This window comes from Coprococcus sp. AF99-45, assembly GCF_027663865.1.
GTDB lineage: Bacteria > Bacillota > Clostridia > Lachnospirales > Lachnospiraceae > Allocoprococcus > Allocoprococcus comes.
On sequence record NZ_JAQDGZ010000005.1, the window covers coordinates 138926 to 227814 of the forward strand.

Genomic DNA, 88889 nt, shown 5'->3' on the forward strand with positions numbered 1-88889 from the left:
ATTTTCAGTATCTGCCGCTTCGCAGTCAGAGCAATTATAGTGCAGATGAATTGAATTCTATCATCAATGCAAAGACTGATTCGGACTCTAAAATGTGGGATAGCGGTGCACAGTTTGTGAAAAATCAGGATACATACGGTGTAAATGCCCTGATGATGGCAGGAACAGCAGCCCTTGAGAGCGGATGGGGAAAGAGTAGTATTGCAAAGGAAAAGAATAATCTTTTCGGTTTAAATGCTGTAGATACCTCTCCTGGAGAGAGTGCCAATAGTTACAAGGATGTCTCTACCTGTCTCAAGGATTTTGCGGAAACTTATATGTCGAAGCAATATTTAAGACCGGGATGTGGAACCTATAAAGGAGCCTATCTGGGTAATAAAGGAAGTGGAATTAACGTCCACTATGCATCCGATCCGTTTTGGGGTGAGAAGATCGCCAATTTGATGTGGAGCCTCGACAGGACAAATGGATCAAAGGATTATGGAAAATATTCCATTGGAATAAAGGATTTGATAAACAGTGAACATACCACGCTGAATGTCAGAAAAGAAAGCAATACTTCTTCTGATGTGCTGTATAAGACAGCTGCTCAGTCACAGTATGCATTTTTACTTTTGGATAATGGTGAAGCAGCGAATGGATTTTACCGGGTTCAGAGCGATGGTGTCCTTACAGAGGGAAGAAACGGAGTAGACAGCAGTACCGGTAACTATAATTTTCAGGATATGTATGGATATGCCAGTACAGATTACATTTCACTTATTCAGAAAGGAAATGGATCTTCTTCAAATGTGAAGCCGCCTGAAAATAACAAGCCGGATACAGGGGAAGAGGTAGAGCCGGTAGCAGTACCGGATGAAGTGAAGGATGCCTTATCTGTTTCGGCACACGTAACAAATCTTGGATGGTTAGATGAAACCGGAAATGGTGAAAAGGCAGGTACTGTAGGCCTTGGATACGCAATGCAGGCCATGAAAATGCAGATATCAGGAATTGATGGTCTGGGTATCGAATATCGTGCCCATGTGGCGGATGATGGCTGGCAGGATTATGTTGCAGACGGTGAACAGGCAGGAACAACCGGGCAGAGCAAAGCAATACAGGCAGTTCAGATTCGTTTGACAGGCGAAAAGAAAGACGAATATCAGATTCTATATCGTGCCCATGTGGCAAATGATGGATGGCAGAATTATGTCACAACAGATGAGATTGCAGGAACAACCGGAGAATCGAAGGATTTACAGGCAATCCAGATCGTATTGCTGAAAAAAGAAAAGGATGTAGATGTTGAGAATAAAGACCTCCTTTCTTACAGTACTTTTGTGCAGGATCTTGGCTGGACCGGTCAGGTGAAAAATGGAGAACAAAGTGGTACAGTAGGTTTGTCGAAAGCAATCCAAAGTATAAAGATTAATGCAAATCTTGCAGACCTAAATGTGGAATATTCAACTTATGTGCCAAATGCAGGATGGCAGGAATATGCTGCAGATGGAAAGGAATCGACAGCAAATGACGATCCAAAAAGAACCGAAGCTATAAAAATCAGATTAAAAGGAACGCAGGCAGAGAATTACGATATTTACTATCGTGTTTATACAAGCAATTATGGCTGGCTTGGCTGGGCAAAGAATGATGAGGAGTCAGGAACTAAAGGTTATGACTGCCAGGCAGAAGCCATTCAGATCGTTGCAGGCAAAAAAGGAATGGATGCTCCCGGAAGTACGGAAAACGCATTTGTGGAGAAGGATCCGACCGTTTCTTATGCTGCGTATGTCAATGGTGAAGGATGGATGAGTCCGGTTGAAAATGGAGAAACCAGTGGTACAACAGGAAAGTCCTTGGCTTTAGGTGGAATCAAAGTTAATTTGCCTGATAAAGGTTACGCAGGAACCATTCAATATATGTCACATATACAGGATATTGGTTGGGACAGCTGGAAAGAGGAAGGTGAAGTAAGCGGCACTGCAAATGGCCAGAAGAGGCTAGAAGCTGTAAAAATCAGACTGACAGAAGAAATGGAAGAAAGATATGATATCTATTACCGTGTCCATGCGCAGAATTTCGGCTGGATGGGATGGGCCAAGAATGGAGAGGCTGCCGGAACCGAAGGCTATGGTTACCGTGTAGAAGCCATTCAGATTAAAATTGTAAAAAAAGGTGCACAGGCTCCGGGAACAACGGAACAGTGCTTCAGTAAAAAATGGACCTCCATCGTCTATTCTGCTCATGTACAGGATATTGGCTGGCAGAATAATGTAAAAGACGGGGCTCTTGCCGGAACTACCGGGGAAAGTAAACGAGTAGAAGCAATCAAAATATCCCTGTCAGGTCAAAAAGCAGAGGGAAGTGTGGAATATAGTGCCCATGTACAGGATATCGGCTGGCAAAAGTCTGTAAAAGACGGAGCCCTTGCCGGAACCACCGGAAAAGGAAAACGAGTAGAAGCGATCAAGATTAATCTTACCGGAACGCTTTCTGAATCATGTGATGTGTATTACCGTGTCCACGCACAGGATTATGGCTGGCTCGGATGGACAAAAAATGGTAATCCTGCAGGTACAGAAGGACTTTCAAAAAGAATAGAAGCAATCGAGATCAAAGTTGTTACAAAGGGAGATACTGCTCCGGAAATGGGCAAAGAAGCATTTGTCAAAAAATAAAAATACAGGCATCAATGGAAAGGTAGGAATATGAAAAAGTTTTTGAGAGATAAGAGCAGTCATATTATATTCATATGTGTTCTGCTTATACAGATCATTTTTATGATTTTTTATTGTGATATGAAAAAAGGATATTTTGTGGATGAGTTATGGTCCTATGGACTTTCTAACAGTTATTACCACGCACAGATCTGGGAAGATGGAGCATTAGATAATCCGGAAATCAGTCCGGATATGTTTAAGGAATATATGACAGTCAATGAGGGAGAAGCCTTCAAATTTGGATCTGTTATCTATAATCAGACCCATGATTCCCATCCACCTCTTTTTTATATGGTTTTGCATGCAATCAGTTCATGCTTTCCGGGACAATTCAGTAAATGGTTTGGTCTCATTCCTAACTTGTTGTATTATGCAGTAACAATTATATTTTTGTATAAAATAGGAAAATTAATCAAAAAAGATAAATATTTTGCTTTCTTTCCGGTTTTGTTTTTTGGATTTAGTATTGCAGCGGTAAATATGGTGACATATATTCGAATGTATATGTTATTAACCATGTGGTGTACCATTTTCGCATATGAACATTTGGAAATGATGGCATCAAGAAAAATCAAAATGAAAAATTTGATCAGTATTTTGCTTGCTACTTTTGGCGGTGTATTTACACATTACTATTTTGTGATTTTTGCATTTCCTATGGTGATCTTTCAGATGATCTGGATGATCATGCGAAAAGACTTTAAAATGACCGGAAAATATGTAGTGAGCGGAGGCGTTGGCGGAGTTTGTGCTGTTGCGTTATACCCTGCAATTCTTAAGAATCTGACAGGTACAGGAGTGAGCCATAGCCAGAAAACACTTCAGAATATGCATAATTTTTCAGATTGGACGTCACGAATCAGAAAATTCTGGGTTATAGTCAGTGAAGAGATGTTCGGCGGTGTCTTCATGCTGCTCCTGATTGTCTGCTGCCTTGGAATTCTTGCATATCTTATCACACAGGTTTTGTGGGAAATGAAGCTGCAATATCATGCAGATCACTATGAAATTGCAGTGAATAATAAAGAACACACAAAAACTGTTTATGTAAAAGTAAAAAGAGAAACATATTTGATCTGTGATATAATACTTACTTGTGCTTTTGTATTTGTTATTTCAGCAAAAATCTCGCCATGGCAGGTGAACAGGTATATCATGAATTTGTTTCCTTTTCTGTCTCTGCTGTTTTGCTACCTGCTTTATTTTATCTATAAGTTATGGATAAAAAATAAAGCAAAGATTCAGATTGCAATGGTTATTTCAATGATGCTGATAGGAGGCTTGACGTATTATGTAAATGATCCTTGTTATTTATATCCGGAAGGAGAAAATAATATTGCAATCAGTAAAGAATATGCAGATACAACATGCTTGTATGTTTATACAACGTCTTATATAATGATTAACGAAGGGTTAGAATTACAGAATTACCAACGTTTATATCAAATGTATTACAAAGATCTGGATATAAAAGTACCGGACGTTTCAATAGAAAATTCCAAATTAGTTGTATATTTGGATCGAATACTTGATAAAAAATATGATGATCTCGGTGAAAAGGTAACCATGGATCCTGAAAAATGCTTAGAAAAGATACAGAAATTAACCGGACTTAAAAATTCAAAGGAATTGTATCAGGATGAAAAGGCATATGTATATGAGTTATATAACTAAGCGGAGATTGGTTAGAGAACGGTAATATTTTGTGACAGTATTATGTTGTACAAATGGAGGTCGCTTATGAAAAAAACATGGGGATTGCAAAATTCCAGAAGTCGGATGATCGCACTGTTTATTGTAGATATCTTAAGTGTGATCCTGGATTCTTATCTGGCAATTATTTTGCGTTTTAAATTGGATAATATCTGGGTACCGGCAGAGTATATGTACAGTGTCGAGAGCTATATGGTCATCAATGTTATCACAACAGTAGTCATTTTTTTAGTACTTAATCTGTATAACAGGGTATGGTCTTATGCCAGCATAAATGAGATGCTTGCCATTCTTGGTGCAACAATGCTGTCAACGGTCTTTCAGGCTTTCGGTTTCAGTTTGTTGTATCTGCAGGTTCCGAGAAGTTATTATTTCTTCTATTTTATTTTGTTAAGTATCACAACGATCATCACTCGATTTTCTTATCGCATTTTGCATACCATGGAAAATGGATTGAAGAAATCAACCAGGCATAGCCGTAACACCATTGTGATCGGTGCCGGCGAAGCCGGAAATATGATCATCAAAGAATTAAAAAGCAGTAAATACCTGAATCAGAAGGTTGTCTGCGTGATTGATGATAATCCTTCCAAAAAAGGAAAATACATTCATGGAATCCGCATTGTCGGAGGAAGAGATAAGATTCAGGAAGCAGCAAAGAAGTATGATGCAGAAGAAATTATCCTTGCAATTCCTTCGGCAGGAACAAAAAATACCAGAGATATCTTAAGAATCTGTAATCTTACAGATTGTAAACTTAAGATATTACCGGGAATGTATCAGCTGATCAATGACGATGTAGGAGTGTCAAACCTGCGGGAAGTATCCATCGAAGATCTTCTCGGAAGAGATACTATTGAAATTGATATGGAAAGCGTTGGGCAGTATGTGAGAAATAAAAGAGTATTGGTTACGGGAGGCGGCGGCTCCATCGGAAGTGAATTATGCCGTCAGATCGCTTCCCACAATCCAAAGCTTCTTATCATTTTTGATATCTATGAGAACAATGCCTATGACATTCAGCAGGAGCTGGTTCGTAAGTATCCAAATCTGAAGTTGGAAGTACTGATAGGTTCTGTTCGAAATACAAGTCGAATTGAAAGCGTCATGGAGCATTATCGACCGGATGTTGTTTTTCATGCGGCAGCCCATAAACACGTGCCACTTATGGAAGACAGCCCGAATGAAGCCATTAAAAACAATGTGTTTGGTACTTATAAGACAGCAAGAGCTGCGGACAAGTACGGGGTAAAGAAATTTGTACTGATCTCTACGGATAAAGCAGTAAACCCTACCAATATCATGGGTGCATCGAAACGTATGTGTGAAATGATCGTACAGACCTTCAGCAAATATTCCAGAACAGAATACGTGATCGTACGATTCGGGAATGTGTTAGGAAGTAATGGAAGCGTTATTCCGCTGTTTAAAAAACAGATGGAGGCAGGAGGTCCTGTGACAGTTACGCATCCGGATATTATCCGTTATTTTATGACGATACCGGAAGCAGTTTCACTGGTACTTCAGGCGGGAGCTTATGCCCATGGCGGAGAAATCTTTGTGCTGGATATGGGAGAGCCTGTGAAGATTGCTGATCTGGCAAAGAATCTGATCCGACTTTCCGGATATACACTTGGTGTGAATATGGAGATCAAGTATACCGGTCTTAGACCGGGGGAAAAGCTGTATGAGGAATTGCTGACAAAAGAAGAGGGACTACAGAAAACAGCGAACAACCTGATTTTTATCGGCAAACCTCTTGAGTTCGATGAAGTACATTTCCTCAGCCAGCTGCGAGAGCTGGAAAAGGCAGCAATGGAAGAAAGTCCGGATATTAAAGAAAAAGTTGCAGATATGATTTCTACTTATCATATCAGACCGGAAGATAAAAAAAGAGACAGTGAGGCTTTTCAGAAACTGGTCAGTTTAGGGAGGATCAGTCATGAAGGACCCATTGTAGATGAAAAACACAGTGGTATATAAAGTGGGCAGATTTGACAAAGATGCGAGTATTTGATATAATCTTTCCATCTAAAGAAAAGTGTAGTATAATATTCTAGTAATCAGAATAAAAGTTGGTGATTCAGATAGAACTAAATATCTGTAAAACCAACTTTTTTTGAGAAAAATAGTATTAAATCAGGTTAGGAGAACAATGGACGAGAAAATATTAACAGTAACTGTCCCAAGTTACAATGTGCAGGCATATCTGGAAGACTGTCTGGAATCCTTTGTGAATTCTGAAGTCATGGATGATATTGAAGTTTTGATCGTGAATGATGGTTCCAGCGATGATACTGCAACAATTGCGGAAAGATATGTTTCAAAGTATGAAAATACGTTCCGGTTGATCAATAAAGAAAACGGCGGACATGGTTCCACCATCAACACGGGAGCTCGTGAGGCAAGAGGAAAATATTTTAAAGTTGTTGATGGAGATGACTGGGTAGACACCAGAAGCTTCATCCGACTGGTGAAACTTTTAAAAGAAATTGATGCTGATATCGTTGCATCGAATTATACCTGGATCAACCATACGACACGGCTGCCGGAAAAGAGGCAGGAATATCCGTTTGAAAAAATCGAGTATAACAAGCTCTACCAGTTTGAGGAGATTGTTGGTAAGACCATCATAGATATGCATGCCACGACTGTGAAGACGGAGCTTTTCAGGAAAGCAAATGAACAGATTGATGAACACACTTTTTATGTAGATGTAGAGTTTATTGCATTTCCGATTCCTTACGTGAAGACAGTATATTTTATGGAAGACCCTGTTTACCAATATCGTCTGGGACTTCCGGGACAAAGTATGTCCATTGAAAAGATGCAGAAGAATCTGAAGAATCATCTGCGGGTTCTTATGCGGCTCAATCAGTACTGCAAAAAAGTCGAGAAGACGGCTCCAAAGGCAAATCTGGAGTATATCAGGGAATTGACAGCAACAATCCTTACCAGTCAGATGAAAATTTATATCAGCTTTCCTCTGAAGAATGGTATGCGAAAAGAAGCAATGAAATTAGATGCATATTTTTATCATAAGAACAGAGAAGTGTATGACAGAGTAAAGAATCCGGCAGTGTTGTTTTTACGGAAAACAAGATATGCTGCATTCCCGTTAGCTGTACTTGCATTTAAAGGCCGAAGAGATTCATATTAAATTGGAGAAGAATAATGAGCGTAACAAGAGATAGGATAAATACATTTTTTAGATATAAAGATTTATTAAGAGAACTGGTAGTCAGAGACGTGAAATTAAAATACAGAAGAAGTTTTCTGGGATATGTGTGGAGTATTTTGAATCCGCTGCTGATCATGCTTGTAATGACACTGGTATTTTCCCAAATGTTCCAGCGCGGAATCGAAAACTTTCCGGTTTACCTGCTGACAGGTCAGGCATTATTTGATTTTATGAATAATGCAACCCATATGTCTATGTATTCTGTGTTGGATAATGGAGCTTTGATCAAGAAAATATATGTACCTAAATATATTTTTACCTTATCAAAAGTAACAAGTTCCCTGATCGACCTTATTTTTTCAATGGGAGCATTGATTCTGGTCATGCTGATCACCAGAGCACCGTTTTCACCATATATCCTGCTTTTTCCATTGGTAGTGATTCCGCTGTATATCTTTGTATGCGGATTGGGCTTTTTCCTTTCTGCTGCGAATGTTTTCTTTCGAGATATTCAGTATATCTACAATGCCATCACAGTAGCATGGATGTATGTAACTCCAATGTTTTACCCGATCGAGCTGCTTCCGGACTGGCTCAGAAAGCTGGTAGAATACTGTAATCCAATGTTTTATTATATCCAGTTCTTCAGAGATCTTGTTTTATACAGACATTTTACAACTCCAAGAATCTTTATTGGTTGCTGGGTAATGGCTTTTATCATGCTGTCAATTGGACTTGGTGTATTTAAGAAAACACAGGATAACTTCATTTTATATATCTAGGAGAAGGGCGAATGAACGAAGAATATATTGTTGATGTTGATAACCTGACGATTCGGTTCAACATGGCATCTGAAAAGGTAGATAACCTGAAAGAATATGTGATCAAACTGATCAAACACGAATTGATGTTCCAGGAATTTCTTGCGTTAAAAGATGTCAATTTAAAAGTAAAAAGAGGAGAGGCGTGGGGACTGATCGGAACAAACGGATCCGGAAAGTCAACGCTTTTAAAAGCCTGCTGTGGAATTTTAAAACCATACAAAGGTTCAGTTACTACAAAAGGGACCATTGCACCGTTGATTGAATTGGGTGCCGGGTTTGATATGAATATGACGGCTAGAGAAAATGTGTTTTTGAATGGAACTGTACTTGGACATTCAAGAAAATTTATGGAAGAGCATTTTGATGAAATTATTGAATTCGCAGAATTGCAGGATTTCTTGGATGTTCCGATTAAGAATTTTTCCTCTGGTATGCAGGCAAGACTTGGATTTGCAATAGCTACCATGGTGAGACCGGATATTCTCGTGGTTGATGAAATATTATCCGTTGGTGATTACCAGTTCCAGCAGAAATGTTATGAGAGAATGGGGCAGATGTTGAGTGGAGGAACAACTCTGTTATATGTTTCTCATGATATAAATTCTGTCAGACAGTTATGTGATCATGCTATTTGGATTGACAAAGGAAATGTTCGAATGAGTGGTCTGGTAGAAGAAGTAACAACTGAATATATGCATATGAATCAGTAAGTGGTGAAAAGCATGATATTACAAAAAATTGTATGGAATCAACAGTCTGTTGAGGAACCAGAATTATACTATAAATTAAAAAACGGAATTAAGTCAGAGAGTGGAATATTGCTTAATGCAGGTGGTGAAGCAGATTTCTTGACATATATGAATATTTTTTCTGCTGAAAAATGGAGAAAGTATACAGGTATTCAATCGGTTTGTGTGTCTGTTAATTTTAAAGGAAAAATAAAGGTTGTCATATATGCCTTATCCTGCAAGAATAAAAAAGTATGTTCGAAGATAATTATGCAATTTCCAATGGAAAGCAAAGGCGAAGATTCCGTGAATACTCCAATATTTGCTTTACCGGAGAGTGGAGTAGTAGGTGTATCCATAATCGCTGAGGAGGATACAGCCCTCTATGCAGCAAGTTATATGACTGATGAAGAGAGGGAAAAGAAGGAAGTTAAGATAGGAATAGGCATTTGTACTTTCAAACGTGAGAAGTATGTTGAGCGAAATATGAAAGTATTAAAAGAAAATCTGCTTAACAATGAGAATGCCTTATCTTATGGACATTTGTCGGTATGCATATCCGATAATGGCGGTACATTAGTAAGAGAAAAAATCGAGGATGAACATATTCGCATTGTTAAGAATAAAAACCTTGGTGGAGTGGGTGGATTTACCAGAACGATGTTCGAACATATGCGAGATGATAGTATTACACATGTTTTATTGATGGATGACGATGCTGTGATTTCTCCTGAAGCGATAGAACGAACTTATACATTATTGACCCTGCTTAAAGAGAAATACAGAATGGCAGTAATCGGAGGCTCATTATTAAGAGAAGATTTGCCAACTCTGCAGTATGAATGTGGTGCCTGCTGGAATGATGGTGATATTGTTGCGAATAACCATAATTTTGACATGACACAATTAAAAAATGTCGTGATAAATGAACAGATTCAAAAAGCAGAGTATACAGGCTGGTGGTATTCGTGTATTCCGGTTCCGTTTATTAAGGAAATGCATTATCCTTTGCCGTTTTTTATCCATAGAGATGATATAGAATATGGATTGAGGGCAAATGGGCAGTTTATTTTCTTAAATGGAATAACGATCTGGCATGAAGCTTTTGAAAATAAATTACCTGGTTTCCTGGAGTATTATGATGTCAGAAATCTGGCAATTACGAATGCAATCCATAATCCGCAGTTTGCTGCAAAGGATTTCAAAAAGATGCTTTTTGTGCAGGTCAGCAGTAATATCGGAAAATACAGATATAAATATGTGGATCTGAATTTGAAAGGTGCGGTTGATTTTTTAAGAGGTTTTAAGTGGTTTTATAATGCGGATACCTTAGGTGTGCATGATGGATTAAAAAAATATAATTATCAGTCTATGCCGGCAGAAGAATTTATAGGACATAATGGAATCAAGCCGGAAGATCTGGATCCATGTGGTAGACCGGAGGCTGAACCACCGTGTAAATTAAAGCGAATATTGATCATGTTGTCAATGAATGGTCATTTTCTGCCTGCATATAAAAACAGAGCGACAAAAGTAGCCAGACCAAATCCGAATATTTATGACTTGTTCCGCTGCAATGAGGTTGTGTATGCTGATGCAGCAGGAAATGCAATTTGTGTGAAGCGGAGCAGGATAGAACTACTAAAAGCATATATAAAAATGTTGAAAGTATTTCGATTAATAGATTTGCATTATGACAAGGTTTGTGAAGAATATAGAAAAAATCATTCGAAACTTGAAAGCAAGGATTTTTGGAGCAGTTATTTAGAGTTAAAAGAAGTACAAAATAAGGAGATGTAAACAATGGAGTTAAAATTGCAAAGTATTCTATTTCCAGATAAAGAAGAATATACAGATAATGCCGATCTTTTTTATAAGGGTGGATTAGGAATCCGTGATGCTGAAGAAAAATGTTTTGTATTTTCAAAATATAGTACATGTGATTTTGGGGCATATTTAAATGCCTTTTCTATGAAAAAATGGAAAAAACACACAAAAATCGGCAAAACGATGTTGAAGCTTGAAATTAAAGGTGACTTTGAGCTGGTTCTGTCCGGATATCATAGAATTGAGAATTCAGCAAAAAGAAATGTTTTGTTAAAGAAAGAATACCATTGCGATCAAAAAGCAGAAATTATTGTTGAGATTCCATCAAATAAGGACACATTGATTGCATTTGAACTCCGCATGTATTCAGAGTGCTGTGTATATGGTGGTGGTTATTATGCTGAGGTAAATGAAAGTGATTTCAATGAAGTGAGACTTTCAATCGCAACGACAACATTTAAAAAAGAAGACTTTATTCGTAAAAATGTTAAAATGATCAAGGATGAAATTTTAACTCAGGATGATATCATTGGAAAAAATGTTTATCTTCACATCGTTGATAATGATGAGGGTCGAGTATTGTCGGCGGAAGAATTTGAAGGTCCGCATATTTATTATCACAGAAATAAAAATGTAGGCGGTTCAGGTGGATTTACACGAGGAATGATCGAATCTATTCGCCAGAAACCAAAGGCGACTCATGTATTATTGATGGATGATGATGTTGTTGTTTTATCAGAAAGTATAAAAAGAACATATTTATTATTGTTACTGGCAAAAGAAAAATATAAAGATTATATTATCAGTGGTGCCATGCTTTGTTATGAAGAGATGGATGTTTTCCATGAAGATGTGGGATTTTTAGGAGCAGATGGAGGACAGAATTCTTCAAAAGGTCATGGAAAAATTGTAGAGATGGCTGAAATGCTTCAAAAAGAGGAAGCAAAAACGAAAAAGGCTGATTCCTATGCTGGCTGGTGGTATTGTTGTGTACCGGTAACAATGATCGAGAAAAACGGATTTGCATTACCATTGTTTATCCGTGTTGATGATACGGAATTCAGTTTCCGTAATAATGCTAAATTTATTACCATGAACGGTATTTGCGTATGGCATATGGGCTTTACTTTAAAGTTCAATTATTTCATGGAATATTATCAAGTATTCCGTAACTTTTTGATTGAAGAGGCATGTAATCCGTCCAGAAACAGAAGAGAACGTATCTGGAAACGTTTTAATGGTATGTTTTTAACGGAAATACTGCGCTTTAATTATGATGCTGCAGAAATCATTGTTGATGCAATCAGAGATTATTTAAAAGGACCTGCTTTTATTGAAACGGAAAAATGTCAGGAACGATTAAAAACAATGTCCGCAAAAAATGCAAATATGGCAGATCTTGCAGAATTTGATGAATATGGGGTGGATATTGATTCTATTTATCAAACAGATCACAGAAGTCTGAAGGATACCATTCTTTATCGTCTGACTTTTAATGGACAGCTTTTCTGGCCAAAAAAATGGTTACGGAAAGGGCCGGCGGCGGTTGCTCATGACTGGTTCTATAATCCACAGAGACAATGCCTTGTAGATAGTGTCATTGCAATTAATCCAAATGCATATACTGCAGAAATCAGATATCTGGATAAGAAGAAATTCAGACAGGTCATGAAATACTATCTTGAAACAGTGAAGCGTTATAAAAAAATTCACAAAGAAGTAGATAAAGCTTATTATAACAGAAGAAAATATTTGACATCTTATAAGTTCTGGAAAGAGTATTTAGAATTAGAAAAGTATCAATAAAGATCTAAAATTTATGAAGAAAGAAGTTTTTTTATGAAAAACATGCATATCGCTTTCTCTCCTCCGGATATCACGGAAGAGGAAATAGCAGAGGTTGTAGATACGTTAAGAAGTGGCTGGATCACAACAGGACCAAAGACGAAGCTTTTTGAAAAGAAACTGTCAGAATATATGGAAACAAACAGGGTGGTCTGTCTGAATTCAGCAACAGCCTGCCTGGAGATGACACTGCGTCTTCTGGGAATTGGACCGGGAGATGAAGTAATTACAACTGCCTATACTTATACTGCATCAGCCAGTGTAGTAGAGCATGTAGGTGCAAAACTGATTCTGGTGGATGTGGCAAAAGATTCTTACGAGATGGATTATGAGAAGCTGGCAGATGCAATCACAGAGAAGACGAAAGCGGTTATCCCGGTAGATCTTGCCGGAATTATGTGTGACTATGATAAGATATTTGAAATTGTAGAAGCAAAGAAATCACTTTTCCATCCGGCAAATGAACTTCAGGAGAAGTTTGGCAGAGTGATTGTGGTGGCAGATGCTGCACATGCATTTGGCGCAGAGCGAAAAGGAAAGAAATGTGGACAGGCTGCAGATTTCACAAGTTTTTCCTTCCATGCAGTAAAGAATCTTACCACAGCGGAAGGAGGAGCAGTCACATGGCGTCCGATCGAAGGTGTGGATGATGATGAGATTTATAAAAAATATATGCTTTTTTCACTGCATGGTCAATCCAAAGATGCGCTAGCAAAGACGCAGCTTGGCGCATGGGAGTATGATGTTGTGGCACCTTATTTCAAATGCAATATGACCGATATCATGGCTTCTATTGGATTGGTACAGTTAAAGCGCTATGATGCATTATTAGCACGGCGTCGGGAAATCATAGGAATGTATGATAAAGCACTGGAAAGTCTTCCTGTGAATGTACTGAATCATTTTGATACAGATCATAAGTCCAGCGGACATTTGTATCTGATCCGTGTTCAGGAAAAAACACGGGAAGAATGTAATGAGATCATTACGAAGATGGCAGAGCATGGCGTAGCAACGAATGTGCATTACAAACCGTTACCGTTGTTATCTGCATACAAAAATATGGGATTTGATATCAAAAATTATCCAAATGCTTATGCTTTATTTGAAAATGCAATTACATTACCGCTTCATACGAAACTTACCGATGAAGAGGTAAAATACGTGACGGATGTATTGAAGGAATGCATCGGATAGGAATGCTGTATGAGAAAATGGGACGAACTTCCGAAGTTTATGAGAACAGACGAAGTAAAACAATACTATGATATTCTGATCAGACACGAAAAAGAATTAAGATTAAAGAGATATTTTGACATTCTGCTTTCGATGATTTTACTTGTCATTTTATCACCGATCATGTTAGTCATCAGTATTGCAATCAAGCTGGATTCACCGGGACCGGTGATTTACAAGCAGGTGCGTGTGACACAGTATGGAAAGAAATTTCACATTCTAAAGTTCCGTACTATGGTGCAGAATGCGGACAAGATGGGAACACAGGTTACGATCAGTCAGGATTCCAGACTGACACGGGTTGGAAAAGTGATCCGTGGCTGCAGGATTGATGAATTTCCGCAGCTTATCAATGTTCTTCGTGGAGAGATGAGTTTTGTTGGAACCAGACCGGAAGTTGTGAAGTATGTAAAAGGCTATACTAAAGAAATGTATGCGACTCTTTTGTTACCGGCAGGAATCACTTCCAGAGCCAGCGTATGCTACAAAGATGAGGGTGAAATGCTGGAGCATGTAGAAGATGTGGATTATGCTTATATTCATGAAGTGCTTCCGGAGAAGATGAGTTATAATCTGGAAGATCTGCGCAAATACAGTCTGTGGAGAGATTTTATGACCATGTTTATGACAGTATTTGCAGTATTACGATAAGAACTACAGTATAGGAGAAATGTATGTTAGTATCAGTTTGCACGATTGCGCGCAATGAAGAAGAGTATCTTCCGCACTTGCTGGAGGATATCACAAAACAGGATTACCCGGCAGAGCAGATCGAAGTTGTGATGGTGGACAGCAGTTCAACAGATGGAACCAGACGGATTATGGAACGTTTTGCCGAAGAAAATCCGCAGTATCATAACTGCTTTGTTACGGAAAATCCGGGGAACAATCAGGCATCCGGATGGAATCAGGCAATCCGTAGTTCAACCGGAGATATTATTATCCGTCTGGACGCACATGGACGCATTCCAGAGGATTTTGTTTCCAAGAATGTGGAATGCATGGAAAGCGGAGAATATGTCACCGGGGGGCCAAGACCGAATCTTCCGGAGAAGGACACACCTTGGCAGAGACTTCTACTGAGCGCGGAAAGTTCGATGTTTGGAAGTGGAATCGCAGGTTTCCGGAGAGAGAATGAAAAGAAATATGTAAAGTCCATGTTCCATGCAGCGTATCGGAGAGAAGTATTTGAAAAGGTTGGACTTTTCAATGAAAATCTGGGAAGAACGGAAGATAATGAGATGCATTACCGGATCCGGCAGGCAGGATACCGCTTATGCTACGATCCGCAGATTCATTCCTGGCAATATGTGAGAAGTTCGATTCCGGGAATGATGAAGCAGAAATACGGCAATGGAGACTGGGTAGCAAGAACTCTTGGCGTATGTCCTGGATGTCTCAGCATTTATCATTTTGTGCCGTTTGCTTTTGTGATTGCGATTCTTGTGACATCCATTTTGGTAGCACTAAAGAAGCCATTTCTGGCGATTGCCATGTGGATCACTTATTGGTGTGGTGCAATCGGAATGGCAATTCTGTCTGTAAAAAATGAGGCGAAGCATATATGTCAGCTTTTGCTTCCGGGAATCTTCTTTTTACTTCATTTAAGTTATGGAGTGGGAAGTGTCGTCGGAATGGGAAAGATGATAAAAGATAAAATTACAAAGAAATAAAAGAGAGGATTTAGTATTATGAAGTATGATTATTTAGTAGTAGGATCAGGATTATATGGGGCAGTATTTGCTCACGAAGCAAAGAAAAAAGGAAAAACCTGTCTGGTAATTGACAAGCGTCCGCATATCGGTGGAAATATTTATTGTGAAAATATTGAAGGAATCAATGTTCACAAATATGGTGCACATATTTTCCACACATCCAACAAACAGGTTTGGGATTACATCAATCAGTTCGCAGAGTTCAATAATTACATTAACTCACCGGTAGCAATTTACAAGGATGAGCTTTACAATCTGCCATTCAACATGAATACATTCAGCAAAATGTGGAATATCAAGACACCACAGGAAGCAAAAGATATGATCGCAAAACAGGTTGCAGAGACTGGAATCACAGAGCCGAAGAACCTGGAAGAACAGGGATTATCTCTTGTAGGAAAAGATGTATTTGAGAAATTGGTAAAAGGTTATACCGAAAAACAGTGGGGACGTGCCTGCAAAGACCTTCCGGCATTCATCATCAAACGTTTACCGGTAAGATTTACATTTGACAATAACTACTTCAATGACAGATATCAGGGAATCCCGATCGGCGGATATACAAAGATCATTGAAAAGATGCTGGACGGAATCGAAGTAAAGACAGATACCGACTACTTTGAGTTCATCAAAGAAAATCCGGATATCGCAGAGAAGACACTGTTTACCGGAATGATCGACGAATACTTCGGATACAAGCTCGGAGCACTGGAATATCGTTCGGTAAGATTTGAAACAGAAGTGCTTGAAACAGACAACTATCAGGGAAATGCAGTCGTAAACTATACCGAAAGAGAAGTTCCTTATACACGTATCATCGAACACAAGCATTTTGAATTTGGAAAGCAGGAAAAAACTGTTATCTCCAAAGAGTATTCTTCCGAATGGAAAGTAGGAATGGAACCATATTATCCGGTAAATAACGAACAGAACAATAAGCTGTTTGAAGAATACAGAAAGCTTGCAGAGCAGGAAAAGAATGTGATCTTTGGTGGACGTCTTGGAAATTATAAGTATTATGATATGGATAAGGTAATTGAGGCGGCACTGGAGATGGTGGCTGAGGAATTATAAAAGGTTTGGATAAATCAGGATATGTTGCAAAGCATATCCTGATTTAAACTGTCTGTAAAGAGAGGAAATAAAATGAATTGGATAAAGTAAATTAACAATAAGGTAGAGGGAAAATGGATAAATTCATCTTATGAATTCAAATGTAATTTATCAGAAATATTTTTTCTTGGAATTTTTGCCGTATGGCTGGTTTTGACTTACAGCTGGACAACGATGGCACATATTCCGTGGCCACCTTTTTTTATTTCTGTGTTCAGATAGGGATTGGACTGGTAGTATTGTTCCGGTATATGGTGATGAGACCAGTGGATATGAAGAAAATATTATTTGTATTTCTGATTATTGGATCATTTGTAATTGCAAGGAGATATTCTGGAGCTGATGCATTGCTTGAAACGAGATTATTGATTGCTGGTGCAAATGATATTGATTATAGAAAAATTTTAAAGGTATATTTGATTGTAGAAATTCCGATGATAATCTGTACGATGATTGTAGGATATACAGGAGTTATCACGAATTTGGTTTACCATAGGGGAGATCAGGTGCGGATGTCATTTGGGTTTATTTATCCTACAGATTTTGCGGCGGGTATTGTTTTTATGATAACAGTATGGATTGTACTCCGACAGGCAAGATGCACATGGATAGAAATTGGAATGATGATAATCAGTGTGGTTCTGTTTGAAAAATATTGTGATGTACGGAATAGTGAAATTGTAATGATGATTTTGATTATATGTGTTGTTTATTTGAAAATTAGAAACAAATTAGGTGCAAAGAAAGGAAAGGGATATATACCATCACTATTACTAAAAATTTTATGTCTGGTGGCACCATATGGTTTAGCTGGATTTATGATCTTAGTATCAAGATTTTATCGACCAGATATAGAATGGATGGCAAAATTAAATACTCTTTTTTCAACGAGACTTTCTTTAGGAAAAGAAGTTTTTGACAGGTATGATGTTCAGATATGGGGACAGGACATTCCAATGCGTGGAAATGGAGGATCAACAGAAGTGGTAGCAGACTATTTCTTTATTGATAGTTCTTATGTGAATATTTTGATGAGGTTAGGACTGGTGGTATTTATACTGGTTATGCTGATTATTTCAATTATAATGATCAAAAACTTAAATCTTCCATATATGTTAATGGCTATGGCAATTGTCTGCATTCATTCAGTAATGGAGCATCATATGTTTGAAGCGTATTATGATGTGTTTTTGATGCTTCCGTTTGCGAATTTTGATGTGAAGGATATCGGAAAAAGACAGAGAAAATGTGGAAATTGAGTGGGGATAAATGTTATGAAAACAAAAAGTACCAGACTGCAATATATAGATATAGCTAAAGGGATAGCAATGATCTGTATTATATTAGGCCATTTAGGAAATGCCAGTATTAATCGAATTGTGTTTACATTTCATGTTCCTATTTTTTTCTTTATTACAGGATATTTTACGAATAAGAAGCGCGATTTGAATGGTTTTATAAAAAATAAGGCAAGAACATTGCTTGTTCCATATATAATAAGCAGCATAGTCATAATCATTATTGGAACGTTAAAGGGCGTATGGTGGAATAATGCTTTTGATGAATTTCAAAACTGGTGTTATGCAGCTTTATATGGAGCAGGTGATACATATACAGAGCCATTCTGGATACCGGGAATTGGTGCAATATGGTTTTTGTGGGCAACTTTCTGGGGAAGTATTTTCTTGAGAATATCGTTCAAGTTTGATAAATATATTAGATTGTTATTTATAGTGGGTTTGTTTGCAGTAGGATATTTTTCAAGAAGAATATTTTGGTTTCCTTTTAGCATACAGGCAGGAGCATGTGCTACAATGTTCATTTATATGGGATATCTCTGGAGGGGCGCAAAGACTAAAATTAGTGAGTTGCCAAAGGAAGTGAAAATCTTTTCAGTTCTTTTTGCACTACTTACTTGGATTTCATTTATAAAAAATTTCCAATCGTTCTGGTTAGTGCATTGTGATATTGGACGAGGGATAATAGATATTTTTGGCTGTATATGTGCATGTGTGATTGTTATTTTAATCTCCAAAATTATTGAGTGTAGGACGAAATATATTGGTGGAAGTTTGGCATATCTTGGAAGATATAGTTTGTTGATATTGTGTGTGCATATTGTAGAACTTGATCTTCTTCCGTGGTGGCAGATAACAGAAAAATATGTTGTGAATGGAATGTCAGCAAATATTCAGTTGATTTTGATTATTGCTGGTAAAGTGCTTTTAGATTTAGGGGGTGCATTTGTTTTATCAAAGATTACTTTGGTTAGAAAAATTTTTGGCTTTAAAAACTAAGTGTAAGTTATTAAGCAATGACAGAATGAAACATTTTTTAGAATTTGTATTGCTTGTGAATATTGCAATTTTTTTATATTTATGCTTTACTACATTATGTATGTTTGTAAATACTAAGTAAAGGAAATGAAAGGAAAATGAAAAAACCAAAGATAATTAAAAAAATCGGCTATGGATTTTATTGTATTCTAATGATCATAATATCTGTTCTTGGATTTATTCTCTATAATCTGGGAAACTGGGTATTAGACACGTGGGGGCTGTTGTCTATCGATGAAATTATTTTTCATCTGAAAGTACCGCTTGATGGGACAAACTCAGATGTAGTACTGGATGGGATCAATGCATGCGTACCGTTGGCAGTATTAGTATTATTTTTATCTATTTTCCTGATTATAGGATTAAGGAATAAGCATAGAAAATGTATGATTGCGTTATTTCTTGTAGCTGTGATTGCATGTGGAAGTGCAGGAAGGGCGGCTTATGAAGTATATGATGAATTGGATGTAAAAGAATATCTGGTAAGTCAGAAGAAAGAATCGCATTTTATTGAACAGAATTATGTGGATCCACGTACAACGAAGATTACATTTCCGGAACAAAAAAGAAATCTGATTTATATTTATCTGGAGTCAATGGAATCCACTTATGCGTCAAAAGAAGATGGCGGTGGAATGGATTTCAACTGTATTCCGGAATTGACGACTCTTGCAGAAGAAAATACTAATTTTTCTCAAAGCGATAAGTTGGGAGGAGGATATCCTGCGTATGGATGCACATGGACGATGGGAGGAATTTTCGCTCAGACATCTGGAATTCCAATAAAAAATACAGAAGATATTAGAAATGTGAATGAGGATATTAATGATACATTAGCGGAGCAGACATCCTTTTCTTCAAGAGCAAAAAATTTAGAAGATATTTTATCAGAAGAAGGATATAATCAATATTTTATGATTGGATCAGATGCTACTTTTGGAGGAAGGAGAACATACTTTGAGAGTCATGGTAAAACAGAAATATTTGATTATACTACGGCTGTAGAAGAAGGAAAAATCCCAGAAGGTTATTGGGTATGGTGGGGGTATGAAGATCAAAAGTTATTTGAAAATGCAAAAGAAAAGTTAAGCGAAATAGGAACAAAGGACGAGCCATTTAATTTTACAATGTTGACAGTAGATACTCATTTTGAAGATGGATATGTATGTGAGCAGTGTCAAAATGAATTTGGAGATAATCAATATGCAAATGTAATGGCATGTTCAAGTAGACAGGTTGATGCATTTGTTAAGTGGATTCAGGAGCAGCCATTTTATGAGAATACAACAATTATAATAAGCGGGGATCATTTAACAATGGATTCTGATTTTTGTAATGATGTGAGTGACGATTATGAGAGAAGTGTATATAATGCATTTATAAATTTACCAGAGAATCTTGATACTTCTTTTGAAAAAACACATAATCGAGAATTTTCTACAATGGATATGTTTCCAACGACACTTGCAGCATTGGGAGCAGAGATTACAGGAGAGAAACTTGGTCTTGGTGTGAATTTATTTTCAGGTGTGGAGACTCTTACAGAACAATGCGGAAGAGAAAAATTAGATAAGGAACTGAAAAAGAAATCTACATTCTACGATATGCTGATTAACGATGTAGATATTAACATTTTGAAAAAGAAAAGAGCTGAAGAGGCTGAAAACCAGCAGGAGGAAAATACCGATAATCAGGACCAGCCAATGAATCAGCCAGATGCAGGTGTAGATACAAGTGGTATTGAAACGCCGGATGCATGGCAGGGGTATACGCAGGATAATTATCAGTATAATTATAATGACGGATCGAATGATTACTGGTATGACGGAGGAAATTCCTGGGACAATTCATGGAATGGAGGGTACGATGATAATACTTATGTAGAACCAACTCCAACGCCGGAACCGACTCCAGCTCCAACGCCGGAACCGACTCCAGTTCCAACGCCGGAACCGGATCCAGCGCCAGATCCGACACCAACACCAGATCCGGCACCGGATTCAACACCAACCCCGGATCCCGGTGGAGGCGCAGAAAGCAATGCAGGCGGAACAACAGAAAATGTAAATTAGAGAAGAACTCCGGTTTATGCCGGGGTTTTTCTTCGGATAAATAAAGCAGAACGGAGTTGTCAGTAAATTGATACAATGAGAATTTCTACAAACAAGTAGACATTTCCCCATAAAAAGTGTAAGATAGAGTCTAAGAGTATTTATACTTACAATTAATATGGTTAGAAAGAGGAAAGTACATGAAGATGAAGTTTACGAAAAAAATAGCGACAATTCTTTTGTCTGTATGTCTGATCGTACCATGTTTTTCTGTGATGGCGCTAGCTGCAAATGGTGTGATATTCTTTTCTGATCTTGAGACAAGTGTCGGGGATGAATTTACGATCACAGGTACAGCAGTTGTCAGTGGAGATGTAATCGGAGACGCGACGATTCATATGACTTACGATCCTTCTTATATGCGATTTGAAGAGGGAGACGGAGTGAATGCAGACACGGATGGTAATCTGACATTTAAAGGTTCAGGTGACGGAAGTAGTGACCGGATTGAGTTTACAATGAAATTCCAGGCTCTCCAGGAAGGAAGTACAAGACTTGAACAGGGAGATGCGACGGTTACAGACAGCGCTGGATCAAGTGTGGCATGTGAAGAAGGATATGCGGATGTTACGATCGGAGCAGGAGATCCGAGCAAGATCAAGGATGTTGCGAGTGGAACAAGTGTTACGATTGATGGTCAGGAGTATACCTTATCCGGTGATTTCTCAGACAGCATGATTCCAGCTGGATTTACAGCAGGAGAGATTACTTATAATGATTCGACGTATAAAGGTGCTGTGCAGGAAAAGACAGGACTTCAGATGGCTTACCTGGTAGACGGTGATGGAAAAGGCGATTTCTGGATGTATGATTTATCTGACAGCAGCTTCTCACCGGCAGAACAGGTTGTGATTTCAGATACTTATTCTATCGTAATTTTTGATGCAGGCAGTAAAGTGTCTATGCCATCAAAGTATTCAAAAGGAAATCTGGAGATCAACGGCAAGACTTTTGAAATCTGGGATGAACCGGACCGCGATGGTTTCTATGTATTATATGCAGTAAATAATGACGGTGAAGAATCCCTCTATTTATATGACTCTGTAGAGCATACTTATCAGAGAATGGAGACTCCGAAGTCTGCGACTACACCGGATAAGAAGAGTGCAAGCAAGTTTGACGCAATTTTAGAAAAGATTTCCGATCATCTGATCTGGTTTGTAGCAGCGGCAGCAGTTATCGTTATTCTTCTGGTAATCTTCCTTCTTGTTTCCGTTGTGAAGTTACATAACCGCAACAGAGAGTTGGATGATCTGTATGATGAATATGAACTGGACGATGAGCCGCAACGTAATCCGGTAAAACCGATCCAGCCTGTTAAGGCAGAAAAGAAATCACAGTTCAAAAAGAGACAGGATGATGATTTCGAAGATGATTATGACGACTTCGATGATGATTTCGACGATGATGATTATTATGATGATGACTTCGACGATGATTATGATGACGAAGGAATAAGTGATGATACTCGCAACGTTGATGAGTTTGATGACTATTTTGATGATGACGACTTTGATTCGTTCGATGATTATAATATCAAGAAAGAAAAGCGTAAAAAAGGTGATACTTTCGAAATGGATTTTATTGATCTGGATTAAAGAGAAAGGCGGGGATGACGATTGTTATTCCCGCTTATTCTTTACAAAAAGTCCCATGTTTGCTACAATGTAACGAAAAGAGTAAAATTTATTTTCGTAAAAAAGACTGGAGGATATAGATAAATGTGTGGAATCGTAGGATATGTTGGATCGCAGCAGGCGGCTCCGATCTTACTGGATGGACTGTCAAAGCTGGAGTATCGTGGATATGATTCAGCAGGACTTGCTGTTCGTAATGGAACAGAAGAGACAGAAGTTATCAAGGCGAAAGGCCGTTTGAAAGTACTGTTTGAGAAGACCAATGGTGGTGCAGCCGTTCCGGGAACCTGTGGAATCGGTCACACCAGATGGGCAACACACGGGGAACCGTCAGAGAACAATGCGCATCCGCATATGAGTGACGATGGCAATGTAGTTGCTGTACACAACGGTATTATTGAAAACTATCAGGAGTTAAAGAACAAGCTGCTCCGCAAAGGATATACATTCTACTCTGAGACGGATACAGAGGTTGCTGTTAAGCTGATCGATTATTATTATAAAAAGTATGAAGGAACACCGGTAGATGCGATCAACCATTCCCTGGTCCGCATTCGTGGATCTTATGCGCTTGCTGTGATGTTCAAGGATTATCCGGAAGAAATTTATGTGGCAAGAAAAGACAGTCCGATGATTCTTGGCGTAGGAGATGGAGAGAGTTTTATTGCATCAGATGTGCCGGCTATTTTGAAATATACAAGAAATGTATACTATATTGGCAACCTGGAGATGGCAAAGGTCAGCAAAGAGGAAATTACCTTCTACAATCTGGACGGAGAAGAGATCCAGAAAAAAATGAAAACTGTTGACTGGGATGCGGAAGCAGCTGAAAAAGCCGGTTATGAGCATTTTATGATGAAAGAGATCCATGAGCAGCCAAGAGCGGTTAAGGATACTCTGAATTCTGTATTAAAAGACGGAAAGATTGATCTGACTGATATCGGATTAGCGGAAGAGGATATCCGGAGAACAAGCCAGATTTACATTGTAGCATGTGGTTCTGCTTACCATGTAGGTATGGTGGCACAGTATGTGATCGAGGATCTGGTGAAGATTCCTGTTCGTGTGGAGCTGGCTTCTGAATTCCGTTACCGTAAGCCAATTCTGGATCCAAATGGTCTGGTGATCATTATCAGCCAGTCAGGAGAGACTGCAGACAGTCTTGCAGCGCTCCGTGAGACAAAAGCGCAGGGAATCCGTACACTTGGAATTGTCAATGTAGTCGGATCTTCTATTGCAAGAGAAGCTGATAAGGTATTCTATACTCTTGCAGGACCGGAGATCTCTGTGGCAACAACGAAAGCGTACAGTACACAGCTGATGGCTTCTTACATCCTTGCAATTCAGTTTGCCAAAGTAAAAAATACAATCACTGAAGAGCAGTATGAAAATTATATTGCCGAATTACAGGCAATCCCGGAGAAGATCGAAAAGATTATTGAAGATAAAGAAAGAATCCAGTGGTTTGCAGCAAAGCAGGCAAACGCAAAGGACGCATTCTTTGTCGGACGTGGAATTGATTATGCAATCTGTATGGAAGGCAGCCTGAAGATGAAAGAGATCAGTTATGTTCATTCAGAGGCATATGCAGCGGGAGAACTCAAGCACGGAACCATTTCTCTGATAGAGGATGGAACGCTTGTGATCGGTGTGCTGACACAGCCGGAATTATATGAAAAGACGATCAGCAACATGGTAGAGTGCAAGAGCCGTGGTGCATATCTGATGGGACTTACAACTTATGGCAATTACAGCATTGAGGATACTGCTGATTTTGTGGTTTACATTCCGAAGACAGATGAGCATTTTGAGGCATCGCTTGCAGTGATTCCGCTGCAGCTGATGGGATATTATGTATCCGTTGCAAAGGGACTGGATGTAGATAAGCCGCGTAATCTGGCGAAATCTGTAACGGTTGAATAAAGTGATGCAGGAAGTTCCAGCGGATTTTTCTGTTGAATAAACGAGATGAACGACATAAAAATGTGCCGTTCATCTTTTTTTTCATATTTTATCACACTTTCATCACAATTATGGACTAAACTCTTAACTATAGAAAAGGAAAAGAAAGGAGTCTTGAATGATGGACAATCAGTACAATTATTACAGACCAGATTCAGATGAAAATAGAGGAGCAGACAATCAGCAGGGATTCGGAGCAGGACCGCAGCAGAATCCGAAAGCTCCAAAACCGAAAAAAGGTTACATGAAAAAAGTAGCACTTGTTGTAGGAGCCGCCGTATTATTTGGGGCAGTCGGCGGTGTGACGATGCAGGGAACCAGTTATCTGACTGGTAAGCTGCTTGGAAAGAATACAAAGAGTACCGTAGGCACAACAAAGACTGTATCGAACGCAAAGCTTACGACATCTACCAGTACAGTAACTTCTGATGTATCAGATATTGTTGAGAATACACTTCCGTCAATCGTTTCTATTACCAATATGAGCGTACAGGAAGTACAGAATTTCTTCGGAGGAATCAGCCAGCAGGAGAGTGAAAGCGCCGGATCGGGTATCATCATCAGCCAGAATGATTCAGAACTCCTGGTTGTTACCAATAACCATGTTGTAGAAGGAAGCGATACACTTACTGTTACATTTAATGATGGTAACAGCGTGGAAGCGCAGATTAAAGGAACAGACTCCGCAAGGGATCTTGCAGTCGTAGCCGTTCCGCTTGATAAGATTTCAGATGATACAATGAATGCGATCAAGGTTGCAACACTTGGAGATTCAGATTCACTGAAAGTCGGAGAACCTGCAATTGCAATTGGTAATGCACTTGGCTATGGACAGTCTGTTACAACTGGTATCGTCAGTGCAACCGGACGAACAATTGATGGATTTGACGGAGAATACATCCAGACAGATGCAGCAATCAACCCTGGTAACAGTGGTGGAGCTCTTCTGAATGCAAATGGTGAGGTAATCGGTATCAACTCTGCAAAGATCAACAGCTCGGCAGTAGAGGGTATGGGATTTGCGATTCCGATCTCAGATGCAAGTGATGTTATCCAGAATCTGATGAATAAAGAGACAAGAAGCAAGGTTTCAGATGAAGAAAGAGGATATCTTGGAATCAAGGGATACGATGTATCTGAAGAAGGTGCACAGATGTACAATATGCCGACCGGTGTTTATGTCAAAGAAGTTATGAGTGGTGGCGGAGCTGAGAAAGCCGGTCTTACAAAAGGATCGATCATTACTGGTTTTGAGGGAAGTTCCATCAGTGGTATGAGCTCTCTTCAGGAACAGCTTCAGTATTATAAAGCCGGAGAAGAGGTAACGCTTACCGTACAGATCCCGGATAAGAATGGTGAATATACAGAGAAAGATATCAAGGTTACACTTGGTAAAAATTCATAAAATGATGTGAACACGCCGTTTTATGGGAGTATGAGGTGTTCGAGGATTGCGGGAATTGCATAGCAATGGAGCAATCCGGTTACATTATAAAATACTAAAGAAAGATGCCGTCAGATCAGAAATGGTCTGGCGGCATTATTGATGTTACGACCTGTTTGAAACGGAAATGGGCATCAGATTATACCGGATGCAAAAGTCAGAACCCTTTTTAAAAAATTACCATACAATAATATTGCAGATATAAGAAAGGGGAGCCAAAACAATGCAAAATTGCAGAAATAATAATCCATATATGAGACGTGCAAATTGTGGATGTGGCAATAATAACAATAGCTGTAATAGTAATTCATGTATGGCGAACAATGATGGAAGAAATCTATCGATGTCAGCACCTGTTTACCGAGAACGATCTGGATGTAGCGATCGGGACGATGCGTTGGATGGAATGCCGATTGCAATGGCTTATGTGCCATGGCAGAGTTGGAGACACATTTACGAAGCCGGAAAAGGATTCCACAGAGGAACCATATTCGAAGAGCTTGATCTTCCGTTTAAGGGGAAAGGAGGATGTAACGCATGAATGAAATGCCAAATTCCAAACCTTGTAGAAAAGATCTCCTGATGCAGATTGGTCATGCGAGCTTTGCGGTAGATGATGTGAAGCTTTATCTGGACACTCATCCTCGTGATCAGGAAGCGCTGGACTTTTTTTATGAATATAATAAAAAAAGGAACCAGTTGTTGAAAGAATATGCAAAATATTATGGACCGCTCACAGTAGATACCGCTGTTCCTTCCTGCTCAGACAGATGGAACTGGATCAATGAGCCATGGCCGTGGCAGGAAGGAGGATGCTAGTATGTGGAATTATGAAAAAAGACTGCAGTATCCGGTGAAAATCACACAGACCAATCCGAAAATTGCACAGATTATTATTACGCAGTTCGGTGGACCGGATGGAGAATTAGCTGCGTCCATGCGTTATTTATCACAGAGGTACACCATGCCGTACAAAGAAGTGACAGGAATTTTAACCGATATTGGCACAGAGGAACTTGCCCACATGGAAATGATATGTGCCATTGTTTACCAGCTTACCAAGGATTTATCTCCGGAGGAAATTAAGGCTTCTGGTTTTGATAAATATTATGTGGACCACACACTTGCACTTTGGCCGCAGGCAGCCAGTGGAACACCGTGGACAGCAACTTATTTTCAGTCCAAGGGTGACCCAATTACAGATTTACATGAAGATATGGCTGCGGAACAGAAAGCCAGGACGACGTATGATAACATTTTAAGGCTTGTAAAAGACCCGGAAGTATGTGATCCGATTCGTTTTTTGAGAAAGCGGGAAATTGTACATTACCAAAGATTTGGAGAAAGTTTAAGGATCGTTCAGGATAATCTGAACAGTAAGAACTTTTATGCAATCAATCCGGAGTTTGATACGGATTCAAATAGTAGTTGTGGCAATTAAAACAGCGCGTATGAAAAAACGTCCCCAATTATGAAAATCCGGTTTGATAAAAAAGGTGCGACCTCATAGGCTGCACCTTTTTTAAATGTCAGCCTACTAACGTTATTCTGTATATACCATGCTGATATGCGATAATGCATAAGTTCTACCAGTATCTAATAATTAACGAGAGGAATGATCCTGGATATAATCAGCCAGCATCGAAATAAATTCGGATGCGGTCGGTTTGTCAAATACAGGATAACCAAGCAGCGGGCTTAAAATTTTATTGGAATTCTGATTCCAATAACTGTTGATCATTGTACGGATGGCGGCTTCAACACACATGTTGGAAACGCCATACTGCTCACCGACAACGCGGTAAAGATTAGAGGTTACATTCTTCAGGTAAAATTCCTGATCTTTGAGAACGAGGGCGACTGCTGAAGCAAGATAGTTATAACCAGAGTACGTGGAACGAAGACCAGCTTTTCTTAATACATGCCTGACATCATACATAAGAACCTCCTTCCAATATTCATACCGACTATCTAACTATAGAATAAAGGAATTCTATAGATATGTAAATAATTTTGTCCATAACGATATATTTCGTGAGATTTCGATATATTGTGTGAAGTGGATAATGGAAAAATCTGCTTTTTTTTGCTATAATCCTTAATTGGATAGAACAGACAGAATCAATTTCAGGAGTGAAATTTATGAAGATACAATATCAGAAAATAGAAAACGGACTTGAAATTCTCAGGATCTGGCAGGATTCAGGAATCATAAAAGTACCGGAGCAGATAGAGGGAATCCCTGTCATCCGCATTGCTCCATATACATTTTCGCTGCATAAAGATGAAGAAGAGAAAAATGCATCTGTTTATCAGACAGAGACAGATGAAGAGAATGATCGTTTTTCGCAACCGGAAGAACTCTGCTGTGGTGGAATGGTAAGGGAAATCCATCTTCCGTCTACCGTACAGTCAATTGGAAATTATGCGTTTTATGGATGTATGAATCTGAAACTTTTCCATGGGACAGATGCAATCGTGCGGATGGGGAGCGGGGTATTTACCGGATGCCGTCTGGAGAAGGTGGAGATTGATTTTATGGATGGAAATAAGTCCTGTCTTAAGGAAATTCTGACGGAGATCCGGTATCAGATCATTGCAACACTGCGTTATCAGGGAACGGAGACGAAGATCCTGTTTCCGGAATATTACGCAGATGCGGTGGAAAATACGACCGGTTGTTTGCACTTTCTGAAGCAAGAGATTCGGAAGAGGCAATTTTCAGTGTGGCTCTGACGCGTCTGCGATATCCGTGGAAGCTGGAAGATGCGGCAAAGCTGCGCTATGAAAGTTATGTAAAGGCGCATATGGAAGGAATTGGAGAAAGCTGTATCCATGCGGTGAAAGAAAGACGCGAAATCGCCGCCGGAGATCCGCAGGAGGTTCTGCTTTTTTGCTGCAGAGAGCATTATTTTGATGAACAAGCGTTGGGAAAAACGATTACTTATGCGGCAGATGCAGGACAGACCGAGATTTCAGCTATTTTGATGGACGAGCGTTACCGTAGTTTTCCAAAAAAGAAGAAAAAGTTTGTATTGTAAAAGAAGGTGGAAAGATTGGAAGAAATGTCATTAGAACAGGGTCTGGAAGAAATCGGACATAAAATACTGGTTCTGACGAGGAACGAACTGTATATGAAGATGAGATTTATGGATGTGGCGCTTTCGGCGTTTTATTATGTACAGGATTTTTCGGTAGACCTTCTTGCTACAGACGGAGAGACAATGTATTTTAACGGGCAGATGCTGGGAGGTGAGTACAGGCAGAACCGGATCGAGGTAAACCGAGCCTATCTACATCTGGTTCTGCACTGCATTTTCCGACATGTATTTCGCAGAAATGGACGGGAAGAGCTTGTATGGAACCTGGCGGCGGATATTGCGGTAGAATCTGTGATTGACGACTGGAACCTCCAGAATATACGAAAAAGCCAGTCCTGGATCAGACAGAGAACCTACCGGGATCTGAAAGAGGAAATCAAGGTATTTACAGCGGAAAAAATTTATGGAGTACTGGTAAGATGGAAGCTTTCGGACAGAGAGATGGAGCGCATGGTCCGGGAATTTACCGTGGATGATCACAAGTACTGGGCAAAAGATGAAGATGATGAAAAACAAAGCGAAATGAACCAGAGGTGGCAGGATATCAGCGAGAAAATGCAGACCGATATGGAAACTTTTTCGAAAGAAGCAGCATCAAATACCGGGCATTTTCTGGATCAGGTCCGGGTTGAGAACCGACAGCGATATGACTACCGCAGCTTTTTGCATAAATTTGCTGTGCTGAAGGAAGAGGTTACCGTGGATGATGACAGCTTTGATTATGTATTTTACAGTTATGGACTGCGCCTTTATGGAAATATGCCTCTGATCGAGCCACAGGAATGGAAAGAAGTGAAAAAAGTGGAGGATTTTGCAATCGTGATCGATACTTCCATGTCCTGTTCAGGAGATCTGGTAAAAAAATTTCTGGAGGAGACCTATGGCATTTTAAGTGAAGCAGGGAGCTTTTTTCAGAGAGTCAATATCCACATTATACAATGTGATGACCAGGTGCAGTCGGACAGGAAGATTACCTGTAAAGAAGAATTACAGGAATATATGGAAAAGCTGGATCTTGCCGGGGAAGGTGGAACGGATTTCAGACCGGCGTTTGCCTATATTGATGATCTGATCGCGACGCACCGGTTCACTGAACTGAAGGGTGTGATCTATTTTACCGATGGACAGGGGATTTATCCGCAGAAAATGCCTCTGTACCAGACCGCGTTTGTATTTATGGACGACGGGGCAGAAGAACAGGAAGTTCCGCCGTGGGCGATGAAACTGGTTCTGGATGAAGAAGATTTGAGAGGAGTGAGAAATAGATGAATATTAAACGTGCAAAACAGGAAATCAAGGATGCGGTGCAGGCATACCTGATGAAGGATGAATATGGAGAATATCAGATTCCGGCAATCCATCAGAGACCGATCCTTCTGATGGGACCTCCGGGAATTGGAAAAACACAGATCATGGAGCAGATTTCAAGGGAATGTGAGATCGGACTGGTTGCGTATACGATCACGCACCATACCAGACAGAGTGCGATCGGGCTTCCGTTTATTCAGACAAAGATCTACGGTGGAAAAGAGTATTCGGTAACCGAGTATACGATGAGTGAGATCATTGCTGCTGTATATGAAAAGATAGAGCAGAGCGGCATGAAAGAGGGAATCCTGTTTATTGATGAGATCAACTGTGTTTCAGAGACGTTGGCGCCGACTATGCTGCAGTTTTTACAGTGCAAGATGTTTGGTAATCAGAGTGTGCCGGAGGGATGGATCATTGTGGCGGCAGGGAATCCGCCGGAATATAATAAGTCGGTGCGGGAATTTGATGTGGTGACACTGGACCGGATCAAGCGGATCGATGTGGAAGCTGATTTTGATGTCTGGAAGGAATATGCGTATCAGGTTGGAATCCATTCTGCAGTGCTTTCTTATCTGGAACTTCGAAAAGAGAATTTCTATCGTATGGAAAATACAGTAGATGGAAAAATGTTTGTCACAGCCAGAGGATGGGAAGACCTGTCAAGGTTGCTCCAGGTTTATGAAAAGCTTGGTAAAGAGGTGGATCGTGAGGTTGTGCATCAGTACCTCCAGCACTGGAAGACAGCGAAGGATTTTGCAAATTATCTGGAGCTTTACCGAAAGTATCAGAAGGAGTATGGACTGGAGCGGATCCTTGCAGGATATTATGAAAAAGATACCTTAGAACGTTTGAAATTTGCGTCGTTTGATGAGCGGCTGAGTGTGGTAAATCTCCTGGTCGGAAAGATGGCAGATCTTTTTAAAGAAGAATATGAGATGGAAAAATTTGTGGAGGGACTGTTTGCTCAGCTGTGTGCTTATAAAGAGGAATTGCAAAAGGAAGGTGCAGTTCCGGGAGAGGTCCTTGCTGCGAAAATTCAGTCTCTTAGGCGGGAAGTTGAACAGAAGAAGGCCGCCGGACAGCTTACAAAGGCGGAAATGCACCGTATGGAGCGTATTTTATGCAAATTGGAAGAATACCAGAAAGCTCCGGAATTTGAGTCTGTAAAGGCCACATTTGACAGCGAAGAAGAGCAGAGAGAGCAAATGGCAGATAAGACACTGGAAACGCTGAATCACTGCTTTGAATTCCTGGAATCTGCTTTCGGCGAGAGCCAGGAAATGGCAGTATTTGTCACGGAACTCAACAGTAATGTGTACAGCATTGCGTTCCTGCGGGAAAATGACTGTGCGATGTATTACAAATACAACAAAGGTTTACTTTTGGATGAACGCCGTGAAGAAATCCTGGAACAGATGGATGCCGTGGAAAATGTAGTGGAAAGAGGACTGGTTGAAGATTAAAGAGCAAGAACTGACAGAATAAGAACGACTGTGCCTGTGGTATCATATAATGATAGAAAGCAGAAGAAATGGGAATGAAATTCATGCCAGATCTGCAATTTTGTAAGGAACTTCCCGAAATAAAACCAGGGGAGTATCGCCTGAAATATGATCTCACTTTGCGCGCGTCTCCCGGTCTTGGAACTGCGTTGTGCCGGGGAAACTATCACTGGGAGAGCTGCCTGAAAGCGGAAAGTAAGGTGTATATCTGCCAAATCAGATATTTGAGCAGATCTGTATGGGGATTGATAGAGAATACAGGGTGGATATGCCTTTATATGAATCATAAATGGCTGATAACTACTATAGCATAATTATAAAAATGACATTTTATGCCTGACGAGCCTGTTGGAGTGAAACTTACATTTCATGTAGACCCTCGCCAAAAGCGGAACCTTTTAAGCGTTGGCTTGTTCAGAAAAAGGACGCTGATAATTTCATATCAACGTCCTTTAAATCTGTCAGTATTGGGATATACAATTATTTGTTGTTTACCTCAAGATTCTTCATCGCACGAACCTTCAGCGGAAGTCCGAACAGAGTGATGAATCCGCTTGCATCATGATGATCGTACATATCACCGGTTGTGAAGCTTGCCAGAGATTCATTGTAAAGTGAGTATGGAGAAGTAGTTCCGGCTTTAATGATATTTCCTTTGTAAAGTCTGAATTTAACTTCACCTGTAACATATTTCTGGGTAGATTTTACGAAAGCACGAAGAGCTTCACAAAGTGGTGTGAACCATTTTCCTTCGTATACAACCTGAGCGAGTTTGTTGCCAAGATCTTTCTTAACTTCCATGGTAGCACGGTCGATAACCAGTTCTTCAAGTTGTTTGTGAGCTTCCATCAGGATTGTTCCGCCAGGAGTTTCATAAACACCACGGGATTTCATACCAACAACACGGTTTTCAACGATATCAACGATACCGATACCATGTTTGCCGCCAAGTTCGTTGAGTTTGCGGATGATATCAGAAACCTTCATGGCTTCGCCGTTGATTGTCTTCGGAACACCTTCTTCAAATGTCATAGTTACATATTCATCTTCATCCGGTGCATTTTCCGGTGTATTTCCAAGAACAAGAAGATCAGCATAATTTGGTTCGCAGGATGGATCTTCAAGTTCCAGTCCTTCGTGGCTGATGTGCCATAAGTTACGGTCACGGCTGTAGCTGTGGCTTGCGTCAAACGGAAGATCGATTCCGTGAGCTTTACAGTAAGCGATCTCATCGTCACGTGACTGAAGTGTCCACAGATCTGTCATTCTCCAAGGAGCGATGATCTTAAGATCCGGGGCAAGAGCCATGATAGAAAGCTCGAAACGGATCTGGTCATTTCCTTTTCCGGTAGCACCGTGGCAGATAGCAGTAGCACCTTCTTTTCTTGCTACTTCAACAAGTCTCTTGGAGATTGCTGGACGAGCCATAGAAGTTCCGAGAAGGTATGCATTTTCGTAAACAGCATTTGCCTGTACACATGGCATAATATAGTTGTCACAGAAATCATCAGTGATATCTTCGATGTATAATTTAGAAGCACCTGCGAGTTTTGCTCTTTCATCAAGACCATCCAGCTCTTCGCCCTGTCCGCAGTCGATACAGCAGCAGATTACTTCATAATCAAATGTCTCCTTTAACCAAGGGATCAGTGTGGTAGTATCAAGACCACCAGAATATGCAAGAACTACTTTTTCTTTCATTGTATATAAACCTCCTAAAAATTTTCTTTTGTATTCAATTCACAACCCACTATACACCATTTTTTATATTTATGCAATAATAAAATGAAAAAACTTTTAAAAATGTTATTTTATGCAAATAAAAGTAAAAATATACATAAAATATGCATAATTATGTATAAAAAAGGAAAGAGAGTAATAAGAAAAAAGAAGGATAGAAGAAGATTAAACAGAAAATATAAAGATAAATCAGAAAAATACTTGACATTTGCACAAAAATCCGTAAAATATAACAAAAAGTAACAAGGTAACACGCTAAAGGAAGAAAGGAACCGGCGAGATGAGTGATATGCATAAAATGAATAAGAATAACATAATTGATTTCGTTCTGACATTGCCGGCAGAAGGCAGTGTATTTTTCATTCCTACATTCCCGCATCGACCGTGTCCTTCAAGGGCACAGAACAGAAAATTCAATATTGCAGATCAGGGAATGCGTGTATCCAATATATACAGCTCAAAATGTTCATTTCGGATGGAATGAAAAAGTGATAGGTTTTGTTCAGTCATTGAAGTATTATGATTCGATAGTGAAAAAAGAAGCAGAAAAAGGTATCGCCGCATACTCTTTTTCTGCTTCTTTTATTTATACCTACTAAGAATATGAATTGAAAAGAGGAAAAACGAAATGGAATTAAGAGCCACTCTAAAGGAAAAGAAATAATCGTAGTATCTTCCGGTGTAGTCGGTATCGGGAAAAATGTCCTTGGAATCAGCGAGAAGCCGGCTGGTTCTGTCAAACAGGCATATATAATAGAAGAAAACCAAAAGGATATTATGCTTGCAAGAAAAAATAAGATGACAGAGCCACTGATCGACCGGCTTCTTCTAAATGAAAACAGAATCCGGAAAATTGCAGAGGAGGCGTTTCCGGTGATTTGTGACCGGCTTTCGGCAAAAGGGGTAGAGATCCGGGGAGACGAAGCAGCAAGGCAGATTGATGAGCGGATCGCTTGGGCATAGGAAAGCGACTGGGGGCAGGAAGCCCTTACCGCGAAAAAGTATGTGATCTTTGGAAATGGACAAATTCGCGGATAAGAAGATTGACAGGAAAAAATCTCCATTTTATAATTTGAATGGTACAAAAGTTAAGGAATTTTGTTTTTATTTTTAAGATGTTGGGGTCCAAAGATATTTTGACCCCTTTGATACCAGATTGCTACGTGCTTTGCACTCTCGCAATCCTCAAAAACATGGGTATCAGGACGGATGAAAAAGGGGAAGAATGAAAAATGCTGTATGTAAGCTACTATGATTCGCCGATCGGGAAAATTACGCTTGGAGCACGGGAGAATGTACTTGTCGGTGCATGGTTTGAAGGACAGAAATACTATATGGACAAGATTATAGAAGATTTTGAGGAGAAGAAAGACTTGCCGGTACTGGATCAGGCAGAGTACTGGCTGGATCGGTATTTTGCAGGGCAGGATCCGGATCCGGAAGAACTTCCTCTTGCACCTGCAGGAAGTGATTTCCGAAAAGAAGTATGGAAGATTGTCGCAAAAATCCCATATGGATGTACCATTACTTATGGAAAGATCGCAAAGATCCTTGCAGTAAAACGGGGCGCGAAAAGTATCTCGCCGCAGGCAGTCGGAGGTGCGGTCGGACATAATCCGATCTCTGTGATTATTCCCTGTCACCGGGTCATCGGAAGCGACGGAAGCCTGACCGGATATGCCGGTGGACTTGAAAAGAAAGAATGGCTGCTTGCACATGAAGAAGCGCATATCAGATAAGTGATCATTAAAAATGGTGGCTCGTAGTGAGTCACCATTTTTGATGATTTGGAGAAATCCGTAAGAGTCCGATCCTGTATTCTATTTTCCGGATTTTTCATATAACCATCGGTAAGCAATGATGCAGATGATCACAGACAATAAGGAGCCGGTAGCGGTTGCGAGTCCCATCGGAAACAGTGTATGCGGGAAAATTTTTGAAGTCAGATAAACACCCGGAATACGCACGCACAAAATAGCGATCAGGTTATGTAAAAATGAAATTCCAGATTTTCCGCATGCACAGAAGTATCCGCTGAAACTGAAATGAACGCCGGCAAAAATACAATCCCAGATATATCCGCGAATGTACTGTGCGCCGAGAAGAATAACGGCTGCGTCTGCAGTGAAAAGTCCGACAACCGGAGCTGCGATAAACTGGATCAATATAGAGACGACCAGGCCAAATCCAATGGCGATCATCATGGCATAGCGAAGTGTCTGCTTTGCACGGTCATACTTTCCGGCACCGATATTCTGAGCTGCGAGTGCAGAAACAGTCGAAAGCATGGAAGACGGAATCAGGAACAGAAAGCTGATGATTTTTTCCACAATGCCGACAGCAGCGGCTGTGTTCAGTCCGCGCCGGTTGGCAATGATCGTAATAATAATGAAAGCAATCTGAATAAATCCGTCCTGAAGCGCTACCGGAATCCCAATATTCAGAATTTTGCCAAGCGTTTTTTTCTGTGGGCGGAAACAGTCTCCGGAAAGAGAAAGTCCGGTTTGCTTACGTTTAATGGCAATCAGTGCAAACAGAACACTGCACGCTTGGGAAAGTGTTGTGCCAAGCGCAGCACCGGAAGCTCCCAGATGGAAAAATCCGATAAACAGATAATCCAGTATAATATTCACCGCACATGCAACTGCGATGAAATACATTGGACTTTTAGAATCCCCCAGTCCGCGGAAAATCGAACTGATCACATTATACGCCGTAATAAAAGGAATCCCGAGAAAACAGATCGTCAGATAAGCTGCCGTTCCTGACACAGCCTCCGCAGGTGTAGACATCACGGCAACAGTCGGCTTCACAAAAAACAGAAGCAAAACCGCCAGCACCAGAGAAATCCCCATAAACAAAATCACCGTATTTCCCACAAATACAGAAGCCCTTTTCTTATCGCCCGCTCCAATAGACTGCCCGATTGAAACCGTAGCCCCCATCGCAAGCCCCACGATCATCACCGTCAACATATGCATCACCTGGCTCCCAATCGAAACAGCTGTTGTACTGGCAACCCCATCAAACTGCCCAACAATAAAAAGATCCGCCATCCCATAAAGCGTCTGCAAAAAATAAGATAAAAAATAAGGTAGCGAAAAATAAATCACATTCCGAAAAACACTCCCCGAAGTAAGATCCCGTTCCATAAAATAACAACTCCTTTACAATCACTTCCTTAATAGTAATTGAATTTTCCCACAATAGTCAATAAAAAGAATACAGACCTAATGCATCTTATAATAATAAAAATGCATAATAATGCATAAAAATAAATATAAATGCATAAAAATAAGAAATTATACATAAAAATGTACAGAAACATGCATAAAAATCAAAAAACCACTTGCTTTTCCAAATAAAACCATGTATACTAAACCAATCGGAAAATGTTCCCATTCGTCAGTGCACAGTTCCTGCGCGAAATATCTTTGCTAAGCAACCCCTCGAAAACGCCGGCACTTGGCAAGGCGAGCGTAAGCAAAGCCGAGCCTAGTACCGCTGCGTTTGAGACGCGCCGAAGAAATATCCACTGGATATTTCTTTAGGCAGGCATGGCAAGCGCAAGCGCGGTTGCGTGCAAACATATTTCGCGCAGGAGCGTCCCCGCATCAATCAAAAAAACATTCCTCCAATTCCCGCGAACCCCTTTACAATAGGGATTAATGGGTTTATAGTATTTATGATTATGCCTATCTATACACAAATACGGCATTTACGAAAGGATGGTTTACATGATTAAAGCAGGAATCATCGGTTCTACCGGTTACGCCGGAGGAGAACTGGTTCGCATTTTAACAGGACATAAAGACGTAGAAATTAAATGGTTTGGCTCAAGAAGCTATATCGATAAGAAATATGCAGATGTATACCGCAATATGTTTCAGATCGTAGATGCGGTATGTTTAGATGATAATATGGAACAACTTGCAGATCAGGTAGATGTGATTTTCACAGCAACTCCACAGGGACTGTGCGCATCATTAGTTAATGAAGAAATTTTATCAAAGGTTAAGATCATCGACCTGAGCGCAGATTTCCGTATCAAAGATGTCAAAACTTACGAAAAATGGTACGGTATTGAGCACAAGAGCCCGCAGTTTATCGAAGAAGCAGTTTACGGACTGTGTGAAGTGAACAGAGAAGATATCAAAGGCGCAAGACTGATCGCCAATCCTGGATGCTATACAACATGCTCCATCCTGACTGCTTATCCGCTGGCAAAAGAAGGACTGATCGATATGGATACGCTGATCATTGATGCCAAGTCCGGAACATCCGGAGCAGGAAGAGGGGCAAAGGTTCCGAACCTGTACTGTGAAGTCAATGAGAATATGAAAGCATACGGTGTGGCAACACACAGACACACACCGGAGATCGAGGAACAGCTTGGATATGCGAGCGGCAAAGAGGTTGTGATCAACTTTACACCGCATCTGGTTCCGATGAACAGAGGAATCCTGGCAACAGAGTACGCGAAGCTTACAAAGGATGTTACCTGGGAAGAAGTAAAAGCAGTTTACGATAAATATTATGCAAATGAAAAATTTGTCCGCGTTCTGGAGAAAGATGTTTACCCGGAAACAAAATGGGTAGAAGGAAGCAATTATGTCGATATCGGATTTAAGATCGATCCGAGAACAAACCGTATCATTATGATGGGTGCGATCGACAACCTGGTAAAAGGTGCAGCAGGACAGGCTGTACAGAACATGAACCTGATCTTTGGACTTCCGGAAAGTGAAGGTCTTGATCTGGTTCCGATGTTCCCGTAGAACACGGCAGAAAAAGAAAAGGAATGGAAAATATATGACAACAATTATTCGTGCGATGACAGTAGAAGATTATGACCAGCTTCATGCACTTTGGATGCGGATCAAAGGATTTGGAATCCGGAGCATAGATGATTCAAAAGAAGGCGTGGAACGATTCCTGAAAAGGAATCCGACAACCAGTGTGATCGCCGAAATAGACGGAAAAGTAGTAGGAGGAATCCTCTGCGGACACGACGGAAGAACCGGATGTTTTTATCATGTATGTGTAGATCCGGCGTACCGCTGTCATGGGATCGGAAAGAGCATGGTTGCCTATGCAATGTCAGCTCTGAAAGAGGAACATATCAACAAGATCACACTGATCGCATTTACCAAGAATGATATCGGCAATACGTTCTGGAATACGATCGGATGGACCAAGAGACCGGATGTCAACTACTATGAGTTTGTTTTAAATGAGGAAAATATTACAGCATTTATCGAAGAGGGCTAAAGGAGGCTATATACGATGAAGATTATCGAAGGCGGTGTGACCGCAGCAAAAGGATTTGAGGCAGCATCAACAGCAGCAAAGATCAAATATCAGGACAGAACCGACATGGCAATGATCTACAGCCAGGTTCCATGTGAATGTGCAGGAACATTTACTACAAACGTTGTAAAGGCAGCGTGCGTAAAATGGGATCAGCAGGTTGTAAAGAGTGGTGCGAAAGCACAGGCTGTGATCGTCAATTCCGGAATTGCCAATGCATGTACCGGTGCGGAAGGATTTGGCTACTGCAAGGACACAGCAGATGTGGCAGCAGAAGCTCTTGGAATTAATGCAGACGGTGTATTGATTGGATCGACCGGTGTCATCGGAAAGCAGCTTCCAATTGATCGCATCGTGGCAGGGGTAAAGGCTCTTGCTGAAAAGAAAAATGATACACTGGCAAACGGAACTGAGGCAGCAAAAGCAATCATGACGACTGATACCTGTGAAAAACAGATCGCAGTAGAGATCGAGGTTGCCGGAAAGACCGTTACCATCGGTGGTATGGCAAAAGGATCTGGTATGATCCATCCGAATATGTGCACCATGCTCAGCTTTATCACAACAGATGCAGCAATCACAAAAGAGGCACTTCAGAAAGCCCTCAGTGATGATGTCAATGATACATACAATATGATTTCCGTAGACGGAGATACTTCTACAAATGATTCTGTAGTTCTTCTTGCAAACGGAATGGCTGAAAATGAAGTGATCACGGTAGACAGTGAAAGCTATAAGACCTTTGCGGAAGCATTGCATGAGATCAACGAATACCTTGCAAAGAAGATCGCAGGGGACGGAGAAGGAGCAACTGCTTTATTTGAAGTAACTGTAGTTGGCGCAGATACAAAAGAGACTGCAAAGACACTTGCAAAATCAATCGTATGCTCAAATCTTACCAAGACAGCAATTGCAGGACATGATGCAAACTGGGGAAGAATCCTCTGTGCAATGGGATATTCCGGAGCACAGTTTGACCCGGAAAAGGTGGATCTGTTCTTCGAGAGCAAGGCAGGAAAGATCCAGATCATCGAAAATGGTACAGCGGTAGATTACAGTGAAGAAAAAGCAACGGAGATCCTCTCACAGGAAGAAGTAAAAGCAGTTGCTGATGTGAAGATGGGAAGCGAAAGTGCAACCGCATGGGGATGTGACCTGACTCACGGATATATTGACATCAATGCAGATTACAGAAGCTAGGAGGTAAGCAAAATGGATCAGGATATGCAGCAGTATCTGGACAAAGCAGAAGTTCTGATTGAGGCGCTTACTTATATTCAGCGTTTCAACCGTAAGATCATCGTTGTAAAATACGGTGGAAGTGCAATGCTGGACGAAGAACTCCAGAAAAATGTCATCAAGGATGTTACATTCTTGAAATTGGTTGGATTCAAACCGATCATCGTTCACGGCGGTGGAAAAGAGATCAGTAAATGGGTAAGTAAAGCTGGAATGGAGCCGAAATTCATCGACGGACTTCGTGTGACGGACGCAGAGACCATGGAAATTGCAGAGATGGTACTGAACAAGGTTAATAAAAATCTGGTTCGTATGGTCGAAGAACTTGGTGTCCGTGCTATCGGTGTCAGTGGAAAAGACGGCGGACTTTTAAGAGTTGATAAAAAGCTTTCCATGACAGGACAGGACGTTGGATTTGTAGGAGATATCAAGAAGGTCAATGCAGAGGTTCTTCTGGATCTTCTGGATAAAGATTTTCTCCCGATCGTATGCCCGGTTGGAATCGATGATGATTACAACACTTATAATATCAATGCGGATGATGCAGCTTATTCGATCGCAAAAGCGGTTCATGCTGAGAAGCTTGCGTTCCTCTCTGATATTGAAGGGGTATACAGAGACTACGAGGATAAATCTTCTCTGATCACAGCTCTTACTGTAGATCAGGCGAATGAACTGATCGAAAGCGGAGCAATTTCCGGAGGAATGATCCCGAAACTGCAGAACTGTGTAGGAGCGATTGAAAACGGAGTGTCCAGAGTCCATATTCTGGATGGAAGAATTCCGCACTGCCTGCTTCTTGAGATTTTCACGAAGAAAGGTATCGGAACTGCAATTTTAAGAAACGGTGAAGAAGATTAAGGGGAAGGCAAAGAAAGAAGGTAATTCTTATGACAAATCAGTATATGCAGGAAGAGGACGACGCGATTTTAAAAACTTATAACCGTTATCCGGTTGTATTGGACCATGGAGACGGCGCATATCTCTATGATCCGGAAGGAAAGAAATATCTGGATTTCTCAGCAGGATATGCGGTATCTTCTCTGGGATATAACAACAAGGAATTTAATGATGCATTAAAGGCTCAGATTGACAAGATGATCCATACATCAAACCTGTATTATAATACAACCTGCGGTAAAGCAGGAGAAGATCTGAAAAAGATCACCGGTATGTACAAGGTATTCTTCACAAACAGTGGTGGAGAAGCAATCGAAGGTGCGATCAAAACTGCAAGAAAATATGCGTACACAAAAAAAACCGGACGTTATGAATTTATTGCAATGGAGAATTCATTCCACGGCAGAAGTATGGGTGCAGTAGCACTTACCGGACACAAAGAATACAGAGAGCCATTTGAACCGGTTATGCCTGGTGTACATTTTGCAATCTACAATGATCTTGACAGTGTAAAAGCACTGGTAAATGATAAGACCTGCGCAATCATTCTGGAAACAATCCAGGGCGAAGGCGGAATCAACGCAGCGACAAAAGAATTTATGCAGGGAATTCGTAAGATCTGTGATGAGAACGGAATCCTGATGATCTGCGATGAAGTACAGTGTGGTATGGGACGAAGTGGTGCATGGTTTGCATGGCAGCAGATGGGAATCACACCGGATATCATGACAATGGCGAAAGCAATCGGAAGCGGTGTTCCGGTCGGCGCATTTGCGATGACAAAAGAAGTTGCAGATAATTCGCTGGTACCGGGGGATCACGGAACTACATATGGTGGAAACCCACTTTGCTGTGCAGCGGTCAGCAAGACTATTGAGATCTTTGAAAAAGAGCATATGCTCGATCATGTCAATGAAATCGCACCATATCTGACACAGAAACTGCAGGAAATCGTGGATACCTGCGATGCAGCCGTTAAAGTAAAGGGAAGAGGATTGATCCAGGGACTTCAGGTCACCAAGCCGCTGGGTGAAGTGACAGCCAAAGCGTTGGAAGAAGGACTTCTGATCATCGGAGCTGGAACAGATGTGATCCGAATGATCCCACCGCTTGTTATCGGTAAAGAACAGGTAGATGAGATGGCAGAGATCCTGAAAAAAGCACTTGCATAAAGTCGGTGCCTGATAAAAATAAGAGAATAAAAGAGCCGGTCATCGGATATACTTTCAGAAGAAAAGGAGGTATGAAAGATGACCGGATTTTTTATTGCCCTGCTGTCGGGAGCGCTGATGAGTGTGCAGGGGGTATTTAACACACAGGTAACAAAGACGACAGGAATGTGGGTGAGCAATGCCTGGGTGCAGCTTAGTGCATTTGCCATCTGCCTGGTAATGTGGCTGATCATGGGAAGGGACAGTATTGCCACGATAGGAGAGGTGCAGCCTAAATATATGCTGCTTGGCGGTGTGATCGGAGCAGGGATCACCTGGACCGTGATCAAAAGTATGGCGCAGCTCGGGCCTGCAAAGGCGGCACTTCTGATCGTTATGTCTCAGCTTAGTGTGGCGTATCTGATTGAACTGGTGGGATTATTTGGTGTGGAAAAAGAGCCATTTTCCTGGAGAAAAGTGATCGGTATGGGGATCGCTCTGATCGGCACGACAATTTTTCAGTGGAAATAGGTTGTCTTTTGGAAAAAAATTCGTTACAATAATCATGTCTTGGAAGTACGAGGGGACATGCTCTGCGGAAAAGGAGTATGTATGCGGAAAAGAAGACGGATTTTATATCAAATATGTGGAATTTTCCTTGGAATCAGCTGTATGCTGTCAGCATGCCATGAAAAAGAAGAGACCTTTACCAGTGTGGCTGTTGCAGAAGCGGATGCCGGGGATAAGAAAAACGAGGCAGAATCAAAGGCTGCCGAAGAAAAGCCGGATAAGGCAAAAGCAGATCCGGGTGGTGAAGAAAAAGAAGGTTCGATCTGGGTGTATGTATGTGGCGAGGTGGCATCACCCGGTGTATATGAACTGCAGGAAGGAGACCGCATCACGCATGCCATAGAAGCAGCGGGAGGTCTGACGGAGGCAGCAGGACAGGTTTATCTGAATCAGGCAGCACATCTGACAGATGGACAAAGGATTTATGTGCCATCCAGAGAAGAAGAACAGACTTTGAAAGAAGAAGGTTCACCATCGGATATGGCAGATGCCGGGATGGGAAAAGACACAGGAATAATAAACCTGAACACCGCGACAAAGGCTGAACTTTTAAGCTTAAGCGGGATTGGCGAGTCCCGCGCGGAAGCAATTATTGCTTATAGAGAGACAAACGGTGGATTCAGGAAGATAGAGGATCTGAAGAAAGTGGACGGGATCAAGGAAGGAATCTTTCAGAAGATCCGGGAGCAGATAACGGTAGAGTAGAGGAGTGCGCAAGATGGGCAGAAAAGTATTGGTAGTAGATGATGAAAAGCTGATCGTGAAAGGACTGAGATTCAGTCTGGAACAGGATGATATGGAAGTTGACTGCGCATACGACGGTGAGGAAGCACTTGAGATGGTAAAAAGAAAAGAGTATGATATGATTCTTCTGGATGTCATGCTTCCAAAATACGATGGATTTGAAGTATGCAGACAGATCCGTGATTTTTCAGATGTACCGGTCATCATGCTCACTGCGAAGGGCGAGGATATGGACAAGATCCTCGGGTTGGAATATGGCGCAGATGATTACATCACAAAGCCGTTCAACATTCTTGAGGTTAAGGCCAGAATGAAGGCAATCATGCGCAGGGTCGCTAAAAAAGACGGGATGAGCGCGAGCGGTAAAGTTGTGGTAAAGGGAGATCTGAAGATCGACTGTGAAAGCCGGAGAGTTTTTTCCGGGGACAGGGAACTGAATCTTACCGCAAAAGAATTTGATCTTCTGGAGCTTCTTGCAATGAATCCGAACAAGGTTTACAGCAGGGAAAGTCTTTTGAATATTGTCTGGGGATATGAGTATCCGGGAGATGCAAGAACGGTAGATGTACATATCAGACGACTGCGCGAGAAGATTGAAGTAAATCCAAGTGATCCGAAATACGTTTACACAAAGTGGGGAGTTGGCTATTATTTCAGGGGTTAAATTTTTTGTACCAAAATTCATAAAAAGTCTGCAAGTGCGGGTAACGGTGATCCTGAGCGTATTTGTCATATTATCCAGTGTGATCCTGATGAATGCGATTCTGCAAAGCTATGATCAGAGAACCGTATCCGTGCGCACAGCAGAGATTCAAAACCAGTGTACGATTCTGAGTAATCAGCTGGTCAATTCTGATTATCTGAAAACGGGAGTTTCTGATGTGATCGATACAGAACTATCACAGTTATCCAATATTTACAATGGAAGAGTGCTTGTTATTGATGATGAATTCCGGATTGTGGAAGATACCTATGATCTGGAGGAGGGAAAGACGATCATTTCCGAGGATGTAGTCAAATGCTTCCGCGGCGAGAAGCCGGCAAGTTATGACAGAAAGAGCCGGTACATTGAAGTGGCAGTCCCGGTCAAAAAAGGGGAAGAGCCGGTAAAAGGAATGATTCTGGTTAGTGTTTCTACAGACAGTCTGCGTGACAATGTAGAGGCATTGCAGACAAAGGCAAGAATTGCAACGGTTGCAATCAGTATTATCGGGATCTTTTTATCAGCAGTCATCGGTATGCTGCTTGTAAGGCCGCTGAAAAGGATGTCTCAATCGATCGAGGAGATGGCAGGAGGCTATGGAGATAATTATCTCCATGAAAATGCTTACGATGAAACGGAACGGATTTCCAATGCATTTAATAAGCTGTGGGACCGCTATAAAGTACTGGATGCATCGAGAGAAGAGTTCGTGGCAAATGTATCCCATGAGTTGAAGACACCGTTGACCTCTATGAAGGTGCTGGCGGATTCACTGCTGATGCAGCCGGATGCACCGACGGAGCTTTACCGGGAATTTATGGGTGATTTGTCCGAAGAAATCGAGCGGGAGAATAAGATCATCAATGACCTTCTGGATCTTGTAAAACTGGATAAGAAGGGTGCAAACTTAAATATTAAGAGTCAGGATGTTAATGAACTGGTAGAACGGATTCTCAAAAGATTACAGCCACTTGCGGCAAAAAGTAATATTGAACTGGTATTTGAGAGTTTTCGTCCGGTGACAGCGGAGATTGATGAGGTAAAGATTGCACTTGTGATCACGAATCTGGTGGAAAATGCGATCAAGTACAATAAAGAGAACGGATGGGTACACGTGTCGTTAAATGCGGATCATAAGTATTTTTATCTGAAGGTTGCGGATTCTGGAATCGGGATTCCGAAAGAAGATACGGATCATATATTCGAGCGATTTTTCCGTGTGGACAAATCCCATTCTCGTGAGATCGGCGGAACCGGTCTTGGGCTTTCGATTGCAAGAAATGCGGTTGTCATGCACCGCGGTGCGATCAAGGTCTACAGTGAACCGGGAGAGGGAACGACATTTACAGTCCGGATCCCGCTTACTTATATCAAGAGGGAAGGATGAGAAGAATGAAAAAAATTTACCAGATCATAAGCATTCTTCTTGCGGTGTGTCTTCTTACAGGCATTGTGGGATGCAGTAAAAAGGAACAGAAAGCAGATGCAAAATACACGATTTACCAGATTAACCAGAGCGGAACGGCGTTGGTTCCGAAGGACTACGATGGAACAGGAAAGTCGGTGGACGAAGAAGTAAAAGGAATGCTGTCTGCGCTGCAGAAGTGTGATGACGAGGTGAAGGCACAGGCGGCATTGCCGAAAAAGGTAAAACTGGAGAGATACACTCTGGAGGATGAAAAGCTGATCCTGTACTATAATGCGGCTTACGGAAAGATGGATACGGTAAGAGAGGTTCTGTGCAGGGCAGCGCTTGTCCGTTCACTGACGCAGATCGATGGAGTGGATCTGGTGATGATCTGTGTAGATGGAACGCCACTTACGGATAAAAAAGGGAATACTTATGGATACCAGCAGGCAGAAGATTTTGTACAGAACACAGGCTCTTCTATTAACTCTTTCCAGGAGATGAAGCTTACGCTGTATTATGCAGGTTCATCTGGAGAAAAGCTGCAAAAGGAAGAGGATACGGTGCGGTATAACAGCAATGAGTCGAAGGAACGGGTTGTAGTGGAACAGCTGATGCGAGGACCATCCAATAACAGACTGCTTGCTACCATACCAAAAGGAACAAAGCTGCTGGGTGTGTCGATCAAAGATCATATCTGCTATCTGAATTTTGATGAAGGACTTCGGAACATTGCTCCGGGAGTCAGTCCGGAGACGGTGATCTATTCCATCGTAAATTCAGTGATCGATGGTGGAAATGTCTCTGAAGTACAGATTTCAATCAACGGAGACAGCAGTATTGTATATCAGGAGAGTATAAAGCTGGATGAACCTCTGAGCAGAAACCAGGAAATGATAAAGGAGGATTGATCGGTTGATCAAGCGAAGACTTGGTTTTGCCGGAATACTTCTGGCAGGACTGATTCTGGTACTGTATCTGACAGGGGGAGGAAAGATTTTTGGAAGACTCGGTGTGTCAAGGTGTGAGAAGCTCTGGAAAGAGTCGGAAGAAGTGATGGTGGAAGGAGAGGTTTATCAGAAAACCAGAAAAGAAGAAAAACTGATCCTGTATCTGAAAAAAATACAGATCAGAGAAATGGGGAATGGAAAAGCAGTCGCTGACGAGAGGCTGCTTGTCTATCTGGATGAAAAGGGAAATGGTCCGGAAATCGGACAGCGGATCCTGGTTAAAGGCAATGTGGGATTTTTTGATCCGGCGGCCAATCCGGGCAATTTTGACCAGAAAAATTATTATAAGCAGCAGAATATCCAGGCAGTCTTATGGAAAGGGAAGGTTCTGGAAAAACAGGTGAAAAAGACTTTCTTCCGGGAAAAGCTGTGGCAGTTTAGGAACCGGACCGCAGATGAGATCTGCAGAGAGATGGGAAAGCATCGAGGGGGTATTTTGTGTGCGGTTCTTCTGGGAGATTCTTTTTATACAGAAGAGAAAGTGAAAGAACTTTACCGGGTGGCAGGGATCGGGCATCTGCTTGCCATATCCGGTCTGCATATTTCTTTTTTTGGCAACGGACTTTACCGGGGGCTTAGGAAAACCGGATTTTCTATTTTACAGGCCGGTGTAGTGGGAAGTCTGCTTCTTGGGAGCTATGTGGTGATGACCGGAATGAGTGTTTCGGCACTGCGGGCGTTTACCATGTTTCTGATCCGGATGGGAGCAGAGCTGACAGGAAGGGAATACGATGGATTGACGGCACTTGGGATTGCGGAAATTGGTCTGCTTCTGACAAATCCGTTGCGGCTTTTTACGGCAGGGTTCCAGCTTTCTTTTGCTGCGGTTCTCGGTATCTATCTGATTGGTTCGGAAAATAAAAAAGGCAGATTTTCAGACAGTGTCCGGATGGCGGTGAGGCTCTGGTTTTTTCTGCTGCCAGTTACATTGTGGCACTATTATGAAACCTGCCTGTATGCGCCAGCCTGGAATCTTCTGGTAATTCCGATGGCATCCGTGCTTCTGCTTTGCGGGAGTGCAGGGATGGCAGTCATGCTGATTCCGTGTGGGGCAGGAGATATAATGCAGAGTGCACTTTGGAAAATAACAGAGTGGATTTTGCTTTTTTATGAAAAAGGGAGCGGTCTGCTCCTGGAACTTCCGGGGGCAAGGTGGATTCCGGGAAGACCACGGCTCTGGCAGATTGCCTGTTATTATGGGGTTCTTCTATTTTATTTGTGGAGAAAAAGGAAGGAAAAGAAAGAGGGCAGACAAACCGGGAAACAGGTGGTAAGACAGCTCGCGACAGCTGGGATCCTGCTCATCCTGCTCGGGATCCCAAAGTGGAAACGAGGGCAGATGGAGCTGACTATGCTGGATGTGGGACAGGGCGACTGTTTTTTCTTTCGGGACGGAAACGGAAAAAATTACCTGATCGACGGCGGAAGCAGTTCGGTAGATGCAGCAGGAAGATACCGGTTGGAACCATTTTTAAAATTCCGGGGCGTGAAGAGGCTGGATTATGTGTGGGTGACGCATGGGGATGTGGATCACTTAAATGCAGTGGAAGAACTTCTGGAACGGAGAAAGTATGGAGTAGAAATCCAGTATCTGATTTTTCCGGAACAGAAATATTGGGATGAAAGGCTTATTAAATTATGTAATCTGGCAGAAGAGGCAGGAACGAAGGTACGGGTAATGGAGATGGATACTATTTTTCTGTCTGGAAAATTGAAGATGCGTTGTCTCTGGCCTGGAGAAGGTGAGCCATCTGAAAATGGAAATGAAAATTCTCTGGTACTTCACCTGCAATATGGAAAAATTACCATGCTTTTTACCGGAGATCTGGAAAATACCGGAGAAGAGCTGTTGGCAGAGAGAATAAAGAATCTCCGGAAAAAAGGAGAACTTCCGGCGTGTTATGATCTGCTGAAAGTCGGACACCACGGATCAAGAAATGCGACCGGCGAAGAGCTTCTGGAAGTGATCCGACCACGGGCAGCATTCTGTTCATCCGGAAAAGAAAACCGTTATGGACATCCGCATGCGGAAACACTGGAAAGACTTGCAAAATGGGGCGTAAGCCTATATAATACGAAAGACAGAGGTGCTGTCAGTATGTATACAGATGGAAGGGAATATGGTATCCAAAGTCCATGAAAAGTTTGAATGAAGATTTAAAGACAGGACAGTTTAAGCAGATTTATCTTCTGTACGGCGAAGAAGCTTATCTGAAAAAATTATATAAAAACCGTTTCGTCAAAGCGATGGTTCCGGAAGGTGACACGATGAATTATCGTTATTTTGAGGGAAAGAACACGAACCCGAAGGAGATTATCGACCTTGCCGAGACCTTACCTTTTTTTGCAGAGCGCAGGCTGATCGTTCTGGAAAATACCGGTTTTCTGAAAAATGCGACACCGGAGCTGGCAGAATATCTGAAGAACATGCCGGAGACCACTTATATGATCTTTGTGGAATCAGAGCTGGATAAGAGAGGAAAGCTCTACAAAGTGATCAAGGAGAAAGGTCATATTGTAGAACTGAAGCGGCAGGATGAAAAGACACTGATCCGCTGGATCCTTGGGATGGCGAAAAAGGAGAAGCTTCAGATGTCGGAGGCAGCAGTGCGCTATCTGCTTGCAAAGACTGGTAATGACATGGAGAATCTCGGGCAGGAGCTGGAAAAATTATTCTGTTACTGCATGAACCACACGGAGATTACGGCAGCAGATATTGATGAAATCTGTACTACGCAGATCGGAAACCATATTTTTGATATGGTAGATGCGGTTGCAGCAAAAGAGCAGAAAAAAGCGCTGGATTACTATTATGATCTTCTGACACTGAAGGAACCGCCGATGCGGATCCTCTACCTGCTGACCAGACAGTTCCGTATCCTGATGGAGGTAAAAGAGATGGATCGTACTGGGGTTCCGCCAAAAGAGATTGCCGCCAAGGTGGGAATCATGCCATTCCTGGTAGGAAAGTACCGGGCACAGGCGAAGGCATTTACCAGGAAAGAGCTGCGTGGGATCGTAGAAGCCGGTGTACAGACGGAAGAAGATGTAAAAACCGGAAAGATGGGAGATATCCTCTCGGTGGAACTCTTTCTGGTGCAGTACAGTAGTAAACGGGAAAAGTAATCAGATATAGATAAGAAGAAAAAGGAGAGACTGAAAATATGCATATGGATCAGAAAAAGATTCGGAATTTTTGTATTATTGCACATATTGACCATGGAAAATCCACACTGGCGGACCGTATTATCGAACAGACAGGTCTTCTGACCAGCAGAGAGATGCAGGCCCAGGTGCTGGATAACATGGATCTGGAAAGAGAACGTGGTATCACAATCAAATCACAGGCAGTCCGCACGGTTTATAAGGCAAAGGATGGGGAGGAATATATCTTTAATCTGATCGATACTCCGGGACACGTAGACTTTAACTATGAAGTGTCACGGAGTCTTGCAGCCTGTGATGGAGCGATCCTGGTCGTTGATGCGGCACAGGGCGTAGAAGCGCAGACACTGGCAAATGTATATCTGGCACTGGACCATGATCTGGATGTCATGCCGGTTATCAACAAGATCGATCTTCCAAGCGCAGAGCCGCAGCGTGTGATCGAAGAGATTGAAGATGTGATCGGAATTGAAGCGCAGGATGCACCACTGATCTCGGCAAAGACAGGGCTTAATGTAGATCAGGTTCTGGAACAGATCGTGACAAAGATCCCTTCTCCGACAGGAGATCCGGATGCACCGCTTCAGGCACTGATTTTCGATTCCCTCTATGATCCGTATAAAGGCGTTATCGTATTCTGCCGTATCAAAGAAGGATGTATCACGAAAGGAATGCCGATTCATATGATGGCGACAGGTGCAACTGCTGATGTTGTGGAGGTTGGATATTTTGGTGCCGGACAGTTTATCCCTTGTGATGAGCTTTCAGCAGGAATGGTTGGATATTTTACAGCCAGCCTGAAAAATGTAAAGGACACCCGTGTGGGTGATACCGTAACAGGTGCGGAAAATCCATGTTCTGAGCCTCTTCCGGGATATAAAAAGGTCAACCCGATGGTGTACTGCGGAATGTATCCGGCAGACAGCTCCAAATACCCGGATCTGAGAGATGCACTGGAAAAACTGCAACTCAACGATGCGGCACTTCAGTTTGAACCGGAGACCTCTCTTGCGCTGGGATTTGGTTTCCGCTGTGGTTTCCTTGGACTTTTGCATCTGGAGATCATTCAGGAGAGACTGGAAAGAGAATACAATCTGGATCTGGTGACAACTGCGCCGGGTGTTATCTACAAGGTGCACAAGACCAACGGAGAAGTGATCGACCTGACCAATCCGTCTAATCTTCCGGATCCGTCAGAAATTGATTTTATGGAAGAGCCGATGGTAAAAGCAGAGATTATGGTGACATCCGAATTTATCGGTGCGATCATGGATCTGTGTCAGGAAAGACGTGGCGAATATCAGGGAATGGAATACATCGAAGAGACCAGAGCGGTATTGAAATACCACTTGCCTCTGAATGAGATCATCTATGATTTCTTTGATGCGCTCAAATCCAGATCCCGCGGTTATGCGTCTTTTGATTATGAAATGCTCGGCTATGTCAAATCTGATCTGGTCAAGCTGGACATCCTGATCAACAAAGAAGAAGTGGATGCTCTTTCCTTTATTGTATTTGCGGGAAGTGCTTATGAGAGAGGAAGAAAGATGTGTGAGAAGCTCAAAGAAGAGATTCCGAGACAGCTTTTTGAAATTCCGATCCAGGCAGCTGTCGGAAGCAAGATCATTGCCCGTGAGACAGTAAGAGCCATGCGTAAGGACGTACTTGCCAAGTGCTACGGCGGTGATATCAGCCGTAAGAAGAAGCTTCTGGAAAAGCAGAAGGAAGGAAAGAAGCGTATGCGCCAGGTTGGAAATGTAGAAATTCCACAGAAGGCATTTATGAGTGTATTAAAACTGGACGACAAATAGACAGACAAAAGATAATCGGGCAGGCTGACTCCTACTCGATTCGTATACTTTGTACACTATCTCGCTTAACAGCTCGATGATGTACATTCGCCAAGTACAGATTCTTGTGCAAGCACAAATCTGTACTTGGCTCATCGTATACACAAAAAGGCAGGAGCGATTTCCGAGGAAAGGTTCCTGCCTTTTGCACAGAAAAGGAGAAAAGCAGATGCAGCCTTTAGAACTATATATTCATATTCCGTTTTGTGTGAAAAAGTGTGCATATTGTGATTTCCTTTCCGGTCCGGCCGGAGAAAAGGAAAAAGAGGAATATGTGAAAATGCTGGTCGACGAGATCAGAAACTGTCCGGATACAGTGCAGAATTACAGGGTGATTTCCGTTTTTTTCGGAGGCGGAACCCCATCTCTTCTTACCGGTGAGCAGATTGGGCGGCTGATGGATACGGTCAGGGAAATATTTACGTTGGATGAGGACGCAGAGATCACTATGGAAATGAATCCGGGAACGGTAACGGAAGAAAAACTGCGAAAGTACAGACAGGCAGGGGTGAACCGTCTGAGTATCGGTCTGCAGTCGGTCAATGATGAGGAACTTCGTCTGCTTGGAAGAATCCATACTTATGAAGAATTTCGGGAAGCATATCATCTGGCGAGAGCCAATGGCTTTTCAAATATCAATGTAGACCTGATCTCGGCAATTCCGGGGCAGACGGTGGAAAGCTGGAGGCGTACACTGGAGCGGGTAATGGCACTTTCCCCGGAGCATATTTCTGCATATAGTCTGATCTTGGAAGAGGGAACAACTTTCTATAAAAAATATGTAGAAGACGAGGCAAAAGAAGGACCAAAGCTTCCGGATGAGGATGCGGAGCGTCAGATGTACTGGGATACGGAAACGCTGATGGAGAAGAACGGATATCACCGTTACGAGATTTCCAATTATGCTAAGGAGGGATATGCCTGCCGGCACAACCTGGGATATTGGGAGAGAATTCCGTATCTGGGATTTGGAATTGGTGCGGCATCTCTGGTTCCCGGGGATCTGATTGGAAAATGCAGGAAGCTGGAAGGAAAAATGAGTCGCTACACGAACCCGGATCAGCTAAGGGAGTATGCACATTCCTACAGGAACAAATTTCAGGCAGAGCTTCTGACAGAAACTGAGGAGATGGAGGAATTTATGTTTCTTGGACTGCGGAAAATGAACGGAATCTCAAAAAAAGAATTTTCAGAGTATTTTGGGAAGAGTCTGGAGGATATTTACGGTGAACCGATCTGCAAACTGGAAAGCTTAAAGCTTCTTGAGCAAGATGATGACAGAGTATGGCTTACAAAACGGGGGATCGATGTCAGCAACAGTGTGTTTGTAGAGTTTCTGCTGGAAGAGTAAAATTTGGAAAATCAGAAAAATATAAAGTATACTTGACAAATAGGTTTTATAGGCATATAATGACATCATCGAGTTAAACCTATCAAAACAGTAGGAAAGAAAGGAGAACTTACGATGTCAAAAATTTATAATGGTGCTTTAGAGCTTGTTGGAAATACTCCTCTTGTAGAGGTGAAAAATATTGAAGAAGAATTAGGATTAGAGGCAAGAATCCTTGTGAAACTGGAATATTTTAACCCGGCCGGAAGTGTAAAAGACAGAATTGCCAAAGCAATGATCGAGGATGCTGAGGAAAAAGGATTATTAAAAGAAGGTTCTGTTATCATTGAGCCTACTTCGGGAAATACGGGAATCGGCCTTGCATCGATTGCAGCAGTCAAAGGATACCGTATCATTCTTACTATGCCGGAGACAATGAGTGTAGAAAGAAGAAACATCCTGAAAGCATACGGAGCAGAGATTGTTCTGACAGAAGGCGCAAAGGGAATGAAGGGTGCGATTGAAAAAGCAGAGGAACTTGCAAAAGAGATCCCGGGCAGCTATATTCCTGGACAGTTTGTTAATCCGGCTAATCCGGAAGTACACAGAAAGACAACCGGACCAGAGATCTGGAAGGATACAGACGGAGAAGTAGATCTGTTTATCGCAGGTGTTGGTACAGGTGGAACACTGACCGGTGTCGGCGAATATCTGAAATCCCAGAATCCGGATGTGAAGATCGTTGCATTGGAGCCTGCAAGCTCACCGGTACTTTCTACAGGAAAAGGTGGTCCTCACAAGATTCAGGGAATCGGAGCAGGATTTGTACCGGACGTACTCAACACAACTGTATATGATGAAATATTTACTGTAGAAAATGATGACGCTTTTGCAACAGGAAAGCTGCTTGCAAAGAAAGAAGGAATCCTGGTAGGAATTTCTTCGGGAGCCGCACTTTATGGAGCGATCGAACTTGCAAAACGTCCGGAAAACAAAGGAAAGACGATTGTGGCACTGCTTCCGGATACCGGAGACAGATATTACTCCACACCGCTCTTCACGGAGTAGAATATGAATTTTTCAAAGAAAAGCAGATACGGACTTCGGGCACTGATCGACCTGTCCGTATACTCGAAAGAATCCCATGTTGCACTTGCAGCAATTGCAGAGCGTAACAGTATTTCACCGCAGTATCTGGAACAGGTATTTGCGGCACTCAGAAAAGCCGGAATCATTAAAAGCGTGAAAGGACCGCAGGGGGGATACCTGTTGGCGAAGCCTGCCACAAAGATTTCGGTTGCGGAAATATTACGTGCGCTGGAAGGTGATTATCTCATCGAAGAAGAGGATGTAGAAGGCGCCGAGAACGGAAGAGCTGCGGCTCAGGCTGTACAGAGTGAAGTTATCGAACGTCTGAACAGAGGACTACAGGATATCCTTGAGAATCTGTTTCTCTCTGACCTCGAACAAAAATATCAGGAATACAGTGAATACAGTCAGGATATGTACTATATATAATAGAAGAAATGCACACCATCAGACCGGGAGGCTGAGGTGTGTATTTTTTGGTTTGACGGTCGGGTGGGGAGTTTGGGAGGAAGGGAACAGGCGGTTCAGGCAGAAAAGAAGGGATTCCGATTCAATCGGCAAACCATTCCGATGAGCCTCCGAAAACAATCATTGTGTCAGCCATGGCTTCCACAATGATTTGAGTCTCATCTACATTGCCTCAAATGAATTGGAATCCCTTCTTTTCTGCCTGGTCGCCCCGCTCCCTTCCTCCAAAACTCCCCACCCTCTTCCTGGAAGACAGAAAACATACAGACGGGACGCCCCAGTCTGATGATGTGCGGAAAAAACCGGTTGCTCCAGCCAGTTGTTGTTTAAGTGGAAGTGTGGAGCTCCCAGAAAGTAGAAAATGCATCATCTCAAAACAGCCTAATCCCAGGAAGTAGAAAATACATCATCTTCAAACAGTCCGATCCCAATATTTGCGGACGAAAATGGCGCAGCCATTAAGTCCCGCCCCACGCAATACAGTATTGTTAAAAAAGCAAGTAAATCCTTTATAGTATGTCCTGTAAGCGCCCAAATCAAGTCGATTATTATAGGCTTGAGTGAGGTTCCACCCGGATATGCTGTCGGGTTCCAATTCAATCGGCAAACCCTTCCGATGAGCCTCTGAAAGCGGACATTATGTCAGCAAAAGTTTCCATAATGTTCTGAGCCTCATCTCCATTCCCTCAAATGAATTGGAATCCGACAGCATATCCGGGTGGAACCGGACTAAAAATAAAAAAATCATAAACCCTGTTGACAAAGTGAATAGTAAGTGGTACATTTATAAGCGTAGAAAATGTTAGCACTCAGACATAACGAGTGCTAATAACAAAAAGGAGGTAGCATATGGAAGCCATACAGGAACTTAATGAGCGGAAGACGAAGATCTTACATGCAATCATTAAGAACTATCTTGAGACCGGAGAGCCTGTGGGATCCAGAACGATTTCCAAGTATACGGATCTGAATTTAAGTTCGGCAACGATCCGGAATGAGATGGCAGATCTCGAAGAGCTTGGTTATATCATGCAGCCTCACACATCAGCAGGAAGGATTCCGTCGGATAAAGGTTACAGATGGTATGTGGATATGCTGATGAGCCAGAAAGAACAGGAGATTACCGAAATCAAAGGTCAGATGCTTGAGAAGGCTGACAAGATGGAAGAACTTCTGAAGCAGGTTGCAAAGGTTCTTGCGAACAACACGAATTATGCGACGATGATTTCGACTCCGACTTACAACGGGAACAAATTAAAATTTATCCAGCTTTCACAGGTTGATGACCATCAGCTGATCGTTGTGATCGTGATGGAAGGCAACATTGTAAAGAACCAGATCGTGACACTGGATGAGCCGCTCAGCAATGAAGCACTATTGAAGCTGAATATGCTTCTGAATACTTCGCTGAACGGAACTTCACTAGAGCAGATCAATCTGGGAGTGATCGCAAGACTGAAAGAACAGGCAGGGATCCACAGTGGTGTGATGAGCAGTGTCCTGGATGCAGTAGCGAATGTGATCCAGCTGGATGACGACATGGAGATTTACACCAGTGGCGCGACGAATATTTTCAAGTATCCGGAGCTTAGTGATAAGCAGAGCGCACAGGAGATCATCAGTGCTTTTGAAGAAAAGCAGCAGCTTGCCGCTCTGGTAACAAAGTCAATGGCAAACGGCGGTGAAGACAGAGACATCCAGGTATACATCGGAGATGAATCGAATGTGGAGAACATGAAAGACTGCAGCGTAGTCACAGCAACATATGAGTTGGGCGAGGGCATGCAGGGAACCATCGGAATCATCGGACCGAAGCGAATGGATTATGAACATGTCATGAAGACGCTTAAGACACTGATGGCAGAGCTGGATGACATATTCCACAGGGATGAGCCGAAAAAGCTCGAATAAGAAGTAAGAAAGGTGGAAGAACCATTGGATAAAAAGATGAGTAATGAAGAAATGGTAAAAGAAGCGGTGGAAGAAGCAAAGAAAGCTGCGGAGGCAGAAGCCAAAGAGCAGAAGGCAAAAGGGCAGGAACCGGAAGAAACCGAAGCAACAGAGGAAGAAGCTGTTGGTAAAGAGACGAATTCCGAAGATGCTGAAGAACCAAAGAAAAAGAAGCTGTTTGAAAAGAAGAATAAAAAAGATAAAAAGGATGAGCAGATCGCAGATCTGACAGACAAACTTACGAGACACATGGCTGAGTTCGATAATTACAGAAAGCGTACTGAAAAAGAAAAGTCAGCGATGTATGAGATCGGAGCCAAAGATGTTGTAGAAAAAATTCTTCCGATTGTAGACAACTTTGAACGCGGACTTCAGTCCGTACCGGAAGAAAAGAAAGATGATCCGTTCGTAGATGGAATGGATAAGATCTATAAACAAATGATGAGCACACTGGAAGGAATCGGAGTAAAACCGATCGAAGCAGTTGGTCAGGAATTCGATCCGAATTTCCACAATGCAGTGATGCATGTGGAGGATGAAGAACTTGGTGAAAATGTAGTAGCCGAGGAATTCCAGAAAGGATATATGTACCGTGACTCAGTCGTAAGACACAGCATGGTAAAGGTAGCAAACTAAGATATACCGTGTACCGCATTTACGATACACTTTATATAAATAACAAAGCAAAATACAATTTTTATTATATTAACAGGAGGTCTTCATAATGGGCAAAATCATTGGTATTGACTTAGGTACAACAAACAGTTGTGTAGCGGTTATGGAAGGTGGACAGCCGGTCGTAATCGCAAATACAGAAGGAGCAAGAACTACACCATCTGTAGTAGCATTTACAAAGACAGGAGAACGTCTTGTAGGTGAACCTGCAAAACGTCAGGCAGTAACAAATGCAGAAAAGACAATCTCATCTATCAAGCGTGAGATGGGTACAGATCATAAAGTAGACATCGATGGAAAGAAATATTCTCCACAGGAAATTTCAGCTATGATCCTTCAGAAATTGAAAGCAGATGCAGAAGGATATCTTGGAGAAAAAGTTACGGAAGCAGTTATCACTGTTCCGGCTTACTTCAACGATGCTCAGCGTCAGGCTACAAAAGATGCAGGTAAGATTGCAGGTCTTGATGTAAAACGTATCATCAACGAGCCTACAGCAGCAGCTCTTGCATATGGACTTGACAATGAAAAAGAACAGAAGATCATGGTATACGACCTTGGCGGTGGTACATTTGATGTATCTGTTATCGAGATCGGTGACGGCGTTATCGAAGTTCTTTCTACAGCTGGTAACAACAGACTTGGTGGAGATGACTTCGACCAGAAGATCACAGATTATATGCTTGCAGATTTCAAGGCAAAAGAAGGCGTAGACCTGTCAACAGACAGAATGGCACTTCAGAGACTGAAAGAAGCAGCTGAAAAAGCAAAGAAAGAACTTTCTTCTGCAACAACAACAAACATCAACCTTCCGTTCATCACAGCAACAGCTGAAGGACCGAAGCATTTTGATATGACTCTTACAAGAGCTAAATTCGATGAACTGACACGTGACCTTGTAGAAAAGACACAGGAACCGGTAAGACGTGCACTTTCTGATGCAGGACTTACAGCAGCAGACTTAGGTCAGGTACTTCTTGTTGGTGGATCTACACGTATCCCGGCAGTTCAGGAAGAAGTAAAACGTCTGACAGGAAAAGAACCAAGTAAATCTCTTAACCCGGATGAATGTGTAGCACTTGGTGCTTCTATCCAGGGTGGTAAGCTTGCAGGAGATGCAGGTGCAGGCGACATCCTTCTTCTTGATGTAACTCCACTTTCACTTTCTATCGAAACAATGGGTGGTGTAGCTACAAGACTGATCGAGAGAAACACAACAATCCCGACAAAGAAGAGCCAGATCTTCTCTACAGCAGCTGATAACCAGACAGCCGTTGATATCAATGTTGTACAGGGTGAAAGACAGTTTGCAAGAGATAACAAGTCCCTCGGACAGTTCAGACTGGATGGAATTCCGCCGGCTCCACGTGGAATCCCACAGATCGAAGTTACATTCGATATTGATGCAAACGGTATCGTAAATGTATCTGCAAAAGATCTGGGAACAGGAAAAGAACAGCACATCACAATTACAGCAGGATCTAATATGTCTGATGCAGATATCGACAAAGCTGTAAAAGAAGCTGCAGAATTTGAAGCTCAGGATAAGAAACGTAAAGAAGCAATCGATGCTAAGAACGATGCCGACGCTATGGTATTCCAGACAGAAAAAGCACTTGGCGAAGTTGGAGATAAGATCGATGCAGCAGACAAAGCAGCAGTAGAAGCTGACGTACAGGCTCTGAAAGATCTGCTTGCAAAAGCGAATACAGAAGAACTTACAGATGCTCAGGTTGCAGAAATCAAAGCAGGAAAAGAAAAACTGATGGAAAGCGCTCAGAAACTGTTCACAAAGGTTTACGAACAGGCAGGCGCACAGGCTGGTCAGGCAGGACCACAGGCTGGTCAGGCAGGACCACAGGCTGGACCTGCACCAGAAGCAGGACCGGCTCCGGAAGGATTTAACGGAGATGACGTAGTTGACGGAGATTACAAAGAAGTTTAATCCGTAAGATAAGATGAGAAACTGCAAGGCGGCATTATACCGTCTTGCAGATTTCATGTATCATAAATAAAAATAGTTTTTTATGACATAAAAAGCCTCCGGTTAGGTGAACTGCATGTGCAAAGAAGATGTTGCAGAGAGCCGGCGCGGGCATGAGAATGTGCCAGGGTACATTCTGTATTAAAATACTTTGAGAAATATCTAAGTGAGGTAGGATTATGGCAGAGGCAAAAAGGGATTATTATGAGATCCTGGGCGTATCACGAGATGCGGATGATGCGACTCTGAAAAAAGCATACAGAGCTTTGGCGAAAAAATATCACCCGGATATGAATCCAGGAGATGCAGAAGCCGAAAAGAAGTTCAAGGAGGCTTCTGAAGCCTATGCTGTTCTGAGTGATGCAGACAAACGGCGTCAGTACGATCAGTTTGGTCATGCAGCGTTTGAAGGCGGTGCAGGCGGAGCCGGTGGATATGGCGGTTTTGATTTTAACGGGGCAGACTTTGGTGATATTTTTGGTGATATCTTCGGTGATCTGTTTGGCGGTGGCAGAAGAGGCGGACGTGCGAACAATGGTCCGATGAAAGGCGCCAATATCCGTAAAGGTGTCCGGATTACATTTGAGGAAGCAATTTTTGGATGCGAGAAGGAACTGGATATCGTTCTGAAAGATCCATGTACAAAGTGTAACGGAACAGGAGCAAAACCGGGAACAAGTCCGGAGACTTGTTCAAAATGTGGTGGAAAAGGTCAGGTTGTTTATACATCACAGTCGTTCTTCGGAACGGTGCAGAATGTGCAGACCTGTCCGGACTGTCATGGAACAGGTAAGATCATTCGTGAGAAATGTCCGGACTGTGGTGGAACAGGCTATACTTCAAGCCGCAAGAAGATCAAAGTCACAATCCCGGCAGGTATTGACAATGGTCAGAGCGTAAGAATCCGTGAGAAAGGTGAACCAGGTGTGAATGGCGGACCGAGGGGAGACCTTCTGGTAGAAGTTACGGTTTCCAGACATCCAATCTTCCAGAGACAGGATGTTCATATTTTCTCAACTGCACCAATTTCGTTTGCGCAGGCAGCACTTGGTGGTGATGTGCGAATCAAGACGGTTGATGGTGATGTGATCTATACCGTAAAACCGGGAACTAAGACTGATACAAAAGTACGCCTGAAAGGAAAAGGGGTACCTTCTTTGAGAAATCCTCAGGTCAGAGGTGATCATTATGTGACGCTGGTTATTCAGACCCCGGAAAAATTAAGTCCGGAAGCCAAAGAAGTGCTTAGACATTTTGATCAGTTGACAGGAAATACACTGAACCAGGAAGAGCCGGCTTCTGAATCGAAGGGTAAAGCTAAGAAAAAAGGGTTCATGGATAAGTTAAAAGAAACATTTGAAGAATAATAAAAAGGTGGCTGCGAAAAACCCGATTGAGTTTTTCGCAGCCACTTTTTTACTATTCTTCTTCGTCTTCCAGTTCTCCTCCGATGACACCTCCGAGAACGGCAGTGAAAGAAGCAACAACGACAGCGGCGATGATTGCTACACCGATCAGTGCTACTAATAAAATACCCATAACACGTACCTCCTTTTCTCGTCCTTTTTATAGTATAACACGGAGGCATGTAAAATTAAATGAAAAAATGTGACTTTTTTCATTTAGTATGCTATAATGTCAAAGAGCAAATGATAACACAGCGTATTGTCAGTTTTGCGGATTTAAAATAGTAAGGCTTAGCGGTTAAGGAGGGCAAACCAATATGGCACTGAAAAAACAGATAAAAGAAACAAAGGCAGCAGAGGTAAAGGCAACGGCAGAAACTAAAGAAGAAGTAAAAACAGCAGTTAAAGCAGCAGAAGATAAAGTCAGCGAAAAAGTAGAAGAAGTAAAAGAAACTGCTAAAAAAGAAGCACAGCCGAAAGAAGTAAAGGCTACTGTTGAAAAGAAAGCGCAGGAAGTAAAAAAAGCTGCAGGAGAAGTGAAAAAAACAGTAGAAGAAACAGCTGAAAAAGCTGCAAAAGAAGTGAAGAAAACTGCAGAGAAAGTTACAAAAGAAGTAAAGAAAGCAGCACCAAAAACAACAGCAAAAAAATCTGCGGCAAAGAAAGAAATCAAAACAGAAGTTGTTCTTCAGTATGGTGAAAAAGAAGTAAACACAAAAGATATGATTGCTTCAGTAAAAAAAGACTGGACAAAACAGAAACATAAAATTTCCGAGATCAAGAGTATTGAGCTTTATGTAAAACCGGAAGATTATGCAGTATACTATGTAATCAATGGCGAACATACCGGAAAAGTATGGTTATAAGATAAGACTGAAAGATTTAGTCCGAACCGCAATCTTTATTGAACGGTTCGGATTTTTTTAAGGAGAGAGGTAAAATGCAAAAATTTATACAGTATACCCCGACAGAAATCCTGTTTGGAGAAAACACACAGGCAGAAGTTGGGAAAGAAGTTAAGAAATGGGGCGGAAGCCGTGTATTTATCGTATATGGCGGTGGAAGTGTAAAAAAAAGCGGACTTCTTGCGCAGATAGAAGAAGCACTGGAAAAAGAAGGACTTGCTTATGCGGAATTTGGCGGAGTAAAGCCAAATCCCCGGATGGCATATGCACAGGAAGGCGTTGAGAAAGCAATTGAGTTCGGTGCGGATTTTCTTCTTGCAGTAGGCGGTGGAAGTTCTATTGATACAGCAAAGGCGATCGCCCATGGTGTGGCAAACCCGGACTGGTCTCTGGAGGAAATCTGGGGAGGTGAAATCATACTTACCAGATCGACACCGGTAGGATGCGTACTTACGATTGCGGCAGCAGGAAGTGAAACAAGCGATTCCGCAGTTCTGACAAACGAAGAAACAGGGAAAAAGGGAGGAATCAGCACCGGCCTGAACCGCCCGAAGTTTGCGATCATGAATCCGGTTCTTACCTATACGCTTCCAAAATATCAGATTGCATGTGGAGTCGTAGATATCATGATGCATACGCTGGAACGTTATTTTATTCCGAATACGAGAAATCAGATGACAGATGAGATTGCAGAGGGAGTTCTGCGGGTTGTGATTGAAAATGGAAAGAAAGGTCTGGAGAATCCGACAGACTACGATGCCATGAGTGAAATCATGTGGGCAGGAAGTCTTTCACATAATGGTCTGACAGGTCTCGGAAGAGCAAAAGATTTTTCTGTACATAAGCTCGGACATGCACTTGGTGCAAAATATGATAAGGCGCATGGTGCAACCCTTTCAGCTGTCTGGGAATCCTGGGCAGAATATGTCTATAAAAACGATGAAGAAAGATTTGCGCATTACGCAAAAAAAGTATGGGGCGTAGAGGAAGAAGATGTGGCGAAAGCCGCAAAAGAGGGAATTCGCCGGACGGTAGAATATTTCCGTGAGATTCATATGCCGACAAATTTAAAGGAACTGGAGATCGGAGAAGTATCAGAGGAAGATCTGCGGGAACTTGCTATGGCTGCGACATTAAATGATACTGTAAAACTTTCAAAAATCAAAGAACTTACTGCCGAAGATGTATACCAGATTTTTCGGAAAGCAGCAGGAAAATAAGATGGAAATAAATAAGAGAAAATTTTACAGACAAGTGTTCGCACTTGTAATCCCAATGGCACTTCAGAATCTGATCAATGTGGGTGTGACGGCGGCAGACGTGCTGATGCTTGGAAGAGTCAGCGAAAAAGTTCTTTCAGGTGCATCCCTTGCAGGGCAGATACAGTTTGTCATGACACTGATCCTTTTCGGTACAACATCAGGTGCAACGGTTTTGACCGCACAGTACTGGGGAAAGAAAGATACACAGACGATTGAAAAAATCCTTGGAATGGGAATGACCATCGGTGTCAGCTGTGCAGCTCTTTTTACCATTGTTGCGGAAATCATTCCGGAAGTGCTGCTTCATATCTATACCAGTGACCCGGCCGTGATCGCAGAAGGTGTGAAATATTTGCGGATCGTGGCGCTTTCCTATGTCCTGATGGCGGCAACGCAGGTCTATCTTTACATTATGCGGAGTATCGAGCAGGTTGTGATTGCAACGGTTGTCTACAGCGCGTCACTAATTTGTAATGTCCTGGTAAATGCGCTTCTTATTTTTGGCTTATTTGGTTTACCGAAGATGGGAATTATGGGTGCGGCAATCGGAACTCTGACAGCAAGGATCGTAGAACTTATCATTGTAATCTGGTATGCAAAAGTAAAAAACCATGACGTTAGATTTCACCCGGTCTATATGCGTAAGATCGACAAGGTGCTTCTAAAAGACTTTCTGATTTATGCGAGTCCGGTGATCTTGAATGAAATGATGTGGGGACTTGGTTCTACTGCGAATACAGCAGTGATCGGTCATCTGGGAAGTGCAGCGGTGGCAGCAAATTCTGTTGCTCAGGTCGCAAGACAGCTGGCAACGGTGGTTGCCTTTGGTGTATCCAATGCGACTGCCATTTATCTTGGTAAGACCATCGGTGCAAAAGAGTTTCATCTGGCAAAAGAGTATGGAAAAAGATTTTTGTGGCTGAGTATTATTACCGGTGCGGTAGGAGGCGGCATCATTCTGATAGCTGCTCCGATTGCAAATCATGTGATGACACTCTCACAGGAAGCGCAGGGGTATCTTTATTTTATGTTTTTTGTTATGTCTTACTTTACACTCTGCCAGGCGATCAATACGACCCTTGTGGTGGGTGTATTCCGGGCAGGAGGAGATACCAGGTTTGGTCTGATCCTGGATGTGTCTACCATGTGGGGATGCTCTATTCTGCTGGGTATGATCGCTGCCTTTGTCTTTCATGCGCCGGTGCAGGTTGTTTATATCCTTCTGATGAGTGATGAGGTGATCAAAGTACCGATCACAGTCATGCGCTACCGAAGCTATAAATGGATTCAGAATGTGACGAGAGAAAAAGCAGAGCTGGCATAACATTGTATGCGAAAATAAATTTGGAATTTTGAGGTAGATGTGATATGCTAGAGAAAGAATATATTTGAAAAGGAGATTTGCAACATGAGATTAGTATCAACAGAAAAAGCACCAAAAGCACTTGGACCATATTCCCAGGGATATGTACATGGGGGAATTCTTTATTCGGCAGGACAGATTGCGATCAATCCGGCTACAGATACTGTAGAAGCTGATACTATCGAAGGACAGGCTGACCAGGTATGCAAGAACATCGGAGCAATCCTTGAAGAAGCAGGAACTTCTTTTGACAAAGTATTAAAGACAACCTGTTTCCTTGCTGATATGGGAGATTTTTCCGCATTTAACGAAGTTTATGCAAAATATTTCACATCAAAACCAGCCAGAAGCTGTGTTGCTGTTAAGACACTTCCGAAGAACCTTCTTTGCGAAATTGAAGTGATCGCAGCAGTGGAAGAATAGGATAGAGAGATATCCTGAAAAAGTAGGAGGTTTGGCATTATGGCAGAAGAAAAAAGCAGCGGATGTTCGCCGGAATCATGTTCTTCCTGTGCACATGCGGGTTCATGCAGCAGTGCGAAGAAAGATCTGAAAGCACCGGCAAATCCGTATTCACAGGTAAAAAAAGTAATTGGAGTAGTCAGCGGTAAAGGTGGAGTCGGCAAATCAATGGTGACAGCATCTCTTGCACGTATGATGGTACAGCAGGGATATTCAGTTGGTATTCTGGATGCGGATATCACAGGACCATCTATCCCGAAGATGTATGGAGTGCATGGAAGTGCAGTCGGAAGCGAGGCGGGAATGTTCCCGTGCGTTGCAAAAGATGGCACGAAGATCATGTCGGTTAATCTGCTTCTGGAACACGAATCAGATCCTGTCATCTGGAGAGGACCGGTGATCGCAGGAGTAGTAACCCAGTTCTGGACTGATGTAATGTGGGGAGATCTGGATTTCTTATTTGTTGATATGCCACCGGGAACAGGGGATGTTCCTCTTACGGTATTCCAGTCACTTCCGGTAGACGGCGTTGTGATCGTGACTTCGCCACAGGATCTGGTACAGATGATCGTAGAGAAAGCTTACAATATGGCAAAGAAGATGAACATACCGGTTCTCGGACTGGTGGAAAACTACAGTTATCTGGAATGTCCGGACTGTGGAAAGAAAATATCTGTATTTGGGGAAAGCCACATTGACGAGATTGCAGAAAAACTTGGGGTAGAAGTACTCGGAAAGATGCCGATCGATCCGAAACTTGCCGAGATTGTAGAACAGGAGAAGTTCTATGAGGCAGACAACCAGTATCTTAAAAACATCATTGACAAGTTCAATTAAGAAGAAAGCTCCGGCGAGGTGATGATCGCCGGGGCTTTTTAGCTATAGAGGCACGGAAAATGTGAAAAGCCATATCATGACAGGACGGATACAATTGGCAAGGAACATGTGTTTATGGTATGATAACAAGTAGCAAAAAGCGGAGGCAGAAAGAACATGGACGAGAATCTCCCGGTGATCCGGATTTCGGTGCGAAACCTTGTGGAGTTTATTTTAAGAGAAGGGGATATTGACAATCGAACAGGAGGCGGACAAGATCCGGAGAATATGCAGATGGGAAGTCGGATTCACCGGAAGATCCAGAGACAGATGGGATCGGATTATCAGGCGGAGGTACCTCTTAAGACAGAGATCGTCTGTGATGGGTTTATTTTGAAAATAGAAGGACGTGCCGACGGACTGATTCATACAAAAGAGCAGGTCATGGTAGATGAGATCAAGGGTGTTCTGCGGGAACTTGACCGGGTGCAGGAACCGTCAGGCATTCATCTGGCACAGGCAAAATGTTATGCCAGCATGGTAGCAGAACAGGAAGGGGTGGATGAGATCGGGGTACAGATGACCTATTGCCAGATGGAGACGGAAGAGGTGAAAAGGTTTCAGTATTCTTATCAGAGTAACGAACTGAAAGTCTGGTTCGATGAAGTGATTCGACAGTATAAAAAATGGGCAAAGTTCCAGATTGAATGGAGAAAGGCAAGAAATGCATCTATTAAAGGGATTGAATTTCCGTTTCCATATCGTAAAGGGCAGAGAGAGCTTGCGGTATCTGTTTACCGGACGATTCTTCGGAAGAAAAAGTTGTTCATCCAGGCACCAACCGGAGTGGGGAAGACGATTTCAACGGTATTTCCGGCAGTGAAAGCGGTTGGAGAAGAACTGGGTGAGAAGATTTTTTATCTGACGGCAAAGACAATCACCCGGACGGTGGCGGAGCAGGCATTCAAAACCTTACGGGAACAGAATCTGAAGTTCAAGGTGATCACTTTAACGGCAAAAGAAAAAATCTGTTTCTGTGAGGAGACAAGCTGCAATCCGGATGACTGCCCATATGCCAAAGGGCATTTTGACCGGGTAAATGACGCGGTCTATGAGCTTTTGATGCAGGAAGATGTGATGAGCCGGGAAGTGTTGGAAGCGCAGGCAAGAAAGCATAAGGTCTGTCCATTTGAAATGGCACTGGATGTGTCGACCTGGGTGGATGGTGTGATCTGCGATTATAATTATGTGTTTGACCCGGATGCCCGGCTCAGGCGTTTCTTTGCAGAAGGTGGCGCTGGAGGATATTTGTTTCTGATCGATGAGGCACACAATCTGGTAGAACGTGGACGGCAGATGTACAGTGCAGAGTTATGCAAGGAGGACTTTCTTGCGGTGAAGAAACTGGTAAAGGGAGAAGCACCGCGGTTTGCAAAAAGACTGGAGGCATGTAATAAGATTCTTCTGGCAATGAAAAAAGAGTGTGAAAACTATAAGGTGCTGGACAATATTTCGCATTTTGGAATCCAGCTTATGAATGTACTATCTGAGACAGACCGGTATCTCGAGGAATGTGTGGATAAAGAAGTCCGGGAAACCGTATTGGATTTTTATTTTCAAGTGAGGTCTTTCCTGAATATATATGATGGGTTGGATGAGAACTATGTCATCTATACGGAGTATCAGGAGAATGGAAGATTTGTTCTGAAGTTGTTTTGTGTTAACCCGGCGGCAAATCTGCAGAAATGTCTGGATAAGGGGAACAGTGCTGTATTCTTTTCGGCAACACTTCTGCCAATCCAGTATTACAAAAGACTTCTGAGTACGGAAAAAGACAACTATGCGGTCTACATTGATTCTTCGTTTGATACAAAGAAGAGACTGCTTATGAATGGTGTGGATGTGAGTACCCGTTACACCATGCGTTCCAGGGAAATGTATCAACGATATGCGACATACATTTTCCGGGTAGTGAAAGCAAAAATGGGGAATTATCTGATCTTTTTCCCGTCTTACCAGTTTATGGAAGATGTGTATCAGGAATTTACACAGCTTCTTGCATCAGATGAAGAAGAGATGGAACTGGTTATTCAGCAGAAGCACATGGATGAAGAAGAACGGGAAAATTTCCTGCGTGCATTTGAAATGGGAAGAGAGAAAAGTCTGATCGGTTTTGGAGTTCTTGGCGGGATTTTCTCAGAAGGAATCGATCTGACAAATGAGAAGCTGATCGGGACACTGATCATCGGAACAGGGCTGCCGCAGGTGTGCAATGAGCGGGAAATCCTGAAAAGCTATTTTGACCAGAAGGGACTTTACGGGTTTGACTATGCTTACCGGTATCCGGGGATGAACAAGGTTTTGCAGGCGGCAGGAAGGGTGATCCGAACAGAGGATGACCGCGGAGTGATACTTCTTCTGGATGAGCGTTTTCAGAGGGAGAAGGGGAAAGAGATTTTCCCGAAAGAATGGGCGGACTGTGAAAGATGCCGGTTAGACATTGTGGAAGAAAAAATCCGTCTGTTCTGGGAAAAACAGACGGATAATTAAGAAACTTTTTATGCATTAAAGTAATCCAGAAATGCCTGTGTCGCGCGTGAAACCGGAACATGTCCGTTCCATGCGGCAACCAGCTGACGCTTTGGAAGTTGTTCTTCGGTCTGGACGACAAAGAGCTGGTCGGAATTCTTTGGTACACAGTAGTCCGGAATAAAAGCGATGCCAAGTCCGATCCGTGCGAGATCGATCAGAAGATCGTTGCTGCTCAGCTCGATTTCAGGAACCAGATCCAACTGATGCTGCTGGAAGAGAGAATGCAGAAATTCACTGGTTGTACTTTTTCTGTCCAGCATGATGATCGGATAACGTTGCAGTTCTTTGAGGGAAAGCTTTTTCCCCTGCAGTTCCGCAAAGGACTGGTTTGCGATAAAGACATCGTGAAAATCACGGATCTTTCGGAAGGAGGCAAGACTGCCAAGGTAAACGTTCGGATAGTTAGCGACAATGAGATCTACCTGACCGTTCTCCAGAAGTTCCGTACACTTGATCGAAGTGGCATTGGTCACTTTTATATGTGCGTTAGGGAAAGCTTTGTGGAAACGTTCCAGATAAGGGACCAGAAAATACCGGCAGATGGTGTCGCTGGCACCGATGCGGATCTGACCGCCAGTAGAGGCTGTTTCCATGATCTGGGATTCCCCGCGCTTGATCAGATTGATCGCCGGTTCGATATGACGCAGAAGGATCTCACCTTCCGGGGTGAGCTGAACTTTTTTTGTGCTTCGGATGAAAAGAACCTGATCCAGTTTCTTTTCCAGTGCTTTAATGGACTGGCTGACAGCGGACTGTGAAATAAAGAGCTGCTTGGAAGCCTCAGAAAAGCTGAGTGTGTCTGCAACATAATAAAATACTTTATATAATTCATAGTTGATATCCATTATTAGTCCTCCTTATAAAACCTATTAGTATTATAAGTGATAAAAAATAAAATTTCAAGAGAAAACCATTTTTGACAAATGAAGACAGGGTTGCTAAACTATAGACAAAAAAGAGAAGGAGAAAAAGGATGGCAAAAAAGAAATGGCTGCATAAAATCCTGGCGATTTTGCCGAGTATTTCACTGATCGTGATCCTGCTGATCAGCAGTTTTGAGATCGGTGCATACGGAGACTGGAATTTTTATGAAAAAGAATATGAAAAATATAAGGTAGCGGATGAACTTTATATGGAGATGCCGGATATCATGAAGGTGACAAAATTCATGATGTCTTATTTGCGGGGCAACGAGAAGAAACTGAGTATTGAGACGGAAGTGGAAGGAAATATACAGGATTTTTTCAATGAGAAGGACCGGCTTCATATGGCAGATGTGCAGGGGCTTTTTCTTGGCGGACTTGCAATCCGGAGGGGAGCGATCATCGTACTGCTTTTTTCAATGGCGGCACTTGTGCTTATGAAAGCAGACTGGAAGAGGCTGATCCCGCAGATGTATCAGCGGGTGCTGGCGGTATTTCTGGCACTTACCGCGGTGGCAGGATTTCTGTTTTCAAGAGACTTTAACAAATATTTTGTGATCTTTCATCATATTTTCTTCAGTAATAACCTATGGATCCTTGATCCGGCAGAAGACTATATGATCCGGATGCTTCCGGAGGGCTTTTTCTATGATATGGTGATGAGGATCGGAAGTATTTTTGCTGTGTTTTTAATCATATCTCTTGTCTGCAGTATTGTTCAGAAAAAGATAAATAAGAGATGCGGTTCACGGTAATTGTAATAAATAAGATATACTTATAAAAAGATTTAGTTATATTTATTGTACTTATAAAAGGTGATGTGGTAAAATAAAAATCGAGGAAACTGCCGTTATGCCGGATCAAGGCATGCGGTTTCAATATTACTACCAAAGCTAATGGAGGAAATTATGGGCGTAAAACGTGTATATGTGGAGAAAAAACCAGAATTTGCAGTACAGGCTAAAGAACTTCGCCATGAGGTGAAGAGTTATCTTGGAATTAAGACGGTGAAGAATGTACGTGTACTGATCCGCTATGATGTGGAAAATCTTTCTGATGCAACATTTGAAAGAGCATGCAACGGTGTGTTTGCAGAACCACCGGTAGATGTGCTTTACAGAGAGGACTTCCCGCGCGAAGAAAGTGACCACATTTTTTCTGTAGAATTTCTTCCTGGACAGTTTGACCAGAGAGCAGATTCTGCTGTTCAGTGCGTACAGTTTATCAAAGAGGATGAGCTGCCGGTTATCAAGACAGCGACCACTTATGTGATCGAAGGTGAGATCAGCGAAGAAGAGATGGAAGCTATCAAGGCGCACTGCATCAATCCGGTGGATTCCAGAGAGACAGGACTTGAAAAACCGGAGACACTGGTTACGAAATTCGAGGAACCTGCAGATGTAAAGATTTTTGACGGATTCAAAGATATGCCGGAAGCGGAACTGAAAGAGTTATACAGTTCTCTTGGACTTGCTATGACATTCAAGGATTTCCAGCACATCCAGAATTATTTCAAAGGGGAGGAACACAGAGATCCATCTATGACAGAGATCCGTGTTCTGGATACTTACTGGTCTGACCACTGCCGTCATACTACATTTTCAACAGAACTTACAGAAGTATCCTTCGGTGATGGCGATTACAGAAAGCCGATGGAAGATACTTATAAAGAATACCTTCAGACACACAGTGAGATCTTTAAAGGACGCGAAGACAAATTTGTATGCCTGATGGATCTTGCACTGATGGCAATGCGGAAGCTGAAAAAAGAAGGCAAACTTCAGGATCAGGAAGAATCCGATGAGATCAATGCCTGCAGTATCGTTGTCCCGGTTGAAGTAGATGGTGTGGAAGAAGAGTGGCTTGTCAACTTCAAGAACGAGACGCACAACCATCCGACCGAGATCGAACCATTTGGTGGTGCAGCTACCTGCCTTGGTGGAGCAATCCGTGACCCGCTGTCAGGACGTACTTATGTATACCAGGCAATGCGTGTAACCGGTGCAGCAGATCCGACCGTATCTGTAAAAGAGACGATGAAAGGAAAACTGCCGCAGAAGAAACTGGTGCGTAGTGCAGCACATGGATACAGCTCATATGGTAATCAGATCGGACTTGCAACCGGACTGGTAAAAGAGATCTATCATCCGGATTATGTGGCAAAGAGAATGGAGATCGGTGCGGTTATGGGTGCTGCTCCGAGACGTGCAGTTATCCGTGAAAATTCGGATCCGGGAGATATCATCATTCTTCTTGGCGGACGTACCGGACGTGATGGCTGTGGTGGAGCAACCGGTTCTTCCAAAGTTCATACCGAAGAATCCATCGAGACATGTGGAGCTGAGGTTCAGAAGGGTAATGCGCCGACTGAACGTAAAATCCAGAGAATGTTCCGCAGAGAAGAAGTCAGCAAGCTGATCAAGAAGTGTAATGACTTCGGAGCAGGCGGAGTATCTGTTGCAATCGGAGAACTTGCAGATGGTCTTCAGATCAATCTGGACAAAGTACCGAAAAAATATGCAGGTCTTGACGGAACAGAGATTGCAATTTCTGAATCCCAGGAGCGTATGGCTGTTGTGGTAGATCCGAAGGATGTAGATGAATTCCTTGGCTATGCAAAAGAAGAGAATCTTGAGGCGGTAAAGGTTGCAGTTGTTACCGAAGATCCGAGACTTGTTCTTTCATGGAGAGGAAAAGAGATTGTAAATATTTCCCGTGCCTTCCTGAACACTAACGGTGCACACCAGGAGACAACGGTTAAAGTTGATATTCCTTCAAGAGAAGATACCATCCTTAAGAAACAGGTTGAGGTTGGCGATGTAAAAGAAAAATGGCTGGATACTCTGAAAGATCTGAATGTATGCTCGCAGAAAGGTCTGGTTGAGATGTTCGACGGATCCATAGGAGCAGGCTCGGTTTTCATGCCTCACGGTGGAAAATACCAGATGACAGAGACACAGAGTATGGTTGCAAAGCTTCCGGTTATGCATGGTAAATGCGATACCGTTACGATGATGAGTTATGGATTTGATCCGTATCTGTCAAGCTGGAGTCCGTATCACGGAGCTGTCTATGCTGTCACAGAGTCTATGGCTAAGATCGTGGCTTGTGGTGGAGATTACAGCAAGATCCGTTTTACATTCCAGGAATATTTCCGCAGAATGACAGAGGATCCGGAAAGATGGAGTCAGCCATTTGCAGCACTGCTTGGTGCATATAAGGCACAGATTGCTTACGGACTTCCGTCAATCGGAGGAAAGGACAGCATGTCCGGAACATTTGAACATATCGATGTACCGCCGACACTGGTATCCTTTGCAGTTGACATTGCCAAAGAAGGAGATATCATTACTCCGGAACTGAAAAAAGCAGGTAATAAGCTTGTATGGATGAAGATTGAAAAAGATGAATACGAGCTGCCGGTATATGAACAGGTAATGGATCAATACGGTAAGTTCGCTGATGATATCCATAACGGAAAGATCGTATCTGCTTACGCACTTGACCGTCATGGAGTGATCGCAGCTGTCAGCAAGATGGCATTCGGTAACGGAATGGGTGTGAAGATCGAACACAGCATGGATGCAAGAGAACTTTTTGCACCTGCATTCGGTGATATCGTAGCAGAAGTTCCGGCAGACAAGGTAGGAGAACTCTCCATCTCTTACACTGTGATCGGTGAAGTGACAGATGATGCGAAATTCGCATTTGGAGATACAGAAATCACACTGAAAGAAGCAGAAGATGCATGGACAGGAACTCTGGAACAGGTATTCCGTACGGTATCTGACGAAGCTTCTGACGAAAAGGTAGAATCTCCGCTGTATGATACAAAAGACATTGTGATCTGCGGACACAAGATTGCACAGCCGACTGTATTTATTCCGGTATTCCCGGGAACAAACTGTGAGTATGACAGTGCAAAAGCATTTGAAAGAGCAGGTGCAAAGGTCATCACAAAAGTATTCCGTAACATGGATGCAGCAGATATCGTAGATTCTGTGAATACATTTGAAAAAGAAATTGCAAAATCCCAGATCATCATGTTCCCGGGCGGATTCTCAGCCGGTGACGAACCGGATGGTTCAGCAAAATTCTTTGCAACTGCATTCCAGAATGCAAAACTCAAAGAAGCAGTAGAAAAACTTCTGAACGAAAGAGATGGTCTTGTACTTGGTATTTGTAACGGATTCCAGACATTGGTTAAACTTGGTCTGGTTCCTTACGGAGAAGTTGTGGGACAGACACCGGATTCTCCGACACTGACCTACAATACCATCGGACGCCATATTTCCAAGATGGTTTACACGAAAGTTGTTACCAACAAGTCACCATGGCTGCAGGGGGCAGAGCTTGGCGGAGTTTATACCAATCCGGCATCCCACGGAGAGGGACGTTTTGTTGCAAGTGAAGAATGGCTTGACAAGCTCTTTGCAAACGGACAGGTTGCAACACAGTACTGTGACCTTGATGGAAATGTATCTATGGACGAAGAATGGAACGTCAATGGCTCTTATCGCGCAATTGAAGGTATCACAAGTCCGGATGGCCGTGTGCTTGGTAAGATGGCACATTCAGAACGTCGTGCAGATTCCGTGGCAATCAATATTTATGGTGAGCAGGATATGAAGATCTTTGAATCCGGTGTGAAATATTTCAAATAAGACGGGAAATCTGGCATAAAATGCTTCGAATGAGACGAAAATGCAAGATTGTCGACACGAACTTGCAAAAAAGAGAAGAAGTATCAAGAAAAAAAATGAAAATCAGCTGTATTTGAAACAAAAATGTAGTGGAAATTCATAAAAATTGAAAAATATGAAAAAAAATCTTGACACAGGCGCCTGAATGCTTTACTCTGTTAAAGAACAAAGGTGTTCCGGAGGGACAGACATTTGTTTGTCCCTCTTTTTTTAGCAAAGAAGTGTGCAAAGTCACATTTTTGTAAAAGAACATTCAGGAGGTATTGAGTAGTATGTCTTATGTTGATGAAGTAATTGAACTTGTAGTAAAGAAAAACCCAGATGAACCAGAATTTCATCAGGCAGTAAAAGAGGTTCTGGAATCTCTTCGTGCAGTTGTAGAAGCTCATGAAGAAGAATACAGAAGAGACGCTCTTCTTGAAAGACTCGTTGAGCCGGAAAGACAGATCAAATTCCGCGTACCGTGGGTAGATGATAAAGGTCAGGTTCAGGTTAATACAGGATACCGTGTACAGTTTAACAGTGCAATTGGACCATATAAAGGAGGATTGCGTCTTCATCCTTCAGTAAATATCGGAATTATCAAATTCCTTGGATTCGAACAGATCTTCAAAAACTCTCTGACAGGTCTTCCGATCGGTGGAGGTAAAGGTGGATCAGATTTCGATCCGAAAGGAAAATCAGATCGTGAAGTTATGGCATTCTGCCAGAGCTTTATGACAGAGCTTTGCAAATATATCGGAGCAGACACAGATGTACCGGCCGGAGATATCGGAACAGGTGCAAGAGAGATCGGATATATGTACGGACAGTACAAGAGAATCCGTGGATTATCAGAAGGTGTTCTTACAGGTAAAGGACTCAGCTATGGTGGATCCCTTGCACGTACAGAAGCTACAGGATACGGACTTCTGTATTTTACACGCGAAATGCTCAAACTTGCAGGAAAAGACATCGCTGGCAAGACAGTTGCTGTTTCCGGAGCCGGTAACGTTGCTATTTACGCAATTGAAAAAGCACAGCAGCTGGGTGCAAAAGTTGTAACATGCAGCGACTCTACAGGATGGGTTTATGATCCGGAAGGAATCGATGTTGCAGCACTGAAAGAAATCAAAGAAGTGAAGAGAGCAAGACTTACAGAATACAAGAATTACCGTCCAAATTCAGAATATCATGAAGGACGCGGTGTATGGTCAGTAAAAGTTGATATCGCTCTTCCTTGCGCAACACAGAACGAACTTCATCTTGAAGATGCAAAACAGCTTGTTGCAAACGGATGCATTGCAGTAGCAGAAGGAGCTAACATGCCTACCACACTGGAAGCTACACAGTATCTGCAGGAGAACGGTGTAATATTCGCACCTGGTAAAGCTTCTAATGCAGGTGGTGTTGCTACATCAGCACTTGAGATGTCACAGAACAGCGAACGTCTCAGCTGGACATTCGAAGAAGTTGATGCAAAACTTCAGAACATCATGGTAAATATCTGCCATAACGCAGCAGACGCAGCAAAACGTTATGGAGCAGAAGGAAACTATGTAGTAGGTGCTAACATTGCCGGATTTGAAAAAGTTGTAGACGCAATGCAGGCTCAGGGAATTGTATAAGACATATCCTCTATGTAAAATATAATCAGAAAGATCTTCGGAGCAATCCGGAGATTTTTCTGATTTATGCGAAAATGTTGAATGATATAGGTTGTGTGGGCGGTCGCTGGAAAAAGAATCCAAACGATTCTTTTTCCGGCGCTTGTCTGTTCAATGGTATCGAATGAAAAATGGTAAAAATAAAACAAAAAAATGAAAAAAATAGTTGACATTTAGAAGTAGATAATTGTATAATAACGAAGTCGGTTGTAAAACGGACGAACACATGGGATCATAGCTCAGCTGGGAGAGCATCTGCCTTACAAGCAGAGGGTCATAGGTTCGAGCCCTATTGGTCCCATTTCGCGAGAAAGTTTTTTAAAGTCGAAAACATTGAACGCGAAATGTGACGAGCACTTCGTGCGATGCACACGGCTCTGAAGAGCTGGCACAAAAACATATTATATGGCGGGATAGCTCAGTTGGCTAGAGCACGGGGTTCATACCCGCGGTGTCGCTGGTTCAAATCCAGTTCCCGCTACTACAAGAAGGAGTCCTTGTGTGGGGCTTCTTTTTGCGTTATATCTATATTATCATTCATGAAAACGCTGAATATCATTTGCCATATTCCAACTTTTATACTCAAACTATAAAATTCACAAATATTAAACTACAAGCGATCCATTGCCTTAAAATTTCCCAACAAAGTACCCCTCCAATACAAAAGCCATTGATAAATCCCCAATTGCATAGGTGCTTAAACTCAACATTTCCCAGGCAGTCGCTCCCAAGCGCTGCCGTTTTCTCCTCCTGCGTCCCCTCTGAACCCGCTCCATTTCGTCTGTATCCCAACAAAACCTATGCAATCCCCCCAAGATGTGATAAAATATCCCTAGATTACGACAAAACGGAGGAATTTTCATATGACATCTAAGACAAAGCAGATCATCATGGCTGCAATCGGCGCATATCTGGTATATACCGGCATTTCACTTGTGCAGGACACAATTGTCGGAGAACCGAAAAACCAGATCCTTTTTATTCTGGTCGGAGTATTTTTTGCACTGTTTGGACTGGCTACGATTATCTGGAATATAAGAACAATCGTAAAAGAGACAAAGGCAGAAATTCAGGGTACAACTGCAGGGGCAGAAGAAAACGAAGATGACGAAGAAGCGGCAAAAAAGGTTTCTTCAGGGAAAGGAGTTGCAGACGTTCATGTAGGAGCTGATACAAAAGAAGAGAAGTCTGCGGATAAAGAGGAAAGGAAAGAAACAGCTGCTGAAGAAAAAGCGGAAGACGTTGAAAAAGAGAAAAAGAAAGCAGAAGATGATACAGAAGCGGTAAAAGACGAAGAAAAGAAAACTGTGGAGGAAAAAGAAGATAAGAAAGCAGAAGATGTGCCGGAAGAAAAGAGCGACAAAAAAGCAGATGCCAGACAGGAAGGAGAAGTGTAGAAGATGCGTGTTGGAATGGGATATGATGTTCATAAACTGACAGAAGGAAGAAAGCTGATCCTTGGTGGGGTGGAGATCCCATACGAAAAGGGGCTTCTTGGACATTCGGATGCAGACGTACTTCTGCATGCAATCATGGATGCCCTGCTTGGGGCGGCATCACTTGGAGATATCGGAAAGCATTTTCCGGATACAGATCCTGCATACAAAGGAATTTCCAGTATTAAGCTTCTGGAGCATGTAGGAAAGCTGCTGGATGATCATATGTATGTAATTGAGAATATTGATGCGACGATCATTGCGCAGAGACCGAAGATGCGCCCACATATCGAGCAGATGGAAAAGAATATTGCAGAAGCACTGCATATTGAAACGAATCAGGTAAATGTCAAGGCAACGACGGAAGAAGGTCTTGGATTTACCGGAAGTGGGGAAGGAATTTCTTCCCAGGCAATCTGTGCAATCGAAAAACTGACTAATTTCAGCAGTGTAGACGTAGCAGCACCTGCAGGTGGCTGCGCAGGCTGTGGAGGTTGTGCAGCAAGACAGATGTAGATCAAGTCTGAATAGAAAGGCACGGCGAAAAAGTAAAATGAAGATACTGAAAAAACTGAAGCCGGAAGAACGTGGGCTTACAAGAACACTGTGGGAACAGGTATTTACAGAAGATACGAAAGAATTTCTGGACTATTATTACACAGAAAAGACGAAGAATAACGAAATCTATGTGATTGAGACAGATCACGATATCCGGGCGATGATGCAGCTGAATCCTTATGTAATACAGATGGGGAAAAAGGCAGTAGAGAGCAGATACATTGTTGCAGTTGCAACAGAGCCTCTTTATCGGCACAGAGGTTATATGGCAGAATTATTAAGCAAGACAGCAAGAGATCTGTATCAGCAAAAAATGCCATTCTTTTTCCTGATGCCCGCAAGTGAGAAAATTTACTATCCACATAATTACCGGTTTATTTATGCAGCCGATGTGTGGAGTGCAAAAGGAACAGACGGGGAAGAACTGACAATACAGAAGATCGTGGAATTGCAGAACGATTCCGGCGTGAGACTCAGAAAGGCAGAGGAAAAAGACTGTAAAAAGCTGGGGGATTTTGCGGAAGAAGTTCTGGAAAAACAGAAAATACAGGTATATACCAAGCGGGATGCAGCTTATTATATGCGCCTTTTGAAGGAAGAGGAAAGTGAAAAAGGCGGAATCCTGATCGCAGAGCAGGATGGAGAGATGCGAGGAATCCTTGTTTTTGATGAAGAAGATGGGCTTGCAGTAAGAGAACCATTGATCCGAAAGGGATATGAAGATGTTTTTGATAAGGCAGGAGTCATCCTCAAAAAAGAAGAAAAGAAAAAACCGTTGATCATGGCACGGCTTTTGAATGTAGAAAGTCTTCTGTCTTCAATGGTGTGCAAAGAAGAGATGGATCTGGAGTTTGTTCTGTATGATCCGATTATCCGGGAGAATAACCGTCTGTTTATGCTAAAAGGCAATGAAGAACATCTTGTAGTCCGGACAAGGACAGCACACACCGGCAAAGATGATGCTGTGCAGAAGATCAGTATTGATGCGCTTACATCGATTGTATTTGGCTATAAAGAGCTGGAAAAGATTGAAGAGGAAGAAAAGGAGATCTTTTCAGCAGAATTCAAAGAAGAAATCAGTAAATTGATGCCGTTTTCTCCTGTTTTTATCAACGAGATTGTCTGATAAGCGGGTTGACAAAAAAGAAAAAATCGCATACTATATGTACTAGATATGAATAAAACTGAAAAGACGGAGAACGAAAAGAGTAGTTATCCTCAGAGTTCCATCAGAGAGGATCTGTCATCGGCTGAAAGCAGATCCGGGAGCAGGGATGATGAAGTGCATTCGGGAGTTGACCGGGCGAACGTGAAAGTGAAGATTTTACAAGTAGCCGGGTACGTGTGGCAGACGTTACAGGCCGTGAGAGAAAAGCAGGATAACTGCTTTTAATTTAGAGTGGAACCGCGGAAACTTCGTCTCTTTTTGAGACGGAGTTTTTTAATTTCACAGGAAATTCCAAATCAGAGGTGAATGAAATGGGAGTTATTTCCTATATCAAAGAAGAAATCAAAGTAGTAAAAGAACGAGATCCGGCAATCAAATCGGATATAGAAGTACTTCTGTATCCAAGTTTTAAGGTAATGCTTCATTACAGGATTGCACATAAGCTGTATCTGAAAAAGCATTATTTTCTGGCGCGCTGGGTATCGCAGCGTGGTGTAAGAAAAACAGGAATCGAGATCCATCCGGGAGCAACCATTGGAAAAGGACTTTTCATCGACCATGGAAGCGGCGTTATCATCGGCGAGACTGCAATCCTGGGCGATAATATTACACTGTATCAGGGGGTAACCCTGGGTGGTACAGGAAAAGAGCAGGGCAAGCGCCATCCAACGCTGGAAGACAACGTCATGGTCAGTGCCGGTGCGAAGGTCATCGGTTCCTTTACGATCGGAAAGAATTCCAAGATCGGAGCAGGATCTGTTGTTATCGAGGAAGTACCTCCGAACTGTACCGTTGTCGGTGTCCCGGGAAGAATTGTACGCATGGGTGACCAGAAAGTTCCGAGTGCTGACCTGGATCAGATCCATCTGCCAGATCCGGTATTGAATGATATCCGTCAGCTTCAGACTGACAATATCCGTCTGAAGAAAGAGCTGAAAGCATTGAAAGAAAAACTCGCGAAAGAAAAAATAATCGAGGAAGCATAGAAAAAAGAAGGAGTAGCTTTATGAAAGTATTTAACACACTTACGAAAAAGAAAGAAGAATTCGTTCCTCTGGAAGAAGGAAAGGTAAGAATGTATGTCTGCGGACCGACCGTATACAATTACATCCATATCGGTAATGCAAGACCGATGATCGTATTTGATACCGTCCGCCGTTATTTTGAATACAAAGGATACGATGTCAATTATGTATCGAACTTCACAGATGTGGATGACAAGATCATCAAAAAGGCAATTGAAGAACAGGTATCCGCGCAGGAAATTTCACAGCGCTATATTGCAGAGTGCAAAAAAGATATGGCAGGAATGAATGTAAAACCTGCAACCAAGCATCCGCTTGCTACAGAGGAGATCTGCGGTATGGTAGAGATGATCTCTGAACTGATCGACAAGGGTTATGCTTATGAAAAGAACGGGACCGTTTATTTCAGCACAAGAAAATTCAAAGACTATGGAAAATTATCCCACAAGAATCTGGATGATCTCCGTTCCGGTGGACGTTCTCTTCTGGTAAGCGGTGAGGATGAAAAAGAAGATCCGCTGGATTTCGTACTCTGGAAGCCGAAAAAAGAAGGAGAACCTTTCTGGAAGTCACCTTGGTCAGATGGACGTCCGGGATGGCATATTGAGTGTTCTGTGATGTCGAGGAAATATCTTGGTGAACAGATTGATATCCATGCAGGTGGAGAAGATCTGATATTCCCACATCATGAAAATGAAATCGCACAGAGTGAAGCCGCTAACGGTAAAGAATTTGCAAGATACTGGATGCACAATGCATTCCTGAACATTGACAACCGCAAGATGTCAAAATCACTCGGAAACTTCCGTACGGTAAGAGAGATCAGCGAGCAGTATGATCTCCAGGTGCTTCGTTTCTTCATGCTGAGCGCACATTACAGAAGCCCGCTGAACTTCAGTGCAGAGCTGATGGAAGCATCCAAGAACGGTCTGGAGAGAATTCTCAATGCAACCGATAATCTGAAACATCTTATCGCTTCAGTGGCAGCAGAAGAGATGAGTGCCGAAGAAAAAGAAGCATTTTCAAAAACTGATGCATATGTAGAAGAATTTGAAAAAGCAATGGATGATGATTTCAATACAGCAGACGCAATCGCAGCAATCTTTGAACTTGTAAAATATGCAAATACCACTGCGACAGCAGAAAGCTCAAAGGAATATCTCCGGGGATTACTGGACAGAATCGTAAAACTCGGTGATGTTCTTGGACTGATCCTGGATAAGAAGGAAGAACTTCTGGATGCAGATATTGAGAAATTGATCGAAGAGCGTCAGGCAGCAAGAAAAGCAAAAGATTTTGCAAGAGCCGATGCGATCCGTGACGAGCTTCTGGAAAAGGGAATTATCCTGAAGGATACCAGAGAAGGAGTACAATGGAAAAAAGCGTAGAATTTGAAATTGCTGACTATATAAAAGAAGTGCTTGAGATGAAAGAGGTGGAGCCGGAAGGCTATTCACCTCTTACCCTGGCTTATATAGGGGACAGCATTTATGATCTGATCATCAAGACAAAGGTGATCAGCGAAGGAAATAAACAGGTAAAAAAATTACATCAGGAGACAAGCAGTATGGTGCAGGCGTCTGCCCAGTCAGAGATGATGCGTGTCCTTCAGCCATTGCTTACTGAAGAAGAGCATGCTGTTTACAGAAGAGGCCGAAATGCTAAATCAGTATCGCCGGCAAAGAACCAGTCACTGACCGATTACCGACGTGCAACCGGATTTGAAGCGTTGATGGGATGGCTTTACCTGAAAAGAGAATGGAAAAGAATGGCAGATCTGATCAAGATCGGTCTGGATCACTTAAGCGAATGCGAAGAAGAAAAGAAGCAGGAGAAATAGAATGGAAGAAAAAAAGATGAACAGTCAGCAGATCGAGGGAAGAAATGCAGTAATGGAAGCATTTCGCTCCGGGAAACCGATTGACAAAGTATATATTCTTGACGGATGTCAGGACGGACCGATCAGAAGTATCGTAAGAGAAGCAAAAAAGCATGATACGATCCTGAATTTTGTAACCAAAGAACGTCTGAACCAGATTTCAGAGACCGGAAGACATCAGGGGGTCATTGCACAGGCAGCGGCTTACGAGTATGCGCAGGTGGAAGATATGCTGGAGCTTGCAAAACAGAAAGGGGAAGATCCTTTTCTGATCCTTCTGGACAATATTGAGGATCCACATAATCTCGGCGCGATCATCCGTACTGCCAATCTTGCAGGTGCGCATGGTGTGATCATTCCGAAGCACCGCGCAGCAGGTCTTACTGCAACCGTTGCAAAGACATCAGCAGGTGCGCTGAATTACACACCGGTAGCAAAAGTTACCAATCTGGTGAAAACCATGGAAGAACTGAAAGAAAAGGGACTCTGGTTCGTCTGTGCAGATATGAATGGGGATGTGATGTATCGCGTGAATCTGAAAGGACCGATTGGTCTGGTGATCGGAAACGAAGGCGAAGGTGTTGGACGTCTGGTAAAAGAAACCTGTGATATGACGGCAGCCATTCCGATGAAGGGAGATATTGACTCCCTGAATGCGTCTGTGGCAGCAGGTGTCCTTGCCTATGAGATCGTGCGTCAGCGCATGAGTTAGGAAAATCGGAGAATGAAAATGGATCTGGGGAAAATGACGGATGAGCAGCTGATTGAACTGCTTCGGGAAGGTAAGACCGAGATCACGGATTATCTGATGGAAAAATACAAAGACATGGTACGCAAACAAGCGCGTGCCATGTATCTGTGGGGCGGAGAAAATGACGATCTGATCCAGGAGGGGATGATCGGTCTTTTTAAAGCGGTGCAGGATTATGATCCGAAAGAAGGTGCAAGCTTTTCAAGTTTTGCCGGACTTTGTGTGTCACGCCAGATGTATACGGCGATTAAGGCTTCACAGCGGAAAAAACATCTGCCGCTCAATTCCTATGTGTCGATTTACGCATCTGCCAGTGACAATCCGGAGGAGAACGGGCTTTCTATAGTAGATACGATCGAAGCAGGGAAAGAGAGTAATCCGGAGCTGATGATTCTTGGAGAAGAGTATACGAATGCATTTGAAGAGGAACTGAAAGAAAAATTAAGTAAGCTGGAGCGAAAGGTGCTGTATCTTCATTTGCAGGGAATGGAATATATGAATATTGCAGAATTTATGGACAAAAGTCCGAAGACGATCGACAATGCCCTGCAGCGGATCAAAGCGAAAGCACGCCAGCTTCTGGAAGAAATGCGCCGGTCTGAAAAAAAGTAAAAATATAGTTTTAAAATTGTTGACAAGCAAAGCAGTGATATGCTATATTAAATGAGTCGCGAAAATGCGCAGGCTGCCTTGGCTCAGTCGGTAGAGCGTCGCCTTGGTAAGGCGGAGGTCGGCGGTTCGATTCCGCTAGGCAGCTTATATATTTAAGAAGCAGAGTTGTATTTCCGGTTGGAAGGTACAATGTCTGCTTTTTTTTCACTTGTCCGTGTGTGGAAAGTGTGATAAACTAAAGGACATGAATCAAAACTGTCCACAGGACAATGATTGAGATGCATGACAAGAAAAAGACTGCCATATAATGGCAGATTATGAAGTAATAGAGAGATGCGAGGAGGAACTTCAATGGCAGAAGAAGCTGTATCAAAGAATTTTATAGAACAGGAAATTGAAAAAGATCTTGCAGAAGGCGTATACGATCATGTATGTACCCGTTTTCCACCGGAACCGAATGGATACCTTCACATCGGACATGCAAAGTCTATCCTTTTAAACTACGGACTTGCACAGAAATATAACGGAACATTCCATATGCGTTTTGACGATACCAACCCGACAAAGGAAAAGACAGAGTTCGTAGAATCCATCAAAGCCGACATCAAATGGCTGGGTGCTGACTGGGGAGATCACCTTTACTTTGCATCTGATTATTTTGATCAGATGTATGAGTATGCAATCAAACTGATCAAGAAAGGAAAAGCTTATGTCTGTGACCTGACAGCGGATCAGATCCGTGAGTACAGAGGAACTCTGACAGAGCCGGGAAAGGACAGCCCGTACCGTGACAGAAGTGTGGAAGAGAACCTGGAGCTTTTTGAAAATATGCGTGCAGGCAAGTATGCAGACGGAGAGAAGGTTCTCCGTGCGAAGATAGATATGGCATCACCGAATATCAATATGAGAGATCCGATCCTCTACCGTGTAGCCCGTATGACACATCATAATACCGGTGATAAGTGGTGCATCTACCCGATGTATGACTTTGCACATCCGATCGAGGATGCAATCGAAGGAATCACTCATTCTATCTGTACACTGGAATTTGAAGATCACAGACCGCTTTATGACTGGGTAGTAAGAGAATGTGAATTTGCAAATCCACCGCGTCAGATCGAATTTGCAAAATTATACCTGACGAACGTAGTTACAGGAAAGCGTTACATCAAGAAACTTGTAGAAGATAAGATCGTAGACGGATGGGATGATCCGAGACTGGTTTCTATCGCAGCACTTCGGCGCCGTGGATTCACACCGGAATCTATCAAGATGTTCGTTGACCTGTGTGGAGTTTCCAAAGCACAGAGCTCTGTAGATTATGCAATGCTCGAGTACTGCATCCGTGAGGATCTGAAGCTTAAGAGAGCACGTATGATGGCAGTTCTTGATCCGATCAAGCTTGTGATCGATAACTATCCGGAAGGACAGATTGAATATCTGGATGCACCGAATAATCTTGAGAATGAAGAACTTGGAAGCCGTCAGCTTCCATTTGGAAGAGAGCTTTATATTGAGAGAGAAGACTTTATGGAAGAGCCTCCGAAGAAATATTTCCGTCTGTTCCCAGGCAACGAAGTACGTCTGATGAATGCTTACTTTGTAACTTGTACAGGATTTGAAAAGGATGAAGATGGTAATGTAACTGTTGTACATTGTACTTATGATCCGGAGACAAAGAGCGGTTCCGGATTCACAGGAAGAAAAGTAAAAGGAACGATCCACTGGGTAGAGGCAAGTACAGCACTTCCGGCAACCGTAAGACTGTATGAGAATCTGATCGACGAAGAAAAGGGTGTCTACAATAAAGAAGACGGTTCCCTGAACCTGAATCCGAATTCTCTTACAGAGAAAGAAATCTTTGTAGAATCAAACTTTGCAGATGCAAAAGCATATGAAAGCTTCCAGTTTGTACGTCAGGGATATTTCTGCGTGGATTTTCATGATTCGTCTAAAGAACATCTGGTATTTAACAGAATCGTTTCGCTGAAGAGTTCGTTTAGACTTCCAAAATAACGGAATGGTAATAAAAGACCCGGTAAGAAAAATAAATTTTCTTCCGGGTTTTGTTTTATGCAGAAAATGATAATCTGCAAGAAAAGTGCTTTTTTAAATTTCTTCAGAAGCAGGGGCGGATTCTTCGGAATCATCTTCCTGCGTCTGGGAAGCTGCTTTTTCTGATTCGGTTTCTGCATCTTTATTTTTTTCTACAGGCTCTTCAGAAGCTTCTTCTTTTGCAGATGTTGGCGTAAGAGTTGTGTAACCACGCTCAGGCACTTCGCCAAGATCATCATCCAGTTCAAAATCATCCTCTTCAAAAGAGTCATCGAACTCGTCTTCCGGTTCTTCATTATGTCGGTTCTTTAACCAGTAATATGCACCGGCACCAGCTGCGCCTGCGGCAGTCAGTCCGAGCAGGATTTTACCAAAATTTTTAGCCATGTTGCTGCTCCTTTCTTGATCTCGTCCTGTCAGATATGGCAGATGAGATAGTTCGTCATGAAATATAGTATACATGAATAATTTTATTGTAATACTTTTATTTGAAAAGGGAAAGTAAAATATTTATAAAAGAACCAGAAAAACAACAAAAATAAGGAAGTGTTGTACGATTATAAGCAGCGGGAATGTTGTGAAAGAATAAAAATTGTGTTACGATATACAATAGTATCTAAAGAGAGGAAGACCGCGCATGAGAGAAATTACAAAATACCATGATACCAGTAAGACAGTCAAAGAACGTGCCAAGAACAAATTATTTGGTGCAGTGTACAGCCATACTGCAATTATTCTTTTACTAATCCTTCTTCAGATTGGTATTATGGTCCTCACTTTTACATATCTGGGAAATTACAGTACCTATATGAACGGAGTGATGTCCCTTCTCTCCTTTATTACAGCGATTTATATTTTTAATGAAAAAGGGAATCCGGCGTTTAAGATGACGTGGATCCTGTTTGTGTTCCTTGTCCCGGTGGTTGGAGTTGGATTTTATCTGTTTACAAAAGCAGGGATCGGAACCAAATATCTGGGTGCCAGACTGGAGAAGCTTCGAGTGGAGACTGAACCTTATATGCAGCAGAATGAATATGTTGTCCATGCGATGAAAGGTGGAAGGGTTGCGAATGCCAATCTGTCACATTTTCTTTATAACCAGGTGGGATTTCCGACTTATGGGAACTCACAGGCACAGTATTTTCCACTGGGAGATGACAAATTTCCGATTCTGATCGAGGAATTGAATAAGGCAGAAAAATTTATTTTCATGGAATATTTTATTATCGGAGAAGGATATGTGTGGGACACTGTCCTGGAGGTCCTGCGTAAAAAGGTGAAAGAGGGCGTGGAAGTACGCCTGATGTATGACGGAACCTGCAGTATCAGCCTTTTGCCGTATGAGTATCCGAAGCAGCTCAGGGAATATGGAATCCAGTGCAAGGAATTTGGACCGATCGTACCCATCCTTTCTACCAGCCAGAATAACCGGGATCACCGGAAAATCTGTGTGGTTGACGGAAAGGTTGCATTTACCGGAGGTGTCAATCTGGCAGATGAATATATCAACAAGAAAGTCCGGTTCGGACACTGGAAAGATACAGCGATCAAAATCGAAGGCGATGCCGTGCAGAGTTTTACCATGATGTTCCTGCAGATGTGGAATATTACGGAGAGACAGCCGGAGGATTATGCAAAGTATCTGACAGAAAAGCAGCCGGGGTTCAGCCGCAAAGACGGTTACATCATCCCATATGGAGACAGTCCGTTTGACCATGAGAATGTAGGAGAAGAAGTGTATTTTCACATCCTGAATCATGCCAAGAAGTATGTGCATATTATGACACCGTATCTGATCCTGGACAATGAGATGATTGATGCGCTGACAAGAGCTGCAAAAGGTGGAATAGAAGTGCAGATTATTATGCCACATATTCCGGATAAGCCGTATGCATTTTATCTTGCGAAGACTTATTATGAGGAACTGATCGCAGGCGGGGTAGAGATCTATGAATATACGCCTGGATTTGTCCATGCGAAAGTATTTACTTCAGACGATGATACGGCGACAGTAGGCAGTATCAATCTGGATTACCGTAGTCTTTATCTGCATTTTGAATGCGGTGTTTTCATTTACCGCAATCCGGTGGTGCGTGATATTGAAAAAGATTTCCAGGAGACCCTTGCAAAATGCCAGAAGGTGACGATGACGGAGGTCAGAAACCGGAGCACTTTTGTGAAAATATATGGTCAGGTTTTAAGAATTGTGGCACCGCTGATGTAGGAAAACACTCAGAGAGCAGTAAAATCAAGAAAAATGCGGAATTTTCGGGAAGTAGCTGAAAATAAGAGTGTACTTTTTATTTGAAATGTAGTATAATTCAATCGGTGTCTTTATAAGGGACATTGATTATATTTATAAGTAGGAGTTATCCCGATGAAAAGAGGGATGACACTGTGGAGATATTTCACAGATAGCCAAGAACACGCAGGAGGATTTATTATGGTTAAAGCAGTAGTAGGTGCGAACTGGGGAGACGAAGGAAAAGGTAAGATCACAGATATGCTTGCCGAAAAAGCAGATATTATCATTCGTTTCCAGGGTGGAGCAAATGCCGGACATACAATTATCAATGATTACGGCAAATTCGCTCTTCATACATTACCGTCAGGAGTTTTCTACGGACATACAACCAGTATCATCGGCAATGGTGTCGCTGTAGATATCCCGGTTCTTTTCAAGGAAATCCAGTCAATCATTGACAGAGATGTTCCGATGCCGAAGATTCTGGTGTCAGACCGTGCACAGATGGTGATGTCTTATCACAAGAATTTTGATGCATATGAGGAAGAGAGACTGGGCGGAAAGTCGTTCGGATCTACAAAGTCTGGTATTGCACCGTTCTATTCAGACAAGTATGCAAAGATCGGTTTCCAGATCAGCGAGCTTTTTGAAGACGAAGCTGAACTTAGAGAAAAGGTAAATCGTGTAGCAGAGCAGAAGAATGTTATGCTGGAACACCTTTATCACAAACCGTTAATCAATCCTGATGATTTATATAACGAACTGATGGAATACAAAGAAATGGTAGCACCGTATGTATGTAACGTTTCTCTGTATCTTGACGAAGCCCTCAAGGAAGGAAAAGAAATCCTTCTTGAAGGACAGCTTGGAACATTAAAGGATCCGGATCATGGAATTTACCCAATGGTAACTTCTTCTTCTACACTGGCAGCTTATGGTGCGATCGGTGCTGGAATCCCGCCGTATGAGATCAAACAGATCGTTACAGTATGTAAAGCATACTCAAGTGCAGTAGGAGCAGGTGCCTTTGTAAGTGAGATTTTTGGCGAAGAAGCAGATGAACTTAGAAGACGCGGTGGAGACGGCGGGGAATTCGGCGCAACAACCGGTCGCCCGAGACGTATGGGATGGTTTGACTGTGTAGCATCCAAATATGGATGCCGTATGCAGGGAGCTACAGATGTAGCATTTACTGTTGTTGATGTACTTGGATACCTGGATGAAATTCCGGTATGTGTAGGATACGAGATTGACGGAGAAGTTACAACAGAATTCCCGACAACACATCTTCTTGAGAAAGCAAAACCAGTATTCAAGACACTTCCGGGATGGAAATGCGACATCAGAGGAATCAAGAAATACGAAGATCTTCCGGAGAACTGCAGAAACTACATTGAGTTTATCGAAAAAGAAATCGGATATCCGATCACAATGGTTTCTAATGGACCGGGAAGACATGATATCATCTTCAGAAATAAATAGGAATATAAAAAAGGGCGTGTGAAAAA

Annotated in this window: 72 protein-coding genes, 3 tRNA genes and 1 other annotated feature (1 of these 76 cut by a window edge); of the genes, 70 read left to right on the plus strand and 5 right to left on the minus strand. The window is 42.3% G+C overall.

The genetic code is table 11. The annotated features are described in order from the left end of the window. The 21 genes from PGR14_RS06075 to PGR14_RS06175 form a co-directional block, all read left to right on the plus strand. On the plus strand, positions 1-2660 hold the 3' portion of the coding sequence (locus PGR14_RS06075) for a glucosaminidase domain-containing protein (RefSeq protein ID WP_055246621.1). It extends 676 nt beyond the left edge of the window; the window shows 2660 of its 3336 coding nt (coding positions 677-3336); the start codon falls outside the window, past its left edge; the stop codon is at positions 2658-2660. A gap of 138 nt (positions 2661-2798) precedes the next feature. Further along, positions 2799-4376, plus strand: a complete 1578-nt coding sequence (locus tag PGR14_RS06080; RefSeq protein WP_156339407.1) for a hypothetical protein — start codon at positions 2799-2801, stop codon at positions 4374-4376. Between the two features lie 66 nt (positions 4377-4442). Next, positions 4443-6398 carry a polysaccharide biosynthesis protein gene (locus tag PGR14_RS06085; protein WP_022220081.1) on the plus strand — a complete coding sequence of 652 codons (1956 nt, stop codon included), beginning with the start codon at positions 4443-4445 and terminating at the stop codon, positions 6396-6398. 172 nt (positions 6399-6570) lie between these two features. After that, a complete protein-coding gene (locus tag PGR14_RS06090; protein ID WP_022220080.1) occupies positions 6571-7575 on the plus strand; it encodes a glycosyltransferase family 2 protein in 1005 nt (334 codons plus the stop codon). A 14-nt stretch (positions 7576-7589) separates the two neighbouring features. After that, positions 7590-8378, plus strand: coding sequence for an ABC transporter permease (locus PGR14_RS06095; RefSeq protein ID WP_022220079.1), 789 nt, complete (start codon positions 7590-7592; stop codon positions 8376-8378). An 11-nt stretch (positions 8379-8389) separates the two neighbouring features. Then, positions 8390-9130 (plus strand): ABC transporter ATP-binding protein, encoded by a 741-nt coding sequence (locus PGR14_RS06100; protein WP_022220078.1) that lies wholly within the window; start codon positions 8390-8392, stop codon positions 9128-9130. A gap of 12 nt (positions 9131-9142) precedes the next feature. After that, a complete protein-coding gene (locus PGR14_RS06105) occupies positions 9143-10948 on the plus strand; it encodes a glycosyltransferase (RefSeq protein ID WP_022220077.1) in 1806 nt (601 codons plus the stop codon). Positions 10949-10951: 3 nt separating this feature from the next. Next, positions 10952-12781, plus strand: a complete 1830-nt coding sequence (locus tag PGR14_RS06110) for a glycosyltransferase family 2 protein (protein ID WP_022220076.1) — start codon at positions 10952-10954, stop codon at positions 12779-12781. 42 nt (positions 12782-12823) lie between these two features. Further along, a complete protein-coding gene (locus tag PGR14_RS06115) occupies positions 12824-14017 on the plus strand; it encodes a DegT/DnrJ/EryC1/StrS family aminotransferase (protein ID WP_270223162.1) in 1194 nt (397 codons plus the stop codon). Between the two features lie 9 nt (positions 14018-14026). After that, positions 14027-14707, plus strand: a complete 681-nt coding sequence (locus PGR14_RS06120; protein ID WP_008374631.1) for a sugar transferase — start codon at positions 14027-14029, stop codon at positions 14705-14707. A 23-nt stretch (positions 14708-14730) separates the two neighbouring features. Next, positions 14731-15729, plus strand: a complete 999-nt coding sequence (locus PGR14_RS06125) for a glycosyltransferase family 2 protein (RefSeq protein ID WP_022220074.1) — start codon at positions 14731-14733, stop codon at positions 15727-15729. 18 nt (positions 15730-15747) lie between these two features. Continuing rightward, positions 15748-16845, plus strand: a complete 1098-nt coding sequence (glf, locus tag PGR14_RS06130) for a UDP-galactopyranose mutase (RefSeq protein ID WP_022220073.1) — start codon at positions 15748-15750, stop codon at positions 16843-16845. Between the two features lie 311 nt (positions 16846-17156). After that, complete coding sequence (locus PGR14_RS06135; RefSeq protein ID WP_156330630.1) at positions 17157-18143, plus strand: hypothetical protein; 987 nt, start codon at positions 17157-17159, stop codon at positions 18141-18143. 15 nt (positions 18144-18158) lie between these two features. Next, positions 18159-19181: an acyltransferase family protein gene (locus tag PGR14_RS06140; RefSeq protein WP_022220071.1), complete on the plus strand. Its 1023-nt coding sequence runs from the start codon at positions 18159-18161 to the stop codon at positions 19179-19181. Positions 19182-19318: 137 nt separating this feature from the next. Continuing rightward, complete coding sequence (locus PGR14_RS06145; RefSeq protein ID WP_070098620.1) at positions 19319-21292, plus strand: LTA synthase family protein; 1974 nt, start codon at positions 19319-19321, stop codon at positions 21290-21292. A gap of 179 nt (positions 21293-21471) precedes the next feature. Beyond that, entirely contained in the window at positions 21472-22929 is a 1458-nt protein-coding gene (locus tag PGR14_RS06150; protein WP_055261041.1) for a hypothetical protein, read from the plus strand. A gap of 123 nt (positions 22930-23052) precedes the next feature. Continuing rightward, a complete protein-coding gene (gene glmS / locus PGR14_RS06155) occupies positions 23053-24891 on the plus strand; it encodes a glutamine--fructose-6-phosphate transaminase (isomerizing) (protein WP_022220068.1) in 1839 nt (612 codons plus the stop codon). A 160-nt stretch (positions 24892-25051) separates the two neighbouring features. Next, positions 25052-26335, plus strand: a complete 1284-nt coding sequence (locus PGR14_RS06160) for a S1C family serine protease (RefSeq protein ID WP_055261039.1) — start codon at positions 25052-25054, stop codon at positions 26333-26335. Between the two features lie 262 nt (positions 26336-26597). Next, positions 26598-26915: a spore coat associated protein CotJA gene (locus PGR14_RS06165; protein ID WP_082424171.1), complete on the plus strand. Its 318-nt coding sequence runs from the start codon at positions 26598-26600 to the stop codon at positions 26913-26915. A 5-nt stretch (positions 26916-26920) separates the two neighbouring features. Beyond that, on the plus strand, positions 26921-27193 hold the full coding sequence (locus PGR14_RS06170) for a spore coat protein CotJB (RefSeq protein ID WP_055156563.1): 273 nt from the start codon (positions 26921-26923) through the stop codon (positions 27191-27193). Between the two features lies 1 nt (position 27194). Continuing rightward, the gene (locus PGR14_RS06175; protein WP_173689904.1) at positions 27195-27815 is read left to right on the plus strand and encodes a manganese catalase family protein; all 621 of its coding nucleotides are present in this window, start codon (positions 27195-27197) and stop codon (positions 27813-27815) included. A gap of 162 nt (positions 27816-27977) precedes the next feature. Here PGR14_RS06175 and PGR14_RS06180 read toward each other — a convergent pair whose 3' ends face one another. Beyond that, the gene (locus tag PGR14_RS06180; protein ID WP_008374659.1) at positions 27978-28313 is read right to left on the minus strand and encodes a sporulation initiation factor Spo0A C-terminal domain-containing protein; all 336 of its coding nucleotides are present in this window, start codon (positions 28311-28313) and stop codon (positions 27978-27980) included. 203 nt (positions 28314-28516) lie between these two features. Here PGR14_RS06180 and PGR14_RS06185 point away from each other — a divergent pair, with 203 nt between their 5' ends. The 4 genes from PGR14_RS06185 to PGR14_RS06200 are packed head-to-tail and all read left to right on the plus strand — an operon-like array spanning position 28517 to position 32249. Continuing rightward, entirely contained in the window at positions 28517-29110 is a 594-nt protein-coding gene (locus PGR14_RS06185) for a leucine-rich repeat protein (RefSeq protein ID WP_270223151.1), read from the plus strand. Beyond that, entirely contained in the window at positions 29101-29415 is a 315-nt protein-coding gene (locus tag PGR14_RS06190; protein ID WP_270223152.1) for a hypothetical protein, read from the plus strand. Before PGR14_RS06185 ends, PGR14_RS06190 begins: the two co-directional genes overlap by 10 nt. Positions 29416-29439: 24 nt before the next feature. Next, the gene (locus tag PGR14_RS06195) at positions 29440-30744 is read left to right on the plus strand and encodes a vWA domain-containing protein (protein ID WP_270223153.1); all 1305 of its coding nucleotides are present in this window, start codon (positions 29440-29442) and stop codon (positions 30742-30744) included. After that, positions 30741-32249, plus strand: a complete 1509-nt coding sequence (locus PGR14_RS06200; RefSeq protein WP_022220720.1) for an ATP-binding protein — start codon at positions 30741-30743, stop codon at positions 32247-32249. The genes PGR14_RS06195 and PGR14_RS06200 overlap by 4 nt, the downstream gene beginning before the upstream one ends. 519 nt (positions 32250-32768) lie before the next feature. Here the strand turns inward: PGR14_RS06200 and PGR14_RS06205 are convergent. Further along, positions 32769-33989, minus strand: coding sequence for an argininosuccinate synthase (locus tag PGR14_RS06205; RefSeq protein WP_008374664.1), 1221 nt, complete (start codon positions 33987-33989; stop codon positions 32769-32771). Between the two features lie 816 nt (positions 33990-34805). On the opposite strand from PGR14_RS06205, the gene PGR14_RS06210 reads away from it, so the two are divergent. Together PGR14_RS06210 and PGR14_RS06215 are read left to right on the plus strand one after the other, a co-directional pair. Continuing rightward, positions 34806-34991 carry a hypothetical protein gene (locus PGR14_RS06210; protein ID WP_173685029.1) on the plus strand — a complete coding sequence of 62 codons (186 nt, stop codon included), beginning with the start codon at positions 34806-34808 and terminating at the stop codon, positions 34989-34991. Positions 34992-35260: 269 nt separating this feature from the next. Then, entirely contained in the window at positions 35261-35767 is a 507-nt protein-coding gene (locus tag PGR14_RS06215) for a methylated-DNA--[protein]-cysteine S-methyltransferase (protein ID WP_270223154.1), read from the plus strand. Positions 35768-35848: 81 nt separating this feature from the next. Here PGR14_RS06215 and PGR14_RS06220 read toward each other — a convergent pair whose 3' ends face one another. Next, positions 35849-37180, minus strand: a complete 1332-nt coding sequence (locus tag PGR14_RS06220; protein WP_195480050.1) for an MATE family efflux transporter — start codon at positions 37178-37180, stop codon at positions 35849-35851. A gap of 585 nt (positions 37181-37765) precedes the next feature. On the opposite strand from PGR14_RS06220, the gene argC reads away from it, so the two are divergent. From argC to PGR14_RS06350, 26 genes are all read left to right on the plus strand, one after another. Then, the gene (gene argC / locus PGR14_RS06225) at positions 37766-38806 is read left to right on the plus strand and encodes an N-acetyl-gamma-glutamyl-phosphate reductase (protein ID WP_022220715.1); all 1041 of its coding nucleotides are present in this window, start codon (positions 37766-37768) and stop codon (positions 38804-38806) included. A gap of 43 nt (positions 38807-38849) precedes the next feature. Then, on the plus strand, positions 38850-39299 hold the full coding sequence (locus PGR14_RS06230) for a GNAT family N-acetyltransferase (RefSeq protein ID WP_044999341.1): 450 nt from the start codon (positions 38850-38852) through the stop codon (positions 39297-39299). 15 nt (positions 39300-39314) lie between these two features. Further along, the gene (argJ, locus tag PGR14_RS06235) at positions 39315-40538 is read left to right on the plus strand and encodes a bifunctional glutamate N-acetyltransferase/amino-acid acetyltransferase ArgJ (protein WP_270223155.1); all 1224 of its coding nucleotides are present in this window, start codon (positions 39315-39317) and stop codon (positions 40536-40538) included. Positions 40539-40550: 12 nt separating this feature from the next. Continuing rightward, positions 40551-41438 (plus strand): acetylglutamate kinase, encoded by an 888-nt coding sequence (gene argB / locus PGR14_RS06240; protein ID WP_008374684.1) that lies wholly within the window; start codon positions 40551-40553, stop codon positions 41436-41438. Positions 41439-41467: 29 nt separating this feature from the next. After that, positions 41468-42649 (plus strand): aspartate aminotransferase family protein, encoded by a 1182-nt coding sequence (locus tag PGR14_RS06245; RefSeq protein WP_215634004.1) that lies wholly within the window; start codon positions 41468-41470, stop codon positions 42647-42649. 78 nt (positions 42650-42727) lie between these two features. Beyond that, the gene (locus PGR14_RS06250; protein WP_055157555.1) at positions 42728-43159 is read left to right on the plus strand and encodes a DMT family transporter; all 432 of its coding nucleotides are present in this window, start codon (positions 42728-42730) and stop codon (positions 43157-43159) included. 81 nt (positions 43160-43240) lie between these two features. After that, positions 43241-43903, plus strand: a complete 663-nt coding sequence (locus tag PGR14_RS06255; RefSeq protein WP_270223156.1) for a helix-hairpin-helix domain-containing protein — start codon at positions 43241-43243, stop codon at positions 43901-43903. A gap of 13 nt (positions 43904-43916) precedes the next feature. Beyond that, positions 43917-44606 carry a response regulator transcription factor gene (locus tag PGR14_RS06260; RefSeq protein ID WP_008374691.1) on the plus strand — a complete coding sequence of 230 codons (690 nt, stop codon included), beginning with the start codon at positions 43917-43919 and terminating at the stop codon, positions 44604-44606. Between the two features lie 88 nt (positions 44607-44694). Then, entirely contained in the window at positions 44695-46032 is a 1338-nt protein-coding gene (locus tag PGR14_RS06265) for a sensor histidine kinase (RefSeq protein WP_442872480.1), read from the plus strand. A gap of 5 nt (positions 46033-46037) precedes the next feature. Next, a complete protein-coding gene (locus PGR14_RS06270) occupies positions 46038-46964 on the plus strand; it encodes a GerMN domain-containing protein (RefSeq protein ID WP_195479463.1) in 927 nt (308 codons plus the stop codon). Positions 46965-46968: 4 nt separating this feature from the next. After that, positions 46969-49203 carry a DNA internalization-related competence protein ComEC/Rec2 gene (locus PGR14_RS06275; RefSeq protein WP_270223158.1) on the plus strand — a complete coding sequence of 745 codons (2235 nt, stop codon included), beginning with the start codon at positions 46969-46971 and terminating at the stop codon, positions 49201-49203. Next, complete coding sequence (holA, locus tag PGR14_RS06280; RefSeq protein ID WP_175305892.1) at positions 49200-50189, plus strand: DNA polymerase III subunit delta; 990 nt, start codon at positions 49200-49202, stop codon at positions 50187-50189. Before PGR14_RS06275 ends, holA begins: the two co-directional genes overlap by 4 nt. A gap of 38 nt (positions 50190-50227) precedes the next feature. Further along, the gene (lepA, locus tag PGR14_RS06285) at positions 50228-52039 is read left to right on the plus strand and encodes a translation elongation factor 4 (protein WP_008374702.1); all 1812 of its coding nucleotides are present in this window, start codon (positions 50228-50230) and stop codon (positions 52037-52039) included. Positions 52040-52247: 208 nt separating this feature from the next. Continuing rightward, positions 52248-53429 (plus strand): radical SAM family heme chaperone HemW, encoded by a 1182-nt coding sequence (gene hemW / locus PGR14_RS06290; RefSeq protein WP_195368161.1) that lies wholly within the window; start codon positions 52248-52250, stop codon positions 53427-53429. A gap of 114 nt (positions 53430-53543) precedes the next feature. Next, positions 53544-54476 carry a cysteine synthase A gene (gene cysK / locus PGR14_RS06295; protein WP_195230648.1) on the plus strand — a complete coding sequence of 311 codons (933 nt, stop codon included), beginning with the start codon at positions 53544-53546 and terminating at the stop codon, positions 54474-54476. Between the two features lie 3 nt (positions 54477-54479). Next, positions 54480-54926, plus strand: a complete 447-nt coding sequence (locus PGR14_RS06300) for an RrF2 family transcriptional regulator (RefSeq protein WP_008374709.1) — start codon at positions 54480-54482, stop codon at positions 54924-54926. An 888-nt stretch (positions 54927-55814) separates the two neighbouring features. After that, complete coding sequence (gene hrcA / locus PGR14_RS06305) at positions 55815-56876, plus strand: heat-inducible transcriptional repressor HrcA (protein WP_022220707.1); 1062 nt, start codon at positions 55815-55817, stop codon at positions 56874-56876. Between the two features lie 36 nt (positions 56877-56912). Beyond that, positions 56913-57551: a nucleotide exchange factor GrpE gene (gene grpE, locus PGR14_RS06310; protein WP_055157615.1), complete on the plus strand. Its 639-nt coding sequence runs from the start codon at positions 56913-56915 to the stop codon at positions 57549-57551. 88 nt (positions 57552-57639) lie between these two features. Continuing rightward, a complete protein-coding gene (dnaK, locus tag PGR14_RS06315; RefSeq protein ID WP_055246610.1) occupies positions 57640-59535 on the plus strand; it encodes a molecular chaperone DnaK in 1896 nt (631 codons plus the stop codon). Positions 59536-59753: 218 nt separating this feature from the next. Further along, positions 59754-60941 (plus strand): molecular chaperone DnaJ, encoded by a 1188-nt coding sequence (gene dnaJ / locus PGR14_RS06320; RefSeq protein WP_008374725.1) that lies wholly within the window; start codon positions 59754-59756, stop codon positions 60939-60941. A gap of 356 nt (positions 60942-61297) precedes the next feature. Then, positions 61298-61846 carry a DUF6465 family protein gene (locus PGR14_RS06325; protein WP_070098902.1) on the plus strand — a complete coding sequence of 183 codons (549 nt, stop codon included), beginning with the start codon at positions 61298-61300 and terminating at the stop codon, positions 61844-61846. A 74-nt stretch (positions 61847-61920) separates the two neighbouring features. Continuing rightward, positions 61921-63105 (plus strand): iron-containing alcohol dehydrogenase, encoded by a 1185-nt coding sequence (locus PGR14_RS06330; protein ID WP_055157573.1) that lies wholly within the window; start codon positions 61921-61923, stop codon positions 63103-63105. Position 63106: 1 nt separating this feature from the next. Further along, positions 63107-64471: an MATE family efflux transporter gene (locus tag PGR14_RS06335; protein ID WP_227084508.1), complete on the plus strand. Its 1365-nt coding sequence runs from the start codon at positions 63107-63109 to the stop codon at positions 64469-64471. An 84-nt stretch (positions 64472-64555) separates the two neighbouring features. Then, positions 64556-64933, plus strand: a complete 378-nt coding sequence (locus PGR14_RS06340) for a RidA family protein (protein WP_022220557.1) — start codon at positions 64556-64558, stop codon at positions 64931-64933. 39 nt (positions 64934-64972) lie between these two features. Then, on the plus strand, positions 64973-65809 hold the full coding sequence (locus PGR14_RS06345) for an Mrp/NBP35 family ATP-binding protein (RefSeq protein WP_022220556.1): 837 nt from the start codon (positions 64973-64975) through the stop codon (positions 65807-65809). A gap of 156 nt (positions 65810-65965) precedes the next feature. Beyond that, complete coding sequence (locus tag PGR14_RS06350; protein ID WP_270223159.1) at positions 65966-68338, plus strand: ATP-dependent DNA helicase; 2373 nt, start codon at positions 65966-65968, stop codon at positions 68336-68338. Between the two features lie 8 nt (positions 68339-68346). On the opposite strand, the gene PGR14_RS06355 is transcribed toward PGR14_RS06350, so the two are convergent. Next, a complete protein-coding gene (locus PGR14_RS06355) occupies positions 68347-69225 on the minus strand; it encodes a LysR family transcriptional regulator (RefSeq protein WP_008374739.1) in 879 nt (292 codons plus the stop codon). 128 nt (positions 69226-69353) lie between these two features. On the opposite strand from PGR14_RS06355, the gene PGR14_RS06360 reads away from it, so the two are divergent. The 15 genes from PGR14_RS06360 (at position 69354) to PGR14_RS06430 (ending at position 85097) form a co-directional block, all read left to right on the plus strand. Further along, positions 69354-70058 (plus strand): TIGR01906 family membrane protein, encoded by a 705-nt coding sequence (locus PGR14_RS06360; protein ID WP_270223160.1) that lies wholly within the window; start codon positions 69354-69356, stop codon positions 70056-70058. A gap of 150 nt (positions 70059-70208) precedes the next feature. After that, on the plus strand, positions 70209-73967 hold the full coding sequence (locus PGR14_RS06365) for a phosphoribosylformylglycinamidine synthase (RefSeq protein ID WP_117823988.1): 3759 nt from the start codon (positions 70209-70211) through the stop codon (positions 73965-73967). Between the two features lie 311 nt (positions 73968-74278). Continuing rightward, the gene (gene gdhA / locus PGR14_RS06370; RefSeq protein ID WP_055157580.1) at positions 74279-75613 is read left to right on the plus strand and encodes an NADP-specific glutamate dehydrogenase; all 1335 of its coding nucleotides are present in this window, start codon (positions 74279-74281) and stop codon (positions 75611-75613) included. A 267-nt stretch (positions 75614-75880) separates the two neighbouring features. Continuing rightward, positions 75881-75953: transfer RNA gene (locus tag PGR14_RS06375), tRNA-Val, on the plus strand. 106 nt (positions 75954-76059) lie between these two features. After that, a tRNA-Met gene (locus PGR14_RS06380) sits at positions 76060-76133 on the plus strand. A gap of 382 nt (positions 76134-76515) precedes the next feature. Beyond that, a complete protein-coding gene (locus tag PGR14_RS06385; RefSeq protein ID WP_055246601.1) occupies positions 76516-77049 on the plus strand; it encodes a hypothetical protein in 534 nt (177 codons plus the stop codon). 3 nt (positions 77050-77052) lie between these two features. Further along, positions 77053-77604: a 2-C-methyl-D-erythritol 2,4-cyclodiphosphate synthase gene (gene ispF, locus PGR14_RS06390; RefSeq protein ID WP_008374755.1), complete on the plus strand. Its 552-nt coding sequence runs from the start codon at positions 77053-77055 to the stop codon at positions 77602-77604. A gap of 37 nt (positions 77605-77641) precedes the next feature. Then, positions 77642-78772: a GNAT family N-acetyltransferase gene (locus PGR14_RS06395; RefSeq protein ID WP_055246599.1), complete on the plus strand. Its 1131-nt coding sequence runs from the start codon at positions 77642-77644 to the stop codon at positions 78770-78772. Between the two features lie 60 nt (positions 78773-78832). Next, positions 78833-79073, plus strand: a binding site (T-box leader). Between the two features lie 52 nt (positions 79074-79125). After that, positions 79126-79800, plus strand: a complete 675-nt coding sequence (epsC, locus tag PGR14_RS06400) for a serine O-acetyltransferase EpsC (RefSeq protein ID WP_008374760.1) — start codon at positions 79126-79128, stop codon at positions 79798-79800. A gap of 20 nt (positions 79801-79820) precedes the next feature. Then, entirely contained in the window at positions 79821-81227 is a 1407-nt protein-coding gene (gene cysS, locus PGR14_RS06405) for a cysteine--tRNA ligase (RefSeq protein ID WP_055157591.1), read from the plus strand. Continuing rightward, positions 81212-81679, plus strand: coding sequence for a Mini-ribonuclease 3 (locus PGR14_RS06410; protein ID WP_055157593.1), 468 nt, complete (start codon positions 81212-81214; stop codon positions 81677-81679). The genes cysS and PGR14_RS06410 overlap by 16 nt, the downstream gene beginning before the upstream one ends. A 1-nt stretch (position 81680) precedes the next feature. Beyond that, positions 81681-82430 (plus strand): 23S rRNA (guanosine(2251)-2'-O)-methyltransferase RlmB, encoded by a 750-nt coding sequence (gene rlmB / locus PGR14_RS06415; RefSeq protein WP_055260992.1) that lies wholly within the window; start codon positions 81681-81683, stop codon positions 82428-82430. Positions 82431-82442: 12 nt separating this feature from the next. Continuing rightward, entirely contained in the window at positions 82443-83081 is a 639-nt protein-coding gene (locus PGR14_RS06420) for a sigma-70 family RNA polymerase sigma factor (protein WP_156339406.1), read from the plus strand. A gap of 72 nt (positions 83082-83153) precedes the next feature. Further along, positions 83154-83226: transfer RNA gene (locus PGR14_RS06425), tRNA-Thr, on the plus strand. 206 nt (positions 83227-83432) lie between these two features. Then, positions 83433-85097 (plus strand): glutamine--tRNA ligase/YqeY domain fusion protein, encoded by a 1665-nt coding sequence (locus PGR14_RS06430; RefSeq protein WP_055246595.1) that lies wholly within the window; start codon positions 83433-83435, stop codon positions 85095-85097. Positions 85098-85190: 93 nt separating this feature from the next. Here PGR14_RS06430 and PGR14_RS06435 read toward each other — a convergent pair whose 3' ends face one another. After that, complete coding sequence (locus PGR14_RS06435) at positions 85191-85523, minus strand: hypothetical protein (RefSeq protein ID WP_055157596.1); 333 nt, start codon at positions 85521-85523, stop codon at positions 85191-85193. Between the two features lie 250 nt (positions 85524-85773). On the opposite strand from PGR14_RS06435, the gene cls reads away from it, so the two are divergent. Continuing rightward, complete coding sequence (gene cls, locus PGR14_RS06440; RefSeq protein WP_172676493.1) at positions 85774-87360, plus strand: cardiolipin synthase; 1587 nt, start codon at positions 85774-85776, stop codon at positions 87358-87360. A gap of 219 nt (positions 87361-87579) precedes the next feature. Then, positions 87580-88863: an adenylosuccinate synthase gene (locus tag PGR14_RS06445; protein ID WP_055157598.1), complete on the plus strand. Its 1284-nt coding sequence runs from the start codon at positions 87580-87582 to the stop codon at positions 88861-88863. Positions 88864-88889 lie beyond the last annotated feature (26 nt).

What these genes read in the sequence shown, in the direction of transcription:
- PGR14_RS06085 (WP_022220081.1), top strand. Translation starts at nt 4,443, where the DNA reads ATGAAAAAAACATGGGGATTGCAAAATTCCAGAAGTCGGATGATCGCA.
- PGR14_RS06090 (WP_022220080.1), top strand. Translation starts at nt 6,571, where the DNA reads ATGGACGAGAAAATATTAACAGTAACTGTCCCAAGTTACAATGTGCAG.
- PGR14_RS06095 (WP_022220079.1), top strand. Translation starts at nt 7,590, where the DNA reads ATGAGCGTAACAAGAGATAGGATAAATACATTTTTTAGATATAAAGAT.
- PGR14_RS06100 (WP_022220078.1), top strand. Translation starts at nt 8,390, where the DNA reads ATGAACGAAGAATATATTGTTGATGTTGATAACCTGACGATTCGGTTC.
- PGR14_RS06105 (WP_022220077.1), top strand. Translation starts at nt 9,143, where the DNA reads ATGATATTACAAAAAATTGTATGGAATCAACAGTCTGTTGAGGAACCA.
- PGR14_RS06110 (WP_022220076.1), top strand. Translation starts at nt 10,952, where the DNA reads ATGGAGTTAAAATTGCAAAGTATTCTATTTCCAGATAAAGAAGAATAT.
- PGR14_RS06115 (WP_270223162.1), top strand. Translation starts at nt 12,824, where the DNA reads ATGCATATCGCTTTCTCTCCTCCGGATATCACGGAAGAGGAAATAGCA.
- PGR14_RS06120 (WP_008374631.1), top strand. Translation starts at nt 14,027, where the DNA reads ATGAGAAAATGGGACGAACTTCCGAAGTTTATGAGAACAGACGAAGTA.
- PGR14_RS06125 (WP_022220074.1), top strand. Translation starts at nt 14,731, where the DNA reads ATGTTAGTATCAGTTTGCACGATTGCGCGCAATGAAGAAGAGTATCTT.
- glf (WP_022220073.1), top strand. Translation starts at nt 15,748, where the DNA reads ATGAAGTATGATTATTTAGTAGTAGGATCAGGATTATATGGGGCAGTA.
- PGR14_RS06135 (WP_156330630.1), top strand. Translation starts at nt 17,157, where the DNA reads ATGAAGAAAATATTATTTGTATTTCTGATTATTGGATCATTTGTAATT.
- PGR14_RS06140 (WP_022220071.1), top strand. Translation starts at nt 18,159, where the DNA reads ATGAAAACAAAAAGTACCAGACTGCAATATATAGATATAGCTAAAGGG.
- PGR14_RS06145 (WP_070098620.1), top strand. Translation starts at nt 19,319, where the DNA reads ATGAAAAAACCAAAGATAATTAAAAAAATCGGCTATGGATTTTATTGT.
- PGR14_RS06150 (WP_055261041.1), top strand. Translation starts at nt 21,472, where the DNA reads ATGAAGATGAAGTTTACGAAAAAAATAGCGACAATTCTTTTGTCTGTA.
- glmS (WP_022220068.1), top strand. Translation starts at nt 23,053, where the DNA reads ATGTGTGGAATCGTAGGATATGTTGGATCGCAGCAGGCGGCTCCGATC.
- PGR14_RS06160 (WP_055261039.1), top strand. Translation starts at nt 25,052, where the DNA reads ATGGACAATCAGTACAATTATTACAGACCAGATTCAGATGAAAATAGA.
- PGR14_RS06165 (WP_082424171.1), top strand. Translation starts at nt 26,598, where the DNA reads ATGCAAAATTGCAGAAATAATAATCCATATATGAGACGTGCAAATTGT.
- PGR14_RS06170 (WP_055156563.1), top strand. Translation starts at nt 26,921, where the DNA reads ATGCCAAATTCCAAACCTTGTAGAAAAGATCTCCTGATGCAGATTGGT.
- PGR14_RS06175 (WP_173689904.1), top strand. Translation starts at nt 27,195, where the DNA reads ATGTGGAATTATGAAAAAAGACTGCAGTATCCGGTGAAAATCACACAG.
- PGR14_RS06180 (WP_008374659.1), bottom strand. Translation starts at nt 28,313, where the DNA reads ATGTATGATGTCAGGCATGTATTAAGAAAAGCTGGTCTTCGTTCCACG.
- PGR14_RS06185 (WP_270223151.1), top strand. Translation starts at nt 28,517, where the DNA reads ATGAAGATACAATATCAGAAAATAGAAAACGGACTTGAAATTCTCAGG.
- PGR14_RS06195 (WP_270223153.1), top strand. Translation starts at nt 29,440, where the DNA reads ATGTCATTAGAACAGGGTCTGGAAGAAATCGGACATAAAATACTGGTT.
- PGR14_RS06200 (WP_022220720.1), top strand. Translation starts at nt 30,741, where the DNA reads ATGAATATTAAACGTGCAAAACAGGAAATCAAGGATGCGGTGCAGGCA.
- PGR14_RS06205 (WP_008374664.1), bottom strand. Translation starts at nt 33,989, where the DNA reads ATGAAAGAAAAAGTAGTTCTTGCATATTCTGGTGGTCTTGATACTACC.
- PGR14_RS06210 (WP_173685029.1), top strand. Translation starts at nt 34,806, where the DNA reads ATGCTTGCAAGAAAAAATAAGATGACAGAGCCACTGATCGACCGGCTT.
- PGR14_RS06215 (WP_270223154.1), top strand. Translation starts at nt 35,261, where the DNA reads ATGCTGTATGTAAGCTACTATGATTCGCCGATCGGGAAAATTACGCTT.
- PGR14_RS06220 (WP_195480050.1), bottom strand. Translation starts at nt 37,180, where the DNA reads ATGGAACGGGATCTTACTTCGGGGAGTGTTTTTCGGAATGTGATTTAT.
- argC (WP_022220715.1), top strand. Translation starts at nt 37,766, where the DNA reads ATGATTAAAGCAGGAATCATCGGTTCTACCGGTTACGCCGGAGGAGAA.
- argJ (WP_270223155.1), top strand. Translation starts at nt 39,315, where the DNA reads ATGAAGATTATCGAAGGCGGTGTGACCGCAGCAAAAGGATTTGAGGCA.
- argB (WP_008374684.1), top strand. Translation starts at nt 40,551, where the DNA reads ATGGATCAGGATATGCAGCAGTATCTGGACAAAGCAGAAGTTCTGATT.
- PGR14_RS06245 (WP_215634004.1), top strand. Translation starts at nt 41,468, where the DNA reads ATGACAAATCAGTATATGCAGGAAGAGGACGACGCGATTTTAAAAACT.
- PGR14_RS06250 (WP_055157555.1), top strand. Translation starts at nt 42,728, where the DNA reads ATGACCGGATTTTTTATTGCCCTGCTGTCGGGAGCGCTGATGAGTGTG.
- PGR14_RS06255 (WP_270223156.1), top strand. Translation starts at nt 43,241, where the DNA reads ATGCGGAAAAGAAGACGGATTTTATATCAAATATGTGGAATTTTCCTT.
- PGR14_RS06260 (WP_008374691.1), top strand. Translation starts at nt 43,917, where the DNA reads ATGGGCAGAAAAGTATTGGTAGTAGATGATGAAAAGCTGATCGTGAAA.
- PGR14_RS06265 (WP_442872480.1), top strand. Translation starts at nt 44,695, where the DNA reads ATGAATGCGATTCTGCAAAGCTATGATCAGAGAACCGTATCCGTGCGC.
- PGR14_RS06270 (WP_195479463.1), top strand. Translation starts at nt 46,038, where the DNA reads ATGAAAAAAATTTACCAGATCATAAGCATTCTTCTTGCGGTGTGTCTT.
- holA (WP_175305892.1), top strand. Translation starts at nt 49,200, where the DNA reads ATGAAAAGTTTGAATGAAGATTTAAAGACAGGACAGTTTAAGCAGATT.
- lepA (WP_008374702.1), top strand. Translation starts at nt 50,228, where the DNA reads ATGCATATGGATCAGAAAAAGATTCGGAATTTTTGTATTATTGCACAT.
- hemW (WP_195368161.1), top strand. Translation starts at nt 52,248, where the DNA reads ATGCAGCCTTTAGAACTATATATTCATATTCCGTTTTGTGTGAAAAAG.
- cysK (WP_195230648.1), top strand. Translation starts at nt 53,544, where the DNA reads ATGTCAAAAATTTATAATGGTGCTTTAGAGCTTGTTGGAAATACTCCT.
- PGR14_RS06300 (WP_008374709.1), top strand. Translation starts at nt 54,480, where the DNA reads ATGAATTTTTCAAAGAAAAGCAGATACGGACTTCGGGCACTGATCGAC.
- hrcA (WP_022220707.1), top strand. Translation starts at nt 55,815, where the DNA reads ATGGAAGCCATACAGGAACTTAATGAGCGGAAGACGAAGATCTTACAT.
- grpE (WP_055157615.1), top strand. Translation starts at nt 56,913, where the DNA reads ATGAGTAATGAAGAAATGGTAAAAGAAGCGGTGGAAGAAGCAAAGAAA.
- dnaK (WP_055246610.1), top strand. Translation starts at nt 57,640, where the DNA reads ATGGGCAAAATCATTGGTATTGACTTAGGTACAACAAACAGTTGTGTA.
- dnaJ (WP_008374725.1), top strand. Translation starts at nt 59,754, where the DNA reads ATGGCAGAGGCAAAAAGGGATTATTATGAGATCCTGGGCGTATCACGA.
- PGR14_RS06325 (WP_070098902.1), top strand. Translation starts at nt 61,298, where the DNA reads ATGGCACTGAAAAAACAGATAAAAGAAACAAAGGCAGCAGAGGTAAAG.
- PGR14_RS06330 (WP_055157573.1), top strand. Translation starts at nt 61,921, where the DNA reads ATGCAAAAATTTATACAGTATACCCCGACAGAAATCCTGTTTGGAGAA.
- PGR14_RS06335 (WP_227084508.1), top strand. Translation starts at nt 63,107, where the DNA reads ATGGAAATAAATAAGAGAAAATTTTACAGACAAGTGTTCGCACTTGTA.
- PGR14_RS06340 (WP_022220557.1), top strand. Translation starts at nt 64,556, where the DNA reads ATGAGATTAGTATCAACAGAAAAAGCACCAAAAGCACTTGGACCATAT.
- PGR14_RS06345 (WP_022220556.1), top strand. Translation starts at nt 64,973, where the DNA reads ATGGCAGAAGAAAAAAGCAGCGGATGTTCGCCGGAATCATGTTCTTCC.
- PGR14_RS06350 (WP_270223159.1), top strand. Translation starts at nt 65,966, where the DNA reads ATGGACGAGAATCTCCCGGTGATCCGGATTTCGGTGCGAAACCTTGTG.
- PGR14_RS06355 (WP_008374739.1), bottom strand. Translation starts at nt 69,225, where the DNA reads ATGGATATCAACTATGAATTATATAAAGTATTTTATTATGTTGCAGAC.
- PGR14_RS06360 (WP_270223160.1), top strand. Translation starts at nt 69,354, where the DNA reads ATGGCAAAAAAGAAATGGCTGCATAAAATCCTGGCGATTTTGCCGAGT.
- gdhA (WP_055157580.1), top strand. Translation starts at nt 74,279, where the DNA reads ATGTCTTATGTTGATGAAGTAATTGAACTTGTAGTAAAGAAAAACCCA.
- PGR14_RS06385 (WP_055246601.1), top strand. Translation starts at nt 76,516, where the DNA reads ATGACATCTAAGACAAAGCAGATCATCATGGCTGCAATCGGCGCATAT.
- ispF (WP_008374755.1), top strand. Translation starts at nt 77,053, where the DNA reads ATGCGTGTTGGAATGGGATATGATGTTCATAAACTGACAGAAGGAAGA.
- PGR14_RS06395 (WP_055246599.1), top strand. Translation starts at nt 77,642, where the DNA reads ATGAAGATACTGAAAAAACTGAAGCCGGAAGAACGTGGGCTTACAAGA.
- epsC (WP_008374760.1), top strand. Translation starts at nt 79,126, where the DNA reads ATGGGAGTTATTTCCTATATCAAAGAAGAAATCAAAGTAGTAAAAGAA.
- cysS (WP_055157591.1), top strand. Translation starts at nt 79,821, where the DNA reads ATGAAAGTATTTAACACACTTACGAAAAAGAAAGAAGAATTCGTTCCT.
- PGR14_RS06410 (WP_055157593.1), top strand. Translation starts at nt 81,212, where the DNA reads ATGGAAAAAAGCGTAGAATTTGAAATTGCTGACTATATAAAAGAAGTG.
- rlmB (WP_055260992.1), top strand. Translation starts at nt 81,681, where the DNA reads ATGGAAGAAAAAAAGATGAACAGTCAGCAGATCGAGGGAAGAAATGCA.
- PGR14_RS06420 (WP_156339406.1), top strand. Translation starts at nt 82,443, where the DNA reads ATGAAAATGGATCTGGGGAAAATGACGGATGAGCAGCTGATTGAACTG.
- PGR14_RS06430 (WP_055246595.1), top strand. Translation starts at nt 83,433, where the DNA reads ATGGCAGAAGAAGCTGTATCAAAGAATTTTATAGAACAGGAAATTGAA.
- PGR14_RS06435 (WP_055157596.1), bottom strand. Translation starts at nt 85,523, where the DNA reads ATGGCTAAAAATTTTGGTAAAATCCTGCTCGGACTGACTGCCGCAGGC.
- cls (WP_172676493.1), top strand. Translation starts at nt 85,774, where the DNA reads ATGAGAGAAATTACAAAATACCATGATACCAGTAAGACAGTCAAAGAA.
- PGR14_RS06445 (WP_055157598.1), top strand. Translation starts at nt 87,580, where the DNA reads ATGGTTAAAGCAGTAGTAGGTGCGAACTGGGGAGACGAAGGAAAAGGT.